This is a genomic window from Pantoea sp. 1.19 (assembly GCF_001922585.1).
GTDB lineage: Bacteria > Pseudomonadota > Gammaproteobacteria > Enterobacterales > Enterobacteriaceae > 1-19.
Window position 1 is genome coordinate 1 of the sequence record NZ_MRBS01000009.1, and the last position, 113194, is coordinate 113194.

General features: G+C 59.7%; 107 protein-coding genes, 1 rRNA gene and 1 riboswitch. Of the genes, 55 read left to right on the plus strand and 53 right to left on the minus strand.

What is annotated here, in order from left to right; translation table 11 throughout:
• The 3 genes from BS626_RS18695 to btuB form a co-directional block, all read right to left on the minus strand.
• Positions 1 to 165: ribosomal RNA gene (locus BS626_RS18695) — 16S ribosomal RNA — on the minus strand; the annotation flags it as partial.
• Between the two features lie 372 nt (positions 166 to 537).
• A complete protein-coding gene (gene murI / locus BS626_RS15230) occupies positions 538 to 1395 on the minus strand; it encodes a glutamate racemase (protein WP_075183243.1) in 858 nt (285 codons plus the stop codon).
• The gene (btuB, locus tag BS626_RS15235; RefSeq protein ID WP_075183244.1) at positions 1340 to 3211 is read right to left on the minus strand and encodes a TonB-dependent vitamin B12 receptor BtuB; all 1872 of its coding nucleotides are present in this window, start codon (positions 3209 to 3211) and stop codon (positions 1340 to 1342) included. Before btuB ends, murI begins: the two co-directional genes overlap by 56 nt.
• A gap of 65 nt (positions 3212 to 3276) precedes the next feature.
• Positions 3277 to 3475, minus strand: a riboswitch (cobalamin riboswitch).
• An 83-nt stretch (positions 3476 to 3558) separates the two neighbouring features.
• Here btuB and trmA point away from each other — a divergent pair.
• Positions 3559 to 4662: a tRNA (uridine(54)-C5)-methyltransferase TrmA gene (gene trmA / locus BS626_RS15240; protein WP_075183245.1), complete on the plus strand. Its 1104-nt coding sequence runs from the start codon at positions 3559 to 3561 to the stop codon at positions 4660 to 4662.
• A 26-nt stretch (positions 4663 to 4688) separates the two neighbouring features.
• Here the strand turns inward: trmA and BS626_RS15245 are convergent, their stop codons facing one another.
• Complete coding sequence (locus BS626_RS15245; protein ID WP_075183246.1) at positions 4689 to 5039, minus strand: YijD family membrane protein; 351 nt, start codon at positions 5037 to 5039, stop codon at positions 4689 to 4691.
• 10 nt (positions 5040 to 5049) lie between these two features.
• Positions 5050 to 5703 (minus strand): HTH-type transcriptional repressor FabR, encoded by a 654-nt coding sequence (fabR, locus tag BS626_RS15250; RefSeq protein ID WP_075183247.1) that lies wholly within the window; start codon positions 5701 to 5703, stop codon positions 5050 to 5052.
• 192 nt (positions 5704 to 5895) lie between these two features.
• On the opposite strand from fabR, the gene sthA reads away from it, so the two are divergent.
• Positions 5896 to 7296 (plus strand): Si-specific NAD(P)(+) transhydrogenase, encoded by a 1401-nt coding sequence (gene sthA, locus BS626_RS15255; RefSeq protein WP_075183248.1) that lies wholly within the window; start codon positions 5896 to 5898, stop codon positions 7294 to 7296.
• Here sthA and oxyR read toward each other — a convergent pair.
• Entirely contained in the window at positions 7279 to 8196 is a 918-nt protein-coding gene (gene oxyR, locus BS626_RS15260; protein WP_075183249.1) for a DNA-binding transcriptional regulator OxyR, read from the minus strand. The genes sthA and oxyR overlap by 18 nt on opposite strands.
• A gap of 141 nt (positions 8197 to 8337) precedes the next feature.
• Between oxyR and BS626_RS15265 the strand changes: the two genes are divergently transcribed.
• The gene (locus BS626_RS15265) at positions 8338 to 9072 is read left to right on the plus strand and encodes a glutathione peroxidase (RefSeq protein WP_075183250.1); all 735 of its coding nucleotides are present in this window, start codon (positions 8338 to 8340) and stop codon (positions 9070 to 9072) included.
• 118 nt (positions 9073 to 9190) lie between these two features.
• On the opposite strand, the gene argH is transcribed toward BS626_RS15265, so the two are convergent.
• The 4 genes from argH to argC form a co-directional block, all read right to left on the minus strand.
• Positions 9191 to 10564 (minus strand): argininosuccinate lyase, encoded by a 1374-nt coding sequence (gene argH, locus BS626_RS15270; protein WP_075183251.1) that lies wholly within the window; start codon positions 10562 to 10564, stop codon positions 9191 to 9193.
• An 83-nt stretch (positions 10565 to 10647) separates the two neighbouring features.
• Entirely contained in the window at positions 10648 to 11862 is a 1215-nt protein-coding gene (locus BS626_RS15275) for an argininosuccinate synthase (protein WP_075183252.1), read from the minus strand.
• Between the two features lie 38 nt (positions 11863 to 11900).
• Complete coding sequence (gene argB / locus BS626_RS15280; RefSeq protein WP_075183376.1) at positions 11901 to 12677, minus strand: acetylglutamate kinase; 777 nt, start codon at positions 12675 to 12677, stop codon at positions 11901 to 11903.
• 18 nt (positions 12678 to 12695) lie between these two features.
• Entirely contained in the window at positions 12696 to 13700 is a 1005-nt protein-coding gene (argC, locus tag BS626_RS15285) for an N-acetyl-gamma-glutamyl-phosphate reductase (RefSeq protein WP_075183253.1), read from the minus strand.
• A gap of 179 nt (positions 13701 to 13879) precedes the next feature.
• Between argC and argE the strand changes: the two genes are divergently transcribed.
• A complete protein-coding gene (gene argE, locus BS626_RS15290; protein WP_075183254.1) occupies positions 13880 to 15031 on the plus strand; it encodes an acetylornithine deacetylase in 1152 nt (383 codons plus the stop codon).
• A 248-nt stretch (positions 15032 to 15279) separates the two neighbouring features.
• Positions 15280 to 17931, plus strand: a complete 2652-nt coding sequence (gene ppc / locus BS626_RS15295) for a phosphoenolpyruvate carboxylase (protein WP_075183255.1) — start codon at positions 15280 to 15282, stop codon at positions 17929 to 17931.
• A 49-nt stretch (positions 17932 to 17980) separates the two neighbouring features.
• Here ppc and metF read toward each other — a convergent pair whose 3' ends face one another.
• The 3 genes from metF to metB all read right to left on the minus strand — a co-directional run bounded on the left by metF (position 17981) and on the right by metB (position 22733).
• A complete protein-coding gene (gene metF / locus BS626_RS15300) occupies positions 17981 to 18883 on the minus strand; it encodes a methylenetetrahydrofolate reductase (protein WP_075183256.1) in 903 nt (300 codons plus the stop codon).
• Between the two features lie 253 nt (positions 18884 to 19136).
• Positions 19137 to 21569, minus strand: a complete 2433-nt coding sequence (locus tag BS626_RS15305; RefSeq protein WP_075183257.1) for a bifunctional aspartate kinase/homoserine dehydrogenase II — start codon at positions 21567 to 21569, stop codon at positions 19137 to 19139.
• Positions 21570 to 21572: 3 nt separating this feature from the next.
• On the minus strand, positions 21573 to 22733 hold the full coding sequence (metB, locus tag BS626_RS15310) for a cystathionine gamma-synthase (protein WP_075183258.1): 1161 nt from the start codon (positions 22731 to 22733) through the stop codon (positions 21573 to 21575).
• A gap of 271 nt (positions 22734 to 23004) precedes the next feature.
• Between metB and metJ the strand changes: the two genes are divergently transcribed.
• Complete coding sequence (metJ, locus tag BS626_RS15315; protein WP_075183259.1) at positions 23005 to 23322, plus strand: met regulon transcriptional regulator MetJ; 318 nt, start codon at positions 23005 to 23007, stop codon at positions 23320 to 23322.
• A gap of 90 nt (positions 23323 to 23412) precedes the next feature.
• Here metJ and rpmE read toward each other — a convergent pair whose 3' ends face one another.
• Positions 23413 to 23625 (minus strand): 50S ribosomal protein L31, encoded by a 213-nt coding sequence (gene rpmE, locus BS626_RS15320; protein ID WP_075183260.1) that lies wholly within the window; start codon positions 23623 to 23625, stop codon positions 23413 to 23415.
• A 214-nt stretch (positions 23626 to 23839) separates the two neighbouring features.
• On the opposite strand from rpmE, the gene priA reads away from it, so the two are divergent.
• From priA to rraA, 6 genes are all read left to right on the plus strand, one after another.
• Positions 23840 to 26035: a primosomal protein N' gene (priA, locus tag BS626_RS15325; protein WP_075183261.1), complete on the plus strand. Its 2196-nt coding sequence runs from the start codon at positions 23840 to 23842 to the stop codon at positions 26033 to 26035.
• A gap of 151 nt (positions 26036 to 26186) precedes the next feature.
• Positions 26187 to 27230, plus strand: a complete 1044-nt coding sequence (cytR, locus tag BS626_RS15330; protein ID WP_075183262.1) for a DNA-binding transcriptional regulator CytR — start codon at positions 26187 to 26189, stop codon at positions 27228 to 27230.
• Positions 27231 to 27367: 137 nt separating this feature from the next.
• Positions 27368 to 28378 (plus strand): cell division protein FtsN, encoded by a 1011-nt coding sequence (gene ftsN, locus BS626_RS15335; RefSeq protein ID WP_075183263.1) that lies wholly within the window; start codon positions 27368 to 27370, stop codon positions 28376 to 28378.
• Between the two features lie 91 nt (positions 28379 to 28469).
• On the plus strand, positions 28470 to 29000 hold the full coding sequence (gene hslV / locus BS626_RS15340; protein ID WP_075183264.1) for an ATP-dependent protease subunit HslV: 531 nt from the start codon (positions 28470 to 28472) through the stop codon (positions 28998 to 29000).
• Between the two features lie 10 nt (positions 29001 to 29010).
• Positions 29011 to 30345 carry an HslU--HslV peptidase ATPase subunit gene (gene hslU, locus BS626_RS15345; RefSeq protein ID WP_075183265.1) on the plus strand — a complete coding sequence of 445 codons (1335 nt, stop codon included), beginning with the start codon at positions 29011 to 29013 and terminating at the stop codon, positions 30343 to 30345.
• Between the two features lie 140 nt (positions 30346 to 30485).
• Positions 30486 to 30971: a ribonuclease E activity regulator RraA gene (gene rraA / locus BS626_RS15350; RefSeq protein ID WP_075183266.1), complete on the plus strand. Its 486-nt coding sequence runs from the start codon at positions 30486 to 30488 to the stop codon at positions 30969 to 30971.
• Positions 30972 to 31013: 42 nt separating this feature from the next.
• Here the strand turns inward: rraA and zapB are convergent, their stop codons facing one another.
• A complete protein-coding gene (gene zapB, locus BS626_RS15355; protein WP_075183267.1) occupies positions 31014 to 31253 on the minus strand; it encodes a septal ring assembly protein ZapB in 240 nt (79 codons plus the stop codon).
• Positions 31254 to 31678: 425 nt separating this feature from the next.
• Between zapB and BS626_RS15360 the strand changes: the two genes are divergently transcribed.
• The 3 genes from BS626_RS15360 (at position 31679) to glpX (ending at position 35196) form a co-directional block, all read left to right on the plus strand.
• A complete protein-coding gene (locus BS626_RS15360; protein ID WP_075183268.1) occupies positions 31679 to 32539 on the plus strand; it encodes an MIP/aquaporin family protein in 861 nt (286 codons plus the stop codon).
• Positions 32540 to 32572: 33 nt separating this feature from the next.
• Complete coding sequence (gene glpK, locus BS626_RS15365; RefSeq protein ID WP_170870477.1) at positions 32573 to 34087, plus strand: glycerol kinase GlpK; 1515 nt, start codon at positions 32573 to 32575, stop codon at positions 34085 to 34087.
• A gap of 98 nt (positions 34088 to 34185) precedes the next feature.
• Positions 34186 to 35196, plus strand: a complete 1011-nt coding sequence (gene glpX / locus BS626_RS15370; protein ID WP_075183269.1) for a class II fructose-bisphosphatase — start codon at positions 34186 to 34188, stop codon at positions 35194 to 35196.
• Here glpX and emrD read toward each other — a convergent pair whose 3' ends face one another.
• A complete protein-coding gene (gene emrD / locus BS626_RS15375; protein WP_075183378.1) occupies positions 35197 to 36381 on the minus strand; it encodes a multidrug efflux MFS transporter EmrD in 1185 nt (394 codons plus the stop codon). It abuts the gene before it with no gap.
• A 300-nt stretch (positions 36382 to 36681) separates the two neighbouring features.
• Here emrD and fpr point away from each other — a divergent pair, with 300 nt between their 5' ends.
• Positions 36682 to 37428 (plus strand): ferredoxin--NADP(+) reductase, encoded by a 747-nt coding sequence (gene fpr, locus BS626_RS15380; RefSeq protein WP_075183270.1) that lies wholly within the window; start codon positions 36682 to 36684, stop codon positions 37426 to 37428.
• Here fpr and BS626_RS15385 read toward each other — a convergent pair.
• A complete protein-coding gene (locus BS626_RS15385; protein WP_075183271.1) occupies positions 37419 to 37859 on the minus strand; it encodes a DUF805 domain-containing protein in 441 nt (146 codons plus the stop codon). The genes fpr and BS626_RS15385 overlap by 10 nt on opposite strands.
• Before the next feature lie 99 nt (positions 37860 to 37958).
• Here BS626_RS15385 and BS626_RS15390 point away from each other — a divergent pair, with 99 nt between their 5' ends.
• Positions 37959 to 38534 carry a DUF1454 family protein gene (locus BS626_RS15390; protein ID WP_075183272.1) on the plus strand — a complete coding sequence of 192 codons (576 nt, stop codon included), beginning with the start codon at positions 37959 to 37961 and terminating at the stop codon, positions 38532 to 38534.
• 123 nt (positions 38535 to 38657) lie between these two features.
• Entirely contained in the window at positions 38658 to 39425 is a 768-nt protein-coding gene (gene tpiA / locus BS626_RS15395; protein ID WP_075183273.1) for a triose-phosphate isomerase, read from the plus strand.
• 28 nt (positions 39426 to 39453) lie between these two features.
• Here the strand turns inward: tpiA and BS626_RS15400 are convergent, their stop codons facing one another.
• From BS626_RS15400 to fieF, 4 genes are all read right to left on the minus strand, one after another.
• Complete coding sequence (locus BS626_RS15400; RefSeq protein WP_075183274.1) at positions 39454 to 40221, minus strand: CDP-diacylglycerol diphosphatase; 768 nt, start codon at positions 40219 to 40221, stop codon at positions 39454 to 39456.
• 152 nt (positions 40222 to 40373) lie between these two features.
• Positions 40374 to 41363: a sulfate ABC transporter substrate-binding protein gene (locus tag BS626_RS15405; RefSeq protein ID WP_075183379.1), complete on the minus strand. Its 990-nt coding sequence runs from the start codon at positions 41361 to 41363 to the stop codon at positions 40374 to 40376.
• 138 nt (positions 41364 to 41501) lie between these two features.
• Positions 41502 to 42464 carry a 6-phosphofructokinase gene (pfkA, locus tag BS626_RS15410; RefSeq protein ID WP_075183275.1) on the minus strand — a complete coding sequence of 321 codons (963 nt, stop codon included), beginning with the start codon at positions 42462 to 42464 and terminating at the stop codon, positions 41502 to 41504.
• A gap of 212 nt (positions 42465 to 42676) precedes the next feature.
• Positions 42677 to 43579: a CDF family cation-efflux transporter FieF gene (gene fieF, locus BS626_RS15415; RefSeq protein WP_075183276.1), complete on the minus strand. Its 903-nt coding sequence runs from the start codon at positions 43577 to 43579 to the stop codon at positions 42677 to 42679.
• A gap of 166 nt (positions 43580 to 43745) precedes the next feature.
• Here fieF and BS626_RS15420 point away from each other — a divergent pair, with 166 nt between their 5' ends.
• Positions 43746 to 44969, plus strand: coding sequence for a diguanylate phosphodiesterase (locus tag BS626_RS15420; protein WP_075183277.1), 1224 nt, complete (start codon positions 43746 to 43748; stop codon positions 44967 to 44969).
• A 44-nt stretch (positions 44970 to 45013) separates the two neighbouring features.
• Here the strand turns inward: BS626_RS15420 and BS626_RS15425 are convergent, their stop codons facing one another.
• Complete coding sequence (locus BS626_RS15425) at positions 45014 to 45313, minus strand: TM2 domain-containing protein (protein WP_075183278.1); 300 nt, start codon at positions 45311 to 45313, stop codon at positions 45014 to 45016.
• A gap of 258 nt (positions 45314 to 45571) precedes the next feature.
• Complete coding sequence (gene cpxP / locus BS626_RS15435; protein WP_075183280.1) at positions 45572 to 46096, minus strand: cell-envelope stress modulator CpxP; 525 nt, start codon at positions 46094 to 46096, stop codon at positions 45572 to 45574.
• Between the two features lie 143 nt (positions 46097 to 46239).
• On the opposite strand from cpxP, the gene cpxR reads away from it, so the two are divergent.
• Genes cpxR through trmL form a run of 3 tightly spaced genes read left to right on the plus strand, consistent with a single transcriptional unit; the run spans position 46240 to position 48822 of the window.
• Positions 46240 to 46938 (plus strand): envelope stress response regulator transcription factor CpxR, encoded by a 699-nt coding sequence (gene cpxR, locus BS626_RS15440; RefSeq protein ID WP_075183281.1) that lies wholly within the window; start codon positions 46240 to 46242, stop codon positions 46936 to 46938.
• Positions 46935 to 48311: an envelope stress sensor histidine kinase CpxA gene (gene cpxA, locus BS626_RS15445; RefSeq protein WP_075183282.1), complete on the plus strand. Its 1377-nt coding sequence runs from the start codon at positions 46935 to 46937 to the stop codon at positions 48309 to 48311. The genes cpxR and cpxA overlap by 4 nt, the downstream gene beginning before the upstream one ends.
• Before the next feature lie 40 nt (positions 48312 to 48351).
• Positions 48352 to 48822, plus strand: coding sequence for a tRNA (uridine(34)/cytosine(34)/5-carboxymethylaminomethyluridine(34)-2'-O)-methyltransferase TrmL (gene trmL, locus BS626_RS15450; RefSeq protein ID WP_075183283.1), 471 nt, complete (start codon positions 48352 to 48354; stop codon positions 48820 to 48822).
• A 16-nt stretch (positions 48823 to 48838) separates the two neighbouring features.
• Here trmL and cysE read toward each other — a convergent pair whose 3' ends face one another.
• The 5 genes from cysE to BS626_RS15475 all read right to left on the minus strand — a co-directional run bounded on the left by cysE (position 48839) and on the right by BS626_RS15475 (position 52028).
• Positions 48839 to 49660, minus strand: coding sequence for a serine O-acetyltransferase (gene cysE, locus BS626_RS15455; RefSeq protein WP_075183284.1), 822 nt, complete (start codon positions 49658 to 49660; stop codon positions 48839 to 48841).
• A 75-nt stretch (positions 49661 to 49735) separates the two neighbouring features.
• Positions 49736 to 50755 carry an NAD(P)H-dependent glycerol-3-phosphate dehydrogenase gene (gene gpsA, locus BS626_RS15460; protein WP_075183285.1) on the minus strand — a complete coding sequence of 340 codons (1020 nt, stop codon included), beginning with the start codon at positions 50753 to 50755 and terminating at the stop codon, positions 49736 to 49738.
• Positions 50756 to 51226: a protein-export chaperone SecB gene (gene secB, locus BS626_RS15465; protein ID WP_075183286.1), complete on the minus strand. Its 471-nt coding sequence runs from the start codon at positions 51224 to 51226 to the stop codon at positions 50756 to 50758.
• A 101-nt stretch (positions 51227 to 51327) separates the two neighbouring features.
• Complete coding sequence (grxC, locus tag BS626_RS15470; RefSeq protein WP_075183287.1) at positions 51328 to 51582, minus strand: glutaredoxin 3; 255 nt, start codon at positions 51580 to 51582, stop codon at positions 51328 to 51330.
• A 14-nt stretch (positions 51583 to 51596) separates the two neighbouring features.
• Positions 51597 to 52028: a rhodanese-like domain-containing protein gene (locus tag BS626_RS15475; protein ID WP_075183288.1), complete on the minus strand. Its 432-nt coding sequence runs from the start codon at positions 52026 to 52028 to the stop codon at positions 51597 to 51599.
• Between the two features lie 405 nt (positions 52029 to 52433).
• Between BS626_RS15475 and envC the strand changes: the two genes are divergently transcribed.
• Positions 52434 to 53717: a murein hydrolase activator EnvC gene (gene envC, locus BS626_RS15480; RefSeq protein WP_075183289.1), complete on the plus strand. Its 1284-nt coding sequence runs from the start codon at positions 52434 to 52436 to the stop codon at positions 53715 to 53717.
• A 2-nt stretch (positions 53718 to 53719) separates the two neighbouring features.
• Complete coding sequence (locus BS626_RS15485; protein WP_371328507.1) at positions 53720 to 54649, plus strand: divergent polysaccharide deacetylase family protein; 930 nt, start codon at positions 53720 to 53722, stop codon at positions 54647 to 54649.
• A gap of 3 nt (positions 54650 to 54652) precedes the next feature.
• On the opposite strand, the gene tdh is transcribed toward BS626_RS15485, so the two are convergent.
• Together tdh and BS626_RS15495 are read right to left on the minus strand one after the other, a co-directional pair.
• Positions 54653 to 55684 carry an L-threonine 3-dehydrogenase gene (tdh, locus tag BS626_RS15490; RefSeq protein ID WP_075183290.1) on the minus strand — a complete coding sequence of 344 codons (1032 nt, stop codon included), beginning with the start codon at positions 55682 to 55684 and terminating at the stop codon, positions 54653 to 54655.
• 10 nt (positions 55685 to 55694) lie between these two features.
• Positions 55695 to 56888 carry a glycine C-acetyltransferase gene (locus tag BS626_RS15495; RefSeq protein WP_075183291.1) on the minus strand — a complete coding sequence of 398 codons (1194 nt, stop codon included), beginning with the start codon at positions 56886 to 56888 and terminating at the stop codon, positions 55695 to 55697.
• A gap of 232 nt (positions 56889 to 57120) precedes the next feature.
• On the opposite strand from BS626_RS15495, the gene rfaD reads away from it, so the two are divergent.
• The 4 genes from rfaD to BS626_RS15515 are packed head-to-tail and all read left to right on the plus strand — an operon-like array spanning position 57121 to position 61026.
• Positions 57121 to 58053, plus strand: coding sequence for an ADP-glyceromanno-heptose 6-epimerase (gene rfaD / locus BS626_RS15500; protein WP_075183292.1), 933 nt, complete (start codon positions 57121 to 57123; stop codon positions 58051 to 58053).
• Positions 58054 to 58069: 16 nt separating this feature from the next.
• Complete coding sequence (gene rfaF, locus BS626_RS15505) at positions 58070 to 59125, plus strand: ADP-heptose--LPS heptosyltransferase RfaF (RefSeq protein WP_075183293.1); 1056 nt, start codon at positions 58070 to 58072, stop codon at positions 59123 to 59125.
• Positions 59122 to 60090 (plus strand): lipopolysaccharide heptosyltransferase RfaC, encoded by a 969-nt coding sequence (gene rfaC / locus BS626_RS15510; protein ID WP_075183294.1) that lies wholly within the window; start codon positions 59122 to 59124, stop codon positions 60088 to 60090. Before rfaF ends, rfaC begins: the two co-directional genes overlap by 4 nt.
• 15 nt (positions 60091 to 60105) lie before the next feature.
• Positions 60106 to 61026: a glycosyltransferase family 2 protein gene (locus BS626_RS15515; RefSeq protein WP_075183295.1), complete on the plus strand. Its 921-nt coding sequence runs from the start codon at positions 60106 to 60108 to the stop codon at positions 61024 to 61026.
• 8 nt (positions 61027 to 61034) lie between these two features.
• Here the strand turns inward: BS626_RS15515 and BS626_RS15520 are convergent, their stop codons facing one another.
• From BS626_RS15520 to BS626_RS15530, 3 genes are read right to left on the minus strand one after another with little or no spacing between them, the layout of a single operon-like run.
• Positions 61035 to 62288 (minus strand): O-antigen ligase, encoded by a 1254-nt coding sequence (locus BS626_RS15520; protein WP_075183296.1) that lies wholly within the window; start codon positions 62286 to 62288, stop codon positions 61035 to 61037.
• A gap of 25 nt (positions 62289 to 62313) precedes the next feature.
• On the minus strand, positions 62314 to 63420 hold the full coding sequence (locus tag BS626_RS15525) for a glycosyltransferase family 9 protein (protein ID WP_075183297.1): 1107 nt from the start codon (positions 63418 to 63420) through the stop codon (positions 62314 to 62316).
• Entirely contained in the window at positions 63420 to 64379 is a 960-nt protein-coding gene (locus BS626_RS15530; RefSeq protein ID WP_075183381.1) for a polysaccharide deacetylase family protein, read from the minus strand. The genes BS626_RS15525 and BS626_RS15530 overlap by 1 nt, the downstream gene beginning before the upstream one ends.
• Positions 64380 to 64538: 159 nt before the next feature.
• Here BS626_RS15530 and rfaQ point away from each other — a divergent pair, with 159 nt between their 5' ends.
• The 7 genes from rfaQ to coaD all read left to right on the plus strand — a co-directional run bounded on the left by rfaQ (position 64539) and on the right by coaD (position 71530).
• A complete protein-coding gene (rfaQ, locus tag BS626_RS15535; RefSeq protein WP_075183298.1) occupies positions 64539 to 65621 on the plus strand; it encodes a putative lipopolysaccharide heptosyltransferase III in 1083 nt (360 codons plus the stop codon).
• Positions 65618 to 66751, plus strand: a complete 1134-nt coding sequence (locus BS626_RS15540; protein ID WP_075183299.1) for a glycosyltransferase family 4 protein — start codon at positions 65618 to 65620, stop codon at positions 66749 to 66751. Before rfaQ ends, BS626_RS15540 begins: the two co-directional genes overlap by 4 nt.
• On the plus strand, positions 66744 to 67844 hold the full coding sequence (locus BS626_RS15545; protein WP_075183300.1) for a glycosyltransferase: 1101 nt from the start codon (positions 66744 to 66746) through the stop codon (positions 67842 to 67844). Before BS626_RS15540 ends, BS626_RS15545 begins: the two co-directional genes overlap by 8 nt.
• A gap of 22 nt (positions 67845 to 67866) precedes the next feature.
• Positions 67867 to 68886, plus strand: a complete 1020-nt coding sequence (galE, locus tag BS626_RS15550) for a UDP-glucose 4-epimerase GalE (RefSeq protein WP_075183301.1) — start codon at positions 67867 to 67869, stop codon at positions 68884 to 68886.
• 111 nt (positions 68887 to 68997) lie between these two features.
• On the plus strand, positions 68998 to 70272 hold the full coding sequence (waaA, locus tag BS626_RS15555) for a lipid IV(A) 3-deoxy-D-manno-octulosonic acid transferase (protein WP_075183382.1): 1275 nt from the start codon (positions 68998 to 69000) through the stop codon (positions 70270 to 70272).
• Positions 70272 to 71045: a glycosyltransferase family 2 protein gene (locus BS626_RS15560; RefSeq protein WP_075183302.1), complete on the plus strand. Its 774-nt coding sequence runs from the start codon at positions 70272 to 70274 to the stop codon at positions 71043 to 71045. The genes waaA and BS626_RS15560 overlap by 1 nt, the downstream gene beginning before the upstream one ends.
• Entirely contained in the window at positions 71045 to 71530 is a 486-nt protein-coding gene (gene coaD / locus BS626_RS15565; protein ID WP_075183303.1) for a pantetheine-phosphate adenylyltransferase, read from the plus strand. The genes BS626_RS15560 and coaD overlap by 1 nt, the downstream gene beginning before the upstream one ends.
• Here coaD and mutM read toward each other — a convergent pair.
• From mutM to radC, 4 genes are all read right to left on the minus strand, one after another.
• Entirely contained in the window at positions 71527 to 72336 is an 810-nt protein-coding gene (gene mutM / locus BS626_RS15570; RefSeq protein WP_075183304.1) for a bifunctional DNA-formamidopyrimidine glycosylase/DNA-(apurinic or apyrimidinic site) lyase, read from the minus strand. The two genes, coaD and mutM, sit on opposite strands and share 4 nt — an antisense overlap.
• 71 nt (positions 72337 to 72407) lie before the next feature.
• On the minus strand, positions 72408 to 72575 hold the full coding sequence (gene rpmG, locus BS626_RS15575; protein WP_075183305.1) for a 50S ribosomal protein L33: 168 nt from the start codon (positions 72573 to 72575) through the stop codon (positions 72408 to 72410).
• A gap of 10 nt (positions 72576 to 72585) precedes the next feature.
• Positions 72586 to 72822, minus strand: coding sequence for a 50S ribosomal protein L28 (rpmB, locus tag BS626_RS15580; RefSeq protein ID WP_075183306.1), 237 nt, complete (start codon positions 72820 to 72822; stop codon positions 72586 to 72588).
• Between the two features lie 271 nt (positions 72823 to 73093).
• On the minus strand, positions 73094 to 73750 hold the full coding sequence (gene radC / locus BS626_RS15585) for a DNA repair protein RadC (protein WP_075183307.1): 657 nt from the start codon (positions 73748 to 73750) through the stop codon (positions 73094 to 73096).
• Positions 73751 to 73930: 180 nt separating this feature from the next.
• On the opposite strand from radC, the gene coaBC reads away from it, so the two are divergent.
• The 3 genes from coaBC (at position 73931) to slmA (ending at position 76291) form a co-directional block, all read left to right on the plus strand.
• Positions 73931 to 75145: a bifunctional phosphopantothenoylcysteine decarboxylase/phosphopantothenate--cysteine ligase CoaBC gene (gene coaBC, locus BS626_RS15590; RefSeq protein WP_075183308.1), complete on the plus strand. Its 1215-nt coding sequence runs from the start codon at positions 73931 to 73933 to the stop codon at positions 75143 to 75145.
• Positions 75123 to 75581 (plus strand): dUTP diphosphatase, encoded by a 459-nt coding sequence (gene dut, locus BS626_RS15595; protein WP_075183309.1) that lies wholly within the window; start codon positions 75123 to 75125, stop codon positions 75579 to 75581. Before coaBC ends, dut begins: the two co-directional genes overlap by 23 nt.
• A 113-nt stretch (positions 75582 to 75694) precedes the next feature.
• Positions 75695 to 76291 (plus strand): nucleoid occlusion factor SlmA, encoded by a 597-nt coding sequence (gene slmA, locus BS626_RS15600; protein WP_075183310.1) that lies wholly within the window; start codon positions 75695 to 75697, stop codon positions 76289 to 76291.
• 37 nt (positions 76292 to 76328) lie between these two features.
• On the opposite strand, the gene pyrE is transcribed toward slmA, so the two are convergent.
• Both pyrE and rph read right to left on the minus strand, forming a co-directional pair.
• Positions 76329 to 76970 (minus strand): orotate phosphoribosyltransferase, encoded by a 642-nt coding sequence (pyrE, locus tag BS626_RS15605; RefSeq protein WP_075183383.1) that lies wholly within the window; start codon positions 76968 to 76970, stop codon positions 76329 to 76331.
• Positions 76971 to 77035: 65 nt separating this feature from the next.
• On the minus strand, positions 77036 to 77752 hold the full coding sequence (gene rph, locus BS626_RS15610) for a ribonuclease PH (RefSeq protein ID WP_075183311.1): 717 nt from the start codon (positions 77750 to 77752) through the stop codon (positions 77036 to 77038).
• Between the two features lie 161 nt (positions 77753 to 77913).
• On the opposite strand from rph, the gene BS626_RS15615 reads away from it, so the two are divergent.
• Positions 77914 to 79098, plus strand: a complete 1185-nt coding sequence (locus tag BS626_RS15615) for a NupC/NupG family nucleoside CNT transporter (protein WP_075183312.1) — start codon at positions 77914 to 77916, stop codon at positions 79096 to 79098.
• Between the two features lie 31 nt (positions 79099 to 79129).
• Here BS626_RS15615 and BS626_RS15620 read toward each other — a convergent pair whose 3' ends face one another.
• Positions 79130 to 79564 carry a DUF3574 domain-containing protein gene (locus tag BS626_RS15620; protein WP_075183313.1) on the minus strand — a complete coding sequence of 145 codons (435 nt, stop codon included), beginning with the start codon at positions 79562 to 79564 and terminating at the stop codon, positions 79130 to 79132.
• A 187-nt stretch (positions 79565 to 79751) separates the two neighbouring features.
• Between BS626_RS15620 and BS626_RS15625 the strand changes: the two genes are divergently transcribed.
• Positions 79752 to 80615: a YicC/YloC family endoribonuclease gene (locus BS626_RS15625; RefSeq protein WP_075183314.1), complete on the plus strand. Its 864-nt coding sequence runs from the start codon at positions 79752 to 79754 to the stop codon at positions 80613 to 80615.
• Between the two features lie 694 nt (positions 80616 to 81309).
• Here BS626_RS15625 and BS626_RS15630 read toward each other — a convergent pair.
• Complete coding sequence (locus tag BS626_RS15630) at positions 81310 to 82032, minus strand: hypothetical protein (RefSeq protein ID WP_075183315.1); 723 nt, start codon at positions 82030 to 82032, stop codon at positions 81310 to 81312.
• Between the two features lie 157 nt (positions 82033 to 82189).
• Here BS626_RS15630 and BS626_RS15635 point away from each other — a divergent pair, with 157 nt between their 5' ends.
• A complete protein-coding gene (locus BS626_RS15635; RefSeq protein ID WP_075183316.1) occupies positions 82190 to 82807 on the plus strand; it encodes a trimeric intracellular cation channel family protein in 618 nt (205 codons plus the stop codon).
• Here the strand turns inward: BS626_RS15635 and ligB are convergent.
• Positions 82782 to 84482 (minus strand): NAD-dependent DNA ligase LigB, encoded by a 1701-nt coding sequence (gene ligB, locus BS626_RS15640; RefSeq protein ID WP_075183317.1) that lies wholly within the window; start codon positions 84480 to 84482, stop codon positions 82782 to 82784. The two genes, BS626_RS15635 and ligB, sit on opposite strands and share 26 nt — an antisense overlap.
• Positions 84483 to 84731: 249 nt before the next feature.
• On the opposite strand from ligB, the gene gmk reads away from it, so the two are divergent.
• The 5 genes from gmk to recG are packed head-to-tail and all read left to right on the plus strand — an operon-like array spanning position 84732 to position 90599.
• Entirely contained in the window at positions 84732 to 85355 is a 624-nt protein-coding gene (gene gmk / locus BS626_RS15645) for a guanylate kinase (protein WP_075183318.1), read from the plus strand.
• A gap of 53 nt (positions 85356 to 85408) precedes the next feature.
• Positions 85409 to 85684: a DNA-directed RNA polymerase subunit omega gene (gene rpoZ / locus BS626_RS15650; protein WP_016191359.1), complete on the plus strand. Its 276-nt coding sequence runs from the start codon at positions 85409 to 85411 to the stop codon at positions 85682 to 85684.
• Between the two features lie 23 nt (positions 85685 to 85707).
• Positions 85708 to 87822: a bifunctional GTP diphosphokinase/guanosine-3',5'-bis pyrophosphate 3'-pyrophosphohydrolase gene (gene spoT, locus BS626_RS15655; RefSeq protein WP_075183319.1), complete on the plus strand. Its 2115-nt coding sequence runs from the start codon at positions 85708 to 85710 to the stop codon at positions 87820 to 87822.
• A 3-nt stretch (positions 87823 to 87825) separates the two neighbouring features.
• Positions 87826 to 88521: a tRNA (guanosine(18)-2'-O)-methyltransferase TrmH gene (trmH, locus tag BS626_RS15660; RefSeq protein WP_075183320.1), complete on the plus strand. Its 696-nt coding sequence runs from the start codon at positions 87826 to 87828 to the stop codon at positions 88519 to 88521.
• Complete coding sequence (gene recG / locus BS626_RS15665) at positions 88518 to 90599, plus strand: ATP-dependent DNA helicase RecG (RefSeq protein WP_075183321.1); 2082 nt, start codon at positions 88518 to 88520, stop codon at positions 90597 to 90599. Before trmH ends, recG begins: the two co-directional genes overlap by 4 nt.
• Here the strand turns inward: recG and yidA are convergent, their stop codons facing one another.
• The 4 genes from yidA to BS626_RS15685 all read right to left on the minus strand — a co-directional run bounded on the left by yidA (position 90600) and on the right by BS626_RS15685 (position 93372).
• Complete coding sequence (gene yidA, locus BS626_RS15670; RefSeq protein ID WP_075183322.1) at positions 90600 to 91415, minus strand: sugar-phosphatase; 816 nt, start codon at positions 91413 to 91415, stop codon at positions 90600 to 90602.
• A 132-nt stretch (positions 91416 to 91547) separates the two neighbouring features.
• Entirely contained in the window at positions 91548 to 91919 is a 372-nt protein-coding gene (locus tag BS626_RS15675) for a pentapeptide MXKDX repeat protein (protein ID WP_075183323.1), read from the minus strand.
• A 54-nt stretch (positions 91920 to 91973) separates the two neighbouring features.
• Positions 91974 to 92750, minus strand: coding sequence for a molybdopterin-dependent oxidoreductase (locus BS626_RS15680; protein WP_075183324.1), 777 nt, complete (start codon positions 92748 to 92750; stop codon positions 91974 to 91976).
• Positions 92751 to 92760: 10 nt separating this feature from the next.
• Positions 92761 to 93372: a cytochrome b/b6 domain-containing protein gene (locus tag BS626_RS15685; protein WP_075183384.1), complete on the minus strand. Its 612-nt coding sequence runs from the start codon at positions 93370 to 93372 to the stop codon at positions 92761 to 92763.
• A gap of 147 nt (positions 93373 to 93519) precedes the next feature.
• Here BS626_RS15685 and BS626_RS15690 point away from each other — a divergent pair, with 147 nt between their 5' ends.
• Positions 93520 to 94239: a response regulator transcription factor gene (locus tag BS626_RS15690; protein WP_075183325.1), complete on the plus strand. Its 720-nt coding sequence runs from the start codon at positions 93520 to 93522 to the stop codon at positions 94237 to 94239.
• Entirely contained in the window at positions 94236 to 95699 is a 1464-nt protein-coding gene (locus tag BS626_RS15695; RefSeq protein ID WP_075183326.1) for an ATP-binding protein, read from the plus strand. The genes BS626_RS15690 and BS626_RS15695 overlap by 4 nt, the downstream gene beginning before the upstream one ends.
• A 68-nt stretch (positions 95700 to 95767) precedes the next feature.
• On the opposite strand, the gene gyrB is transcribed toward BS626_RS15695, so the two are convergent.
• The 4 genes from gyrB to dnaA form a co-directional block, all read right to left on the minus strand.
• Positions 95768 to 98179 (minus strand): DNA topoisomerase (ATP-hydrolyzing) subunit B, encoded by a 2412-nt coding sequence (gyrB, locus tag BS626_RS15700; protein WP_075183327.1) that lies wholly within the window; start codon positions 98177 to 98179, stop codon positions 95768 to 95770.
• Entirely contained in the window at positions 98179 to 99282 is a 1104-nt protein-coding gene (gene recF / locus BS626_RS15705; protein WP_075183328.1) for a DNA replication/repair protein RecF, read from the minus strand. Before recF ends, gyrB begins: the two co-directional genes overlap by 1 nt.
• Positions 99283 to 99425: 143 nt before the next feature.
• On the minus strand, positions 99426 to 100526 hold the full coding sequence (dnaN, locus tag BS626_RS15710; RefSeq protein ID WP_075183329.1) for a DNA polymerase III subunit beta: 1101 nt from the start codon (positions 100524 to 100526) through the stop codon (positions 99426 to 99428).
• A gap of 4 nt (positions 100527 to 100530) precedes the next feature.
• Entirely contained in the window at positions 100531 to 101934 is a 1404-nt protein-coding gene (gene dnaA, locus BS626_RS15715) for a chromosomal replication initiator protein DnaA (protein WP_075183330.1), read from the minus strand.
• 581 nt (positions 101935 to 102515) lie between these two features.
• On the opposite strand from dnaA, the gene rpmH reads away from it, so the two are divergent.
• From rpmH to BS626_RS15745, 6 genes are all read left to right on the plus strand, one after another.
• A complete protein-coding gene (rpmH, locus tag BS626_RS15720) occupies positions 102516 to 102656 on the plus strand; it encodes a 50S ribosomal protein L34 (protein WP_000831330.1) in 141 nt (46 codons plus the stop codon).
• A gap of 15 nt (positions 102657 to 102671) precedes the next feature.
• Positions 102672 to 103031 (plus strand): ribonuclease P protein component, encoded by a 360-nt coding sequence (gene rnpA / locus BS626_RS15725; protein ID WP_075183331.1) that lies wholly within the window; start codon positions 102672 to 102674, stop codon positions 103029 to 103031.
• On the plus strand, positions 102995 to 103252 hold the full coding sequence (yidD, locus tag BS626_RS15730) for a membrane protein insertion efficiency factor YidD (protein WP_075183332.1): 258 nt from the start codon (positions 102995 to 102997) through the stop codon (positions 103250 to 103252). Before rnpA ends, yidD begins: the two co-directional genes overlap by 37 nt.
• Before the next feature lie 2 nt (positions 103253 to 103254).
• Entirely contained in the window at positions 103255 to 104901 is a 1647-nt protein-coding gene (gene yidC, locus BS626_RS15735) for a membrane protein insertase YidC (RefSeq protein WP_075183333.1), read from the plus strand.
• Between the two features lie 100 nt (positions 104902 to 105001).
• Positions 105002 to 106366, plus strand: a complete 1365-nt coding sequence (gene mnmE / locus BS626_RS15740) for a tRNA uridine-5-carboxymethylaminomethyl(34) synthesis GTPase MnmE (RefSeq protein WP_075183334.1) — start codon at positions 105002 to 105004, stop codon at positions 106364 to 106366.
• A 213-nt stretch (positions 106367 to 106579) separates the two neighbouring features.
• On the plus strand, positions 106580 to 107491 hold the full coding sequence (locus BS626_RS15745) for a GIY-YIG nuclease family protein (protein WP_075183335.1): 912 nt from the start codon (positions 106580 to 106582) through the stop codon (positions 107489 to 107491).
• Positions 107492 to 108485: 994 nt separating this feature from the next.
• On the opposite strand, the gene BS626_RS15755 is transcribed toward BS626_RS15745, so the two are convergent.
• From BS626_RS15755 to budA, 3 genes are read right to left on the minus strand one after another with little or no spacing between them, the layout of a single operon-like run.
• Complete coding sequence (locus BS626_RS15755; RefSeq protein WP_075183336.1) at positions 108486 to 109259, minus strand: (S)-acetoin forming diacetyl reductase; 774 nt, start codon at positions 109257 to 109259, stop codon at positions 108486 to 108488.
• Positions 109260 to 109283: 24 nt separating this feature from the next.
• Positions 109284 to 110963 (minus strand): acetolactate synthase AlsS, encoded by a 1680-nt coding sequence (alsS, locus tag BS626_RS15760; RefSeq protein WP_075183337.1) that lies wholly within the window; start codon positions 110961 to 110963, stop codon positions 109284 to 109286.
• A 14-nt stretch (positions 110964 to 110977) separates the two neighbouring features.
• Positions 110978 to 111760, minus strand: coding sequence for an acetolactate decarboxylase (gene budA / locus BS626_RS15765; RefSeq protein WP_075183338.1), 783 nt, complete (start codon positions 111758 to 111760; stop codon positions 110978 to 110980).
• 104 nt (positions 111761 to 111864) lie between these two features.
• Here budA and BS626_RS15770 point away from each other — a divergent pair, with 104 nt between their 5' ends.
• A complete protein-coding gene (locus BS626_RS15770; protein WP_075183339.1) occupies positions 111865 to 112746 on the plus strand; it encodes a LysR family transcriptional regulator in 882 nt (293 codons plus the stop codon).
• Positions 112747 to 113194 lie beyond the last annotated feature (448 nt).

The following is a 113194-nucleotide window of genomic DNA, read 5'->3' on the forward strand; positions in this document are numbered from 1 at the left end:
AGTAGTTATCAGTAGTTATCCCCCTCCATCGGGCAGTTTCCCAGACATTACTCACCCGTCCGCCACTCGTCACCCGAGAGCAAGCTCTCTGTGCTACCGTTCGACTTGCATGTGTTAGGCCTGCCGCCAGCGTTCAATCTGAGCCATGATCAAACTCTTCAATTAAAAAGCTTGATGCTCAAAGAATTAAACTTCGTAATGAATTACGTGTTCACTCTTGAGACTTGATATTTTTGAGCCCGAAGGCTTTTGATATCTGTCCTGTGAGTGCCCACACAGATTGTCTGATAAATTGTTAAAGAGCAGTGCCACACATTCTTCTGTGGCGCGGGATGCGTATATTACGCTTTCCGCTTTGTGAGTCAAGCATTTAATTTGCTCTTCTCACTGGTCGGATGCCTGAGCATCCTGCTAACCCGGTGGGCGATAAGCCGTTGTTCCGTGTCAGTGGAGGCGCATTATAGGGAGTTTCTGCCGGCTGACAAGGGCTATTTTTAAAAAAGTTTTCGACTGCTCTTTTTTCCGCCATAACGCGCTTTAAAGCGGCAATACCTCTACTTTTGGGAAGCCATAGCGCAGTAATACGGGCATTAACTGCGCCACTTCCGGCGTCAGCGCCATGCAAAAAGCGAGATTCTCTTCCACTGAGCGTGCATCCGGCGATTCATGCTCCAGTAGCCAGGCGGTGCGACGCGCAATTGCCGCACCGGAATCAATCAGTCGCGTCCCTTCCGGCAGCACGGATTGCAGCTCTTCGCCAATCAGCGGGAAGTGGGTACAGCCTAATACCACCGTATCGGGCGGTTCCTGCATTCGCAGCCAGGGCCGAAGAATACGCTGCAGGGCCACCTTATCAACCGGCACGCCGTGCAGCTTTGCTTCTGCTATCTCAACCAATTCGGCCGATCCCAGCATCTCGGTTTGGCACTCCCCGGCAAAGCGGGCGATCAGCTCATGAGTATAAGGACGCTTGACCGTGGCGCGCGTGGCCAGCAGACCAACGACCCCGTTACGGGTAAGACGCGCTGCCGGCTTAATCGCCGGTACCACTCCCACCACCGGAAAGTCGAAGCGAGTGCGCAGCGCCGGGAGTGATACGGTACTGGCCGTATTGCAAGCGATCACCACCAGCGCCAGCGGATAGCGCTGCGTCGCTGCGGAAATGATCTCTACGACACGTTCCACAATAAACGCTTCCGTCTTTTCTCCGTAGGGAAAGGCGACATTATCGAAAGCATACAGATAATGCAGATCCGGCAGCAATTGCCGGATCTCATCGTAGACAGACAATCCGCCGACGCCGGAGTCGAACACCAGCACGGTAGGCCGGAGAGGGAGATCAGAAGGAGTAGGTGCCGCTGAGGAAGAATTCTCGTCCCGGTGTCTGGTAGCCATAAACTGTCTCGTAATCTTTATCGAACAGGTTAGCAATTCTACCATGAACCGTCAGGTGAGCGGTGACCGGATACGCAGCCGCGATATCCCACAGACTGACGCCACCCATTTTTATCCTGCGCACGGGATAGCTGTTAAAGTCCTTATCATAGCGCTGTCCCAGATACTGCCAGGTCAGCGACCAGTCGACCGCATAGAGCGTCCAGTCCAGCTGATACTTCACCTGCTGTTTAGCACGCCGCAGCAGCACCTCATGCGTAGATGCATCCCGCGGATCCAGGTAATCCAGGACGAGCTGATGGCTGAGTGGACCGGTATCAAACGAGGCCGTTGCCTCCACCCCTTTGAGGGTTGCCTTGGCAATATTGTAATAGCGGAATGTGATGGGATCGCTATCCACCAGATGATCAATATCGTTTCGGTAACCGCTAATCCGCCAGCTAACGGGACCGGTTAATCCCTCCACGCCGGCCTCCCACTGCTTACTGTCTTCCGGCCGCAGAGCGGCATTGCCATAAAAATTGCTGTAGAGCTGTGCCAAATTGGGCGCCTTAAAGGCCGTACCGTAGGACGCGATCAGACGGTAGCCCCCCGCGAACTCCCAGCCGGCGCTGCTTTGCCAGGTGCTGTGCCACCCAAACTGGGAATTATCATCGCCGCGCACTGCCCCCTCTAGCGTAAAGTCGCCCAGCTGCTGTTGCGCCGTGGCGTAGAGTCCGGTATTGCGGATCGCCGTGCCGGTTTCCAGAGAGCTGGTTCCCGGCTCGCTGGTCTGTTTTTGCCAGTCGACGCCGCCGCTCAGCGTACCCTGCCCTACCTGAACGGCATTACCCCACTGCAGATTGTACTGCTTACTCTCATCGAGAGACGTGGCCGCCGCGTAGCGTCCGAGCCGCGGATCGTAGTTATAATCTTTGACGTGGCTGTAGCTGGCAATCAGCTGCGAAGAATAAATCCCCTCATGATAGCGCAGGCCGCTGTCCCAGGTTTGGCTGTAGAGTTGACGCGTATCCACCAGAGCGCCCGGAACGCTGTAGCTTTCACTGTTATCATAGGCGGTACGATTGTCGAAACCGAAGCCGCGCACAAAACCACTCCACTGCGCGCTGAAATCATGACTTACCGCGCCATACAGCGTCTTACTCATAAAACCATCGCGATCCGGTTGCGCCGGGCCGTAGTCGTTAGGATAGCCGGCCTTAACATCGAACCCGCGCGTATAGGTATAATCGCCCGCCAGCGTCACCAGCGTGTCTTCCCCTAACGCTTGCTGCGTGGCGCCAGTGTAGTTTTGATAACCATGAGAACCGATCCCAGCGCCCAGCGTGGTGCCCTCGCCTTCGCGGGTCGTGATAATATTTACCACCCCGCCGATGGCATCGGAACCGTATACGGCCGAACGCGCGCCGCGCACGTACTCAATGCGCTGCACCAGCGCCAGTGGAATCTGGCTGATATCCGCAGAGCCGCTGATCCCCGACTGATTAAGGCGGATACCGTCGATCAGCACCAGCACGTGATTCGAATTACTGCCGCGGATAAACAGCGAGGTTTTTTGCCCCATGCCGCCACTTTGTACGGCATCGACTCCGGGCAGTCGTCGCATCACGTCGTTGAGGCTTTTCGCCTGCCAACGATCAATCTCCTCACGGGTAACCACGGTGGTCGGGGCCAGGACGGACGAGACCGGCTGCTGAAACCGGTTGGCGGTCACTACCTGAACAGTGTCGGCGGCAGGCTGCGCGCTGCCGGGCTGCGCCCAAAGCGAAAACGCCGTGACGCCAGCGGCGTACAGCGGGAGTGTTTTGTTATTCATGATAAAGCATCCACACTATCATCAGGATGCCGCAGAGATACGATCGATAGCACGCGATGATCGTAGACATTGCGACGGACTCCGGCAGGTCTTCGGGCTCACGTCATAATAGAGGTAACAACTTCCCATCCCGCAGGACAGTGTTTGTCCAGACCGTTACCTCCGACACGTTTACCGCTGCGCGTCAGCTCCAGAATTTCACTGGATTCCCTTCGCCGGCTGGCGCAGTCTACGGTGAAGAAGGCCAGGAATCCAGACTCCCAGCCATCTTCATTTCGGCAAGGCTGGACATCGTCAGGTGAATCCCTACAATCGCCCGTCATCTATGCTAATTACCGAGAATCGTCATGACACCCGAACACCTTCCGATTGAACAGTATGATGCCCAGCTGGCGGAAAAAGTCAGCCGCCTGCAGGGGATGATGACGCCGTTTGCCGCACCCACGGCGGAAGTGTTCAGGTCGCCGGTCGAACACTACCGCATGCGCGCGGAGTTCCGCATCTGGCACGACGGTGACGATCTGTATCACATCATTTTCGATCAGCACACCCGTCAGCATATCCGCGTCGACAGCTTTCCCGCTGCCAGCGAGGCCATCAATCGCCTGATGCCAAGGCTGATTGCCGCGCTGCGTGAGCAGCATCTGCTGCGCTTCAAGCTGTTCCAGATTGATTATCTGGCCACATCGCACGGCGAGATGGTGTTTTCTTTGCTGTACCACCGCCGGCTGGACGCCGACTGGCAGCAGGCTGCCGAGGCGCTGCGCGATACGCTGCGCGAAGAGGGATTCGCTGTACAGCTGATTGGTCGCGCCACCAAAACCAAAATCTGTCTTGATCGTGACTACGTCGACGAACGCCTGACGATTGCCGGGCGCGAGATGATTTACCGTCAGGTTGAAAACAGCTTCACGCAGCCTAACGCCGCCATCAACGTCCATATGCTGGAATGGGCGCTGGACGTCACGCGCGATGCCCGCGGCGATCTGCTGGAACTCTACTGCGGCAACGGCAATTTTTCACTGGCGCTGGCGCGCAATTTCCGCCGCGTACTGGCCACCGAGATCGCCAAGCCATCGGTAGCAGCCGCGCAGTTTAATATCAAAGCTAATCAGATTGATAACGTGCAAATCATCCGCATGGCGGCAGAAGAGTTTACCCAGGCAATGAACGGCGAACGGCGTTTTAATCGTCTCGAAGGCATCGACCTGAGCACCTATGAATGCGAAACGATTTTTGTCGATCCGCCACGCAGCGGTCTGGATGCCGAAACGGTGAAGATGGTGCAGGGCTACCCGCGCATTCTCTACATCTCCTGCAATCCGGAGACGCTGTGTGACAATCTGCAGACGCTGTCGGCGACGCATCAGATTAGCCGACTGGCGCTGTTCGATCAGTTCCCCTACACCCACCACATGGAGTGCGGGGTACTGCTGACCCGTCGCGATTAAAAGAAAGGGGCGTCTCGCCCCTTTACTCAGGATCGCTTGCGCTGCATTTTCAATACAATCCAGAATACCAGCGCGACCATCAACAGGGTGGGAATAAAGTTTGACCCAATGTCCGGATATTCAACGCGCACCAGCGCGCTGTAGACCAAAACCCCCAGCAGGAAAAAGGCCGCGGCCAGCGAGGGCATCCCTTCCGGCATTGCGCGGTTGAGATAGCGCTGATGCAGGCACCACGCCGCCAGCGCCAGCGTTAACAGTGGAAAAATCGAAAAAGGCACATAGCTGCTAAACAGCGCCGTAAACGCACCATTAAGCGAAAGTCCGGTAATACACGCCAGTAACAGCGTTCCCTTGTCGCGATGTGACGCTACGTTCATAGCGGCCTCCTCAGTCTGCACAGGTGTCAGGGGATTTCAGGGATACCGCCAGTTTTTCCTGCTCCCGGCGATACCAGTAGTAGCTGCCTTTCGAGATCATGCGCAGTTGCAACACCAGCCGCTCTTCCAGCTGTCGTCGCTGATCCATATCGATATCCAGCGCTTCGGCACCGGCGTTAAACACGATGATCACCATCGCTTCAGCCTGCGCTTCGGTAAAGCTGCGCGGCATGCGATTCTCCAGCTCAAGGTAATCGGCCAGCTCGGCAATAAAATGCTGGATCTCGCGGGCGACGGCGGCGCGGAATGCCGCAGACGTACCGGAACGTTCGCGCAGCAGCAGGCGGAAGGCGTTGGGATTATTGCCGATAAATTCCATAAAGGTAGAGACAGACGTGCGAATGACGCTGCCTCCTTTCGCGATGCGCTGACGCGCCTGACGCATCAACTGGCGCAGCATCAGGCCGCTCTCATCGACCATCGTCAGGCCCAGCTCGTCAACATCGCGAAAATGGCGGTAGAATGAGGTGGGTGCAATGCCGGCCTCACGGGCGACCTCCCGCAAGCTTAGGCTGGCAAAGCTGCGCTCAGCACTCAACTGGCTAAATGCTGCTTCAATCAGTGAACGTCGCGTACGTTCTTTTTGCTGTGCTCTGACGCCCATGTTAGTGCCTGTTATCTCAGCCAGAAAGGCACTATAGCAAACTTTTCAGCGTACAGACCTCACAACTTTGTGAACGACTATTAATTGCCGACTTTGACAATTTGAGCCGGATATTTCGCACTGTAATTGGGATATTCAGGGTGAGATGTTAGAATCTCGTTGTAAAATTGTATAAAAAACAGGACGCATGTTATGTCTCAGTCTTACGATTATGATGCGATTATCATCGGCTCCGGCCCGGGGGGGGAAGGCGCCGCCATGGGACTGGTTAAACAGGGCGCACGTGTCGCGGTCATTGAGCGTTATCACAGTATTGGCGGCGGCTGCACGCACTGGGGAACAATCCCGTCCAAAGCGCTGCGTCACGCGGTCAGCCGCATCATCGAATTTAACCAGAATCCGCTCTACAGCGATCACTCCCGCCTGCTGCGCTCATCGTTTGCTGATATTCTGAATCACACTGAAAACGTCGTTAATCAGCAGACGCGGATGCGCCAGGGATTTTACGAACGTAACCACTGCGAGCTGTATCAGGGCGATGCCCAGTTTGTGGATGCCAACACCGTCGAAGTACGCTTTCCGGATGGCTCAGTCGAACGGCTGACCGCCGAAAAATTTGTCATCGCCTGCGGCTCACGTCCTTACCAACCGGCCGATGTCGATTTTAGCCATCCGCGCATCTATGATTCCGATTCAATCCTCAATCTGCACCACGAGCCGGGCCACGTCATCATCTACGGCGCCGGGGTAATTGGCTGCGAATATGCTTCCATATTTCGCGGACTCAACGTAAAAGTGGATTTAATCAACACCCGTGACCGCCTGCTGGCATTCCTGGATCAGGAGATGTCCGATTCGCTCTCCTACCATTTCTGGAACAGCGGCGTGGTGATTCGCCACAATGAAGAGTTTGAGAAGATTGAAGGGGTGGAGGATGGCGTGATTGTCCATCTGAAGTCCGGCAAAAAAGTGAAAGCGGACTGTCTGCTGTACGCTAATGGCCGCACCGGCAACACCGACTCGCTGGCGCTGGACAGCATTGGCCTGCAGGCCGACAGCCGCGGGCTGCTAAAGGTAAACAGCATGTACCAGACGGCACAGCCGCACATCTACGCGGTGGGCGACGTGGTCGGCTATCCAAGCCTTGCTTCTGCGGCTTACGATCAGGGACGCATTGCGGCACAGGCGATGATCAAAGGTGAAGCTACCGCCCACCTGATCGAAGATATTCCCACCGGCATCTACACCATTCCGGAAATCAGCTCGGTGGGCAAAACCGAACAGCAGCTGACCGCCATGAAAATCCCGTATGAGGTGGGTCGCGCGCAGTTCAAGCACCTGGCCCGGGCGCAAATCGTGGGTATGAACGTTGGCAGCCTGAAGATCCTGTTTCATCGCGAGACCAAAGAGATCCTCGGGATCCACTGCTTCGGCGAGCGCGCGGCAGAGATCATTCACATCGGCCAGGCCATTATGGAACAGAAGAACGGGGGGAATACGATCGAATACTTCGTCAATACCACCTTCAACTATCCCACCATGGCCGAAGCCTACCGCGTAGCGGCGCTGAATGGGTTAAACCGCCTCTTTTGACCGCGCCGCCATACAACCGGCCATGTGACTCTTAATGGCTTCTGCCAGCTGCTCATAGCGGCTGCGCAGCGGCGAGCCAGGCCGGTACACCAGCGCGATGGTGCGCTTCGGTTCCGGTTTGATGCAGGAGAGATAGCACACCCCGTCCCGCACCCGCTCCTGCGGTACCGCCAGCGATGGCAGCAAGGTGATGCCGCTGCCGGCGGCCACCATATTGCGCAGCGTTTCCAGACTGGTGGCGCGAAAATGCGTGTCTTCGTCTGCCCCGGCCTCAAAGCAAAAACCCATCGCCTGATCGCGCAGGCAGTGACCATCTTCCAGCATCAATAGCTTCTCGCCGGCGAGATCGGACATCGGGACCCGGTCGCGATCGTGCCAGGGATGATCCTGGTACACCGCCAGCTTCATGGGTTCGTCAAACAGCGGTACTTCAATAAACGCCTCGGTCTCTTTCACTAACGCCAGGATGGCGCAATCAAGCTTACCGCTGTCCAGCTGGCTCAGCAGCTGCTGCGTCTGGGCTTCGTGTAAATACATTTCCAATTTGGGAAACGTGCGGTGCAGCATCGGGATGATCTGCGGCAGCAGATACGGACCCACGGTAGGGATCAGGCCAATATGCAGCGGGCCGGACATCGCTTCGCCCTGCTGGCTGGCCATCTCCTTCAGGACCTTCACCTCGCGCAGCACGGTGCGCGCCTGGTCCACCAGTAGCAAACCGGCCTGTGTGAACAAAACCTTGCGGCTGGTTCGCTCCAACAGCATCACGCCCAGCTCATCTTCCAGTTTACGAATCTGCCCGCTCAGCGTTGGCTGGCTAACGTGGCAGGCATCCGCCGCGCGTCGAAAATGCCGGTGTTCAGCCAGCGCGACCAGGTACTCTAAATCCCGAATATTCACTGCACCCCCACTTACGATAGTTGGTAACGATAGAAAGCATAGCAACGAACGATTATCCCTATCAAGACAGGTTAAGCATAATCCCTGGCAACGCAACAATAAACGCATTTTTCGCCATAACACATTGAAACAGGAGATGTGATGTTTACCACTCAGGAAGGTAAAACCGTACCGCAGGTGACATTCCATACCCGTCAGGGCGACCGCTGGGTTGATATCACCACCGACGAACTGTTCAATAACAAGACCGTTATTGTGTTTTCACTGCCGGGGGCATTCACGCCGACCTGCTCCTCCAGCCACCTGCCGCGCTATAACGAGCTGGCCGGGGTATTTAAGCAGCACGGCGTCGACAGCATCCTGTGCGTGTCGGTCAACGACACCTTCGTTATGAATGCCTGGAAAGCCGATCAGCATGCTGAGCACATCCAGTTTATTCCCGATGGCAACGGGGATTTCACCCGCGGGATGAATATGCTGGTTGAAAAAGCCGATCTGGGATTCGGGCCGCGCTCCTGGCGTTACGCGATGCTGGTGCGCAACGGCGTGGTGGAAAAAATGTTTGTCGAACCCAATCAGCCTGGCGACCCGTTTGAGGTGTCCGACGCGGATACCATGCTGCGCTGGCTGGCGCCGCAATATAAGCTGCAGGAATCGGTTTCGCTGTTCACCAAGCCCGGCTGTCCGTTCTGTACCAAAGCCAAGCAGATGCTGATTGACAGAGGGATGCAGTATGAAGAGATCGTACTGGGCCAGGACGCCACTACCGTCAGTCTGCGGGCGGTGAGCGGCCGGGCGACCGTTCCCCAGGTGTTTATCGGTGGCCGCCACATCGGCGGCAGCGATGACCTGGAACAGTATCTGTTAACCGCCTGACAGCTTATTCACTGCGCCAACACCAGGGCGTTGCGCAGGCGTTAGCCAGATCCATGACAATAACTAAACGATTGACGAGTTTTCGCGGGCCACGCATGAGCCCGCTTTTTTTTCACCTTTATTTCAGCCGGGCATGCGCTTCGGCAATCGCCGCGGCGACCTGCTGCGGCGCCACGCCGCCTTTGGCATTACGCTTATCCAGACACGACTGCAGCGCCAGGATGGGATAAACATCGTCACCTATAACGTCGCTGAACTGACGCAGATCTGTGAGCGACAGCGCCTCCAGCGCCACTCCCTGGCGTAACGCCTCCACGACCGCCTCACCCACGATGTGGTGTGCTTCGCGAAACGGTACGCCTTTCGCGACCAAATAATCCGCCAGCTCGGTGGCATTGGCGTAGCCCTGTTCAGCCGCTTCCTGGCAGCGCGGGCGTTTTACCTGAATGCCATCCAGCACCAGCGTGGCCATATGCAGGCAGTCAGACCAGGTATCCAGCGCGTCAAACAGTCCCTCTTTGTCCTCCTGCATATCTTTGTTGTAGGCCAGCGGCAGGCCTTTCAGCGTCATCATCATGCCGGTCAGCGCGCCCTGCACGCGCCCGCACTTGCCGCGAATCAGCTCCAGCGCATCGGGATTCTTTTTCTGCGGCATCAGTGACGAACCGGAGGTCACACGGTCAGAGAGTTCAACAAAGCCCGCCTCACCGGTATTGAAAAAGATCAGATCTTCGGCAAAGCGCGATAAATGGATCATGCCAATCGAGGCCGTGGAAAGCAGCTCCAGCACGTGGTCGCGGTCGGACACGGTATCCAGGCTGTTGCGGGTGGCGGAGGCGAAACCCAGCCAGCCGGCCAGCTGTTCACGGTCAATCTCGTAGGCGGTACCGGCCAGCGCGCCGCAGCCCAGCGGGCTGACATCGAGGCGCTTCAGCGCATCCTGCAGCCGGCTTTCGTCGCGGGCCAGCATCTCAACATAGGCGAGGCACCAGTGGGCAAAAGTTACCGGCTGGGCGCGCTGCAGATGGGTGTAGCCCGGCATAACCGCATCCTGATTGGCGTCTGCCGTGGCCACCAGCGCCTGCTGTAGCTGGCGAACCGTCAACTGCAGTTCATGAACTTGCCCTTTACACCACAATTTCAGATCGGTCGCGACCTGATCATTGCGGCTGCGGCCGGTATGCAGTTTCTTGCCCAGCGCGCCAACTTTATCGATCAGTTTACCTTCTACCCAGCTGTGAATATCTTCGGCATCGCTCGTCAGAATCTGCTCGGGATTCGCCCGTACCTCTTCCAGCAGCACGTGCAGCGCCGCCTCCAACTGCTGTTGCTCTTCGGCGGTCAGCACGTTCACGGTTACCAACGCTTTGGACCAGGCGACAGAGCCAACAATGTCCTGCTCGGCCAGTCGATAATCAAAACGCAGTGAATCATTAAACTGTTTAAACCGCCGATCGGCTGCCTGTGTAAACCGTCCGCCCCAAAGTGCCATCGTCTTCTTCCTTCTGTAAAAGCAGGGCCAGACAAGTCCGGCCCTGAGCAAACTCAAACATCCTGCCGTTCAGTCGGCGATAATTACTTCTGCTCGTTCAGTGCCCGAATGCGGGAAGAGAGCGAGAACAGGCGGATAAAGCCGCCGGCGTGGCGGTGGTCGTACACCTCATCTTCCCCAAAGGTCGCGAACGCTTCGGAGTAGAGGCTGTTGCCCGAGGTTTTCTGTAGCGCAGTGACCTGACCTTTGTACAGTTCCAGAACTACCTCGCCGTTAACGTCTTCGGCCAGCGCCTCCGCGGAAGCCTGCAGAGAGCGACGCAGCGGTGCAAACCAGCGGCCATCATACACCACGTAGGACATCTCGAGGCCGAGCTGCTGACGCCATTTGAAGCTATCGCGGTCAAGTACCAGCTGCTCAACGGCGCGCAGGGCGGACATCATGATGGTGCCCCCCGGCGTTTCATAGCAGCCACGCGACTTCATGCCGACCAGACGGTTCTCGACAATATCGATCCGTCCCACGCCGTGCTTCGCCCCCAGTACATTCAACGCTTCCAGACACTGGAACGGACTCATTGCCTGGCCGTTGACCGCGACCACTTCGCCTTTAGCAACCGTCACAGTGACCTGCTCGGCCCGATCCGGCGCCGCTTTGGGATCCACCGTCCATACCCAGCAATCCTGATTGCTGGCGTTGGCCGGACTTTCCAGCACGCCACCCTCGGTGGAGATGTGCCAGGCGTTTTCATCCCGGCTGTAAATTTTTTCCAGCGAGGCGGTAGTCGGAATATCCCGCGCTTTCAGGTAGTCGAGCAGGGCTTCACGCGAGCGCAGATCCCATTCACGCCACGGCGCAACCACTTTCAGCTGTGGTGCCAGCGCGGTGTAGGTGGATTCAAAACGGACCTGATCGTTACCCTTCCCGGTCGCACCGTGGCACAGAGCATCCGCGCCCACTTTCAGCGCCAGCTCCACCTGCGCTTTGGCGATAATCGGCCGCGCCATGGAGGTCCCCAGCAGATAGGTGCCCTCGTACAGCGCACCGGTTTTCAACACCGGGTAGACGTAATCGCGAATAAACTCTTCGCGCAGGTCAACCACGTGGCACTCCGATGCGCCGGACTGCAGGGCTTTCTTCTCAACGCCCACCAGGTCTTCACGATCCTGACCAATATCGGCCACGAAGGCGACCACTTCACAGCCGCCGTAATGCTCTTTCAGCCACGGAATGATGGCCGACGTATCGAGGCCGCCGGAATACGCGAGTACGATTTTTTTGATGCCTGGGTTTTGCATGGTCTTAGTCCTTGAATACGAAGTCGAGACAGAAAAAATTAGGCCAGAATACGGGTACCAATCGCGGTGCCATTGAACAGCGTCGGCAGCTGCTCCGCATGACGCCAGCTGGCAATATCAACCGGGCGGCCCAGAGTACGGGCGGCATCCAGCGCGGCATGCACTTTGACAATCATGCCGTCGGTGATAACCCCCTGGGCGATCAGCTGTTCCGCTTTGGCCGCGGTCATTTCAGGAATGCGCTGACCTTTGCCATCGAGAATGCCACTGACGTCAGAAAGCAGCACCAGATCAGCGCCCAGCGTAGCGGCCAGCGCGGTAGCGGCCTGATCGGCGTTCACGTTCATCAGGGCGCCGTCTGCCGTAATGCCGATCGAGCTGACCACCGGCAGATAGCCGGCCGCCAGCAAGGTATTGATCAGCGCCGGCGATCCTGGCTGCGCCAGCCCAACGTGACCGAGCGCCGCATCAAGCTGGGTTACGCTGACGCTATCGCCATCCGCCAGCGACAGCCCGACCGCATGGATGCCGTACTTCTTCGCCCACGCCAGCAGCGTCTTATTCGCCGTGCCCGCCAGCGCGCCGGTAATAATGTCAATCTGGTCGGCAGGCGTCACCCGCAGACCGTTCTTTTTCTCCACCGGCAGAGAGAGCTGCTTCATCAGCTCATCCACCAGGCAGCCACCGCCGTGAACGATCACCAGCGGACGCTGATACTGCTCGCGGTAAGCCAGCAGCGCAGCAAACAACCGGGCCAGCGCCTCTTCACTGTCGAGCAGCACGCCACCGAGTTTAATAATTAATGGAGTTGTCATCATTACGGCTCTCGCAACTTAAATAAGTGACTGGGTTTCAGCAAACCCGAAACGGATATTCAAACACTGTATCGCCTGCGTGGCGGCGCCCTTCAGCAGATTATCCACGGCCGAGACGATAATCAGGTGCTCACCCTGCACGGCAAAGCCGATATCGCAATACGGCAGGCCGACTACACCGTTAATTGACGGTACGCCCCGGTCATAGAGCCGCACCAGCGGTTTGTGGCGATAGGCCTGCTGATAGCTCTCCGCAACCGCTGCGGCGGTAACGTCCGGCTGCAGGCGGCAGGTAATGGTTTCCAGAATACCGCGCGGAAACGCCCCCAGATGCGGGGTAAAAATCACCGGGGTGTCCAGGTGACGGGCGATTTCAGGCTGATGGCGGTGATGGAAAATACCGTAGGGCTGCAGGCTTACTTCGCAAAAGCTGGTCTTCATCGAGGCCTTACGCCCCGCGCCGCTCACGCCGCTGGTGGCATTGATCACCGGCCACTGGTCGCCATGCAGCAGCCCGTCCTGAAGCAGCGGCTTCAGCGCCAGCTGCGCCGCCGTCGGATAGCAGCCCGGCACCGCCACCAGCTCCGCCTCTCTGATGGCCGGCGCGTTCCATTCGGCGAGGCCGTAAACGGCCTTGTTCAGCCAGTCTGGGTGCTGATGGGTAAAGCCGTAAAAATCGCGATAAAACGCCTCATCGGTAACGCGAAACGCCCCGGACAAATCGAACACCACGCAGCCAGCGTTGAGGAACTGCGGGGCCAGATCGTGGCTCACCTCATGCGCGGTGGCCAGAAACACGACATCGACCTGTTCAGCCAACGCCGCCGGATCCTGCAGCGGCTGCAGCGGCAGATCGATCACGCCTTTCAGCTGCGGATGCAGTTCGGAGAGCAATTTCCCCGCATCCGGGCTTTGCGCTGAGACCGCCAAAGCGGTTATGTTCATATGCGGATGGCGATTCAAACGGGTTGCAAGCTCAACGCCAGCATAGCCACTGGCACCCACGATCAGCGTATTCAACATCGGGCTGGACACCTTCTTACAGTCTCATCATTCCGGGGCCGCGCCTGCCGGCAGGACTCCTGTGATACCAGGCGATTGGCAGCGGCATTTATCCGTTTGCTTTCACCCTCACCTGGATGTATTTTTATTCACTATTAATGCATGAATATTGATACATCCTAACGCAAGGACCGTCAACAGTGAAGACAAAATTACCGCCTTTTCTTGAACTCTACCGCCAGCTGATTGCCACGCCGTCGATCAGCGCTACCGACAGCGCGCTGGATCAGAGTAATGAAGCTTTAATCAATTTACTGGCCGGCTGGTTTCGCGATTTAGGGTTCCGCGTGGACGTGCAGCCGGTACCGGGTACGCGCCACAAATTTAACATGCTGGCGCGCAGCGGCAGCGGCGCCGGCGGGCTGCTGCTGGCAGGCCACTCGGACACGGTGCCGTTTGACGACGGACGCTGGACGCGCGATCCCTTTACCCTGCATGAGCACGACAATAAGCTCTACGGACTGGGTACCGCCGACATGAAGGGCTTCTTTGCCTTCATCCTCGATACGCTGCGCGACGTCGATCTGACCACGCTAAGCAAGCCGCTGTATATTCTCGCCACCGCCGATGAAGAAACCACCATGGCCGGAGCCAGTTACTTTGCTCGCACCACCACCCTGCGTCCGGACTGTGCGATCATCGGTGAACCCACGTCGCTCAAACCGGTGCGGGCACACAAAGGCCATCTCTCCAAGGCGATCCGTATTCAGGGTCAGTCTGGCCACTCCAGCGATCCGGATCGCGGCGTCAACGCCATTGAACTGATGCACGAATCCATCTCCCAGCTGATGACGCTGCGCAACACGCTAAAAGCGCGCTATCACCACGACGGCTTTGCCATTCCTTATCCGACGATGAACTTTGGCCACATCCACGGTGGCGATGCGCCTAACCGCATCTGCGCCTGCTGCGAGCTCCACATGGATATTCGTCCACTGCCGGGGCTGACGCTGAGCGATTTAGATGGCCTGCTGCAGGAAGCGCTGGCGCCGGTCAGCGCCCGCTGGCCGGGACGCTTGACGGTTGGCGAGCTGCACCCGCCGATTCCCGGCTATGAGTGCCCGCGCGAGCATGCGCTGGTGCAAGTGGTGGAGAAGCTGCTCGGCACGCCAACGGAAGTGGTCAACTACTGCACCGAAGCGCCTTTTATTCAGGAACGCTGTCCAACGCTGGTGTTGGGGCCCGGTTCGATTAATCAGGCGCATCAGCCGGATGAATATCTGGATACGGCTTTTATCAAGCCCACGCGCGAGCTGATTGCGCAAGTGGTACAACATTTTTGTCAGCAATGAGGCACCGCAGGGGAAAATCCCGGTTTTTTTCCCCTTTCCCCTGCCATCGTCCAGCTTTCGGGATAAGCTTAACTTATCCCACTCCCGTGTAATTAAGTTTCATAAATTCTCGTCAGTTAGCGACACATTTTCCCGTTTTTTACGGCAATTGACGAACGGTTAGTTACATGGCTAGATAAAAGACAAGCTTATCCCCGCTGGGGCTGAAAGAAAGTTACATCATTTACAGGAAGGGTGTCAGGGGTCCTATGAACGAACAATATTCCGCAATGCGAAGTAACGTCAGTATGCTCGGCAAACTGCTCGGGGATACGATCAAGGAAGCACTGGGTGAGCATATTCTCGACCGGGTGGAAACCATCCGTAAACTCTCCAAGTCGTCCCGCGCGGGAAATGACGCCGATCGCCAGGCGCTGCTGAATACGCTGCAGACGCTGTCGAATGATGAACTGCTGCCGGTGGCCCGCGCCTTTAGCCAGTTTCTCAATCTGACCAACGTCGCTGAGCAGTTTCACACCATCTCCGCCAACGGCGAGGGCGCTCATCATCAAGCCTTGCTCACCCACACCTTCGCGCGCCTGAAGCAGCAGCCCGATCTGACCGAGGCCCACATCCGCGAGGCGATCGAGTCACTGTCGCTGGAACTGGTCCTGACCGCGCATCCGACCGAAATCACCCGCCGCACGCTGATCCATAAGCTGATCGAAGTGAACACCTGCCTGAAGCAGCTCGACCATAACGATCTCTCCGATTACGATCGCAACCAGATTATGCGCCGCCTGCGCCAGCTGGTGGCCCAGGCCTGGCACACCGATGAGATCCGTAAATATCGTCCAACGCCGGTCGATGAGGCCAAATGGGGCTTTGCGGTAGTGGAGAACAGCCTGTGGGAAGGCGTACCGCGCTTCCTGCGCGAGCTGAACGAGCAGGTGGAAGCAGCCTTTGGCTACAGGCTGCCGGTAGACTTTGTGCCAGTCAAATTCACCTCGTGGATGGGCGGTGACCGCGACGGCAACCCCAACGTCACCGCACCGATCACCCGCCATGTGCTGCAGCTGAGCCGCTGGAAGGCCACCGATCTGTTCCTGAAAGATATCGCAGTACTGATTTCAGAACTGTCGATGTCCGAGTGCAATGACGAAGTCCGCGCGCTGTGCGGCGATCCGGACGCGCTGGAGCCCTATCGCGAGATCATGAAGCGCCTGCGCAGCCAGCTAATGAGCACCCAGTCCTATCTGGAGCGCCGGCTCAAAGGGGAACTTCTGCCGCGGCCGTCTGACCTGCTCATCACCAATGACCAGCTGTGGGATCCGCTGTGGGCCTGTTACCAGTCACTACAGGCCTGCGGCATGGGCATCATTGCCAACGGTCAACTGCTCGACACCCTGCGTCGGGTCAAATGCTTTGGCGTGCCGCTGGTGCGTATCGATCTGCGCCAGGAAAGTACCCGCCATACCGAAGCGATTGCCGAAATCACCCGCTACCTGGGCCTTGGCGACTATGAAAGCTGGTCGGAAGCCGACAAACAGGCGTTTCTGATCCGCGAGCTGAACTCCAAGCGGCCCCTGCTGCCGCGCCAGTGGGAGCCGAGTGACGATACCCGTGAAGTGCTCGACACCTGTCGCGTAGCGGCAGAAGTCCCGCAGGGTTCGATTGCGGCCTACGTCATTTCCATGGCCAAAACCCCCTCCGACGTGCTGGCGGTCCACTTGCTGCTGAAAGAGGCGGGTATCACCTACGCGATGCCGGTTGCGCCGCTGTTTGAAACCCTTGACGATCTGAATAACGCCAATGCGGTGATGACCCAGCTGCTGAATATCGACTGGTATCGCGGCTTTATTAACGGCAAGCAGATGGTGATGATTGGCTACTCCGATTCGGCGAAAGATGCCGGCGTGATGGCCGCCAGCTGGGCGCAATATCAGGCTCAGGACGCGCTGATCAAAACCTGCGAAAAAGCCGGCATTGCGCTGACGCTGTTCCACGGTCGCGGCGGCAGTATTGGACGCGGCGGTGCCCCGGCCCACGCGGCGCTGCTCTCACAGCCGCCGGGCAGCCTGAAGGGCGGACTGCGGGTAACGGAACAGGGCGAGATGATCCGCTTTAAATACGGTTTGCCGGAAATTACCCTCACCAGCCTGTCGCTGTATACCGGCGCCATACTGGAGGCCAACCTGCTGCCGCCGCCGGAGCCAAAACAGGAGTGGCACGCGATTATGGACGATCTGTCGCGGGTCTCCTGCGATATGTACCGCGGCTACGTGCGGGAAAATAAGGACTTCGTACCCTACTTCCGCTCGGCTACGCCAGAGCTGGAGCTGGGCAAGCTGCCGCTGGGCTCCCGTCCGGCTAAACGCCGACCGACCGGTGGCGTCGAATCGCTGCGCGCCATCCCGTGGATTTTTGCCTGGACGCAGAACCGCCTGATGCTGCCGGCCTGGCTGGGCGCCGGCGCCGCGCTGCAGAAAGCGATGGAACAGGGGCATCAGGCACAGCTGGAAGCCATGTGCCGCGACTGGCCGTTCTTCTCAACCCGCCTGGGGATGCTGGAAATGGTCTACTCCAAAGCCGATTTGTGGCTGGCAGAGTATTACGATCAGCGTCTGGTGGACAAGTCGCTCTGGTCGTTGGGCAAAGAGCTCCGCGAACAGCTGGAGGCCGATATCACCACGGTGCTGACCATCGCCAATGATGCCCACCTGATGGCGGATCAGCCGTGGATTGCCGAATCCATAGCCCTGCGCAACGTCTATACCGACCCGCTCAACGTACTGCAGGCCGAGCTGCTTCACCGCTCCCGGCAGCAGGAAGTGCGCGGTGAGGCGCCGGATCCCTGTGTTGAACAGGCGCTCATGGTCACCATCGCCGGCGTCGCCGCCGGGATGCGCAACACCGGCTAGGTCATAAAAAAAGGGAGCCGTCAGGCTCCCTGTCTGGATAGCGTACCGATCAGGCCAGTACGCTCGCCGCCGGACGCACGCCCAGCGTGTGGCAAATTGCATAGCTCATTTCCGCGCGGTTCAGCGTATAAAAATGGAAGTCCTTCACGCCCTCGCGACTGAGGATTTTCACCATATCCATCGCCACGCTGGCACCGACCAGCTTCCGCGTTTCCGCATCGTCATCCAGACCGGCAAACATTTGCGTCATCCAGTGCGGTACGCGAACGTTAGTCAGGGTGGCGAAGCGCTGTAGCTGCTTAAAATTGGACACCGGCAGGATCCCCGGCACGATTTCAACATCAATACCTGCGGTTACGCAGCGGTCACGAAAGCGCAGATAGCTCTCAACGTCGAAAAAAAACTGGGTAATGGCGCGACTGGCCCCGGCATCGATTTTACGCTTCAGGTTAATCAAATCCGCCTGCGCGCTGCGCGCTTCCGGATGGACTTCCGGATAGGCCGCCACGGAAATATCAAAGTCGCCAACCTCTTTCAACAAAGCGACCAAATCCGCTGCATACATCTCCGGCCTGCCGCTCCCGGGCGGCAAATCACCGCGCAGTGCGACAATATGCCGGATACCGTTATGCCAGTAGTCCTGCGCAATGGCGCGCAGTTCATCGCGGGTCGCATCGACGCAGGTCAGGTGCGGTGCCGCCTCCAGTCCCGTACGATCTTTAATCCCTTTGATTATCGAGTGGGTGCGGTCGCGCTCTCCCGAATTCGCACCGTAGGTCACCGAAACAAACGTGGGTTTCAGGCTGCTTAGCCGATCGATGGAGTGCCACAGGGTTTCTTCCATTTCACTGGTTCGGGGCGGAAAAAATTCAAAGGAAACATTAATTTGCCCGTTCAGCTCTGCCAGACTCTGGTTCAGCGCATCGCGCTGGTTGGCGTGAAAAAAACTCATGGCGCGTTACCTCATCCGTCGTTCAGTCAGTATCGTGAAAATGAACTTCTATACGTTTAGACGTCCAGATGCTCAAAATGACCTGATTTCGCCGCAGCGTCAACAAAAAAAAGGGATCGCCAACATGACATCTGTTCATGCCAGATGAAAAAAATTCAGCATCGAAAACACCGTGGGAGGATCGGTGCAGACGGCACCCGGAGAGTGTGCGGCGCGGCCAGGTGACTCCCCCGGGCCGCGCCGCGGCGTGCCGTTACAGCAGCTGCGCCAGCCGGTTAATATCGGACTGAATGGCCCCGGCGGTGACATCGCGCCCCGCCCCCGGACCGCGAATCACCAGCGGATTATCGCGATACCAGCGGCTTTCAATAGCAAACACGTTGTCACACGGCAGCAGCGCCGCCAGCGGATGGTCCGGACGTACCGCCTCCACGCCAACGCGCGCTTTGCCGTTAGCATCAAAGCGCGCCACGTAGCGCAGCACCATCCCTAACTCCTGCGCCGCCTCAAAACGCGACAGCATCTGCTCATTCAGCGCTTCGCCGTGCTCAAAGAAGTGGTCCACCGACTCCGCTTCGCTGCCGGCCGGCACCAGCGACTCGACGCGCACCTGCTCCGGCTCAATCGGATAGCCCGCTTCGCGGGCGAGGATCACCAGCTTGCGCATCACGTCCAGGCCGGAGAGATCCACCCGCGGATCCGGTTCGGTCAGTCCCTGCTGCCAGGCTTGATCAACCAGCTCGGTAAATGGCACCGTGCCATCAAATTGCAAAAACAGCCACGACAGCGTGCCGGAGAAGATACCGCTAATGGCCAGAATGGCATCACCGCTGTCGCGTAGGTCCCGCACGGTGTGATTGATCGGCAACCCGGCGCCGACGGTCGCGTTATACAGCCAGTGACGACCGGTTTTAGCAAACGCATCACGGATTTGCCGCCAGCGATCGCCGCTGGCAGCGCCGGCCACTTTATTTGCGCTAATCACGTGAAAACCGTGACTGGCGAAATCCAGATACTGATCGGCCAGCGATTCGCTGGCGGTAACATCCAGCACCACCAGGTCATCAAAGGGGTGCGCGCGCATCCATAAAAACAGCGACTCTTCATCACGCACTTCAGCTTCATCCTGGAAAAACGCCAGCGCCCGGCTGGCGTTCAGGCCATCATAGCTCAGCAGACTGCGGTGGCTGTCCGCCACTCCGGCCAGCACGAACTCAAAGCCGGTGCGGGCCGACAGGTTCTCCTGCTCACGAGCAAACAGCTCCAGCCAGCGCGATCCGATATTGCCTTTGCCAAACAGCATCAGGCCAATGCGCTTCTCCGCGCGAAATAGCGACTGGTGCAGCCCCTGAATCAGGTGCTCCGTTGGCCCGACGCGCAGTACCGCCACCAGACTAATGCCGTTCTCCGACTGCCAGATAAACTCGACCGGCTGATCGTTAAGCTGCTGCCAGAAGCGGTGGCTGTGCAGCGGATTACGGGTGACGCCGGCGCCCACCATTGCCACCAGCGCCAGACCGTCGCGCAGCTGAATATGGCCCGGCAATCCGGCGTCCTGGAGCAGGCTCAGCGCGCTGCTGACCACTTCCGCGGTGTAACACAGCTGGAGCAGATTGCGATCGGGATGCACGCCGGTTGCCAGCGGACGCAGCTGCGCGCGCGTCAGCAGGTGATCGATGTCTTTCTGCAGCACAGCAAAGTCATGCTGAGGCGGCACCTGAAATTCAATCAGGCAGACGTCGTCGTGGCTGGTCACAATGCGGGCACCGGTGCCGGATGCCAGCACGCGCTCGATGCGCGTGGAGCCCTGCTCCGGCTGATAGCTGCAGCGCAGCTGCAAATCGATATCGCTGCCGGAAACCGGCTGTAGGGTACGGGTATGCAGTACCGGTGCCGCCAAACGCGCCAGTTCGCTGGCTTCATCCAGCCGCAGCAGCGGCAGCAGGCAAGCATCGCTGACCTTGCGCGGATCGGCACTGTACACCCCGGCTACGTCGCTCCAGATGGTCACGCGCGACGCCCCCGCCAGGGCGCCAATTTGCGTCGCAGAATAATCGGAACCGTTGCGTCCCAGCAGCACGGTTTCTCCAGCGTCATTACGGCAAATAAAACCGGTCACCACCAGCCGCTTATGCGGATGCTGTGCGATTATCTGCTGTAGTAAATTAAATGACTTACCTTCATCCACCTGCGGCTGTGCGGCACGTTCGGCGCGTAAAAAATCACGGGCGTCCAGCCAGTCAGCGGTGATGTCACGCTGATTGAGCACCGCGGCCATCAGTCTTGCCGACCAGATTTCCCCGTGCCCCACCACTTCAGCGTATGTCGCATCGCTCATCGGACCGTCCAGCAGCCCCGCCAGCCGCTCCAGATCGCGGATAAACGCCGTGGTCAGGAGCGCCGCCGGCTCCTCCGGCAGCAGTCCGGCAATCAGCTCGCTATGGTAACGCCGCAGCGCCTGCTGCACCTGATGCGCCGACAGCCGATCGCTCTGCGCCAGATTCAACCATTTAATCAATTGGTTAGTGGTACTGCCGGCGGCGGACACCACCATCAAATCGCCGGGGTGGCTGTACTCTGCCATGATGCCGGCCACGCGCTGGTAGCAGCGGGCATCGGCCAGGCTGCTACCGCCAAATTTGTGCAACTGTCGCCCTTCTGTCCCGGCGACGGAGGATATAGCCATGGTTTACCCCTCGGCGGCGACCTGGAAGGCCTGTTCCAGGTCAGCGATTAAATCGTCGTGGTCTTCAATGCCCACCGACACGCGCAGCAGCGTATCGGAAATGCCGGCCGCCGCGCGTGCTTCTGCTGACATCCCCGCGTGGGTCATGGTCGCCGTATGGGAGATCAGGCTCTCCACCCCCCCCAGCGACTCTGCCAGCGTGAACAGCTGCAGCGCCTTCAGGAAGCGGCGCAGTCGCGTCTCGTCACCGTCCAGTTCAAAACTTAGCATGGCGCCAAACCCTTTTTGCTGACGCACCGCAAATTCGTGGCCGGCGTTCTCCGGCAGGGAGGGATGATACAACTTTTTCACCAGCGGTTGCTGACGAAGATAATCTACAATCGCCAGCGCATTACGCTGGGCTGCCGCCATACGCGGTGCCAGGGTGCGCATGCCGCGCAGCAGCAGATAGCTATCAAACGCGCTGCCGGTGACGCCAATATTATTCGCCCACCACGCCAGTTCAATGGCGCGCTCGGGATCTTTCGCAATCACCGCGCCCGCGACGACGTCGGAGTGTCCGTTCAGATACTTGGTGCACGAGTGGATCACCAGATCCGCACCCAGCGCCAGCGGATTTTGCAACGCCGGGCTTAAAAAGGTGTTATCGACCACGCTGATCGCCCCGGCCTCGCGCGCCGCCTGGCAAATGCCGTCCACGTCCACCACGCGCAGCAGCGGATTACTCGGGCTCTCCACCAGCACCAGCGCCGGTTTTTCCGCCAGCGCCGACGCCAGCGCCGCGCTATCACCCTGATCGATAAACTTCACCCGATACGCCCCGCGTTTCGCCAGGCTGTCAAACAGTCGGTAACTGCCACCGTAGCAGTCATGGGGGGCGATCAGTAGATCGCCCGGTTTAAGATAGACGGTGGTCACCAGATGGATCGCCGACATGCCGGTATTGGTCATCACCGCGCCGGCCCCCCCCTCCAGCTCCGCCAGCGCGCGCTGCACCACATCGCGCGTTGGATTACCGCGGCGCGAATAGTCGTGCGCACGCGGCGTGTTGAAATCGGTAAAATTGTAGGTGCTGGAGAGGTGAATGGGCGGCACAACACAGCCATACTGTTCGTCATCGTTCAGGCCGCTACGGACGGCGATGGTCGCCTGTTTACGCGTCATGGGGATCCCTGTTTCAGCTGATTAGTCGCAGAGCGCTAGCCTAAACCCTCCCCTAGTGGACGTCAATACATCTGGACATCTAAATGTCTTTGCGTATAGATTGAGCATTAACCAAAATGCCGCTACTATAAGCAGAAATAGCCTGACCATTCGCGGGTCTTCTCGGGAAGATTAAGCAGACTATGCTGGCTCCTGTTAGTCAGCAGTGTCAAAATCGGGCATAATCAGCCGATTTCCGGCATTTCTACTATCAATAATGACAAGGTAACCCATGGCTGAATGGAACGGCGAATATATCAGCCCGTACGCTGAGCACGGCAAAAAGAGCGAACAGGTCAAGAAGATCACGGTATCTATTCCGCTGAAAGTATTGAAAATTTTGACAGATGAGCGCACGCGTCGTCAGGTAAATAACCTGCGTCACGCCACCAACAGTGAGCTGCTGTGCGAAGCGTTTTTGCATGCCTTTACCGGCCAGCCGCTGCCGGATGATGTCGATTTACGCAAGGAGCGCAGCGATGAGATCCCGGAAGAGGCGAAGAAAATCATGCGCCAACTGGGAGTGGATCCCGATACCTGGGAATACTGAGCCTGCGCCTCTGGCGGACAGCAGACACAAAAAAACCCAGCCGCGGCTGGGTTTTTCTTTCTCTGCGGCAGAATAACCGCACAGCAGTACTTACTTGCTGCCTGGGATGCTGAAGCGCTTGTTGAAGCGGTCAACACGGCCACCGGTGGCAACATCACGCTGCTTACCAGTGTAGAACGGGTGGCATTTAGCACACACGTCCAGGTTCAGGTCGCGACCCACGGTAGAGCGGGTTTTGATTTCGTTACCGCAAGAACATTTTGCAGTAATTTCAGCATACTTAGGATGGATATCTTTTTTCATGGCACACCTCGGTAAAGGCCGTGTCGCTCTCCCGTGCCAGAGATAACCCTGCACCGGTACCACACGAAGTTAATATTTCAGGGAACTTTGACGGTAAAAATACGCATCAAAGGCGGCGAATCATACAGAAAATCACCGCGTGCCGCAATCCGAACCGCACATTTACCTTGCCACCGTGTACACTGTGTGGCCTGTCCCACTGATGGATATATCCATGACCGTAGTACGGATTGCCCTCGCTGTCCCTCTGATGCGCTGCTTTGATTACCTGCTGCCGGCGCCGCTGCGCGCGGTGGTGGGCGGCCGCGTCACCGTTCCCTTTGGTAAACGGCAGGCAACCGGCATCGTCGTCGCGGATAACGTCACCAGCGAGGTCGATCCGGCGCAGTTAAAAGCGGTTAGCGCCGTCATCGATAGTGACTCACTCTACCCGCCCTCACTGTGGCGGATCCTGCTGTGGGCGGCGGACTATTATCATCATCCGCTGGGCGAGGTGCTGTTTCACGCCCTGCCGGTGCTGCTGCGTCAGGGCAAACCGGCGGAAGAAGCACCGCTTTGGCAGTGGGTCGCCAGCGAAACCGGCCTCGCGGCCCCGCCGGACACCCTCAAGCGCGCCCCCAAACAGCAGCAGGCATTGGCCATGCTGCAGCAGCAACCGCTGTATCGTCATCAGATCGGCGGAGAATCCTTTACCGAGGCGGCGCTGCAGGCGCTGCGGGCCAAAGGGCTGTGCGATCTGCAGGCGCGCCCGCGCGCACCTGTTGACTGGCGCACCGGCTTTGCCATTCAGGGCGAACGCCTGCGCCTGAATACCGAACAGGCCACCGCCGTGGGGGCGATCCGCAGCGAAGACGATCGCTTTGCCGCCTGGCTACTGGCGGGGATCACCGGTTCCGGTAAAACGGAGGTCTATCTCAGCGTACTGGAAAACGTGCTGGCCGCCGGTCGGCAGGCGCTGGTGATGGTGCCAGAAATTGGCCTGACGCCGCAAACTATCGCCCGCTTTCGCGAGCGCTTTGCCGCCCCGGTTGACGTACTGCATTCGGCGCTGAATGACAGTGAGCGCCTGGCCGTCTGGCTGCGCGCCCGCCGCGGGGAGACGGCCATCGTCATCGGCACCCGCTCAGCGCTGTTTACGCCATTCGCCCGCCTGGGCGTGGTAATCATTGATGAAGAACATGACAGCTCCTATAAGCAGCAGGAAGGCTGGCGCTATCACGCCCGCGACCTGGCCATTTTTCGCGCCCGGGAAGAGGCGATCCCTATTGTCATGGGATCGGCCACGCCCGCGCTGGAGACGCTGCACAATGTACAAAGCGGTAAATACCGGCAGCTGATCCTGAGCAAACGGGCGGGAAACGCCCGCCAGGCAACCCAGCGACTGATCGATTTAAAGGGCGCGGTGCTGCAGGGCGGACTCTCTCCGGCGCTGGTTGCCGCGATGCGCCAACACCTGGCGGCCGATAATCAGGTGCTGCTATTTCTGAACCGTCGCGGATATTCACCCACGCTGCTGTGTCACGAATGCGGCTGGATAGCCGAATGTCAGCGCTGCGATCGCTACTACACCCTGCATCAACAATCGCGGCAGCTGCGCTGTCACCACTGCGACAGCCAGCGACCGATTCCGCATCAGTGTCCCCAGTGTGGCTCGACCCATCTGGTGCCGGTTGGCGTCGGTACCGAGCAGTTGGAAGAGCGGCTGGGTGAGCTGTTTCCCGGCGTACCGCTGTCGCGCATCGATCGCGATACCACCAGTCGGAAAGGCGCGCTGGAAGCGCAGCTGGCGGAAGTGCACCGCGGTGGCGCACGCATTCTGGTCGGGACGCAAATGCTGGCGAAGGGGCACCACTTTCCCGACGTTACGCTGGTCTCACTACTTGACGTTGACGGCGCGCTGTTCTCGGCCGACTTCCGCTCTGCCGAACGTTTCGCTCAGCTCTATACCCAGGTGGCCGGCCGCGCCGGCCGCGCCGGCAAGCAGGGTGAGGTGTTGCTGCAAACTCACCATCCGGAGCATCCGCTTCTGCTCACGCTGCTGCAGAAAGGCTACAATGCCTTTGCCGCTGACGCGCTGAACGAACGGCGCCAGGTACTACTCCCGCCGTTTACCAGTCATATCTTGTTCCGGGCGGAAGATCACGATAACCAGCAGGCGGCACAGTTCCTGCATCAGCTGCGCACGCTCCTCTCGGCCAGCCCGCTCGCCGACGAACAACTGTGGCTGATGGGCCCGGTGCCGGCGCTACAGGCCAAGCGCAGCGGACGCTTCCGCTGGCAGCTGCTGCTGCAGCATCCTTCACGAGCGCGGCTGCAGCGGCTGATGAAAGCCAGCTATCCGCTGATCCAGACCCTGCCGCAGGCGCGTAAGGTAAAATGGACCCTGGACGTCGACCCGACGGAAAACTGAGCACATCTGCGAGCAGGATCGAAAAAAGTCGCTTAAGTCACAGTTTTTATGCAAATTAAGTAACCGCTTGCGCGGGCTTCTGATATGAATGTCACCATCAAAATCGTCATCACGCTGTCAGGTCAGCGAGGACCGACATGGAGAAGAAGTGTTGGAGCAGAATCACGAGTCAACCGCCGCGACCATGAAAGATGTGGCTGAGCGCGCTGGCGTCTCTACCGCCACCGTTTCCCGCGCGCTGACGCATCCTGAAAAAGTATCGCCCTCGACCCGGCTGAAGGTCGAGCAAGCGGTGATTGACACCGGCTATACCGCTCACGGTGCCACCCGCACCGCGCGGCGCAGTGATTCGAGGCTGCTGCTGGTGATCGTGCCGGACATCTGTGACCCCTTCTTCAGCGAAATCATTCGCGGCATCGAAGTCACCGCCGCCGCGGAGGGCTATCTGGTGCTGCTTGGCGACTGCGCGCATCAGAATCAGCAAGAGAAATCATTTTTAAATCTGATGATTACCCGGCAAATCGACGGTATGGTGCTGTTGGGTTCCGACTTACCGTTTGACACCCAGCAGGATGAACCGCGCACGCTGCCGCCAATGGTCATGGCCAATGAGTTTGCCCCGGAGCTGGGACTGCCTACCGTCCATATAGATAACCTGACCGCCGCGTTTGAGGCGGTCGCGCACCTGCAGCAGCTGGGGCATCGGCGGATTGCCTGTATCGCCGGCCCCGATCATATGCCGCTGTGTCATTATCGTCTGCAGGGCTACATTCAGGCCCTGCGGCGCAGCGGCATCGCCGTCGATCCAACCCTGATCGTCCGCGGCGATTTTAGCGTGGAATCCGGCGCCCGGGCGCTGGAGCAGCTGATGTCACTGCCGCAACCGCCGCAGGCGATCTTTTGCCACAGCGATCTGCTGGCGCTGGGCGCGATGAAGCAGGCGAAGCAGCGCGGACTGCGGATACCGCAGGATCTCTCGCTGATTGGCTTCGATGATATTGAGCTCTCACACTACAGCGATCCGCCGCTGACCACCATTGCACAGCCGCGTTTCGCGATTGGCCGCGAAGCTATGCTACTGTTGCTGGAGCAGCTCCAGGGAAAAAACGTCAATAACGGCTCGCGGCTGCTCGATTTCGAGATAAAATTACGCGGCAGTACCGCAGCGCCGGCGAGCGGCAGTCGACCGCGCTGAGCATCCGGCCGTATTTCAGTCTAATCTTACGGGCCTGCCTGCTGGTCAACGCGTAGCCCCTTCAGTAACATAACGGGCAATCAGCGCGCAGCAAGGACAGTCCTACTTCTTCTCTTTGATTATTTAGCGGAACGAGAGTGGCACAAAAAGATTATGTAAGCCGCGGGCGTTCGACAGGGACGCGTCGCAAAAAAAGCAGCGGCGGCCGCGGAAAGCAGCGCAGCAGCGGTGGGGGCGTATCGAAAGTGATGGTAGGGCTGGCGGTGGCCGTCCTGGTGACGTTTATCGGTGGACTGTGGTTCATCGCACACCATAAAAAAGAGGAAGCCCCCATTCTGCCGAATCACAAAGTGACCGGCAATGGCCTTCCGCCAAAGCCGGAAGAGCGCTGGCGCTACATCAAGGAGCTGGAAAACCGTCAGCCCGGCGTGTTCACGCCAACGGAACCCTCCGCCGGGGGCGAAATCAGCGGCAAAACGCAGCTCACCGATGAACAGCGCCAGTTGCTGGAGCAGATGCAGGCCGACATGCGCCAAAGTCCGACGCAGCTGAATGAAGTGCCGTGGAATGAGCAGACACCGGCCCAGCGCCAGCAAACGCTACAGCGTCAATCGCAGCTTGAGCAGCAGGCGCGGATGCAGCAGCCGGATCCTCAGCGCGTGCAACAGCAGGAGCAACAGCGTCGTCAGCAGCTGCAGGCCGCCGAACAGCGTCGCCAGCAGCAGGAACAGCAGCTGGCCGCCGAACAGCGGCGCCGCCAGCAGCAGGAACAACAGCTGGCCGCCGAACAGCGCCGCCAGCAGCAGGAACAGCAGCAGGCCGCTGCGCAGCGCCGTCAGCAGCAGCAAACAACGGCCGCCGCGCCGGTCAGCCGCGTGCCCGAGCAGGAGAGCACCAGCCCACCGAAGGCCGACAAAAACGGACAGCGCTGGATAGTACAGTGCGGATCGTTTAAAGGCACGGACCAGGCCGAATCGGTGCGTGCCGCGCTGGCCTTCGAAGGATTTGAAAGCCGCATCACCAACGGCGGCGGTTGGAATCGGGTAGTCATTGGCCCGTTAAACGGCCGCAGCGCTGCTGACAGCACGCTTTCCCGTCTGCGCGGCGCCGGCCACGGCGGCTGCATTCTTGTCGCCGCCGGGGGTTGAAACCCGCTAAATCTGCCCCATATCAGTTTGCATTCACCCCCGCGTGAGTAACGCGGGGCGGTTAATCGAACTGCAATAAAGGGGTCTGCCCGTGACAACAATAGTGAGTGTACGACGCAACGGCCAGGTAGTGATTGGCGGCGATGGCCAGGCTACCCTCGGCAACACCGTCATGAAAGGCAACGTGAAGAAAGTGCGCCGTCTCTACCATGACAAAGTCATTGCCGGATTCGCGGGCGGCACCGCCGATGCCTTCACACTGTTTGAGCTGTTTGAGCGCAAGCTGGAGATGCACCAGGGTCATTTGACCAAAGCCGCCGTTGAGCTGGCGAAAGACTGGCGCACCGACCGCATGCTGCGCAAGCTGGAAGCCCTGCTGGCGGTAGCCGACGAGACCGCATCGCTGATCATCACCGGTAACGGCGACGTCGTACAACCGGAAAACGACCTGATCGCTATCGGCTCCGGCGGCCCGTACGCCCAGGCCGCTGCCCGCGCCATGCTGGAAAATACCGAATTAGGCGCACGGGAGATCGTGGAAAAATCACTGAATATCGCTGGCGATATCTGTATTTATACCAACCACAATCTCACCATCGAAGCCCTGGACACCAAAGCGTAAGGAATTCCCTATGTCTGAAATGACTCCACGCGAAATCGTCAGCGAACTGAACCGCTTTATCATCGGTCAGGACAGCGCGAAAAAAGCCGTCGCCATCGCCCTGCGTAACCGCTGGCGCCGCATGCAGCTTGATGAAGAGCTGCGCCACGAAGTGACGCCCAAAAACATCCTGATGATTGGCCCTACCGGCGTCGGTAAAACCGAAATCGCCCGCCGTCTGGCCAAGCTGGCCAATGCGCCGTTCATCAAAGTCGAAGCCACCAAATTCACCGAAGTCGGCTACGTTGGCAAAGAAGTGGATTCCATCATTCGCGACCTGACCGATTCGGCGATTAAAATGGTGCGCATGCAGGCGATCGACAAAAATCGTTACCGCGCGGAAGAGATGGCCGAAGAGCGCATTCTCGACGTGTTGATCCCGCCAGCTAAAAACAACTGGGGTCAGGCAGAAGCGGCGGCTGAGCCCTCCGCCGCGCGCCAGTCCTTCCGCAAAAAGCTGCGTGAAGGCCAGCTGGATGACAAAGAGATCGAAATCAACCTCGCCGCCGCGCCTAACGGCGTGGAGATTATGGCGCCTCCCGGCATGGAAGAGATGACCAGCCAGCTGCAGTCCATGTTCCAGAATCTGGGTGGCCAGAAGCAAAAACCGCGCAAGCTGAAGATCAAAGACGCCATGAAGCTGCTGATCGAAGAGGAAGCCGCCAAGCTGGTCAATCCGGAAGAGCTGAAGCAGGAAGCCATCGACGCGGTAGAACAGCACGGAATCGTGTTTGTCGATGAAATCGATAAAATCTGTAAGCGCGGCGGTCAGAGCTCCGGCCCGGACGTCTCGCGTGAAGGGGTTCAGCGTGACCTGCTGCCGCTGGTTGAAGGCTGTACCGTCTCAACCAAACACGGCATGGTGAAGACCGACCACATTCTGTTTATTGCCTCCGGCGCGTTCCAGGTTGCCAGTCCGTCCGATCTGATCCCAGAGCTGCAGGGCCGTCTGCCGATCCGCGTCGAACTGCAGGCGCTGACTACCCATGACTTTGAGCGCATTCTGACCGAGCCAAATGCCTCCGTTACCGTGCAGTACAAAGCGCTGATGGCCACCGAAGGAGTGAATATCGACTTCACTGATGACGGGATCCGCCGCATTGCCGAGGCCGCCTGGCAGGTTAATGAGAGCACCGAAAATATCGGGGCGCGGCGCCTGCATACGGTGCTGGAGCGTCTGATGGAAGACATCTCTTTCGACGCCAGCGACCGCAACGGCGAAAGCATCACCATCGACGGCGACTACGTCAGCAAGCATCTTGATGCGCTGGTTGCCGATGAAGATCTCAGCCGCTTTATCCTGTAATTTCCTCTTCAGGCGGGGATTCCCCCGCCTTCCCGGTTCAACGTCCTGATCCCGCGTGCTTATTCGCCACTGATGCTTTTGCCAACAGTCGTCGGAAAGCGATATACTGCAGGCTCCCGTGGCCAACAGACGACACGCTTATGAAATACGATACATCTGAACTGTGCGACATTTACCTCGAAGAGGTAAACGTGGTGGAACCGCTCTTTTCCAACTTCGGTGGCCGCAGCTCCTTCGGCGGGCAGATCATCACGGTGAAATGTTTCGAAGACAATGGCCTGTTGTACGACCTGCTGGAAGAGAACGGCCGCGGCCGGGTGCTGCTGGTTGACGGCGGTGGCTCGGTGCGTCGGGCGCTGGTAGACGCATCACTGGCGCGCCTTGCGGTGCAAAACGAATGGGAAGGGCTGGTAATCTACGGCTCGGTTCGTCAGGTAGACGAGTTGGAAGAGCTGGACATCGGCATCCAGGCGATCGCCGCGATCCCGGCCGGCGCGACCGGCGAGGGCATTGGCGAGAGCGATATCCGCGTCAACTTTGGCGGCGTCACCTTCTTCTCCGGCGATCACCTTTACGCGGACAATACCGGCATTATCTTGTCAGAAGACGCGCTGGATATTGAATAAAAAAAGGGTGCCGCTGGCACCCTTTCGATTGACGCGAAGGGATCACACCTCTTCCATGCGCCCCAGCAGCGCGCGCAGGCGCTCCTGCCATACGTGCTGCTCTTCTTTCAGCTGTTGATTTTCACGAATCAGCGATTCGTGGTTGCCTTGGGCATTCTGCACTTCCTGAGACAGCGCGTTATTCTGCTCTTTCAGCTCTTCGATTTCCATTTGCAGCAGGGTGATAGTATCAATCGCCTGCTGTACTTTACCTTCCAGTTTTTCAAAAACTTCAAATGACATGTAACTCTTCTCCTAATTCGCCAGGCGCTGATGATGCCGGCCAGCGTAACGCAGAGCGCACCGGACATCCAATGTTTCCGATTGTATGTAGCGTCGTGACGGCTGTCCAGCGAGCCGGGCCGTTCCGGCGCAGTCTGTAACACTTTTCAGTCGGACTCCTGGTCGGCGCCATCCATCGCCGCACCGCGACGGTGTCGGCAGCCGGCCTCCCCAGACTCAGCGTAATCGCGCAAAAAATGTCGCTCGGCCGGCGAAGTAGACGCGAAAACGCGCAATTTTATGACTCAGGCCACAAGTTTTGATTTCGCTATTTCTCGTTTATGTTCGTTAACGATAAATTCACATCTGCCCCACAAAAATTAAATGGGCAGGCTCAGGGATGAAGCGCAAAGAACACTCTTTTACTCTCGCCGTAGGAACATCATATGAGTCAGACAGCAATCAGCACACTTAAAGGTCAGTGCATTGCCGAATTTCTCGGCACCGGACTGATCATTTTCTTTGGCGCCGGCTGCGTAGCCGCATTGAAGCTGGCCGGTGCCAGCTTTGGCCAGTGGGAAATCAGCATTATCTGGGGACTCGGCGTCTCCATGGCCATCTACATGAGCGCGGCTATCTCCGGCGCGCATCTCAATCCGGCGGTCACCATCGCCCTGTGGATCTTTGCCTGCTTCGACAAGCGAAAAGTCCTGCCCTACATCGTGGCGCAGGTGCTGGGCGCATTCAGCGCGGCAGCGCTGGTCTACGGGCTGTACTACAACCTGTTTTTTGATTACGAGCAGTCTCACCAGATGGTACGCGGCAGTGTCGCCAGCCTCGATCTGGCCGGCATCTTCTCCACCTACCCCAATCCGCATATTAGCGTCATGCAGGCGTTGCTGGTTGAGACGGTGATCACCGCCGTGCTAATGGCATTAATCATGGCATTAACCGATGATGGTAATGGGATTCCCCGTGGCCCGCTGGCCCCGCTGCTGATTGGCCTGCTGATTGCCGTGATCGGCGCCTCCATGGGCCCGCTGACCGGCTTTGCGCTGAACCCGGCGCGTGACTTCGGACCGAAGGTCTTTGCCTGGCTGGCCGGCTGGGGCACCGTCGCCTTTACCGGCGCCCGCGACATCCCTTACTTTCTTGTACCGATTTTTGGCCCACTGATCGGCGCCAGCCTCGGTGCCTGGGGCTATCGCAGCTTGATTGGCCGCCATCTGCCATGCGATGTTTGCGTCACTGACGCCCCCAAAGCCGGGGAAAAAGCGATCACGACGCCTACCGACCGTGCCGCGTAAGGCCGCTGTCCTTCTCTCTTTCAGGAATTGATTATGAGCACTGAAAAAAAATACATTGTCGCACTCGATCAGGGCACAACCAGTTCCCGTGCGGTGATCCTCGACCACGATGCGAACATCGTCGCGGTCTCCCAGCGCGAATTTACCCAAATTTATCCCAAAGCAGGCTGGGTCGAGCACGATCCGATGGATATCTGGGCTTCACAAAGCTCCACGCTGGTCGAAGTCCTGGCGCACGCCGACATCCGCTCTGATGAAATTGCCGCTATTGGCATCACTAACCAACGTGAAACCACTATCGTCTGGGACAAAGAGACCGGCAAACCGATTTACAACGCGATTGTCTGGCAGGATCCCCGCACCGCAGATTACTGTGCAAAACTGAAAAAAGAGGGGCTGGAGGAGTACATTCAGCACACTACCGGGCTGGTGATTAACCCTTACTTCTCCGGTACCAAAGTGAAGTGGATCCTTGACCACGTCGAAGGTTCCCGCGAGCGGGCGAAGCGCGGCGAACTGCTGTTCGGCACCGTCGACTCCTGGTTGGTATGGAAAATGACCCAGGGGCGGGTACACATCACCGATTATACTAACGCCTCGCGAACCATGCTGTTTAACATCCACTCACTGGAGTGGGATCAGCGCATGCTGGAGATCCTCGATATTCCGCGCGAAATGCTGCCGGCGGTAAAATCCTCTTCAGAAGTCTATGGCCAGACCAATATTGGGGGTAAAGGCGGCACGCGTATTCCGATCGCCGGTATTGCCGGCGATCAGCAGGCCGCGCTTTACGGTCAGCTCTGCGTCCAGCCGGGCATGGCCAAAAATACCTACGGTACCGGCTGCTTTATGCTGATGAACACCGGCAAAGAAGCGGTCAGCTCGACGCACGGCCTGCTCACCACCATCGCCTGCGGTCCGCGCGGCGAGGTCAACTATGCGCTGGAAGGGGCGGTATTTATCGGCGGCGCTTCGATTCAGTGGTTGCGCGACGAAATGAAGTTGATCAGCGATGCGGCCGATTCCGAATACTTCGCGACGAAAGTCAAAGACACCAACGGGGTATATATGGTACCGGCCTTCACCGGGCTGGGCGCGCCCTACTGGGATCCCTATGCGCGCGGCGCGATCTTTGGCCTGACCCGCGGCGCCAACGCGAATCACATCATTCGCGCGACCCTCGAGTCGGTTGCCTACCAAACCCGGGATGTGCTGGAAGCGATGCAGAACGATGCCAACACCCGCCTGCAATCGCTGCGCGTTGATGGCGGTGCGGTTGCCAATAACTTCCTGATGCAGTTCCAGTCCGACATTCTCGGCGTACGCGTCGAACGTCCGGAAGTGCGTGAAGTCACCGCGCTGGGTGCCGCCTATCTGGCCGGTCTGGCCGTCGGTTTCTGGCAGGACCTCGATGAGGTTCGTGCCAAATCGATCATTGAACGCGAGTTTCGTCCGGGAATTGAGACCACCGAATGCAACGTCCGCTACGCCGGCTGGCAAAAAGCCGTCGCGCGCGCCCAGCGCTGGGAAGCGCAGGACGACGAGTAACTCCTCCGGCCCGCAACCCCGTTGCGGGCCGCTTATCCCCCCACGGCAATCCTGCTACACTCCCCTCTTCTTTTGTCTGCCCCCTGACGGAGTGTTCCATGAAACGAGAGCTGGCCATCGAATTTTCCCGCGTCACCGAGGCCGCCGCGCTGGCGGGATATCAGTGGCTGGGACGCGGCGATAAAAACCAGGCCGACGGTGCGGCCGTCAACGCCATGCGTATTATGCTCAACAAGATCGCTATCGACGGGCGCATCGTGATCGGCGAAGGAGAGATCGACGAAGCGCCGATGCTCTGGATAGGCGAGCGCGTCGGTAGCGGCGAGGGCGATCCGGTAGACATTGCCGTCGACCCGATCGAAGGCACGCGAATGACGGCGATGGGCCAGGCTAACGCGCTGGCGGTAATGGCGGTGGGGGATCGCGGTGCCTTTCTGCACGCCCCGGACATGTACATGGAAAAACTGATCGTCGGCCCCGGCGCCCGGGGGGCCATCGACATAAGCCTGCCGCTGGACACCAACCTGCGCAACATCGCCGAGGCACTCAACAAGCCGCTCAGCGCCCTGACGGTCACCCTACTGGCCAAACCGCGCCACGATGCGACCATTGCCGCGATGCAGCAGCTTGGCGTAAGGGTGTTTGCCATTCCCGACGGTGATGTGGCCGCCTCAATCCTTACCTGTATGCCGGACAGCGAAGTCGACGTCCTCTATGGCATCGGCGGCGCACCGGAAGGGGTCATCTCCGCCGCGGCAATCCGCGCGCTGGAGGGCGATATGCAGGGCCGTCTGCTGGCGCGCCACCAGGTGAAAGGCGACACGCCCGATAACCGTCGCCACGGCGAGGAGGAGCTGCGCCGCTGCGCTGACATGGGCATCGCGGCAAACCACGCGCTGAGGCTGCAGGACATGGCGCGCAGCGACAACGTGGTATTCGCCGCCACCGGCATTACCAGCGGCGACCTGCTGAAAGGCATCACCCGTCAGGGCAATCTCGCCACCAGCGAAACGCTGCTGATCCGCGGAACCTCACGCACCGTACGACGCATTCAATCGATTCACACTCTCGATCGCAAAGATCCGGATCTGCATCCCTGGATTCGGTGATCAGACGCCGTGCAGATTCTCCTGCGGTGGCCGCGATAGCGGCCACCAGCAACAGAAAATCAGCAGCGCCATCGCTGACATCAGCAGGCCGAGACTAAACTGGCCGTGCTGCGGCATCAGCGCCGACAGCCACGCCACCGCGCCGGATCCCAGATTCTGCAATCCCCCGACCAGCGCACCGGCGGTACCGGCCATCCACGGCCACGGCTCCATCGCCCCGCTGGTGGCCAGCGGAAACAGCATACCGGCACCGAAGAAAAATAGCGCGGCCGGCACAATCAGCGTCCACAGCGTCATCACGCCGAACCAGGCAGGAAGCCACATTAACAGCCCGGCCAGCAGGCAGCTGTTGACCGCCAGCCACATCTGCTGGGTAAAAGATTTACCTTCCCGGCCGGCCACCCAGGCGCCGAGAAACGCCGCCGGGATGGGCAGTATAAACAGCAGGCTGACGGTCAGGCTGTCAAGCCCCAGCACGCCGCCCATTAGCACGCCGCAGCAGGCCTCAAATACCGCAATACCGCCCAGCGCGCCCACCAGCATCACCAGATAGCGCATAAAATGGCCATCGGCCAGTAGCGGTCGATAGCGATTCAGCAGCGACACCGCAACCGCCGGCTGCGGACGGGTTTCCGGCAGCCAGCGCGCCATCGCCGCGGTGACCAGTACGCACAGCAGCAATAAAAAGACAAAGCAGGCCTGCCAGCCAAACTGCCGGGTAAGCAGCGCACCGATCACCGGCGCCAGCAGCGGGCTGACCAGGATGCCCATATTTAGCAGGCTGTTCGCCTGGCGCAACGCGCCGCCGGCATACAGATCGCGCGGTAGCGTGCGCGCCATCACCCCCGCCACTCCGGTCCCCAGCCCCTGCACCGCGGTAGCCAGCACCAGAACCGGTAGCGATGGCGCCCACAGCGCCATCACCGCGCCCAGAATAAAAATCCCCATCCCGGCCAGAATCAGCGGACGGCGGCCATAGGCGTCGGAAAGTGGCCCATACAGCAGCTGCGATCCGCCGTAGGTCATCAGGTACGCCGCCATCACCCGCTGCATCGCACCGTCCTGCACCTGAAACGCCTCGGCCATTTCCGCCATCGCCGGCACATAGACCGTTTGAGCCATCTGTCCCACCGCCACCAGCGCCATCAGCATCATTAACAGCGGAGTATTCTCAATCCGTTTCATCATTCACCACAGCATAATTCCCCGTAAACACATCATTAAGTAGCGCAATACGGAACAGGTTAAGGAGTTGCGGAGAAAAATATCAGGAATGGCTAACAAGGCGAGTCACTGACCGCTTTTACTTTGCCGCGATCTGTCAGGCTTTACCGCCAGCGCTGTAAAACTGACGTTACAAAGTTAACCCGCCATGCGCCGGATTTAACGGTGAGAGCGTTCACGCGCCCCAGCGCTGGCAAAAGCGGCCAACAGTGGCGACACTTTGCTTTAGCAGATACGCAGTCACACTATAAGGAGGCGCTCATGGCCCGGTGGATTAATGCAACGGTGAAATCGGTGGAAAACTGGACGGACGGCCTGTTCAGCCTGACGGTCAATGCCCCCGTCGCCCCTTTCAGCGCCGGGCAGTTTGCCAAGCTAGGACTGGAAATCGACGGCGAACGCGTGCAGCGCGCCTACTCATACGTCAACGCGCCCGACGACGGCGATCTGGCGTTCTATCTGGTAGAAGTGCCGGAGGGCAAACTCAGCCCGCGGCTGCGCGCGCTGCGCCCGGGCGACAGCGTGATGATCACCGAGGAGGCTTCCGGCTTTTTTGTGCTGGACGAAGTGCCGGACTGCCAGACGCTGTGGATGCTGGCCACCGGTACGGCCATCGGCCCCTATTTGTCGATCCTGCAGGCGGGGCGCGACCTGGAACGCTTTCAGCATATCGTGCTGGTACATGCGGTGCGCTACGCCCGCGATCTCAGCTATCTGCCGCTGATGCAGGCGCTGGTGGCACGCTACGGGGGCAAGCTGCGCGTGCAGACCGTCGTCAGCCGCGAAGACGATGCCGCCGCGCTCCACGGGCGTATCCCGGCGCTGATCGCCAGCGGTGAGCTGGAGGCGGCAGTGGGGTTACCGCTGGACGCCACCAGCAGTCACGTCATGCTGTGCGGCAATCCTGAGATGGTCCGCGAGACGCAGCAACAGTTAAAAGAGAGTCGGGAAATGCGTAAGCACCTGCGGCGCAAGCCGGGCCACATCAGCAGCGAACACTACTGGTGAGACGTCACGCGCCAAAAGCGGAGCGGGCGAGCCTCCGGGCCGAAGCGATTCTCTCCGGGTGTGCCGGCAAACACGCCCAAATCCAGCACCAGCATCACCATTATCAGGATCGGCATAAAACGGCCAATCGCCCAGCCCCACAGCGGCGGTAGCACGCCGTGCCAGTTGCCAGAGGCGAGGATAAACGCCAGCACCAGCAGCAGGGCCCAGCCGCCTTTTTTATTGCGGTCATGCAGACGCTTGACCATCACCGCGGCGGTGGGCCACAGCAGCGCCACTACGCAGAACGCGGTGAACCGGGTCTCCAGCCACCCCTGCCCGGCAAGGGTAAACAGTATCAGCATCAGCAGCCACCAGACGGCAAGCCACAGCCAGAAGTCGCGGCGCGTCAGGCGGCCGCGCCAGGAAAAACACCATTGTTGTATTGTCATCACCATTTCCTGAAGGTCGCGGCCGCACTGCGGCTTTTGACTTTGACGGGTAAAAACCGTTCTAATCAGAAGCTGAGTTTACGGGTAAGGGCGGATAAAATGAAGACAGCGCTGTGCACGGGAATCGCGCTGCTGATACTGATCAGCGGCCTGGCGGCGGCCGATCGCGCCGTTTCGCTACCGCCTGCGCCCTATTTACTGGCCACCGCGCCGAGCTTTGATCTGACCATCAGCCAGTTTCGCGAAAAATATAATGCGGCGCATCCGACCCTGCCGATCGCGGAGTATCGCGCGATCAGCGGCACGCGCCCCGGCGAAAATCTGACCCGGGCGGCCAGCAAAATTAACGACAATCTGTATTCCTCAACCGCGCTGGAACACGGCAGCGGCAAAATTCGTTCGCTGCAAGTGACCTGGCTACCCGTTCCGGGAGACGGGGCTAAACCGGCACGGGAGACCGCCCTCGCCTACATGGCTGCGCTGCTGGAAACCTTTGCGCCGATGCTGACGGCGGAGCAGGCGCAGCAGCGCATCGCCACGCTGTTGGCGCGGGGTAAGGGCCAGCGCTACTACAGTCAAACCGAGGGAGCGCTGCGCTACGTAGTCGCGGATAACGGCGACAAGGGCATCACATTTGCGCTGGAGCCGATTAAGCTGGCGCTCGGCCCGGAGTGATTGCCAGGCCCGATCCGCGGCGGCGCTGCAGGTGCAACTTGCATACTGACAGGGTTATACTGTTCCGCAGACATCGCTGCCACGGCAGCGCACTTTAACATCCCGTTTTACGTGGAGGATATGATGCGTCATCCCTTAGTTATGGGTAACTGGAAACTCAACGGTAACAAGCAGATGGTCAGCGATTTGATTAGCGGCCTGAACGGCGCGCTGCAGGGCGTTGACGGCTGTGGTGTCGCCATCGCCCCGCCGGTAATGTACCTCGAACAGGCCCGTGAGGCGCTGGCCAACAGCCCAATTGCGCTGGGTGCGCAAAACGTGGACGTTAACCTGTCCGGTGCCTTCACCGGGGAAGTCTCTGCGGAGATGCTGAAAGACGTGGGCGCGCAATACATCATCATCGGCCACTCTGAACGCCGCACTTATCACCACGAGAGCGATGCGCTGATTGCGCAGAAGTTTGCCGTACTGAAGCAGGCGGGCTTGGTACCGGTCCTGTGCATCGGTGAGACCGAAGCAGAAAACGAAGCGGGCGAAACCGAAGCCGTCTGCGCCCGTCAAATCGACGCGGTCCTCAACACCCAGGGCGCCGCGGCGTTCAACGGCGTGGTGATCGCCTACGAGCCCGTCTGGGCAATTGGAACCGGCAAATCCGCCACGCCGGCCCAGGCTCAGGCCGTACACAAGTTCATCCGCGATCACATTGCGAAGCAGGATGCGCAGGTCGCCGCGCAGGTGATCATCCAGTACGGCGGTTCGGTCAATGATAAAAACGCCGCTGAGCTGTTTGCCCAGCCGGATATCGACGGCGCGCTGGTTGGCGGGGCCTCCCTGAAGGCCGACGCCTTTGCCGTGATTGTTAAGGCGGCAGCCGCAGCCAAACAGGGCTAAGTCCGTGAGGCGGAATGCACGTTCCGCCTCAGGCCTGCAGGATCGCACAGGTGTGATCCTGCAGCTCTTCTGCCGAGGCGAGATTCAGCCTCAGAAAATCCCGCTCCAGCGCCAGCAGCAGCAGCTCACCCGAAGGCAATGCCACCAACGCCATACCGAAGCGCGCCATGTGCGCCCGCGCGGGCGGCCATTCATAATGCAGCCGGCGAAAAGGCGACAGGCCGGCCAGTTCGGTTGGGGTCAGCGTGCGCGCGATCCAGCGGTGCCCCCTGAGCATCAGCGGCTGCCAGCGCTCCCCCAGCGTCGGGGCCAGCCGATCGATAGTCTGACGAACATCCGGCCGCAGGCAGGAAAGATGCAGATGCAGCTGATGCTGGCTGCGCCCCCAGCGCGAGTTGACCGCCAGCGATATCGCATCTTCTGGCACCGGCGCACCGCGCCGTTGCGCCAGCAGATCGCGATGCTGCCAGGCAAGCTGAAAATAGTTTGGCGTACCGGCCGCCAGCAGCTGCGGGCTTTCGATCCCGCTCACTTTTGCCGTCGGCATCAGCAGGTACTGCAGCGGCCCAGTTCGATCCTTCAGCACCACGTAGCCCCGGGCCAGATCGACCTGCTGGCAGGGCGCCGGATTGCCCAAGCGCTGATGCGGCAAACACTGCTGGCTGATGATCCGCCACAGGGCATCAGACCCGGCATGCAGCCGGCTCAGCGCCCCCACCGCGATCGCGGCAGCCAGCGCGATCAGCACCGCGCCCGACAGGATAAGCTTACGACCCAATCGTGACCTCGCCACCATACTTTACAGGGAGTGGCTGTCAGCGTAGCGCGCCCCGCGCTTACTGTCATGCGCCGAACACGCCCCCTCGTGCGGAACCGTTCATGTGGCCGCGCGCAGCGCATCAGCGCTGGCGGGATAGCCGCGTGGCACGGCGCGCCCCGCGGGTGGAATTACTGCTTCATGATTTGATCATAGGAACCGCCTTCGGCAAAGTGCGCTTTCTGCGCCTTGCTCCAGCCGCCAAATTTCTCGTCGATAGTAAACAGTTTCACCGGGGCGAAGGTGTTGGCAAACTTTTTCGCCACTTGCGCATCGCGCGGGCGATAGTAGTTCTCGGCGGCAATCGTCTGCCCTTGCGGTGAATAGAGATACTTCAGGTAGGCATCCGCCACCTTGCGCGTATCCCGCTCATCCACCACTTTATCCACCACGGAGACGGTCGGCTCCGCCAGAATGGATTCGCTCGGCGTGACAATGTCGAACTTGTCCTTACCCAGCTTATTGACCGCCAGATAGGCCTCATTCTCCCAGGCGATCAGCACGTCACCGATGCCGCGCTCGACAAAGGTATTAGTCGCGCCGCGGGCGCCGGAATCCTGCACCTCAACGTTCTTGAACAGCGCCTTCATATACGCTTGCGCCTTCGCCCGATCGCCGCTGTTATGATCCAGCGCCCAGCCCCAGGCCGCCAGATAGTTCCAGCGCGCGCCGCCGGAGGTTTTCGGATTCGGCGTAATCACCGAGACGCCGGGCTTAATCAAATCCGGCCAGTCCTTAATCTGCTTCGGGTTGTCTTTACGCACCAGGAACACGATGGTGGAGGTGTACGGCGCGGCGTTATCCGGCAGCCGCTTCATCCAGTTTTTGTCGATGCGGCCGCGTTCGGCAATCGCATCCACATCGGAAGCCAGCGCCAGCGTCACCACGTCCGCGCGAATACCGTTGATCACCGAGGTGGCCTGCTTGCCCGAACCTCCATGAGACTGGCGCACCACCACGTTGTCGCCGGTTTCCTGCTTGTAATGCGCCGCAAAAGCTTTGTTGTACTGCTCATACAGCTCGCGCGTCGGGTCGTAGGAGACGTTCAGTAGCTGCACGTCTTTTGCCAGCACGCTGCCGGAGGCCAGTAACAGGGTCAATCCCACATGCCACTTCTTCATCACGCTCTCCCAAAACAGGTTAATCAGCGCAGCGTGACACAAAGTGGATCGGGGATTAAAGAATTAAAAATAATCGGTCATAACTTAAAGGAATATGAAGGCGGAAAAGAGGGGCGCAGCGATCTGCGCCCGCAGCACTCAGTAAAGTTTTTTGGCGGTCTCCAGCCAGTCTTTCTTAAACGGACGCTTCATATTCTCGATCGCATCGATAATATCGTGGTGCACCATTTTCTCGTTCTGGATGCCAACGCACCGGCCACCGTAGCCCTGCAGCAGCAGCTCAATGGAATAGGCGCCCATACGCGATGCCAGGATGCGGTCATAAGCGACCGGCGCGCCACCGCGCTGGATGTGGCCGAGCACCGTAGAGCGGGTCTCACGTTGGGTTTCCGATTCAATATAGCGCGCCAGCTCGTCGATATCGCAGATGTGCTCCGTAATGGCGACGATAGCGTGCTTCTTGCCTTTAGCGATGCCGGCTTTGATTTCGGCCACCAGCTCTTCGCGGGTGTAGGGCGTCTCAGGCAGCACGATAAACTCACAGCCGCCGGCAATTGCCGCGGCCAGGGTCAGATCCCCGCAGTAGCGTCCCATCACTTCCACAATCGAAATGCGCTGGTGCGAAGAAGAGGTATCGCGCAGGCGGTCAATCGCCTCGACCACGGTCTCCAGTGCGGTAAAGTAACCGATGGTGTAGTCGGTGCCTGCCACATCGTTATCAATGGTGCCCGGTAAGCCGATGCAGGGAAAGCCCATCTCAGTCAGGCGCTTCGCGCCCATGTAAGAGCCGTCGCCGCCGATCACCACCAGCGCATCAATGCCGCGCTTCTTCATGTTTTCAATCGCTATGGCGCGCACCGCTTCATCGCGGAACTCGGGGAAGCGCGCCGAGCCGAGGAAAGTACCGCCGCGGTTAATCATGTCAGAGACACTGTAGCGGTCGAGGTTGATCATGCGATCTTCGTACAGGCCAAGGTAGCCGTCATAAATACCGAACACTTCCAGCCCTTCGCTGAGCGCTGCGCGCACCACGCCACGAATGGCCGCGTTCATTCCGGGCGCGTCACCGCCGCTGGTCAGTACACCGATTTTTTTGATCATGACTACCTCTGAACTTGTTAAGCAAAGTATAAAATCTGAGCGCCAAAGAGGCATGCCGCACGCCTGACAGGCACCGAAAGTTCTCTGATGGCAAAGAGTATATCAAAGACTTAAGGCTGAATTGATTCAGGTCAGCCGGGTTTTAAGTATTTTTTTTGCGCTTATACGCGATTCCGCAACTCATCAAAATATAAACACCCCAAAACAGCGCGTTATCGCTCAAACTGCCCGCGACGCGCGTCCGGCACCACCGAGCAGGGATCCTGGTGAATAGTGACATCGGCACCGGGAAAACGCTGACGCAGCGCGCACTCCACCTCGTCGGCAATGCGGTGCGACTGCACCAGCGGCAGGTCGTCATCCATTTCCAGATGAAGCTGAATAAAACGGGTAGGACCGGACTGGCGCGTACGCAGCTGATGGGCACCGTGTACGCCGGGCCACTGCTCCAGGATGGCCACAATGGCCGCCCGCTCCTCTTCCGGTAAAGCGCGATCCAGCAGTGCCTGCACCGCCTCCCAGGCCATCTTCAGGGCGTTGGTGAGGATCCAGACGCCGATGCCGAGGGCAAACAGCGCATCCGCGCGATGCAAACCGTACCAGCTGAGGGCCAGCGCCATCAGGATCGCGCCGTTCATCAGCACATCGGACTGATAGTGCAGCATGTCAGCACGGATGGCCTGGCTGTGCGTGCGCCTGACCACCCAGCGCTGAAACGCGACCAGCGCCAGCGTGGCAAGCAGCGCTACCACAGTGACCGTCATCCCCACCAGCGGCGCATTGAGCGGCGCAGGCGTGGCCAGATGCTGAATACCGGTAAGAAACAGAAACAGCGCCGAACCCGCGATAAACATGCTTTGTGCCAGTGCCGCCAGCGACTCCGCCTTGCCGTGACCAAACGTGTGTTCCGCGTCGGCCGGTTGCAGTGAATAGCGCACCACCAGCAGATTGGTCAGCGAGGCGGCAATATCCACCAGCGAGTCTACCAGCGCCGCCAGCATGCTGACCGACCCGGTATACCACCAGGCAAAAATTTTGATCAGCAGCAGCGTACTGGCCAGCACGGTGGCGGAAAGCGCCGCGCGGCTGACTAAACGACCATATTCATTATTCATCTTCATTCCCTACATCAGGACGTTCTGGAAGTATACCCCAGGATCCCAACGCCTCGTCGCGCGGCCCCGCCTGCAGAAAAAAACCATCGCAGGCGTTGCGCGTCCGGCACGGCCGCCGGTTATTTGATAAAATAGAGCCTACACAGACCACTTATCGGGAAGCTTGATGCTATCCACTCTCATTTATCGCAGTCATATTTGCGAAAATGTGCCATTTGCCACCCTGGACGACCTCGCCAGCAGTGCGAATGCGCGTAACGAAGTTTATGACGTAACCGGGATCCTGCTGTTTAACGGCACCCATTTTTTTCAGCTGCTGGAAGGGCCCGAAGAGAGCGTCAATGCGATCTACAGCCGCATATGTGACGATCCGCGTCATCACAATCTGGTAGAGCTGCTGCGCGACTACGCCCCGGCGCGTCGCTTCGGCAACGTCGGCATGGAGCTGTTTAACCTCACTGAACACGACGGTGACGAGGTGTTGCAGGCGGTACTGGATAAGGGCACGTCCAAATATCAGCTGACGTATAACGATCGCGCACTGCAGTTCCTGCGCACCTTTGTGGAAGCCACTGAGCGCGAGCACTACTTTGAGCTGCCCCCGGCGGAGAGCTGGCGCTTCGTGGAAGATGACTCGCCGCAGCGCAATGGCGACGCCAGCCTGCTGCAGGGGGTTCCCTGTCAGTTTGCCTTTCAGCCCATTCTCGACCCGCTGTCGCAATCTATCGTTGCGCTGGAGGCGCTGATCCGCAGCCCCGACGGCAACACGCCGGATCGCTTTTTCGCCGGCCTGTCGCAAGAGGAGATCCCGGTGGCCGATCTGCACGCGAAAAAGCTGGCGTTCGCCCAAGCGAAACGGTTAGGCATTGGGGAGCGTACGTTGGCTATCAATCTGTCGCCGCTGTCGCTGGTCGCGGTTCCCGGCGCGGTCGATTTTTTGCTGCATGAAATTCATGCTCAGGGGCTGGTGCCGGAGCAAATCGTAGTGGAAGTCAGCGAACGCGAAGTGATCGCCCGTCAGGGGGCGTTTGCCGCGGCGATCAAGCAGCTAAAAGCCGCCGGTATGCGGCTGGCGATCGATGATTTTGGCGCCGGCTCCGCCGGTCTGCTGCTGCTGACACAGGTACAGCCCGACCGCATTAAAATCAATCGCCATATCATCAGCGACGTGCATAAAAGCGGCCCGAAGCAGGCCATCGTGCGCGCTATTCTGCAGTGTTGCGCCTCGTTGGAAATTCAGGTCATCGCTAACGGCGTGGAGAAAGTCGAAGAGTGGATGTGGTTAGAATCGGCCGGCATTGCCCAGTTTCAGGGCTTCCTGTTTGCCCGTCCGGCGATCAACGCCATCCCCGCCGTCAACTGGCCGGAGCTCGCCGATACGCCGGTCTGACGCTCCCACAGAAAAAGCCCGCAAGCGGGCTTTTTCTGGCGGCATCAACCGTATTTTTCTGCAAACTTCTCGTCGGAGGTGCAGAGATAAATAATAAACTCCACAAAGGCAATCACGCCCGGGATCAGGGTCCAGCAGAACAGCAGGTACATCACCCCCTGGAAAATGCGTCCCAGGTAAAATTTATGCGCGCCCAGGCTGCCAAGAAACAGCGCCAGCAAGGCGGCCACCAGGCGATTTTTTTCGCCATAGCTCGTGGACTGCACCGCACCGCAGTGCGGGCAGCTTTTAGCGCTGCTGTGTATCTCTTTGCCGCATCCGCGGCAGAACACCTTATCTGACATACTCGCTCCCTTAACAGTGGTGATCCCGTCATGTCCTGCGCCCCCGCGCCGCGCAGCGATCTTCATGGGTTACGGCGGAAATTTCATAACTATCTTAGGATAACTCTTAACCAGATTCCATTAACAGAACCTGACTGAAGAGCAAACAGATGCACGCCTCAGCCAGCGTCAGGGTCTTGCAATGGGGGAAAAAAAACCCCCACATCATGTGGGGGAAGACAGGGATGGTGTCTATGGCAAGGAAAACAGGGATACATGTTACTGGGTACTGCCATTACGGGTACTACCGGTACTGCTTACTGCCTGCAGCGATGAAGCCTGCTGCCTGTCCGCGAGCTTGCGCAATGCCTGCATACGCTGCTCATGTCGGGTGTGTAAAACGGCCTGCTGCGCCGGTGTAAGCAGGTGATACATCTGATTGCGCACTTTGGCCATTTCAACCTGCCAGTCAAGCTGCGCCTCGGTCACCCGTTCCATCTGCGCCTTTACGGCCGCTTCATCAAAATGCTCTGCCGTCACCAGACGGTGCAGTTTTTCCAACTCTTCGGGGGGAACGTCATGCCGTTCCGCCCGCGCCTGCCGCATCAAATCACGCATTTGCTGGCGCTGCTGTTCGCTCAGTTTAATCCCGTCAAACATGTGACTTTCGGGATTTTGCGTCATACTGCCCTGCGCAATGCTGGGTGTATGATGCATGTCGTCAATCGTCGCAACGTCGGCAGCCAGCGCACTACAATTTGAGGCAAGTGCAGCAGCCATGACGACGGCGGTCACTGTGCGCATCGCTTACTCCCGTTCGTTTCTCGATTCAACGCTAACGAGTCTACGGCGGCAGCTGCAAACATGCGTCAGGAGGTGTAAAACAACGTAAAGTCATGGATTGGCGGCTTTCGATGTCGTAATTTTGCCTGCGGAGGGCCAAAACAATGAATAAAATTCTGTTGGTTGATGACGACCGCGAACTCACTTCGCTGTTGAAAGAGTTACTGGAAATGGAAGGTTTTCTCGTACTGGTCGCCGGTGACGGTGAACAGGCGCTGAGTATGCTCGACAGCTCAATTGATCTGTTGCTGCTGGACGTCATGATGCCAAAGAAAAACGGCATTGATACTCTGAAAGAGCTGCGTCAGCAGCACCAAACCCCGGTCATCATGCTGACCGCGCGCGGCAGCGAGCTGGATCGCGTGCTGGGGCTGGAGCTGGGCGCGGATGATTATTTGCCAAAGCCCTTTAACGATCGCGAGCTGGTGGCCCGCATCCGCGCTATCCTGCGCCGCTCCAACTGGAGCGAGCAGCAGCAGCAGAACGACAGCGCCTCACCGACGCTTGAGGTGGATCTGCTGCGGCTGAATCCCGGACGCCAGGAGGCCAGCTTCGAGAACCAGACCCTCGACCTGACCGGCACCGAGTTCACCCTGCTCTATTTGCTCGCCCAGCACCTGGGGCAGGTGGTCTCGCGTGAACAGCTGAGCCAGGACGTTTTGGGTAAGCGGCTCACGCCGTTTGACCGCGCCATCGATATGCATATCTCCAACCTGCGCCGCAAACTGCCGGAGCGACGCGACGGCCATCCGTGGTTTAAAACCCTGCGCGGGCGCGGTTATCTGATGGTATCGGCAACATGATTGGCAGCCTGACCACCCGCATCTTCGCCATCTTCTGGCTCACGCTGGCGCTGGTGTTGATGCTGGTATTGATGCTGCCCAAGCTGGACTCGCGCCAGATGACGCCGCTTATCGAAAGCGAACAGCGGCAGGGCATCATGATTGAGCAGCACGTCGAAGCCGAACTGATCCAAGATCCCGCCAACGATTTGATGTGGTGGCGCCGGCTGTTTCGCGCCATCGATAAGTGGGCGCCGCCGGGTCAGCGGCTGCTGCTGGTAACCAGCGAAGGACGGGTTATCGGCGCACAGCACAATGAAATGCAGATTATCCGTAATTTTATCGGCCAGTCGGATAATGCCGATCATCCGCAGAAGAAAAAATATGGCCGCGTGGAGCTGGTCGGTCCTTTCTCGGTGCGCGACGGTGCCGATAACTATCAGCTCTACCTGATTCGTCCCGCCGGCAGCTCACAGCTCGACTTTATCAACCTGCTGTTTGACCGGCCGCTGCTGTTGCTGATTGTCACCATGCTGATCAGTTCACCGCTGCTGCTGTGGCTGGCCTGGAGCCTGGCCAAACCGGCGCGGAAGCTCAAGCACGCGGCGGATGAAGTGGCGCAGGGCAACCTGCGCCAGCATCCGGAGCTGGAGTCAGGCCCGCAGGAGTTTCTCGCCGCTGGCGCCAGCTTTAATCAGATGGTCAGCGCGCTGGAACGCACCATGACCGCCCAGCACCGTCTGCTGTCGGACATCTCTCATGAACTGCGCACGCCCCTGACCCGCCTGCAGCTGGCTACGGCGCTGATGCGGCGCCGCCACGGCGAAGGCAAAGAGCTGGAGCGGATCGAAACCGAAGCGCAGCGGCTGGACGGGATGATAAACGACCTGCTGGCGCTGTCGCGCAATCAGCATAAAAATGCGCTGGTGAGCGAGTCGCTGAAAGCCAACCAGTTGTGGCAGGAAGTGCTGGATGACGCGAAATTTGAAGCCGAACAGATGGGTAAAACGCTGGAGGTCCCCTATCCACCGGGTCCGTGGCCCCTCTACGGTAACCCAAACGCGCTGGAAAGCGCGGTCGAAAATATCATCCGTAATGCGCTCCGCTACTCCTGGTCGCGAATTCAGGTGAGTTTTTCCGTGGATAATCAGGGGATGACCCTGCACGTGGATGATGACGGTCCCGGCGTCAGCCCGGAAGATCGCGAGCAGATTTTCCGCCCTTTCTACCGAACCGATGAGGCGCGCGATCGTGAATCCGGCGGCACCGGACTCGGGCTGGCGATTGTAGAAACCGTGATCCAGCAGCACCGCGGCTGGGTAAAAGCCGACGACAGCCCGCTGGGCGGCCTGCGCCTCACCCTGTGGCTACCGCTCTACTCGGCCAGAGCGTAATTTGCTATCCTGCGGCCCTGTTTTTTTCGGGGCCGCAACCATGCTCAATATCGTCCTGTTTGAACCGGAAATTCCGCCGAATACCGGTAATATTATCCGCCTGTGCGCTAATACCGGCTTTCACCTGCACCTGATCGAGCCGCTCGGCTTTGCCTGGGACGACAAACGCCTGCGGCGCGCCGGGCTTGACTATCATGAGTTTGCGGCCGTCCGGCGCCACGCAGACCTGGCGGCCTTTATGCGCGACGCGCAGCCGCAGCGCCTGTTTGCCCTCACGACCAAAGGCACCCCGGCGCACAGCGCTGTCAGCTATCAGCCGGGGGATTATCTGCTGTTTGGCCCGGAGTCTCGCGGTCTGCCCGCCAGCCTGCTGGACACGCTGCCCGCCGAACAGAAAATCCGCATTCCGATGCGGGCGGACAGTCGCAGCATGAACCTGTCAAATGCGGTCTCCGTCGTGGTATTCGAGGCCTGGCGCCAGCTGGATTATTCCGGGGCGCTACTGCGCTGAGCGGAACCACGACGCCTCAGATGCCGTCGCCGTACTCAAAGCCGGGAATGGTGCCGTTGAAGTGCTGATCCATCTCCATGGAGGGCTTTTCACTGGACGGTTTACCGACGATCCGGGCCGGTACGCCGGCCGCTGTGGTGTGCGGCGGCACCGGTTGCAGCACCACCGACCCGGCGCCGATTTTAGCGCCGCGGCCAACTTCAATGTTGCCAAGAATTTTGGCGCCGGCGCCAATCATCACCCCTTCGCGGATCTTTGGATGACGATCGCCAGTGGTTTTACCGGTTCCACCGAGGGTGACCGACTGCAGGATCGAGACGTCATTTTCCACCACCGCCGTTTCACCAATCACGATGCCGGTAGCGTGGTCGAGCATAATCCCGCAGCCGATCGTGGCCGCCGGATGGATATCCACCCCGAACGAGACCGAGATTTGATTTTGCAAAAACACCGCCAGCGCCCGACGGCCCTCATTCCATAGCCAGTGGCCAATACGATACGACTGCAGGGCGTGAAAGCCTTTCAGATAGAGCAGCGGCGTGGAGTATTTATCAATCGCCGGATCGCGCTGGCGCACCGCCAGAACATCCAGCGCCGCCGAAGCGATCATCCGCGGATCCTGCCGGTACGCTTCTTCCACGATTTCGCGAATCGCCATGGCCGGCATGATCGGCGTCGCCAGCTTATTGGCCAGCATATAGCTCAGGGCGCTGCCCAGATTTTCATGCTTCAGCAGCGTCGCATGGTAGAAACTGGCAAGCATCGGTTCGCAATCGGCCAGCGCGCGCGCTTCGGCTTTAATATGGCTCCAGACCAGCTCTAACTCTTCCGACGACATGCTTTTCTCCCCATCAACCCTAATTCACGCCGCATCCGGGCTGCACCGGCGCGCGACGGGTATGCCGCCGCGCGCTCAGCGCGTCCCGTTTTCATCTTTCCGATCGCGACTCAGCAGCGACAATGCGGCCTCGCGCGCCGGTTTTCCGCAATACAGAACCTGATAGATCTGTTCGGTAATGGGCATCTCCACGCCCAACCGGGCGGCCAGCGCTTTCACCTCTTTGGTGTTGCGATAGCCCTCGACCACCTGACCAATGACCGCCTGCGCCGCATCCACCTCCTGCCCCTGCCCCAGCATCATGCCAAAGCGGCGGTTTCGGGACTGATTATCAGTACAGGTCAGCACCAGGTCGCCGAGTCCGGCCATCCCCATAAAGGTGGTGGCATCGGCTCCCAGCGCGGCCCCAAGCCGGCTCATTTCCGCGAGTCCGCGGGTAATCAGCGCGGTGCGGGCGTTGGCGCCAAAGCCAATACCGTCCGACATCCCGGCACCAATTGCGATCACGTTTTTAACCGCTCCGCCCAGCTGCACGCCGATGACGTCCGGATTGCTGTAGACGCGAAAGCTTTTACCACAGTGCATCCGCTGCTGCAGATCGTCCGCAAAACCGGCGTCCGTCGCCGCCAGCGCGATCGCCGTCGGCATGCCGGCGGCCAGCTCTTTGGCAAACGTCGGCCCCGAGACCACCGCCAGCGGAATGGCGTCGCCCATGATTTCGCGCGCCACGTCCTGCAGTAATCGTCCGGTCTCGCGCTCCAGCCCTTTTGTCGCCCAGACCAGGCGCGACGCTGCGGTCAGATGCGGCTTCAGCTGCGCCAGCACCTCGCCAAAGACGTGACTCGGCACCACCACCAGAATATCGCGACTGGCGGCCACCGCTTTTTCCAGCTGACTCTCCAGCCGCAGCGTGGCGGGAAAAGGCACATCCGGCAGAAACGCCGCATTACAGCGCTCGGCCTCAAGGCGGGCAAGATGGGTGGGATTATGGCCCCACAGCACCACCGGATGGCCGTTGCGGGCCAGGGTGATGGCGAGAGCGGTGCCGTAAGATCCGGCACCGATAACGGTCATAGACGCGGCGTGATTGGCCATTCAGGCATCCTGCTGTGCGGCGGTTTCCCCGGTCGCTTGCTGCTGCTGCAGGTAGTTCATAAACAGCGCATCAAAGTTCACCGGTGCCAGGTTCAGCTGCGGGAAAGTACCGCGGGAGACCAGGCTGGTAATGCACTCGCGCGCATACGGAAACAGAATGTTCGGGCAGTATGCGCCCAGGCAATGTGCCATCTGGTTGCCATCGATACCGGCAATGGAGAAGATTCCCGCCTGCTGAACTTCACACAGGAACGCGGTCTCTTCACCCAGTGAAGCGGTCACGGTCACGCGCAGCACCACTTCGTACACATCGTCAGCCAGCTGGGAAGAGGCGGTGTCCAGATCCAGCTTCACTTCCGGTTCCCACTCTTTCTGGAAAACCTGCGGAGCGTTTGGCGCTTCAAAGGAGATATCTTTAGTGTAGATGCGTTGGATCTGGAATGACATCTCGCTGCTGTTTTGTTCAGACATAGTTCTTTTCCTGTGCGTTAATCATCATCCTTGCCCGGCAAGGAGAAGCAGTATTACGTCAGATGACGCGTGACGCTACGGCGAAGAGGCTTCACGCCTCCTCAGGCCAGCAGCGGATCCAGTTCGCCACGCGCGTCCAGCGCATGGAGATCGTCGCAACCGCCAATGTGGCGATCGGCAATGAAAATCTGCGGCACCGTTGTCCGGCCATGGGCGCGGGCGATCATCTTCTCACGCCCCTCGGCATCGCCATCAATGGCGATCTCGTTATAAGTGACGCCTTTCTGCGCCAGCAGAGCCTTGGCCCGATGGCAAAATGGACAGGTTGCTTTGGTATAAATATCAATCTGGACCATCTGTCGTCTCCCGATTACTTACCGCGCACCAGCGGCAGGTTGTCACTGTTCCAGCCGGCAATCCCTTCTTTCAATACCGACACGTTGTTAAAGCCGGCCTGGCTCAGTTTAGCCGCGGCTTCACCGGCGCTGTGGCCGGAGGCGCAGACCACAATCAGCGGCTGAGCCTTGTGCTTCTCCAGCTCGCCAAAGCTGCCCTTTTTAATGTCCGCCGCCTGCACATTCAGCGCATTGGAAATATGGCCTTTGCGATACTCATCGCGCCCCCGCACGTCCACGACCACCGCGTCTTCTTTATTGATCAAGTGCGTGGCCTGGCCACGGGAAATGGTTTTTACTTTGGAGAACATGCCTTTAAAGGTGGTCACGATCACCAAAATCAGCAAAACGACCCATGCCAGACTGAGAATGGGGTGGTTGCTAACGAATGGCATAATTTCTTGCATGGGGGGTAACGGCTCCCGTCAGGGTTAATAAGCGAAAATAAGGGTTCTGAGTATACCTGCGCCACCTTTCATGTACAGTCACCTGACCGGCTCAGGCGCAATTTCTGCCGTAAAAAACAGAAAAAAGTGATCTCATCCGGCGAGGCCTCGTTCCCGGCTGGCGCCCCGGCCCTCTGCCCGGCGGCGAAGCGACAACGCGTAGTGTAAACAAAGATTTCACCGCTCAGGATGGCAAGTTGGCGCGAAACCGCCCATTATTGTGCGTATCGCAGCGTCGTGAGCCGCAGGACGCTCCACCGACGCGCAAGCGCTCAGCAAACCGCACCAGGAGATGTCACTTATGGAAATGAAAACCCGCATAGGCTGGCTGGTAAGCGGCTGTTCATCGTGGAATAATTGCGCGCTATGAGGGATAAACCGACACTTTTTCTGCGCCGCGCCGTCCGGCTTGCCGCTCCCCGCACCGCCCAGGCGCGGCGACTCTGCGCCAGCGTGCTGTGTGCCGGATACTTGCTGCTGCCCGCGCTGTCGGCGGCCAACGACAGCCAGTCCCAGCTGAAATCGATCCAGCAAGATATCGCCGAAACGGAACAGCGGGTTAAAGCGCAGAAAGTGGCGCGCAGTAACCTGCTGGATCAGCTGCGCAGTCAGGAAAAAATCATCGCGCAGGCCGCCCGGCAGCTGCGCGATGCCCAGCAGGCCCTGGCGACGCTCAATAAAGAGATCAGCGCGCTAAATGCCTCAATCACCCGGCTGGAAAGTCAGCAAACGCACCAGGAACAGCTGCTCTCTCAGCAGCTGGATGCCGCGTTTCGGCAGGGCCAGCATGGCAGTATGCAGCTGATATTGGGCGGAGAAGAGAGCCAGCGCAGCGAGCGCATTCTCGCCTACTTCGGCTATCTGAACGCGGCGCGACAGCAGACAATCGGCGACCTGCAACAGACTCGCCGGCAGCTGTCGGCGCAGAAAGCGGAACAGATTGAAAAACAGGCCCGCCAGCGCCAGCTGCTGGACGGACAGAAACGCCAGCAGCAGAAGCTGGAATCGGCCCGCATCGCGCGGCAGAAAACCCTCACCACGCTCGAATCCGCTCTCGAAAAAGACCAGGCCGATTTGGTGGAAATGCGCCAAAACGAAACGCGCCTGCGCGATAAAATTGCCCGCGCGGAGCAGGCCGCCCGCGCCCGCGCCGAGCGCGAAGCCGAGCAGGTTCGCCAGCGCCAGGCGCAGGAGAAAAGCAAAGGTTCAAGCTGGAAGCCCAGCGCCAGTGAGCGGTCGCTGATGGCGCGTACCGGTGGCCTGGGTCGCCCAGCCGGCCAGGATATCTGGCCGGTGCGCGGCAGCCTCGCCCACCGCTTTGGCGAAACCCTGCAGGGGGAGCTGCGCTGGAAGGGATTGGTTATCAATGCCCCGGAGGGCGCCGAGGTAAAAGCCATCGCCGATGGTCGCGTACTGATGGCCGACTGGCTACAGGGCTATGGTTTGGTCGTGGTGGTAGAGCACGGTAAAGGCGACATGAGCCTGTACGGCTACAACCAGAGCGCGCTGGTCAGCGTGGGCGCGCAGGTGCGCGCCGGCGAGCCCATTGCGCTGGTCGGTACCAGTGGCGGACGCGGCACGCCGTCGCTCTATTTTGAAATTCGCCGCCAGGGGCAGGCGGTCAATCCACTTCCATGGTTAGGACGGTAAGGGTGCAGAAAACAACGTGCGTCCGCGCACTGCTAGCGGGGCTACTGTTTAGCGGTTCGGTATGGGCCGGAAAGTTAGCGATTGTGATCGATGATTTTGGCTACCGGCCAAAAGAAGAAAACGCGGTACTGCAAATGCCGCCGGCGATTTCGGTCGCGGTACTTCCCAATGCTCCCCACGCGCGGGCGATGGCGGAAAAAGCCCATCAAAGCGGGCATGAAGTGCTGATTCACCTGCCGATGGCCCCGCTCTCCAAACAGCCGCTGGAGAAAGATACGCTGCGTCCGAACATGAGCAGTGCCGAAATCGATCGGATTGTGCGAGAGGCAGTGAACAAGGTGCCGCACGCGGTCGGACTGAACAATCACATGGGCAGCGCCATGACCTCCAGCCTGTTCGGCATGCAAAAAGTGATGCAGTCGCTGGCCGGCTATCAGCTCTATTTTCTCGACAGCATGACCATTGGCAGCAGCCAGTCGGTCACTGCCGCCCAGGGTACCGGAGTCACCGTGCTGAAACGCCGGGTCTTTCTCGACGACAGCCAGAATGAAGCGGAGATCCGCAAACAATTTACCCGGGCGGTGAATCTGGCGCAGCGCGACGGCTCGGCGATTGCCATCGGCCACCCGCATCCGGCGACGGTGCGCGTGCTGCAGCAGATGCTGCCGACGCTGCCCGCGGGCGTGGTGCTGGTGCGACCGAGTCAGCTGCTTAATGAGCCGGTACGGCCCGATCGCCGGCCGCCGGCGGCCACTCAATCGGCCAATCCGCCACCACGCCCGGCAGTGAAGCCCGCCGGCGCGGGGCGCCAGTGCCGATCGTCACGGCCGCTGATGCCGGTAGCGGACCGCCGCGCACTGGAAGTGCTCACTGACAGCATGCGCGACAGCCACTTTGCGCAATCGCTGCGTCAGCGTATATTTCCGCGCTGATGCTTAACGCGCAGGCCAGTTGAGGATCACTTTTCCCGACTGGCCGCTGCGCATGGCATCAAATCCCTGCTGAAAATCATCGATGTCGAAGCGATGGGTAATCACCGGCGTCAAATCCAGACCGGACTGAATCAGCGCGGCCATTTTGTACCAGGTATCAAACATCTCCCGCCCGTAGATGCCCTTAATGAATAATCCCTTAAAGATGACCTGATTCCAGTCGATGGCCATCTCCTGCGACGGAATGCCCAGCAGCGCAATTCGCCCACCGTGATTCATGGCCGCCAGCAGCGAACGGAACGCCGGCGGTGCACCGGACATCTCCAACCCAACGTCAAAGCCCTCGGTCATGCCCAGCGCCTGCATCACGTCTTCCAGCCGCTGCTCCGCCACGTTGACCGCCCGGGTCACGCCCATCTTCCGTGCCAGATCCAGTCGGTATTCGTTCACGTCGGTGATCACCACGTGCCGTGCACCAACGTGTCGACACACCGCCGCCGCCATGATGCCGATCGGCCCGGCGCCGGTAATCAGCACATCCTCCCCCACCAGGTCGAAAGAGAGTGCGGTATGCACAGCATTTCCGAAGGGATCAAAAATCGCGGCGATGTCGTCCGGGATAGCATCCGGAATCTTGAACGCATTAAACGCCGGGATCACCAGATATTCTGCAAAACAGCCCTGACGGTTCACGCCCACGCCCTGCGAATTGCGGCACAGGTGCGTGCGGCCGGCGCGGCAGTTACGACAGTGGCCGCAAGTAATATGGCCTTCACCCGAAACGCGATCGCCAAGGCGGAAGCCGCTTACTTCCTGACCGATGCCGACCACTTCGCCCACGTATTCGTGGCCGGTTATCATCGGGACCGGCACGGTCTTTTGCGACCAGCTGTCCCAGTTATAGATGTGCACATCGGTACCGCAAATGGCGGTTTTACGCACCTTAATCAGCAAATCGTTGTGACCCGGCTCGGGAATCCCCGCTTCCGTCATCCAGATACCTTCTTCTGCGTGCAGCTTGGCTAATGCTTTCATCCTCGGTTCCTCAGGCGATAACGCCCAGTTGTTTTCCTATATGGGTAAAGGCGGCAACCGCCTGCTCAAGCTGTTGATGGCTGTGGCCAGCGGACATCTGCGTGCGAATGCGCGCCTGCCCTTCCGGCACCACCGGATAAAAAAAGCCGGTAACAAAAACCCCCTCTTGCTGCAGCGCGTGGGCAAAAGCCTGGGTCAGCGCGGCGTCGCCCAGCATCACCGGGATGATGGCGTGGTCGGCACCGGCCAGGGTGAAGCCGGACTGGGTCATTGCGGCGCGAAACCACGCCGCGTTTTGCCACAGCCGCTGACGCAGGTTATCGCTCTCGTTGAGCAGATCGAGCACCCGCAGCGACGCCGCCACGATGGCGGGGGGCAGCGCATTGGAGAACAGATAAGGGCGGCTCCGCTGCCGCAGCCACGCCACCACCTCCTTTTTACCGGCGGTATAGCCACCGGATGCCCCGCCCAGCGCCTTACCCAGCGTGCCGGTAATCAGATCCACGCGCCCCATCACGCCGCAGTGTTCATGGGTGCCCCGGCCGCCGCGCCCAACCACCCCAACCGCGTGTGAATCGTCCACCATCACCCGCGCATCATACTGCTCAGCGAGATCGCAGATGCCCTGCAGGTTGGCAATCACGCCATCCATCGAGAACACGCCGTCGGTCGCAATCATCACGTGGCGCGCTCCGGCGGCGCGCGCCTGCTGCAAACACGCCTCCAGTTCGGTCATGTTGTTATTAGCGTAGCGGTAACGCTGCGCTTTGCTCAGTCGAATACCGTCAATGATGGAGGCGTGATTCAGGGCATCTGAAACGATCGCATCCTCTGCGCCGAGCAGGGTCTCAAACAGTCCGCCGTTGGCATCAAAGCAGGAGGAGTAGAGGATGGCATCCTCCATGCCGAGCCAGGCCGCCAGCCGCTGCTCCAGCTGCTGGTGAATGTCCTGAGTGCCGCAGATAAAGCGCGCCGAGGCCATACCAAAGCCGTAGCGGTCCATTGCGGCTTTCGCCGCCTCAATCAGCGCCGGATGGTTTGCCAGCCCGAGGTAGTTATTGGCACAAAAATTCAACACCTCTTTTCCTGCCACCGCAATGCGCGCCTGCTGCGCCGTGGCGATCGGCCGCTCTTCCTTAAAAAGCCCGGTCTGCCGCGTCGCGGCCAGCTGCGCTTGCATCTGCTGATAGAAGGTGGCTGACATGAATATTCTCCGTAACCGGCAATGGTTACGCACAGACTACGGAAAAGCCGGCAAAACGACGACAATTCACGGCGAAGAATGTGAGATTTGCAGCATAAATCCCGCCTTGAGGACAGGCTGACGGGTCGTTACGGAGTCATCTGGCTGCCGACAGCGCGATCCAATGGTATGATGTCAGGCATTCGTGCGTGAAACGTGCGGTTTCACCCCAGCCATTTTGAGGTAGAGGATTATGATTATTGTCACGGGCGGCGCCGGCTTTATCGGTAGCAACATCATTAAAGCGTTAAACCAACAAGGCTACCGCGATATTCTGGTGGTCGATAACCTGAAGGACGGCACCAAATTCGCTAACCTGACGGACCTTGATATTGCCGACTATATGGACAAGGAGGATTTTCTTGTCAATATCCTCGCCGACGAAGACTTTGGTGACGTAGAAGCAGTTTTCCACGAGGGTGCCTGCTCAGCCACCACCGAGTGGGATGGCAAGTACATGATGGACAATAACTTTCAATACTCAAAAGAGCTGCTGCACTACTGCCTCGAGCACCAGATTCCGTTCCTCTACGCCTCCTCCGCCGCCACCTACGGCGGCCGCGACGCTAACTTTATCGAATCACGCGAATATGAAGCGCCGCTGAACGTCTACGGCTACTCCAAAATGTTGTTCGACCACTACGTGCGTAACATCCTGCCCGACGCGCAGTCGCCGGTGTGCGGTTTCCGCTACTTTAACGTCTACGGACCGCGCGAAGGCCATAAAGGCAGTATGGCCAGCGTGGCTTTCCACCTCAACACTCAGCTGAATAACGGTGAAAATCCCAAGCTGTTCGAGGGCAGTGACCAGTTCAAGCGCGACTTCGTCTACGTTGAAGACGTTGCCGCAGTCAACCTGTGGTTCTGGCAAAACCGCGTCTCCGGCATTTTCAACTGCGGCAGCGGCCGCGCCGAATCCTTCCAGGCCGTGGCCGACGCGGCGCTGCACTACCATCAGAAGGGCCAGGTGGAGTACATTCCTTTTCCGGCCAAGCTGAAAGGGCGCTATCAAACCTTCACTCAGGCCGATCTGACTAACCTGCGCGCGGCCGGCTATGACAAGCCGTTTAAAACCGTGGCCGAGGGCGTGGCGGACTATATGGCCTGGCTGAACCGCACCGCGTAAGGATGCCCGCAACGCGATGAAAATACTGGTGATCGGCCCATCATGGGTGGGCGACATGATGATGTCGCAGAGCCTTTATCGTACGCTGAAGCAGCGTTTTCCCGACGCGACCATTGACGTAATGGCGCCCGCGTGGTGCCGCCCGCTGCTGGCGCGAATGCCGGAGGTCAACGCCGCGCTCGCGATGCCGCTGGGTCACGGTGCGCTGGGGCTGGGCGAACGCCGGCGGCTGGGAAAAGCCCTGCGCCCGACCGGCTACGATCGCGCTTATGTGCTGCCCGGATCGTTTAAATCCGCGCTGGTGCCCTTCTTCGCCGCCGTTCCGCAGCGGATCGGCTGGCGCGGCGAAATGCGCTACGGCCTGCTCAACGATCTGCGCGTGCTGGATAAAGCCGCCTTTCCCCTGATGGTAGAGCGCTATGTCGCGCTGGCCTGGGATGCTGCCGATATCCACAGCGCCCGCGATCTGCCGCAGCCGCTGCCGTGGCCGCGCCTGCAGGTGAGCGACGACGAGATCCGCGACGTGGCGGCGGCCTTCGCCCTGGCCGGCGATCGCCCGGCGATCGGGTTTTGCCCCGGCGCGGAGTTTGGCCCGGCTAAGCGCTGGCCACACTATCACTACGCGGCGCTGGCGCAGCGGCTAATTGCCGCCGGTCATCAGGTTTTATTGTTCGGCTCGGCAAACGATGCCGCGACCGGCGACGAGATCGTTGCCGCGCTGCCGGCGACCCTGCGCGCGCACTGCCGCAATCTGGCCGGTAAAACGCAGCTGGAGCAGGCGGTAGTCCTGCTGGCTTTCTGCGAGGCGGTTGTGAGTAACGATTCCGGCTTAATGCATATCGCCGCGGCGCTGGATAAACCGCTGGTGGCGCTTTACGGCCCGAGCAGCCCGGACTTTACTCCGCCGCTTAGCGCGCGCGCGCGGGTGATCCGGCTTATCAGCGGTTACCACAAAATTCGCCGGGGCGAGGCGACGGAAGGCTATCATCAAAGCCTGATCGACATTCAGCCCGAGCGCGTGATGGCGGAACTGAGCGACCTGCTGACGCCGCCGCGCCAGGAGCACGTATGAAGGTATTGATCGTAAAAACCTCCTCAATGGGCGACGTGTTACACACGCTGCCCGCACTCACTGATGCCCTGCGCGCGCTGCCTGATATTCGCTTTGACTGGGTGGTTGAAGAGGGGTTTGCCCAGATCCCCAGTTGGCATCCGGCCGTCGAAGAGACGTTACCGGTGGCACTGCGCCGCTGGCGTAAAAACTGGTTTGGCAGCCAGACACGCGAAGAGCGCTTTCTTTTTAAGAAACAGCTGCAGGCGCGTCAATACGACCGCATCATTGATGCCCAGGGGCTGGTGAAAAGCGCCGCGCTGGTGACCCGGCTGGCCAGAGGGAACAAGCACGGCCAGGACAGCCGCAGCGCCCGCGAACCGTTCGCCAGCTGGTGGTATGACCAACGCCACGCGATCCCAAAGCAGCTGCACGCCGTTGAGCGCACGCGCTTACTGTTTGCCAAAAGTCTCGGTTATCCCCGACCGGAAACGCGCGGCGATTACGCCATTGCCGGCCACTTCCTTGCCGCACTGCCGGAGGATGCCGGGCGCTATCTGGTGTTTCTACACGCCACCACCCGGGATAACAAACACTGGCCAGAAAGCCACTGGCGCGAGCTGATTGGCCTGCTCAGCCACAGCGGCTACCGCATCAAACTGCCGTGGGGTGCCGAGCATGAGCACCAGCGCGCGCGGCGCCTTGCCGAGGGCTTCAGCCACGTGGAGGTGCTGCCGAAACTCAGCCTGGAGCAGGTTGCGCGGGAGCTTGCCGGCGCCCGGCTCGTGGTGTCGGTGGATACCGGCCTGAGCCATTTGACCGCCGCGCTGGATCGCCCCAACATCACGCTCTACGGGCCCACCGATCCGGGCCTGATTGGCGGCTATGGCGATAATCAGGTGGCGCTGCGCCCGCCTCAGGGCAATGCCATGAGTGATATCACCGCCTCAACCGTATTCAGCACGCTGTCCGTTCAGCTGTCGTAACGCCCCGGAGTCATTATGGATGCCTGTCCGTTATTAAGCGTGGTTATCACCGCCCACAACAGCGAGCGCTGGCTGCAAGCCACGCTGGATTCGATCATCAATGCCCTCACCCCGGCAGACCTGGAACAGTGCGAATTCATCATTACCGATGACGCCTCGGCGGACGGTACGCCGGCGATCATCGCCGCCTTCACCGCACGCTACCGGCACGCTTTCGCCTGGCAAACCCAGTTTAAGAACATCGGCAAAGTGCGTAATTTTGCCGTCGCCCGGTGCCGGGGGCAGTATATTTTGATGATTGACGGCGATGATCGTCTGATTGCCGCCGGCCTGAGCCAAAAACTGGCGCACCTGCGCACCCATGCGCCGGATATTTACATCAACCGCCTGATTGAGATCCCGGAAGATGCCCCGGAACCGGTCGTCACCTTGCAGCCGGTGGTGACGCTGGACCGCGATGAAGCGATCACACGCTTTCTGCTGCATCGGGACTATCAGGGGCACGTCATTGGCCAGTTCTTTCGTCGCGACATGTTACGGCGGGTCGCTTTTCCGGACTACGTCTGCTACGAAGATGCCTGGGTTTTTCCTCAGGTGCTGATGCACAGCGAAAAGATTATCTTCTCTTCGCAGGGATTTTACCTTTACCTGAAGCGCACTGGCAGCCTCTCCGTCAGCCTGTCGGCCGACAAAATCCACTGTCTCTATGCCACGCTGGAAAACCTCGATGCCTGCCTGCCCGACAAATTCAAAAATTTAATCCACTGCCACTGGATTGATTTTGCGCATCGCCACTACGGCGAGCTGGCTGAGCCGCTGAAAGATCTCACCCGCCGCCGCCTGGGCGAAATCGACGCCTGGCGCTTTTACCGCGATAGCAACGTTCGCCTGAGTCAGAAACGAAAATTTTATCAGGTGAAAAAAAAGGCGCGCTAAGCGCCTTTTTAGTGCCGCGACGGAGCGGGCGTGCGCGAAGGCGGCTGATGCCACGCCACCAGCGCGATGATCAGCAGCGTCAGCATAATGGTCTGCTCCCGACTGGCAAAGATCACATCCGTCAGGCCGCAGATCATCAGCCCAAGTACGGCGGCAAACAGCGGCGGATTGTGCTGCACTCGGGCGTAGAACAGTAAACTGAAATAGAAAAAGAGCAGGACCATTGCCCCCGGCACCCCCATCAGGCTACCGACCTCAATCAGCTCGTTATGCAGATGCACATTGACATAGTCGAGCGCACTCTGGTCTGCGTGGCGGGTTTTGACGTAGTTTTCTGCGTACTGCCAGCGCTGTTCCAGACTGTTGCCCAGCGGATGATCCGCGATTAAATTTACGCCAATCCGCCACATGGCCAGCCGGCTGGTCAGCGAGCCCTGCTGGTTGCCGTTGGTGTTTTCAAAGCGCTGAAACTCGCTGATGGTCTCATCCATCTTAGGCTTGATCACCGTCTGCCAGCTGAGCGCCGCCACCACAGCGATACTTACCAGCACCATTAACAGTGGCTTCCAGCCCACGTGGCGCAGTTTGATCGCCCCGACAAACAATATGATCAGCGGATAGGTGGCCATGACGTTGCGCGTGCCGGTCTGAAAAATGATGTAGTAAGAAAAGACAAAAATCAGCAGCGACGCCACCAGCGTGAGCCGGTTTACCGCTTCGTACAGCAGCAGAAAAATCAGCGCCGCGCAGAGAATGGAGTAGTCATAAGCGGCATTGGTGGCGCGGCCCAGGAAGAAGTCAATGCGATCCACACCGTGCGCGTCCTGCCAAAAGCCCACCGCGGTCGCCAGCAGAAAGGCCGCAACCAACGCATACCTGACCGCTTGGCGCGTCGGCGCGGCGTAGCGGTGCATCACGCTGAACAGGTAGTAGCCAATCACGGCCGTAAGCAGCAGCCGCTTGCCGGTTGCCAGATAGGCATTAAACTCGTCCCACGCCGGATTGCCGATATAGTGCCAGCCAAACCAGATAAGATCGCTGGCGCCCAGCAGCAGCAGGGGCGCAAGCACCCACCAGTAGTGGCGCTGCAGACGCTGAAAGTCATAGCCGATCCCCAGCACCGACAGGTAAAAAGCCCAGTAAAAGGAGACCTTGGCCGCCTTCACGCTGAGGAACATCGACACAATCGAATAGAGCATCAATCCCAGCACGAGAAAATAGATAGTCCTGCGGTAATCTTTTAAAGCCATCAGTACAGACATAGCGTTTCCAGTCGTGGGGAGAGAATTAACGGCCCAAATTGCCGGCGTCGCACACGGCGGCGATCGCCTCGGGCGTGGCAATCGTGCGCATCGCGCGTTCGGCGCGGGCGCCCTCGTTCAGCGCCGTGCGCACCCCGTACAGTACGCGGTGACGTTCGACCTGTTGGTAAGGCCCGCTGGAGGAGGGCTCCTCGGTGACGAACAGGCACACCGTCGGCACTTTCAGGGCGATTGCAATGTGCATCGGTCCGGTATCGCCGGTCAGCAGTACGTCAAAGCGGTTAATGGTCTCGACCAGCGCCGGCAGCGTGGTGTTGCCTATCTGATTATCGATACGCGACTGCAGCTCGGGGCGCACCAGCGCCATAAAGGGATCGACCAGGTGCTTCTCTCCCGGGCCGCCAATCAGCACCACGCGCAGCTGCGCATCGCGCGCCAGCAGGGTATTGGCCACGGTGGCAAAATGGTCGGCCGGCCAGCAGCGCTCCGGCGAGGACGCCCCCATCTGAAAGCCCAAAATACGCGTCGTCTCTCTGGAGGCAACCGGTGCCGGCCACTGCGGCAGCTTCATGGCCACATCGCGAATATCGCAACCCAGCGGGGCAATCAGCTCCAGCTTGCGCTGGATCAGATGGCCGCGAAAGCCGATGGTGTAGTTAGTCAGCCACTTATTCATCGGCGCCACATCATCGTGATAATTATCCCGAAACACAAAGCGCGCGCCCGACAGCACCGCGCTAAGGTAATCGTACGGTGGATGGGAATGCAGAATCACCGCCAGGTCCGGCGCACCGCGGTCGCGCAGCGTCCTGACCAGCGCACCTACGGTTTTGACTTTACTGTTCCAGTAGACCACCCGGTCCCAGTCGCGACCGCCGTCAAAAAACGCCTTAAACTTTGGATGCGCTACCAGCGTAATGCGCGCGGCGGGAAAACGCTGGCGCAGCGCATAAATCGCCGGGGAGTTCATCATAAAATCCCCCAGCGCCGTCGTGGAGTAAATCACGATGTTGTTTAGCGTGTCGGTGACGCCCGGCTGCCGGAACGCCTCGCGCGACGCCAGCAGGTCGCGCTGCCCGCTGCGGGCCCGTAAGAAGAGATCGATTGCGGTATATTTCCATGCCTTACGCATCAGGCTTCCTTCACTCTCTGATAATACTCTGCCAGCGTCATGCCCACCGTGCGTGAGGCCAGCCAGCGGAACACCTGTTCAAGATCGTCATATAAACGCTCAATGTCGGCGGCGGTCTGAAAGCCGGGGCTGCCGCCGGGCATGAACTCGGACGAGTGCAGCATAAACTCCACATAATCGGCACCGCCCGCCAGCGACTGTTCTGCCACCCGGATCATCTCGCGCGTGTTACCGCCGGTCGGGCGCAGCCAGCTCACTTTAGGCGAGCGGCGCTTGCCGCGCAGTGCATCGCTGATGGCGCGCAGGCGATTAACGAACGGCGAATACTTATACTGGATACTCATCGGCACTTCCAGCAGCGGCGACGCGCCGGGGCGGGCGATGTTTTGCGGATCAATAAACCACGGGCGGTCCGGGAAATGGCGGTAGTCGCTGCCCCCCGCACCGTGCGGAGAGCCGGGATTGCTGCGCCAGTCTACGCGCGGCGTGACGGAGCAGTCTACCTGATAACCCAGTTCGATCAGGATCGCGGCATAGGCCTCGTTAAAGGCCCAGCGTCCGGCCCGATGGCTGCGCATGGGAGTCTGGAAGGTCTCTTCCAGCAATCGGGTCATGTAAATCACTTTGTCGCGCAGGACGTCCGGCGGATACTCAATCAGATAGGGTTTATGCCGCCAGTCATCGCCGGTCAGATCGTGCTCGGGCGGGCTGTGCCAGGCGTGCAGGTGCATACCCACCTCCCCCTGGCCGCGGGCAATCACATCCCGCGCAAAATCGACGTACACCGGATCGATGGCCATCTCATAGTTGGTCAGCCACGTCGGTTTAAAGCCGTATTTTTCACACAGCGACTGAAATCGCGGCAAAAAACGGGCGTTTTCTGTAGCAATCGTCCGGTGGTTTTGCCAGAGATTGTCGCCTTCGGTGTCGATAGTGATGAGAAATGCAGGTTGCGTCATGATCCCCATAACCTCATTAAATAGTCGGAGTATGTTACGCAGGGCAACCAGACAGCGCAAAGCAATTTAGCCGCAGGCGGTCGGGAATCCTCTGCAACTGTAGCCACGTGCCAGGCAGTTGATTAGAATCACCCACTGGCCCACTGACAGTGATACGGAATGAATAGCTTCACGGACGCCCTTTCACGTAAATCCTCTCTTCGTATTTTGGTGATCAAGTTTCGCCATCATGGCGATATGCTGCTCACCACGCCGTTGATCAATACCCTGCAGGCGACGTGGCCACAGGCGAAAATCGACGTGCTGTTAAATGAAGAGACGCGTCCGATGCTGCAGGCGCACCCGCATGTTCATCAGGTGTACGGCCTCGACCGCAACTGGAAAAAACAGGGTAAGCGCTATCGCCAGCGACGCGAATGGCACGTCATGACCACCCTGCGCCGGCAGCGCTACGATGTGGTGCTCAACCTGGCCGACCAGTGGAAAAGCGCGCTGATCGCCCGTTTTACCGGTGCGGCAATCCGCATCGGTTTCGATTTTGACAAGCGCCGCAACTGGCTGTGGCGGCGCTGCTATACTCATCTGGCCCCGGTCACTGATCATCAGCAGCAGCACACGGTAGAGCAGAATCTGTCGATACTGGCGCCGCTGGGCGTCATGACCCGCTGCGATCGCGCCACCATGGCCTGCTCCCCAGAGGATCGTCACACGGTAAGCGCCCTGCTGGCGCAACACCGGGTAAGCCAGGACTACATCGTCATCCAGCCCACCTCACGCTGGTTTTATAAGTGCTGGTCCGATGAAAAAATGGCGGCGACCATCGCCGCACTGCGGCGTGAAGATCGTCCGGTCATCCTGACGGCGGGCCCGGACCCGCGAGAGCAGGCCATGGTAGAACACATTCTCGCCCTGCTGCCCGACCGACGCTTCGTTCTCTCGCTGGCGGGTCAGCTGACCCTGACGCAGCTGGCGGCATTAATTGGCGGTGCACGGCTGTTTATTGGCGTCGACTCCGTCCCGATGCACATGGCAGCGGCGCTGCAAACCCCCTGTATCGCGCTGTTTGGCCCCTCGAAGCTTACCTTCTGGCGCCCCTGGCAGGTTAAGGGGACGGTACTGTGGGCCGGTGATTACGGCCCGCTGCCCGATCCTGACCACATTGATACCCACACCACCACGCGCTACCTTGAGGCCATTCCGGTCAGCGCCGTGCTGGAGCAGGCAAACCGATGGCTAACATGACCGGTATCCGACTGGCGCTGGTGCGCCAAAAGTATCGCCCCGACGGCGGCGCTGAGCGCTTCGTCGCCCGCGCGCTGCAGGCGCTGCAGGCGCAGCAGCTCGATCTGAACGTGATTACGCGCGAATGGCAGGGGGAGCGCAATCCCGACTGGCATCTGCATCTGTGTAATCCGCCCAAGTGGGGACGCATCAGCCGCGAACGCGGCTTCGCCGCCGCGGCGCGCGCGCTGTGGCAGCGCGAACGGTTTGACCTGGTGCAGAGCCATGAACGCATTGCCGGCTGCGATATCTATCGCGCCGGGGATGGCGTCCATCGCCGCTGGCTGCAGCAGCGGGCGCGCATTTTACCGGCCTGGCGCGGCAGCATGCTGATGGCCAGCCGCTACCATCGCTACGTGATGGCCGCTGAACGTGCTATGTATGAGGATCCGGCGCTGCGGGCAGTTATCTGCAACGCGGAGATGATAAAACAGGAAATTATTGCCGATTTTGGCCTGCCGGAAGAGAACATCCACGTCATTTATAACGCCATCGACAGCGACCGGTTTATGCCCGGCGATGCCGCTGAGCGCGCGGCGCAGCGCGCGCGGGTCGGGATCCCGGCCGCTGCGCATACGCTGATCTTTGTGGGGTCCGGCTTTGAACGCAAAGGGCTGGCGGCGGCGCTGCAGGCCCTGTCGCGCACTGACAGCTATCTGCTGGTGATTGGTCAGGATAAAGCCCGTTCGCGCTACGAAGCGTTGGCCAACAGCCTCGGCTGCGGCGCGCGCGTACGCTTTCTCGGCGTGCAAAAAGAGACCCTGCCATGGTATCAGGCGGCGGATGGCCTGCTGTTGCCTACACTGTATGATCCCTTTCCCAATGTGATTCTGGAAGCGCTGGCCTGCGGACTACCGGTCATCACCAGTACCACCTGCGGCGGAGCGGAATTTATTCGCCGCGGCCACAACGGTTACGTCTGCGACGCGCTGGACATTCCGGCGCTCACCGCAGCCATCGCCGCGCTGGCCGCCAGCCCGCAGGCGCAGCGGCTAAGCGACAACGCGCGGGACACCATTTTGCCGCACTCCCCCGCCCGGCTCTCAGCGCAGCTGGTCGGGCTGTATCAGGGACTTCTCGGCCATGTCTGATCATATTCTGTTCATTATCGACGGCCTGCCCGGCGGCGGGGCGGAAAACGTCACCCTGACGCTGGCGGCCGGTATCGCCGCGCGGGGCCATCGCGTCACCCTGCTGTCGCTGGGAACGCGGCTGGATTATGCCATCCCACCGGGCGTGGATTATCAGGTCTGTGCTGACCGGCCACGCGGCCCGCTGCGCAAGCTGCGCGAGCTGCCGCGCCGCGCCCGCGCGCTGGACGCCCACCTCGCCACGCTGTTCGCCGATAAGGGCTTCCCGACGCTGGTGATCTCCAGCCTGCATAAAACCGATCGCATCGTGGTTCGCTCCCGCCGCCTGGCCGGACTGAACGTTTGGCACTGTATTCACGGTATGCTCTCCCGCTCGTATCTCGGCAATAAAACCGGGCTGGCGCGCTGGCTGAAAAAACGCAAAATGCAACAGGTCTATCACCAGCGGCAGGTGATTACCGTCTCCGACGCGGTGGGGGAGGATTTGCGCCGGGAGATGGGCTGCCGTCCGGCCCGGCTGCAAACTTTGTATAACCCGTTTGATGCCCACGCTATTCGCCAGCGGGCCAGTGCCCCCCATCCGTGGCAGGGAGAGGACTACTGGGTACACGTGGGCCGTTTTCACCCGGTAAAGCGCCACGACCGGCTGATCGCCGCCTTTGCCCACAGCGGCCTGCGCTGCAAGCTGCTGATTCTGGGCCAGGGCGACGCGGCGATCCGCGATGCGATGGTGACGCAAATAGCGGCGCTTGGCCTGACCGATCGGGTGGTGCTGGCCGGCTTTCAGGCCAATCCGCTGCCGATTATCCGCGACGCGCGCGGGCTGGTGCTCAGCTCCGATTCCGAGGGGCTGCCCGGCGTCGCCATTGAGGCCCTGATTTGCCAAACCCCGGTGGTCAGCACCCGCTGTCCGGGCGGCGTAGCCGAGATCCTGAGCGGTCACCTCGCCGCATGGCTTACCGAGCTGAACGCCGAAGACTTAGGGAAGACAATGGCCGAAGCAGACGCCCATCCGCCGCAGATTAACGACGACGCCTGGGCGGCGTTCGAACAACAGCATATCATCGACGGCTGGCTGGCACTGGCCCGCTAAACTCAAAAAAGGAAGGCGTACTATGGCGATTTTGGTCACCGGCGGCGGCGGGTATATCGGTTCACATACCGTGCTTCGCTTGTTGGAACAGCAGGAAGAGGTGGTGGTACTCGACAATTTCGTCAATGCCTCACCGCAGGCGCTGACGCGCGTCGCCGGGCTGGCGGGCCGTGCCCCGCACGTGATTGAGGGCGACGTATGCGACGCCGCGCTGCTGACACGTCTGTTTGCGACGCACCGCATTGATGCCGTGATTCACTTCGCCGGACTGAAAGCGGTCGGCGAGTCGGTTCGCGAGCCGCTGGCCTACTATCAGGTAAACCTCAGCGGTACCCTGACGCTGCTGGCGGCGATGCGCGCTGCCGGCGTTCATCATCTGATCTTCAGCTCCTCAGCGACGGTATACGGTCAACCCGAGCAGGTACCGCTTACCGAAGCGAGCCGCACCGGCGGCACCACCAATCCCTACGGTACTTCGAAATGGATGGTCGAGCAGGTACTGCGCGATCTTGCGCTGGCCGCACCGGAGATGGCCCTGGTCGCGCTGCGCTACTTTAATCCGGTCGGCGCCCACCCCTCGGGACGTATCGGAGAGGATCCGCGCGGAACGCCAAACAACCTGCTGCCCTATATTGCCCAGGTCGCGGTCGGCAAGCTGCCATCAGTGACGGTGTTTGGCAACGATTATCCGACGCCCGACGGCACCGGCGTGCGCGATTATATTCACGTGATGGACCTGGCGGACGGTCATCTGCAGGCCCTGCGTCACAGCCGCGATCGCACCGGTTTCTCGGTCTGGAATCTCGGTACCGGCCGGGGGCATTCGGTGCTGGAGATGATCGACGCCTTTCGCCGCCTTTCCGGTCGGGACATTCCTTACACCCTCGCCCCTCGCCGCCCCGGCGACATTGCCGAATGCTGGTCCGATCCGTCACGCGCCGCGGTGGACCTGAAGTGGAGCGCCACCCGTGACCTTGATGACATGATCCGCGATACCTGGCGCTGGCAATCGCAAAACCCGCAAGGTTACTCAAGCGAGTAATTAGCCGGCGTTCTCCCTTCCGGGCGGCCAGCGCCGCCCGGAAAAGTGATAGCTTTAGCCGGGTGAAATACTTAGAATCGCCACTTTCTGGTTAGAAAAACGGATAACATGTTGCAATCGCTGTATACCGCCCTGCTCTATCTGATTCAGCCACTGATCTGGCTCCGGCTCTGGCTGCGCGGCCGTAAAGCCCCAGCCTATCGTCGGCGCTGGGCGGAGCGCTACGGCTTTTGCGCCGGTAAAGTGGCCCCGGACGGTATTCTGCTGCATTCGGTCTCGGTTGGCGAAACGCTGGCCGCGGTGCCGCTGGTACGCGCGCTGCGCCACCGCTATCCCACGCTGCCGATCACCGTCACCACCATGACGCCCACCGGCTCTGAGCGCGCACAGTCGGCATTTGGCAAAGATGTGCACCATGTTTATCTGCCCTACGATTTGCCCGGCTCGCTGCGGCGCTTTCTGGATACGGTCAATCCACGGCTGGTGATCATCATGGAAACCGAGCTGTGGCCGAATCTGATCGCCACCCTGCATGAACGCAAAATTCCGCTGGTGATTGCCAACGCGCGCCTGTCGGCGCGCTCGGCAAAAGGCTATGCCAAACTGGGCGGGGTTATGCGCCGCCTGCTGCAGCGCATCACGCTGATTGCGGCGCAGCATCAGGACGATGGCGACCGATTTGTACAGCTTGGCCTGAAGCGCTCGCAGCTGGCGATCACCGGCAGCCTGAAATTTGATATTTCAGTGACGCCAGAACTGGCGGCGCGCGCCATTACCCTACGGCGCCAGTGGGCACCGCGGCGTCCGGTCTGGATCGCCACCAGCACTCATGAAGGTGAGGAAGCTATCATTTTACAGGCCCATCGCCAGCTGCTGGCCAGTTTCCCGACCCTGCTGCTGATTCTGGTGCCCCGCCATCCGGAGCGTTTTACTACCGCGCGCGAACTGACGCAAAAAATGGACTTCAGCTACACCCTGCGCAGCAGCGGCGAAATTCCCTCCAGCAGCACGCAGGTGGTGATTGGCGACAGCATGGGCGAGCTGATGCTGCTGTACGGTATTGCCGATCTGGCCTTCGTCGGCGGCAGCCTGGTGGAGCGCGGCGGGCACAATCCGCTCGAGCCGGCCGCCCACGCGATACCGGTGCTGATGGGGCCGCATACCTGGAACTTTAAAGATATCTGCGGCAAGCTGCAGCAGGCGGACGGCCTGATTACCGTGACCGATGCCAACGCGATCGAAAAAGAGGTGAAAACGCTGCTCACCGACGAGGATTACCGGTTGTGGTATGGCCGCCACGCGGTCGAGGTGCTGCACCAGAACCAGGGCGCGCTACAGCGCGTGCTGCAGCTACTGGAACCTTACTTACCCCAGCGGAATCACTGATGATGCCTCGCCAACGCCTTTCCGTCGTAATGATTGCGAAAAACGCCGCACCGCTGCTGGATGAGTGTCTCGCTTCGGTGGCCTGGGCCGATGAAATCATTGTGCTGGATGCCGGCAGCCGCGACGACACGCCGGCGCGGGCGCGAGCCCTCGGAGCGCGCGTCTGGCAATCCGATGACTGGCCAGGGTATGGCCCGCAGCGCCAGCGGGCACAACAATACGCCAGCGGCGAGATGATTTTGATGATCGATTGCGATGAGCGGGTGACGCCGGCGCTGAGGCAGGCGATTGAGCAGGTGCTGGACGCGCCGCCGACCGACCGGGTCTACAGCATCGCCCGGCGGAATCTGTTTCTCGGCCGCTTTATGCGCCACAGCGGCTGGTACCCGGATCGCGTCACGCGCCTCTATCCCCGCCGCTACCGCTACAGCGATCATCTGGTACACGAATCGCTGGAAACGGGCGATGCCGAGGTGGTGCCGCTGCGCGGCGATTTACTGCATCTGACCTGTCGCGACTTTGCCGACTTTCAGCGCAAGCAGCTGGCTTACGCCGAAGCCTGGGCGCAGGAGCGCCATCAGCGCGGCAAGCGTACCGGCCTGCTGGCCATTTTTGGCCATGCGCTGGGCGCGTTTGTTAAAACGCTGGTGCTGCGCGGAGGCGTACTCGACGGCGCGCAGGGCTGGTTGCTGGCGGTGGTCAACGCGCAATACACCTTTAATAAATACGCCGCGCTGTGGGCGCTGCATCAGGCTGCAAAGGGAGACAAGTGATGAGCACCAAGGCCATTTATCCCGGCACCTTCGATCCGATGACCAACGGCCATCTGGATATTCTCTCGCGCGCGGCGCTGATGTTTGACCGCGTGGTGCTGGCGATCGCCGCCAGCCCGGGCAAAAAGCCGCTGTTCAGCCTTGAGGAGCGCGTTGCGCTGGCACGCGAAGTGACGCAGCACCTGGATAACGTGGAAGTGACCGGCTTTAGTGACCTGATGGCTAATTTCGCTCAGGCCCAGCAGGCCAGCGTGCTGGTCCGCGGTCTGCGCGCGGTGTCGGACTTCGAATATGAGCTGCAGCTGGCGCACATGAATCGTCACCTGCTGCCCACGCTGGAAAGCGTCTTTCTCATGCCCTCTGAGCAGTATGCCTTTATCTCCTCATCGCTGGTCAAGGAGGTGGCCCGCCACCAGGGGGATGTGCAGGCGTTCTTGCCGTCCTGCGTCCACGCGGCCCTGTTGGCGAAGCTGAACGGTGCCTAACGCTGACAGCGTGGGCACCAGAAGGTACTGCGCTGCGCGTGCTTGCCGCTGAGAATCGGCGCCCCGCACGCCCGACAGGGTTCGCCGGCCCGGCCATAGACCTGCAGCTCCTGAGCAAAGTAGCCGGGTTTACCGTCCGTTTGTAAAAAATCACGCAGCGTGGTCCCGCCCTGTTCAATCGATCGCAGCAGCACCGCCTTGATCGTCGCGACCAGCACGCCCGCTTCCGCAGCCGACAGCGACTGTGCCGGACGATCCGGCAGGATCCCGGCGGTAAACAGCGATTCGCTGGCGTAGATATTGCCGACGCCAACCACCAGCTTATTGTCCATCAGCCAGGGTTTTACCGGCGTGCGCTTACCGCGAGCCTTCTGATAGAGGTATTCCGCGCTAAAGGCTTCGCTGAGAGGCTCCGGTCCCAGATGGGCGAGGACGTGGCTGGCCGCCAGATCGCTGCACCACAGCCAGGCACCAAAGCGACGCGGATCGGTATAGCGCAACACCTTGCCATTGCTGAGCACCAGGTCCACGTGGTCATGCTTTGCCGGCGGCGTGGCTTCCGGCAGCACCCGCAGGCTGCCCGACATCCCGAGATGAATGATAATCCAGCCGGCAGGCAGCTCCAGCAGCAGATATTTGGCCCGGCGCTGTACGCTCAGGATCGGCTGATCGCTGAGCGCGTGAATCTCCTGCGACACCGGCCAGCGCAGCCGGGAATTACGCACCTCCACGTGCAGCAGGGTCTCTCCCCGCAGATGCGGCTCGATGCCGCGTCGGCTGGTCTCCACTTCCGGTAACTCTGGCATGGCTGCTCCTCCTGGCCGGGCCTGAAATAAAAAAACCCCGCCGGGGCGAGGTTTTTTCAAGAACGCTAAACTTACTTGATTTTAGCTTCTTTGTAGATCACGTGCTGGCGAACCACCGGATCGAACTTTTTCAGTTCCATTTTTTCCGGCTTGGTGCGCTTGTTTTTCGTGGTGGTATAGAAGTGACCTGTACCAGCAGAGGAAACCAGCTTGATCTTCTCACGAATACCTTTAGCCATGATTTATTCCTTAGTACTTCTCACCACGGGCACGCATTTCCGACAGAACGGTGTCGATGCCCTTTTTATCGATTACACGCATACCTTTAGCAGATACGCGCAGCGTTACGAAGCGCTTTTCGCTCTCAACCCAGAAACGGTGAGAGTGCAGGTTCGGCAGGAAACGGCGTTTCGTCGCGTTCATTGCGTGGGAACGGTTGTTACCGGTCACCGGACGCTTGCCAGTTACTTGGCAGACTCGTGACATGTCTATTCTCCAAAAATCAAATCAGCTCGAGCTTTAAAACTAAGGTATTGGCCGCCTCGTCAGGCTCATAGCCCACCAAAGCGAGTTCTATGTGAACCCGCTGAGCAGGCCCATATGCCAAACCCGAGATTCTCAAAGGTGGCGTAGTATACGCCGCTAAGCGCATGTGCTCAAGTCCCGAACAGATAAAGATCCCGATGGATCGCGCAAAATTCTCGCACTCTGCCCGATAACCGGGGGGAAAACGCACCGGACGCCTAAAAAACCCGCGCTATAGCCAGCCGCGTTCGCAAAACGAGACGTAGCATCCTCGCCCGACAATCACGTGGTCTAACACCCGCACGCCGATCAGCGCGCAGGCCTCCACGGTGCGCTGGGTGATGTCGCGATCGGCCCTGCTGGGCTCCGCCACGCCGCTGGGGTGATTGTGCGCCAGGATCAGCGCCGCGGCGTTGTGGCGCAGGCAGGCGCGGACGATTTCACGCGGATGGACCTCTACGCTGCGCAGGCTGCCGCGAAACAGCGGTTCACAGGCAATCATCCGGTGCTGATTATCCAGATAGACCACCACAAACACTTCACGCGGCTCGCCGTGGAGCAGCTGCTGCAGGTAGCGATAGGTGGACTGCGGAGACTGCAGCGCGCCGTGCCGGCTCAGGCGCGTCTCCAGGATTCGCCGGCTCAGCTCGGTAACGGCCTGCAGCTGCGCCCGTTTGGCTGGCCCAATGCCGCTCAGACGCAGGCCCTGCAGCTCCTCCTCCTGCATCAGCTGATGCAGCGAACCGTAGCGATCCAGCAGCGCCGCAGCCAGCTGCAGCACCGGCCGCCGTCGGGTGCCGGTGCGCAAAAAGATCGCCAGCAGTTCCGCGTCGGTGAGCGCCGCAGCGCCAAACAGCGCCAGTTTTTCTCGCGGCAGTGGCCCGTTCATCCCCCCTCCCTGTCGTCAACGTCCGGCGGTCATCATAGCGCCTCGCAGCGTGACGGTTTGCGAGGCTGAACGTAAAAACGCCGCGCGGCCACCGACCGTGCCACCCGCGCTTTGTGGTAATATTGACGTTTCTGAATGCGCGGCCGGGCTGCGCTGGCCACCGAGTAAGGCGGAAGACCGATGACAGGATTAGCCGGAAAAAAAATTGTGCTGGGTATCAGCGGCGGCATCGCGGCCTATAAGGCGCCGGAGCTGGTGCGGCGGCTGAAGGATCGCGGCGCCGAGGTGCGCGTGGTGATGACGCCGGCGGCCAAAGCCTTTATCACGCCGATGACGCTGCAGGCCGTCTCCGGCTTTCCGGTATTCGACGATTTGCTCGATCCAGCGGCCGAGGCGGCGATGGGACATATCGAGCTGGGTAAGTGGGCGGACCTGGTGATTCTGGCGCCCGCCAGCGCCGATCTGATCGCTCGCGTCGCGGCCGGGATGGCTAATGACCTGGTCACCACCACCTGCCTGGCCACCGCCGCGCCGGTGGCGGTAGTACCGGCAATGAATCAGCAGATGTACCGTGCGGCGGCCACCCAACACAATCTGCAGACCCTCGCCGCGCGTGGCCTGCTGATTTGGGGACCCGACAGCGGCAGCCAGGCCTGCGGCGACGTCGGACCGGGACGCATGCTGGACCCGCTGGCGATTGTCGACGCGGCGCTACGCTGGGCCGCGCCGGTGCGGGACTGGCAGCATCTGAAGATGATGATCACCGCCGGCCCCACGCGGGAAGCACTGGATCCGGTACGCTTCATCAGTAATCACAGCTCAGGCAAAATGGGCTTTGCTATCGCCGCCGCCGCCGCCGCCCGCGGCGCAGCGGTGACGCTGATCACCGGTCCCGTCACTTTGCCCACGCCGCCCGGCGTGACGCGTATCGACGTGGCGTCCGCGCTGGAAATGCACGCTGCCGTCATGGCGCGCGTGCAGCAGCAGAGCATCTTTATCGGCTGCGCCGCGGTTGCCGATTATCGTGCTGAAACCATTGCCAGTGATAAGATCAAAAAACAGGGCGATGAGATGACCCTGACGCTGGTCAAAAATCCGGACATCGTTGCCGGCGTCGGTGCGCTCACCGCCGGGCGGCCTTTTGTGGTAGGGTTTGCGGCCGAAACCCGGAATGTGGAAGAATACGCGCAGCAAAAGCGCCTGAATAAGCAGCTTGACCTGATCTGCGCCAACGACGTTTCCCTTTCTGGTCAGGGCTTTAATAGCGATAACAACGCACTTCACCTTTATTGGCAGGAGGGAGAGAAAGCCTTACCGCTCTGCGATAAGACGCTCCTTGGCCAACTGTTAACCGACGAGATAGTCCGCCGTTATGAAGAAAAAAATAGACGTTAAGATTCTGGATCCCCGCATCGGCGACGCCTTCCCGCTGCCAACCTATGCCACCCCGGGTTCGGCGGGTCTCGACTTACGCGCCTGCCTGGATGAGGCGATTGAGCTCGCGCCGGGCGATACCACCCTGCTGCCGACCGGTCTTGCGATCCACATTGCCGATCCCAGCCTCGCCGCTGTTATCCTGCCGCGTTCAGGCCTTGGCCACAAACACGGCGTGGTACTGGGTAATCTGGTGGGCCTGATTGACTCCGACTACCAGGGACAGCTGATGGTCTCCGTCTGGAACCGCGGCCAGCAGCGCTTTACCATCCAGCCCGGCGAGCGCATCGCGCAAATGGTCTTCGTGCCGGTAGTACAGGCCGAATTCAATCTGGTCGAAGATTTTGACGCCAGCCAGCGCGGTGAGGGCGGCTTTGGCCACTCCGGTCGCCAGTAAGCCGGCGCCTTTTCTTCCGCCCAACGCTGTATTTGCACCTGGCAACGGCGCATTTCACCGCCGTTGCCTGATTGTTTGCCCGTGTTCGGTGATTTTCAGGGGTCGTTAACATCATGGCAGAAAAAAAGAGTACGAAACGGAATCGTCGCGAGGAGATTTTGCAGGCGCTGGCCCACATGCTGGAGTCCAGTGATGGCAGTCAGCGCATCACGACTGCCAAGCTCGCGGCTAACGTGGGGGTGTCTGAAGCGGCGCTGTATCGTCATTTTCCCAGCAAAACCCGCATGTTCGACAGCCTGATCGAGTTTATCGAAGACGCGCTGATTACCCGCATCAATCTGATTTTAAAAGATGAAAAAGAGACGCTGACGCGCCTCAAACTGATTGTGCAGCTGATTCTCGGCTTTGGCGAGCGTAACCCCGGGCTGACGCGCATCATCACCGGCCACGCGCTGATGTTTGAGCAGGACCGCCTGCAGGGGCGCATTAATCAGCTGTTTGAGCGTATTGAAGTGCAGATCCGTCAGGTAATGCGCGAGCGGAAAATGCGCGAGGGTGAAGGCTTTCGCAGCGATGAAGCCCTGCTGGCCAGCCAGCTGCTGGCGTTTTGCGAAGGCATGCTCTCGCGCTTTGTGCGCTCCGAGTTTCGCTTTCGCCCGACGGCGGATTTTGAGGCGCGCTGGCCGCTGCTGGCGGCGGCGCTGGTCTGAGTGAACGGGCGGGCGCTGGCGCCCGCCCGGCGGCCGGTTAAATACCGTACTGCTGCTGGTAAGCGCGCACCGCGGCCAGGTGCGTCGCCATCGCCGGCTGCTCCTCCAGATAGCTAATCAAATCCCGCAGGGTAATGATCGACGTCACCTGACAGTGAAAATCGCGCTCCACCTCCTGAATCGCCGACAGCGCCCCTTGCCCCCGCTCCTGACGATCCAGCGAAATCAGCACCCCGGCCAGGCTGGCGCCGTTGGCCGCAATGATCGCCATCGACTCACGAATCGCCGTTCCGGCGGTGATCACATCGTCCACCAGCATGACCTTGCCTTTCAGCGGACTGCCTACCAGCGTCCCGCCCTCGCCGTGTGCTTTCGCCTCTTTGCGGTTAAAGCAGTAGGGTACGTCGCGCCGGTGGTGATCGGCCAGCGCTACCGCGGTGGTGGTCGCAATCGGAATGCCTTTGTAGGCCGGGCCAAACAGCAGATCAAACGGGACACCGCCGTCCACCAGTGCCTGGGCATAGAAACGCCCCAGCAGTGCTAAATCCCCACCGGTGTTAAACAGTCCGGCATTGAAAAAGTAAGGACTCGTGCGCCCGGATTTCAGCGTAAACTCACCGAATTTCAGTACCTGTCTGCTCAGGGCAAACTCAATAAACTGGCGCTGCCAGGCTTTCATCATCCTCTCCTCATTCTCTGGACATAAAAAAGGCGACTCTGACGAGTCGCCTCTGAACACACTCTTTACGCGGCCAGCGCGGCCTTCTGCGCCGCAATCAGGCTGGCAATACCCTCACGGGCCAGCGCCAGCAGCGTCAACAGCTCATCGTGGCTAAAGGGCTCGCCCTCGGCGGTACCCTGCACCTCAATCATGCGCCCCTCTTCGGTCATCACCACGTTCATGTCGGTTTCGGCCGCGGAATCCTCGATATACTCCAGATCGCACAGCGCCTCGCCGTTAACGATGCCGACGGACACCGCAGCGACCATGCCTTTCATCGGATTGCTCTTCAGCTTACCCTTCGCCACCAGGTGGTTCAGCGCATCAGCCAGCGCCACGCAGGCGCCGGTGATCGCGGCGGTGCGGGTGCCGCCATCGGCCTGCAGCACGTCACAATCGAGGGTAATGGTAAATTCACCCAGCGCTTTCAAATCAAGCGCAGCGCGCAGCGAGCGGGCGATCAGGCGCTGGATCTCCAGCGTGCGTCCCCCCTGCTTGCCTTTCGCCGCTTCGCGGGCGTTGCGGCTGTGGGTGGCGCGCGGCAGCATGCCGTACTCGGCGGTCACCCAGCCCTGCCCCTGCCCTTTCAGAAAGCGCGGCACGCCCTCTTCAACGGTGGCGGTGCATAGCACTTTGGTCTCACCGAACTCAACCAGCACCGATCCCTCGGCGTGTTTGGTGTAGTGGCGGGTCAGGGTAACGGGGCGCACGTCTTGAGCGCGACGACCTGCTGGGCGCATAGGTTTTCTCCGGCTGGGAATGTCAGTTGGCTGCGCATTATACGGATTTCGTCCGCCGCTGCCTATCGCCGCGGCAACGCGCGGGAAAGTGGTGAAATCCGGCGCAAAATATGGCTAAAATGCGCGCCACCTTATTCTAAAAAAAGCGGATTGTGCTTTTTATGTCCCCACTACTGCATTTTGTTCTCACACTTGGCGTCGTGTGCCTGCTGGCGCTGCTCGTCAGTCACGATCGTCAGCGCATTCGTTACCGCTACCTGCTCCAGCTGGTGGTGATTGAGGCGGTGCTGGGCTGGTTCCTGCTGAATGCCGAGAGCGGGCAGCGCGGCGTCGCGCTGTTTGCCGGTTTTTTTGACACCCTGCTGCGTTTTGCCGCCGAGGGCGCCAACTTCGTGTTTGGCAATATGAGTCAGCAGGGGCTGGCGTTTATCTTCCTCGGCGTGCTGTGCCCAATTATCTTTATCTCGGCGTTGATCGGCATTCTGCAACACTTTCGCATTCTGCCGATCGTGATCCGTATCGTGGGCACGCTGCTGTCGAAAGTGAACGGCATGGGCAAGCTGGAGTCATTCAACGCCGTCAGTACGCTGATCCTCGGCCAGTCGGAAAACTTCATCGCCTATAAAGGGGTGCTGAGCGACATCTCGCCGCGCCGCCTGTACACCATGGCCGCCACCGCCATGTCGACCGTCTCTCTGTCGATCGTTGGCGCCTACATGACGATGATTGACGCGCGCTACGTGGTGGCGGCGTTGATCCTCAATATGTTCAGTACCTTTATCGTGCTCAGCATCATCAATCCGACCCATCCCGGCGATGAGCCGGACATTAAGCTGGATAAGCTGCACGAGGATCAAAGCTTCTTCGAAATGCTGGGCGAATACATTCTGGCAGGCTTCAAGGTCGCGATGATCATCGCCGCGATGCTGATTGGCTTTATCGCGCTGATCGCCGCGGTGAACGCCCTGTTCAGCACCCTGTTTGGTCACAGCTTCCAGCAGCTGCTGGGCTGGGTATTCTGGCCGTTTGCGTGGCTGATCGGCATTCCGGCGCAGGATATCCTGCACGCCGCCGGCATCATGGCCACCAAGCTGGTGGCCAACGAGTTTGTGGCCATGATCGAGCTGAAAAAGGTAGCGGCGGAAATGACTCCGCGTGGCCTCGGCATTCTCTCGGTGTTTCTGGTCTCCTTCGCCAACTTCGCCTCGATTGGCATCGTTGCCGGCGCGATCAAGGGCCTGAATGCCGACCAGGGCAACGTCGTTTCCCGCTTCGGCTGGAAACTGGTATACGGCTCCACGCTGGTCAGTCTGCTGTCGGCAGGCTTTGCCGGCCTGTTCCTCTGACGGCCGCCGGGGGCGGCTCCGCCCCCGGTGATCAAAACGCCACGCATACCGGCGCGTCGACGCGCATCACCGATTCCTGCTGGAACCGCTGCTGATACGCCGTGCGCAGCGCATCAATCTTAGCGGATGCCGCCGCGTCAGCGTCGTGAATCAGCATCAGCGCGCGGCTCGGCTCGCGCACCACCTGACCGTTATGTCCCAGCCACTGCCCCTGCGCGGCAAACACCGTTAGCCCGTCGCGAAAGCGCGGGGTCACTTCGCTGTCCACAAAGCGCTGCCACTGCGCTTCATCGATCGCCGGGCCGGCCGGGCGGCTGAGACCAAAGTAGAGCGTGGTTTGCTGCATCGCCTCGCCGCTGGCGCAGCGGATCGGTGCCGGGCTTCCGCCCGGGGCCTGGCAGCCGGTCAGCAACAGCGCCATCGCCAGCGCCGCCGCAGTAAAGGGAGGAGTCACACGCAGAGCCATAAGGGTATCCGTTAATCAATCTGCCGACGCCGGGATGGCGCCGCGCCGCAGCGTCCATCATAAGCGTATCTACCCGGCAGCGTCACCTGGCGCCGCACACCGGCAGGGAAATCCGGCGCCGCGCTGTCGTCCGCGGCCCTGCGCCGCTATAATCCCCCCACCACTCTTTTTTAACAGGTACGCCACGATGATCCGCAGTATGACCGCCTACGCCCGACGTGAAATCAAAGGTGACTGGGGCAGCGCCGCCTGGGAGCTGCGCTCGGTTAACCAACGCTATCTGGAAACCTGGATGCGCCTGCCGGAGCAGTTCCGCAGCCTGGAGCCAATGGCGCGCGAGCGCATCCGCGCCCGGCTGACCCGCGGCAAGATTGAATGTAGCCTGCGCTTCGAGGCCGATCCGAGCGCGCAGAGCGCGCTGCACCTGAATGAGAAGCTGGCGCTGCAGCTGGTCGAAGCCGCCAACTGGGTGAAGCTAAAAAGCGATGAAGGGGAGATTAATCCGCTGGATATTCTGCGCTGGCCCGGCGTGATGTCCGCGCAGGATCAGGATCTCGACGCCATCGCCGGGGAGCTGATGGCCGCGCTGGACGACACGCTGGATGACTTTATCACCGCCCGCGAAACCGAAGGTGCCGCACTGAAGGGGCTGATTGCGCAGCGCCTTGAGGGCGTCAGCACTGAAATCACCAGGGTGCGCGCGCAGATGCCGGAGGTGCTGAAATGGCAGCGTGAGCGCCTGACCAGCAAACTGGAAGAGGCGCAGGTACAGCTGGATGGCAACCGCATTGAGCAGGAGCTGATCATGCTGGCGCAGCGCGTGGACGTCGCCGAAGAGCTGGACCGGCTGGAGACGCACGTCAAAGAGACCTGGAACATCCTGAAAAAGAAAGAGGCCGTTGGCCGCCGCCTCGACTTTATGATGCAGGAGTTTAACCGCGAATCGAATACTCTGGCCTCGAAATCGATCAATGCCGATATCACCGCGTCCGCCATTGAGCTGAAGGTGCTGATTGAACAGATGCGCGAGCAGATTCAGAATATTGAGTAAGCGTTTTTTCCTCTGACCTGAACATCCAAACCCAACGGCCCTTCCGCACTGGCGAAAGGGCTTAAAGGCCCTGTTAATGTCACCGTTGTGCCCGAGGCGCCTGGCTGATGAGTGGTGCCAGGCGCGATTATGCAGGCTAAACAGCAGCCTTTAAGAGAAGATTCTGGCACAGAGGCAGCCGCCGTCGGCAGCAGGCGCATCATCACCCGCGAAAGAGACTCCCGCTGGGCGTGCCCAGCACCAACATCGGCAGGCCATCGACGCCGCCGAACGGCACCGCTCCACCGCAACCAGGGCTATCCATGCGAGCATTCGGTGAGCAGGCCGATCGGGTCGCATAACCCAGCCACTGCGACGGCGTTGCGTAACGGACAGTCCACCTCAGCGTGCTGAACGCCGCCCCCCAGACTGGTCTCACCACCGGCCTATCCATCTGCGCGAAGAATTGTGCGGTTAGCTTTGCCATCTGCGTGGAGCCAGCCTGGGAAAGGTCGTCCACCTCGCCATTACGGTATGCCTCTGGCGAAATAACGCGGAGATCCTGTGAATCTTTTCACTTGGGTTGATGAGAAAAGTCCCGGAGTTCCAGCATATAGCCTCCGGCGTGGGCGGTATTTTGCGGATGACCGGGAGTGCCCGTTAGCGATGAGACTTGTTCGCGCGGAATTCAACGCTGTTCCCCTGCCAACGGCGGTTAATGCAGCGTGCTACTCTCCGGCATATCGGGCGCTGGCAGTTCCTGAACATTGGCGCGTCGCAGGGCGTCCAGCGCGCGCAGTCCCTGTTCGATACGCTGATCCAGCCTGTCGGCCTCGACAATATCGCTGCCGAAGCGCAGCAGCCCGTCCTTTAAAAAGCGCGCCTCAGACCAGATCACTGCTTTTTCGCGCTTAGAGCGACGCGGGGTTTCATTAAGTACCTCTTCCATAAACAGCACAAAATCCTGCGGCAGCGCGTGGCCGTCAGGCGGGTCGTAGCTGTCGATCAGGTAACAGTTTTCATTGATATGGCCGTTGACGCTGAGGTCGACATTCTGGAAACACTCCAGATAGAAGTCCTGCTGGCGAAAGCCGATACAGAGGTCGGTGGCGCGCGCCTCCTCCACGATGCCAACGTTGATTGCCATCGCCACCAGATGACTCTCCCAGTTGCTGAGCAGCTCGCCCAACAGGGTGTCCAGCGGCACCGGATTCGTGAACGGGAGAAGCAGGCTGAACCGGCTGTTGGCCTCCATCGCGATAACCAGGAAATCGCGCTCAGACAATTGATACAGTTCGCATTGCCAGCAGACCTGCTGCCTATCCGACGTCAGTTTTACCCGTCCCTTGAGCTCTCCCTCGGGCACCGGCATGGCGGGCAGGGCGCACCCCAGCCATTTCAGCAAAGAACGACTCATCGAAAAAATGACGCGCTGCATAGGCCCTCCTTGTGGATCAACCTCCTGACTCTAACGCAAAATCCGCGGGCCGGCGGCAAAATTATTGCCATGGACGCCGCCGCTGGCGGGCGCGTAACAAAATGTGCTCGTCTAAGCTTGTGTTACCCGTTAGGCTTGCCGTCGGAGGAAGCCCACTATGCTACTTACGGTGTTATATATTATCGGCATCACTGCGGAAGCGATGACCGGCGCGCTGGCGGCCGGACGCCGAAAGATGGATATGTTTGGCGTGATCATTATCGCCTCGGTCACGGCAATCGGCGGCGGCTCGGTGCGCGATATGCTGCTCGGACACTATCCGCTGGGGTGGGTGAAACATCCGGAATATATCATGATCGTTGCCGCAGCGGCGGTGCTGACCACGTGGCTGGCGCCGCTGATGACCCATCTGCGAAAAGTGTTTCTGGTGCTCGATGCGCTCGGACTGGTGGTGTTCTCGATTATCGGAGCGCAGGTCGCGCTGGATATGGGCCACGGCGGCATCATCGCCGCTATCTCTGCAGTGATAACCGGGGTATTTGGCGGAGTGCTGCGCGATATGTTCTGCAATCGCATTCCACTGGTTTTTCAAAAGGAGCTGTACGCCGGCATCGCGTTTGCCGCCGGCTGGCTGTACATCCTGCTGCTGAAGACGCCGCTGAGCGGGGAGCTGGTTATCCTGATTACCCTGCTGTTTGGCTTTCTGGCGCGCCTGCTGGCGCTGCGTTTTAAGCTCGGACTGCCGATCTTTAACTACCCGCATCCGGAGCATTAACCGGCGCGCGCAGCGCCGGGATCTGCGCCAGCAGTTCGCGCACCGACGGATGGTGGAAAAATGCCACCAGCTTTGCCGCCAGCGCCTGGCCAATACCGGGCAGCCGCAGCCACTCACTGACCGGCCACGCTGGCATTGCCCGCAGTGCCTCTTCATCCATGGCGTTCAACGCCTGCGCCGGAAGCGGTGGGCCCAGCGCTTTGATCCAGCGGCGCAGCGGCTGGGCCCGGCTGCGCATCAGCGTATCGAGGATCCGAGCCTGCCGCTGACGACTCAAGCCCGGCACAGTGGGAAAGGTGGCCGGTCCCCACTCCAGCCACGAGAACAGGTGCATCTCCGGTTGTGACGCCATTAGCCGCTGCCAGCTACCGGCGTGGATCCCCGATAAGTTAAGTACCGCTTTACTGCTCAGCCAGCTCAGGCGGGCCAGAAACTGCTGCCGACAGCCTGGTGTGAGCCGAAAGCAGCTGAGCGCATGATATTGTGCGGCGTCCGGTGGCGTTGGGTAGTGGCGCTGCGCCACCCGCCAGGCCACCTCGTCCAGCCGCGGGATCCCCTGGCCGGCCAGGCTTACCGTGACCTGGTCACCGGCCACGACGTCCAGCGCGCGCCAGCGCGCCAGCGATCCGAGACTGACCCGCCGCACCTGTTTATCGTCCAGCCGCAGCGGCCGTAGCGCCAGGACCACCGACACCTTGCCGCTGCGCCCGACGTTAAACAACACGTCGCGCACTTCGGCCAGCGCCTCCGGTGGCGGATACTTCCACGCCACGGCATCACCGCCATCGCCTGGTCGCCAGTGGCGTCCGGCGGTGCGCGGCAGGCGATGGATTACCACGCCGTCAGTGGCAAACGGCAGCGCCTCGCGAAACCAGCGCGCTCGCCACGCGGCAACGTCATCGGGGGTAGCAACCGGCTGCGTCCAGCGACCCACCTCATCCAGCCCCATCGCCTGTAGCGCCGACAGCTGCTCTTTGAGCGTGTGTGGGCCATCCGGCCACGCCCAGATAAACAGTCCCAGCTGCGCCAGCAGCGGCGAAGCAGCCTGCTGGCGCATCGCGCCGGCCACTTTTGTACGGGCATTCTCGCCGCCGCGGATGGCCTGCCGGTGCGCCGGTGTGCGCAAAAACAGCTCCCCCTGCAGCACCGTCTGCCCGGCGGTAAAAGGAATATGCGCGGGTATCGCGGGAATCTGCCGGGCTTTAGCGGTCCAGTCTTCGCCCTGCAGCCCGTCTCCCCGGCTGATAAGCCCCGTCAGCTCTCCGGCGTGATACACCAGCGTCACGGCCAATCCGTCCACCTTTGGCTGCACCCACAGACCGCGCTGGCCCTGCATCCAGCGCGCAACGGCGGTGCGATCCGCCAGTTTTTTGACGCCGGTGTGGGCCACCGGATGCGGGCGGCGGCCGTCGGTGGGCCACTGCGGTTCCCGCGCGCTTCGGGCTGGATCAAAGCAGCGCTGCCAGTCATTGAGGCGCGCCTGCAGCGCGTCATAGCGCGCATCGCCGATCGCGGCCTGCCCCTGGCGATAGTAGGCGTCATCCCAGCGGGCGAGCTGCTGCGCCAGCGCGCGCATCTCCTCCTGCGCCCGGTGCGGCGTCCACGCCGGGCACTGCGCCCATACGCTACCGGCGCTGATGCACAGTGTCGCAACGAAGATAATAAACCTGTCCATGCCCACCTCCCTGATCGTGACCGCATCAGTCTGGCAATCTGGCCACCGGATGGGCCAGCGTCGGTGCGCGTTTTCTGAAGCAGACACAAAATAAAAGACACCGGACAACATGTTATGTCTTACGAATTGCGACAGTGCGCGACAATGCGGCGAAAAGTCGCTCTCGCCCCCGACAAACGCTGCATCTGTGGGTGGAGCCGTGTATACTGTGCAGGAAATAAACTCCGCAAAGCGATACGCATAAGACTCATGGCTCAAGGCACGTTATTTATTGTTTCCGCCCCCAGCGGCGCAGGGAAATCCAGCCTGATTCAGGCGCTGTTAAAGACACAACCGCTGTATGACACCCAGGTGTCCATCTCCCATACCACCCGCGATAAGCGCCCGGGCGAGGAACACGGCGAGCACTACTATTTTGTTTCCCATGACGACTTTCGTCAGATGATTGCGGAAGACGCATTTCTTGAGCACGCCGAGGTGTTTGGTAACTATTACGGCACGTCGCGTAACGCTATCGAGCAGGTACTGGCCACCGGCGTCGACGTGTTTCTGGATATTGACTGGCAGGGCGCGCAGCAGATCCGCCAGCGGATGCCGCAGGCGCGCAGCATTTTCGTGCTACCGCCGTCAAAAGATGAGCTGGATCGCCGCCTGCGCGGCCGCGGTCAGGACAGCGAAGAGGTGATCGCTAAGCGCATGGCGCAGGCGGTGGCGGAAATGAGCCACTTTGCCGAATACGATTACCTGATTGTGAACGATGATTTCGATCTGGCGCTGTCCGATCTGAAGCACATCATTCGCGCCGAACGTCTGCGCATGGGGCGCCAGCGCCAGCGCCATGACGCATTAATCAGCAAACTGTTGGCAGACTGAGGACAACTCAGTATGATGCCGAGTCATTTCGTCACCCGTGGAGTAGCATAGTTATGGCACGCGTAACCGTACAGGACGCCGTAGAGAAAATTGGTAACCGTTTTGACCTGGTGCTGGTCGCTGCGCGTCGCGCACGTCAGATGCAGGTGGGCGGTAAGGATCCGCTGGTACCGGAAGAGAACGACAAGTCTACCGTTATCGCCCTGCGCGAAATCGAAGAAGGCCTGATCACTAACCAGATTCTGGATGTGCGCGATCGTCAGGAACAGCAGGAGCAGGAAGCCGCTGAACTGCAGGCCGTTACCGCTATCGCTGAAGGTCGTCGTTAATTTGTCGCCGGAAGGCCCACAACTTGTATCTGTTCGAGAGCCTCAATCAGCTGATTGAAACCTACTTGCCTGAGGAGCAGATTAAGCGCCTCAAGCAAGCCTATCTTGTCGCACGTGATGCCCACGAGGGACAGACACGCTCCAGTGGTGAGCCCTATATCACTCACCCGGTTGCCGTCGCCTGTATTCTTGCGGAGATGAAGCTCGACCATGAAACCCTCATGGCCGCGCTGCTGCATGACGTGATCGAAGATACCCCCGCCACGTACCAGGATATGGAACAGCTGTTTGGTAAAAGCGTTGCCGAGCTGGTGGAAGGGGTGTCCAAGCTGGACAAACTGAAATTCCGCGACAAGAAAGAGGCGCAGGCCGAAAACTTCCGCAAGATGATCATGGCGATGGTGCAGGATATCCGCGTCATTCTGATCAAGCTGGCCGACCGCACGCACAACATGCGCACCCTCGGATCGCTGCGGCCCGATAAGCGCCGCCGTATCGCCCGCGAAACGCTGGAGATATATAGCCCGCTGGCTCATCGCCTGGGCATCCATCATCTGAAAACCGAGCTGGAAGAGCTGGGCTTTGAAGCCCTCTATCCTAACCGCTATCGGGTGATTAAAGAGGTGGTAAAGGCAGCGCGCGGCAACCGCAAAGAGATGATTCAAAAAATCCTCTCGGAGATCGAAGGGCGGCTGCAGGAAGCGGGTATTCCCTGTCGCGTCTTTGGCCGCGAAAAACACCTGTACTCGATCTATCTGAAAATGCACCTGAAAGAGCAGCGTTTTCATTCCATTATGGATATTTACGCCTTTCGGGTGATCGTGCGCGATGTCGATACCTGCTATCGCGTGCTGGGCCAGATGCACAGTCTGTATAAGCCGCGCCCGGGCAGGATGAAAGATTACATCGCCATCCCGAAGGCGAACGGCTATCAGTCGCTGCATACCTCCATGATTGGTCCGCACGGCGTGCCGGTCGAGGTGCAGATCCGCACGGAAGATATGGATCAAATGGCGGAGATGGGAGTCGCGGCGCACTGGGCCTATAAAGAGCAGGGTGAAAGCAGCACCACCGCGCAGATTCGCGCCCAGCGCTGGATGCAGAGCCTGCTGGAGCTGCAGCAGAGCGCCGGCAGCTCGTTTGAATTTATTGAGAGCGTAAAATCCGATCTGTTCCCGGATGAGATTTACGTTTTTACTCCGGAAGGGCGCATCGTAGAGCTGCCCACCGGGTCCACTCCGGTCGACTTTGCCTATGCGGTGCATACGGACATCGGCCATGCCTGCGTGGGTGCCCGCGTTGACCGGCAGCCCTATCCGCTGTCGCAGCCGCTGACCAGCGGACAAACCGTGGAGATTATCACCGCCCCGGGCGCGCGGCCTAACGCTGCCTGGCTGAACTTTGTCGTCAGCTCGAAAGCGCGGGCCAAAATTCGTCAGCTGCTGAAGAACCTGAAGCGCGATGAGTCCGTCAGCCTTGGCCGGCGCCTGCTCAGCCACGCGCTGGGCGGCAGCCGCAAGCTGGCGGAGATCCCGGAGCAAAATATCCAGCACGAGCTGGAGCGGATGAAGCTCGCCAGCCTCGACGACCTGCTGGCAGAAATTGGCCTCGGCAATGCGATGAGCGTGGTGGTCGCTAAAAATCTGCAGCAGAGCGAAGCTCAGGCGGAGCAGGTCAGCGTGAAAACCCGCGGCAAGCTGCCGATCAAAGGCGCCGACGGCGTGCTAATCACCTTCGCCAAGTGCTGCCGCCCGATCCCCGGCGATCCCATCGTGGCGCACGTCAGTCCGGGCAAAGGGCTGGTGGTGCATCACGAGTCCTGCCGGAATATCCGCGGCTATCAGAAAGAGCCGGAGAAGTTTATGGCGGTGGCGTGGGATGATACCCTGAGCGATCAGGAGTTTGTCGCCGAAATTAAGGTGGACATGTTTAACCATCAGGGCGCGCTGGCCAACCTGACCGCGGCGATTAACACCGCCGGATCCAACATTCAAAGCCTGAACACCGAAGAGAAAGATGGCCGCGTGTACTGCGCTTATATTCGCCTGACCGCGCGCGACCGCGTCCATCTGGCCAACATCATGCGAAAAATCCGCGTGATGCCGGACGTGATCAAAGTTCATCGTAACCGTAACTGAGCCATGAATCCTCAACGCTTTGCCCGAATCCGTCAGATGCTGGCCGCCCGCCAGCACGATCTGACGGTGTGCATGGAGCAGGTGCACAAGCCGCACAACGTTTCTGCCGTGATCCGCACCGCCGATGCCGTGGGGGTACACCAGGTTCACGCCGTCTGGCCGGGCAGCCGGATGCGCACCCAGGTCTCCACCGCCGCCGGCAGCAACAGCTGGGTAACGGTCAAAACCCACCCGACGATTGCCGACGCGGTCGCCGAACTGAAGGGTGCCGGGATGCAGGTTCTGGCCACCCATCTCTCGGCCAGCGCCGTCGATTTCCGCCAGATAGATTACACCCGCCCGACCTGTATTCTGATGGGCCAGGAGAAGACCGGCATCACCGACGAAGCGCTGGCGCTGGCCGACCAGGATATCATCATTCCGATGGTCGGCATGGTGCAGTCACTGAACGTCTCCGTTGCCTCAGCGCTGATCCTGTATGAAGCGCAGCGCCAGCGGCAGAACGCCGGCATGTATCAGCGCGACGTCAGCCTGCTGGAGGAAGCCGAGCAGCAGCGCCTGCTGTTTGAGGGCGGCTATCCGGTACTGGCGCGCGTAGCGAAGCAGAAGCGTCTCCCCTATCCGCGCATCAATGCACAGGGCGAAATTGAAGCCGATCCGCAGTGGTGGGCGACCATGCAGGCGGCGAAAGTCCGATGACCGCTCGCCTGCTGGACGCCATTCCGTTAAGTACGCTTTCCGGCGTCGGCGCCAGCCAGGCGGGCAAGCTGGCGAAGCTGGGCCTGCATACGCTGCAGGATCTGCTGCTGCACCTGCCAATGCGCTACGAAGACCGCACTACGCTTTGGGCGATTAACGATCTGCTGCCCGGTATCTGGGCCACGGTCGAAGGTGACGTGCTGAACAGCGAGATAACCTTTGGCCGCCGCCGCATGCTGGTATGTCAGATAAGCGACGGCACCGGAGTGATCACGCTGCGCTTTTTCAATTTTAATGCCGGCATGAAAAACAGCCTCGCCCCGGGTCGGCGGGTGACGGCTTATGGCGAAATACGCCGCGGTCAGCGCGGCGGCGAGATCATTCATCCGGAATACCGCCTGCAGGGCGACGGCAGCAGCCACGGGCTTGAGGAGACGCTGACCCCGGTCTATCACACTACTGAAGGCATCCGCCAGGCGACGCTACGCAAGCTGACCGACCAGGCGCTGGCGCTGCTGGACACCTGCGCTATTGCCGAGCTGCTGCCGGCAACGCTCAGCAAGGGCCTCATGAGCCTGCCGGACGCGCTGCGCACGCTGCACCGTCCGCCGCCGGATATGCAGCTCAGCGAACTGGACAGCGGCCAGCACCCGGCCCAGCGCCGACTGATCATGGAGGAGCTGCTGGCACACAATCTCAGCATGCTGGCCGTCCGCGCCGGCGCCCAGCGGCACCACGCCCTGCCCCTGGCGCCGCTGCACAGCCTCAGCGATCGGCTACTGGCGACGCTGCCGTTCCGCCCGACCGCCGCCCAGCGGCGGGTGGTCGCCGACATAGAGCAGGATCTGGCGCACGACTATCCGATGCTGCGCCTGGTTCAGGGCGACGTGGGATCGGGTAAAACGCTGGTGGCCGCTCTCGCGGCGCTGAACGTGATTGCGCACGGTAAGCAGGTAGCACTGATGGCGCCCACTGAACTGCTGGCGGAACAGCACGCGGCCAATTTTCGCCAGTGGCTCGCGCCGCTGGGCCTGGAAGTGGGCTGGCTGGCCGGTAAGCAAAAAGGCAAAGCGCGCCAGGCGCAGCAGGAGGCGATCGCGCGCGGCGAGGTGGCGATGGTGGTGGGCACCCACGCCCTGTTTCAGGAGCAGGTGCAGTTTAACGGGCTGGCGCTGGTGATCATCGACGAGCAGCACCGCTTTGGCGTCCACCAGCGACTGGCGCTGTGGGAGAAAGGCGAGCAGCAGGGGTTTCATCCGCATCAGCTGATCATGACCGCAACCCCCATCCCGCGCACGCTGGCAATGACCGCTTATGCCGATCTCGATACCTCAACCATCGATGAACTGCCACCGGGACGCACGCCGGTTACCACCGTGGCGATTCCCGACAGCCGCCGCGAAGAGATCATCGCCCGCGTGAAGCGCGCCTGCGGCGAGGAGGGGCGTCAGGCCTACTGGGTGTGTACGCTGATTGAGGAGTCCGATCTGCTGGAGGCCCAGGCCGCGGAGGCCAGCTGGGAAGCGTTGAAGCTGGCGCTGCCGGCGCTAACGGTTGGCCTGGTGCACGGGCGTATGAAGCCCGCCGAGAAGCAGGCGGTCATGCAAGCCTTTAAGCAGGGAGAGATTCACCTGCTGGTCGCCACCACGGTGATTGAGGTTGGCGTCGACGTGCCGAACGCCAGCCTGATGATCATTGAAAATCCGGAGCGCCTGGGGCTGGCGCAGTTGCACCAGCTGCGCGGCCGGGTGGGACGCGGCGCGGTGGCCTCGCACTGCGTACTGCTGTACAAATCGCCGCTGAGCCAGACCGCACAAAAACGGCTGCAGGTGCTACGCGACAGCAACGATGGCTTTGTCATCGCCCAGCGTGACCTTGAGATACGGGGCCCTGGCGAGCTGCTTGGCACTCGCCAGACCGGTAACGCCGAGTTTCGCGTGGCCGATTTACTGCGCGACCAGGCGCTGATCCCGGAGGTTCAGCGCGTGGCGCGCTATCTGCATCAGCACTATCCCGAGCAGGCGCAGGCGCTGGTCGAGCGCTGGCTGCCGGAAACCGAACGTTACTCTCACGCCTGATCAGACGTCGAGCACATACTTCTCAATCGCCAGCGCCGCGCCGTCTTCGCGGTTGCTGGCGGTATGGTACGGCGTTATTGCCTTCACGCTGTCAACCGCATTGCCCATCGCCACGCCAATACCGGCAAACGCGATCATCGCCAGATCGTTTTCCTGATCGCCCAGCGTCATCACCCGATCGCGCGCCAGTCCCAGCCGCTCGGCCAGCAGACTGACCGCCGTACCTTTATTGACCCGCTTATCGAGAATTTCCAGATAGTACGGTGCACTTTTCATGATGGTGTATTCTCGCTTGAGCTCTGCCGGAATACGCGCTATCGCCGCATCCAGTTTTGCCGGCTCATCGATCATCATGACTTTAGGAAAGCGCATCGCCGGGTCCATCTCCGCCAGCGTACGGTAGCGGAGCGGGATGCCGGTGAGCGAGGACTCGTGAACGGTGTATTCGCTGATGTCTTTATTTGGGGTGTAAAGATGATCTTTATCCATGGCGTGAAAGTGCACGCCCAACGACTCTGCCAGCCGGTAGAAACGCACATACTCGTCCAGGCTGAGGGTCACTTCCGCCACGCACTCGCCGGTGTCGGCACGCTGAACCAGCGCACCATTATTGGTCACGCAGTACTGTCCCGGCTCGTTAAGGCCCAGTTCCGCAAGGTAATTTTTTACCCCGACGAAGGGCCGACCGGTGGCCAGCACCACGGTCACGCCGCGCGCGCGCGCCGCCTGTATCGCCTGTTTTACCCGCGGAGTGATCTCATGCTGCGGGTTCAGCAGCGTGCCGTCCATATCGATTGCGATCAGTTGAATTGCCATAACGCCCTCATTGAGTCCTGTTTTCATCATGCTAGCGTGATTTCGCGCACATTTTCCAGCCTGATTGTACAGCATGCGTGCGCTTTCGCAGTATACCGCAGGAGGCGAGGGCTTCCTCCCGCGGTCGATAACTCAGTGGCTCATGGCGTCTTTGCCCATCGCGTCTTTTTTCATCTCATCCTTGCCCATGGCGTCTTTTTTCATGCCGTCATGAGACTGGGCATCTTGGCTCATTGCATCTTTTTTCATGGCATCTTTGCTCATCGCGTCTTTCTTCATAGCATCTTTGTTCATGCCGTCATGGGACATCTGGCCCATTTCGTCCTTTTTCATGGCGTCTTTGCTCATGGCGTCTTTCTTCATAGCATCTTTGTTCATGCCGTCATGGGACATCTGGCCCATTTCGTCCTTTTTCATGGCGTCTTTGCTCATGGCGTCAGCCGCCCAGGCACTGGACATCATCAATACAGAGGCAGTCATCACAGCAGAGATTAATTTTTTCATTGTCATTTCCTTATTGCATTGAGCGCACGCGCGGTGCGCGGGGGATTAACGACATTAACTCCCGCCAAACCAGTTATAGCCCTGGTCTTCCCAGTAGCCACCGGGAAAGCGGTTAGTTACTTCGATAATCTGAATGTGTTTCGGGTTCTTATAGCCGAGCTTGGTGGGTATCCGCAGTTTCATCGGATAGCCGTATTTCGGTGGCAGTGGCCCCCCGTTCCAGCTCAGGGTCAACTGCGTCTGCGGATGCAGCGCCGTCGCCATATCGATGCTGGTGAAGTAATCGTCCGCGCAGGTAAACTTAATGTATTTCGCGGATAAATCAGCGCCGACGTGCTGCAGAAACAGGGAAAACGGCACACCGCCCCATTTGCCAATCGCGCTCCACCCTTCAACGCAAATGTGCCGGGTGATCTGCTCGACCTGCGGTAAACGCTGCAGCTCTGTCAGCCGCCAGGGTTTTTTATCGCGCACCTGTCCGCCGACCTGTAGCCGATAGTCGTGGCCGTCAACGTGCGGAATATCCTCTTCGCCATAAAAGGCGTTAAACGGGAAATTCGGATCCACCTGCGCCTGGCTATAAACCGGGGCTAAATCCTGTGGGTCAAACAGCCACTGCTGCACGCGATCGTTAAGACGCGAGAGGCGCCCCAGGGTTGCTTCCACATCGGGATGACTGCTGATATCACAACCGGTTAATAGCACCACGCCACCGAGCGTCAGCCCCTGACGTAAAAAACGGCGGCGCGACTCCCCCTGCAGTTTCCTGGCCAGCAGCTGCGTGGCCTCCTTCACCAGTGCCTTACCGTCAACATGGATTGGCTTCGTCATTTTTCTCTCCTTAGCGCCCGCGCAGCATGGCCAGCAGGGTTTTCGGTACCAGCAACACCATCACCAGATGGATGAGCACAAAGGTGACCAGCGCGGCCATGCTGAAAAAGTGGACGTAACGTGCGGCCTCATAGCCGCCCATCAGGGTGCGCAGCAGTGGAAACTGTACTGATTTCCATAACACCAGCCCGGACACGACCAGTAACACGCTATCCACCATGACAAACAGGTAGGCCGCCTTTTGCACCGCGTTATACTGGCGAAGATCGCCGTGTGACAGGCGTCCGCGGATCGCGGCAGCCAGGTCCCGCCAGATTGCCAGCGGACTGAGGGGGAAAAACCGATGGCGCAAGCGGCCAGTAACCAGGTTTAGCAGCAGGTAACACAGACCATTGATGCCGACGATCCACATTGCCGCAAAGTGCCACTGTAAGGCTCCCCCCAGCCAGCCGCCCAGCGTCAAACCGTGGGTAAAGTGGAAATCAAACAGCGGTGAGGCGTTGTAAATTCGCCAGCCGCTGGTGACCATTACCAGCACCGCCAGCGCGTTGATCCAGTGGCAAAGGCGCAGCCACAGGGGGTGTATAGCGATTTTCGTCGAGGAAACTGTCTTTGCTGTCATGTTGCCGCCCCGGTCATCCATCCTGTCGATACGAGCAGTCTGCACCGCTGGGGCTCATCAAATCCTCACGCAAAGTTAACTTAAATGTGATCACTTCCGGCGGCGACTTTCGCTACTATCAAACTAATCTTGGTAGGGGATATGCCGATGGAAAACGCCCGTAATCTTCTGGTCGTGGAAGACGATTGCCACATAGCAGAACTGCTGCAGCTGCATTTACAGGACGAGGGGTTCAGGGTCACCCACGCCGCCGACGGGGAGCGGGGGATGGCGCTGCTGGAGCAGGGAGGCTGGGATGCGCTGATCCTCGACTTGATGCTGCCCGGTATTGATGGCCTGGAAATCTGTCGCCGCGCGCGCAACATGACCCGCTATACGCCGATCATCATGATTAGCGCACGCAGTAGCGAGGTGCACCGCGTACTCGGCCTCGAGCTGGGGGCCGATGATTATCTGGCCAAGCCGTTTTCGATGCTGGAGCTGGTGGCGCGGGTCAAGGCGCTGTTCCGTCGCCAGGAGGCGATGGGTAAAAATTTACGTCTCGACGCCGGATTGCTCACCCTCGGAGAGCTGCAGATTGATCCCATCGCGCGTGAAGTACGCCTGAGTCAACAGAGCGTGGATCTGACGCCGCGCGAATTTGATTTGCTGTTTCACTTCGCCCGTCATCCGGGCAAAGTGTTTTCCCGCCTGCAGCTGTTGGATCTGGTCTGGGGCTATCAGCACGATGGCTATGAACACACGGTGAATACCCACATTAATCGCCTGCGGGTAAAAATTGAACGCGACCCGGCCGCGCCGGAGCGCATCCTGACCGTGTGGGGCAAAGGCTATAAATTCGTATTACCTGGAGAACATTCCGCATGAGATCGCTGTCGCTGTCGCACAAGCTGGCGCTGAGTTTTACGCTGCTCATGGTGATCGGCTGTGCGGTTTCAGTCTGGCTACAAATGCACACCAGCAAAAATTACAGTCGCGCCACCATTCAGCAGCTGTCCGTCGGGCTGGCCAGCCACATCGCCGGGGCGATTCCACTGATGCGCTCACAGGGCCTTGATCAGCAGGCGTTAAAGGCGCTGTTTGATCAGACGATGACGGTCAACCCCAGCGTTGAAGTCTACCTGCTGGATAACCAGGGTAGGATCGTGGCCGATGCCGCCCCCCCGGGCCGTATCAAGCGTCATCAGGTCTCTCTGGCCCCGCTGCTGGCGATGCAGCAGGGTGCTGAGCTGCCAATCCTCGGCGACGACCCGCGCAGTATGGAGGGAAAAAAAGTGTTTAGCGCGGCGCCACTGGTGCGAAACAACCGGCAGCAGGGCTGGTTATACGTGATCCTGCTGGGCGAGGACTATCAATTTTTAGCCGACAACGCCCAGCGCAGCGCGCTGCTGTTTTACTCCCTGTCTTCAATGGGAGTGTTATTACTGCTGACCCTGACCATCGGCATCGTGATTTTTCGCTGGGTAACGCGCCCGATGCGCCAGCTTATCCATCAGGTCAGCCAGCTGGATAAAGGTGGGATGGTGGCGATCAAGGCGCTGGCGGAGCAGGACGTACCGGTAGCCACGCCAAATGAAGTAAGCCAGCTGCAGCACGCGTTTATCGGCCTCAGCCGCCGTATCACCCGGCAGTGGGAACAGCTGGCCGGCCAGGATCAGCAGCGCCGCGAATTTATCGCCAACATCTCCCACGATCTGCGTACGCCGCTGACTTCGCTGCACGGCTATCTGGAGACCCTGTCATTTAAGGCTGACAGCCTGACCGCCGTCGAACGTCAGCGCTATCTGGCCATCGCGCTGGCGCAGAGTCAGAAAGTGGGCGTAATGGCGCAGCAGCTGTTTGAGCTGGCGCGGCTGGAGCACGGCGGTGTCCGCCTGCGCAAAGAGCGTTTCTCTCTCAGCGAGCTGGCGCAGGACGTCTGGCAAAAGTGCGAACTCAGCGCCGAACGCCGGCAGATTCAGCTGCAGCCGGAGATCGAACCGCGGCTGCCGCTGGTCTATGCCGATCTGTCGATGATTGAACGGGTGCTGACCAACCTGCTGGATAACGCCATCCGCCACTCACCGCCGGGCGGGAGCGTACGGCTGAGCATTCAGCAGCAAAGCCAGGGGCTGCGGGTGGAGCTGGCGGATGAGGGGCCCGGCGTGGCCGATGAACTGAAAGCAACGCTGTTTCATCGCCCATCGGTGCTGAATCACAATCAGCGCCAGCACGGCGGGCTGGGATTGATGATCGTACACCGCATGCTGCAGCTGCATCATAGTGAGATCCAGCTGGTGGAGACACCCACCGGCGCCTGCTTCCGCTTTGTACTGCCGCTGGAGTAACGCTGGCGCCGGGCGCGCACAAAAAAGGGCCCCAACGGGGCCCCTGTCATTGGGTGGCGCACAGATGTTTAGATATCGATGTTTGCCGCTTTCAGGGCATTCTCTTCGATAAAGGCGCGGCGCGGCTCCACCGCATCGCCCATCAGCGTGGTAAACAGCTGATCGGCGGCGATGGCGTCTTTGACCGTCACCCGCAGCATGCGGCGGCTTTCCGGATCCATGGTGGTTTCCCACAGCTGATCCGGATTCATCTCGCCCAGCCCTTTATAGCGCTGAACCGACAGACCGCGACGCGACTCTTTCACCAGCCACTCCAGCGCCTGCTCAAAGCTGGCCACCGGCTGGCGACGTTCGCCGCGCTCAATATAAGCGTCTTCCTCAATCAGACCGCGCAACTTGCCGCCCAGATCGCTGATTTTGCGGTATTCTCCGCCGAGGACGAACTCATTATCCAGCACGTAGTCCGTATCGACGCCGTGGGTGCGGATGCGCACGACCGGCTCAAACAGGTTCAGCTCGCGGTTTTCACGCACCACGGCGCTGTAGCTGCTGCCGTGAGTTTCGCGCGCGTTCAGTTCACCGACCAGCGCCTCCGTCCAGCTCTGCACCACATCGCGATCGCCCAACTGGGCCAGCGTCGGGTGATAGATCAGCGTATTCAGCAGCGCCGTCGGGTAACGACGCTCCATGCGTTTGATCATCTTGCGGGTGCTGTTATAGGCCGAGACCAGATTCTCCAGCTGCTCGCCGCCGAGCGCCGGTGCGCTGGCGTTAGTGTGCAGAGTGGCACCGTCAAGCGCGATAGCTATCTGATACTGATCCATCGCCTCGTCGTCTTTGATGTACTGCTCCTGCTTGCCTTTTTTCACCTTATACAGCGGCGGCTGGGCGATATAGACGTGACCGCGCTCAATGATCTCCGGCATCTGCCGGTAGAAGAAGGTTAACAGCAGCGTACGGATATGTGAGCCATCTACGTCGGCATCGGTCATGATGATGATGCTGTGATAGCGCAGCTTATCCGGGTTATACTCGTCGCGACCAATACCGCAGCCCAGCGCGGTGATCAGCGTGGCCACTTCCTGCGAAGAGAGCATCTTATCGAAGCGCGCCTTCTCCACGTTGAGGATTTTACCCTTCAGCGGCAGGATGGCCTGGTTTTTACGGTTACGTCCCTGCTTGGCCGAGCCGCCCGCCGAGTCACCCTCCACCAGGTAGAGTTCAGACAACGCCGGATCGCGCTCCTGGCAGTCCGCCAGCTTGCCCGGCAGACCGGCCAGATCCAGCGCGCCTTTACGCCGGGTCATTTCGCGGGCGCGCCGCGCCGCTTCACGGGCGCGGGCGGCATCGATGATTTTGCCCACCACGATTTTGGCATCGCCCGGATTTTCCAGCAGGTATTCGCCAAGCAGCTCGTTCATCTGCTGCTCTACCGCCGATTTCACTTCGGAAGAGACCAGCTTATCTTTGGTCTGCGAGGAGAACTTTGGATCCGGCACCTTCACCGAGACCACGGCAATCAGCCCTTCGCGCGCGTCGTCGCCGGTGGCGCTGACCTTGGCCTTTTTGCTGTAGCCCTCTTTATCCATGTAGGCATTGAGGGTACGGGTCATCGCCGCGCGGAAGCCTGCCAGGTGCGTACCGCCGTCACGCTGCGGAATATTGTTGGTGAAGCAGTAGATGTTTTCCTGGAAACCGTCGTTCCACTGCAGCGCCACTTCCACGCCGATGCCATCCTTCTCGGTAGAGAAGTAAAACACGTTCGGGTGGATCGGGGTTTTGTTCTTATTCAGGTATTCAACAAACGCCTTGATGCCGCCTTCGTAATGGAAATGGTCGCTTTTGCCCTCTTCGCGTTTGTCTTCCAGACGAATGGAAACGCCGGAGTTCAGGAACGAGAGCTCGCGCAGGCGCTTGGCGAGGATGTCATATTCAAAATCAGTAACGTTAGTGAAGGTCTCATGGCTGGCCCAGAAGCGCACGCGCGTACCGGTGGAATCCGTCTCGCCGGTGACCGACAGCGGCGCCTGCGGGACGCCGTGGTGATAAATTTGCTGATGGACCTTGCCATCGCGGCGAATGGTCAGCTCCAGTTTTTCTGACAGCGCGTTAACGACCGAGACGCCCACGCCGTGCAGACCGCCGGAGACTTTGTACGAGTTGTCGTCAAACTTACCGCCGGCGTGCAGGACGGTCATGATCACTTCCGCCGCCGAGACGCCCTCTTCCGGATGAATACCGGTGGGGATCCCGCGGCCATCATCCTGGACCGAAACGGAATTATCGGCGTGGATGGTAACCACAATGTCGGAACAGTGACCGGCCAGCGCTTCGTCAATGGCGTTATCCACAACTTCGAATACCATGTGATGCAGACCGGTACCGTCATCCGTGTCGCCAATGTACATACCCGGGCGTTTTCTTACCGCATCCAGTCCCTTCAGGACTTTGATACTCGAGGAGTCATAGGAATTCGACATCAACGTTTCTCGCTCATTTCATCTTCAGGTTGAGGGGTTATTTTACCCTTTTCTACGCGGAACATCTTGCCCTTTTCGTCACTCATGTCGAACACATGCTCAGCCCCGATCGCGCTGACAAACACCTGCGCCTGGGTCGCTTTCAGCCGGTCGGCCAGCAGCTGTCGACGCCCGTCGTCCAGCTCAGAGGCGAAATCATCAATCAGGTAGAGACAGCGGCGTCCGCTGTGGCGGGTCAGGAACTCCCCCTGCGCCAGCCGCAGGGCGCACATCAGCAGTTTCAGCTGACCGCGTGACAAAATATCCTCCACTGGCGTACCGTCGGCGCGAATGCGAAAATCGGCCTTATGCGGGCCGCTGGCGGTATACGTCAGCGCGCGATCGCGCTCGAACTGGCGTGCCAGCAGGCTGGCGTAATCGCTCTCCTTGTCCCAGCCGCGCTGGAAGGCAAAGGTGAGAGAAAATTCCGGTAAAAACTGCTGACAGGTGGCCTGAATATCCTCGGCAATCGCCCGACAATAGTCGGCGCGCCACTGGCTGATCTGCTCGGCCAGCGGCGCCAGTTCGCGATCCCACGCCTGCACCTGCTGATAGCGCGATACCTGACGCAGCGCGGCATTGCGCTGCTTCAGCAGCCGGCGCAGATTGCTCCACGCCAGAAAAAAACCGGGCTCGTTGTGAAAACAGCCCCAGTCGACCCACGCCCGGCGGTATTTGGGGCCACCGTTGAGCAGGGTGAATCCCTCCGGCGTGATCAGCTGCATCGGCAGCAGCTGAGCCAGCTCGGCGACTTTATGGCCATCACTGCCGTCAATACGCACCTTGCTGTCACCGGCGCGGTTTTTACTCAGTCCGAGCGACGTCTCCCGCTCCGAGCCCTGCAGGCGGCCGTGCAGCACAAACGCATCCTGCTCGTGGCGGATCACCCGCCCGGTCTGCAGCGAGCGAAACGCCCGCCCGTGCCCGAGGGTATAGATAGCCTCCAGCACGCTGGTTTTTCCGCTGCCGTTGGCACCGATCAGGAAATTAAATCCCGGCGCCAGCGCCAGATCGGCCTGTGCAATATTACGGAAGTCTTTGATAAGCAGGCGGGTTAAAGCCATAGCGGATGGGATCCCCAAACAGCGGTGGTGAAAGCGCACGGTATTATCCGGCAGCCGCGCCGCGCGAGCGTCGCGGCCCTCACGGCGGTGAGGCGCTGACGCCCGCGCCCCGCACGGCGCGTCGGGCAGAGAGGCCTGACGCCTTATAACCGCATTGGCATGACGACGTAGTTAGCCGACTGGCTGGCCGCGTCCTCGATCTGCACGCTGGAAACGGAGTCGGTCAGCAGCAGCCGCACCTTTTCACACTTCAGCGCGTTGAGCACGTCCAGCACGTAGCTGACGTTAAAGCCAATTTCCAGGTCGCTACCGGCGTAGGTGACGTCGAGGATCTCTTCTGCCTCTTCCTGCTCGGGGTTATTGGCGGTGATGCGCAGCTGATTTTCACTGATGTAGAGACGCACGCCGCGGAATTTCTCGTTAGAGAGGATCGCCGCGCGGGCAAAGGCCTGCTTCAGCAGATCGCAACCGGCCTCCAGCGTCTTATCGGGATTTTTGGGCAGCACGCGGCGGTAATCCGGAAAACGTCCGTCCACCAGCTTGGAGGTAAAGATAAAGTCACCGACGTGGGCGCGAATGTTGTTGCTGCCGATCTGCACCTGCAGCGGCGTGTCGCCGCCATCCAGCAGGCGCAGCAGCTCAATCACCCCTTTACGCGGTACGATCACCGAATGGTTTGGCAGCGTCTGACCAATCGGCAGCGCACACACCGCCAGCCGGTGGCCGTCGGTCGAAACGGTGCGCAGCTCTTCGCCCTCGGTTTCAAACAGCATACCGTTGAGGTAGTAGCGCACGTCCTGGTGGGCCATCGAAAACTGGGTGGCCTCGATCAGGCGCTTTAACGTCGCCTGCGGCAGGGTGAACTCCACTTCGCTTTGCCAGTCGTCCAGATTCGGGAAGTCGCTGGCCGGCAGGGTCGAAAGCGAAAAGCGGCTGCGCCCGGAGCGCACCAGCATCCGCTCGCCCTCCAGCACCACGCTGATCTCCGCCCCTTCCGGCAGGCCGCGGCAGATATCGAGAAACTTACGCGCCGGCACGGTGGTCGCGCCCGGCTCGTGCTCCTGGGACAGCGCCACCCGGGCCACCATCTCCATTTCCAGATCGGTACCGGTCAGCAGCAGCGTGCCTTCGTTGACCTGCAGCAGCAGGTTACCGAGGATCGGCAGCGTGGGACGTCCTCCAAGCGGGCCGCTGACCTGCTGAAGGGGCTTCAGTAAATGCTCACGTTCGACAATAAATTTCATAGCGTCAGGAAGATAATGTTCTGATTAAGTTTGAGAAATCTTCTTTGATGTCGTGACTCTCTTCACGCAGCTGCTCAATCTTACGGCAGGCATGCAGCACCGTAGTGTGATCGCGTCCACCAAACGCATCGCCGATTTCCGGCAGGCTGTGGTTAGTCAGCTCTTTCGCCATCGCCATCGCCATCTGGCGCGGACGCGCCACCGAGCGCGAACGCCGCTTGGAGAGCAGATCGGCCACTTTGATTTTGTAGTACTCGGCTACCGTCTTCTGAATATTGTCGATGGTAACCAGTTTTTCCTGCAGCGCCAGCAGATCGCGCAGCGCTTCACGCACGAAATCGATGGTGATTGCCCGACCGGTAAAGTTGGCATTAGCAATCACGCGATTCAGCGCTCCTTCCAGCTCGCGCACGTTGGAGCGCAGGCGCTTGGCGATAAAAAACGCCACTTCGCCCGGCAGGCGGATATCGTTTTCATCGGCCTTTTTCATCAGGATCGCGACCCGGGTTTCCAACTCCGGCGGCTCAATGGCCACCGTCAGCCCCCAGCCGAAGCGGGACTTCAGGCGATCTTCCACGCCGTTAATCTCTTTCGGATAGCGATCAGAGGTCAGGATAATTTGCTGGTTGCCTTCCAGCAGCGCGTTAAAGGTGTGGAAAAACTCCTCCTGCGAGCGCTCTTTATTCGCAAAGAACTGAATATCATCGATCAGCAGCGCATCCACCGATCGGTAGTAGCGCTTGAACTCTTCGATGGCGTTGTTCTGCAGCGCCTTAACCATGTCCTGCACAAAGCGCTCCGAATGCATGTAGACCACTTTGGCGTTGGGCTTGCGCGCCATGATGCCGTTGCCGACCGCGTGCAGCAGGTGGGTTTTACCCAGGCCGGTACCGCCGTACAAAAACAGCGGGTTATACGCACCGCCAGGGTTATCAGCCACCTGGCGCGCCGCCGCGCGCGCCAGCTGGTTCGATTTACCCTCGACGAAGTTATCAAAATTGTGCCGGGTATTGACGTTGGAGCGGTAAGAGAGTTCCGCCGGCGCCGGCAGCGTATCCCAACTGGGCCGCACTGGCGCCGGACGCCCACCGGCGGCCGCAGGCGGCGGAGCCGCGGCGGCCGTAGTCATCGCCGCTACCGGCGGAGCCACCGGCTGGGTCGCCGGCTTGCTGCCGACTTCAAAACGCAGCTGTGGGGCATCCGCGCCGCAGAACTCATTCAGCAACGCGGTCAGGTTGTTCAGGTATTTATCCCGTACCCAGTCGAGGACAAAACGGTTGGGCGCATACAGCGCCAGGGTGCTGTCGTTCTGTTCGGCCTGCAACGGACGGATCCACATGCTGAACTCTGTGGCAGGTAGTTCATCCTGCAAACGGGCAAGACACTGTTGCCAAAGCGAAAGTGACACGGCGGACTCCACTCGAACAAGATCAATATAAGAAAGTGTGCTGAAGACGTTTCATCGTTGTTGACGCATACCGACCCGGTAGGCGAACCGCTGTCCGCGGTTACTCCCGTCACGATCCACGAAGAGGATCGCCAGAGGAAGGGCGGATCATAGCGCAAAGCGCCGCAGAGATCTTCACTTTCTACACCGTTTTGATCCCTTTTATCCACAGGCGCGCCGCCGCACCGTTGGCGCCCATTTTCTGCCGCCGGTCTCGCGCGGATCCCGCGCAGGGTCAGGCGCACGACGCGTTACGACCGGATACGAACAGGCACGATCGTCAGAAGATCCCGTGCGATCCTTGCGCTTTGGCAGGAAGCCCGTATAATCCCGAGCCCACGTGTTGCGCGTCTTGCTCTGATACTGTCTTTGGACAGCGCTCAGGCTTGCAAAGGCGCGGTTATTACACGAAGTAAATTGACTCTGGACTGTACAATTATTACAATCCCGCCTCTTTATTAAGCCGCACTGAGGCGTCGGTCTTTTACGGACTGTAAACACGCGTCACCCAGTGAAATTTTCAAGTTTAGGTAGAAATCGCCATGAAACGCACTTTTCAACCGTCCGTACTGAAGCGCAACCGTTCACACGGCTTCCGTGCTCGTATGGCTACTAAAAATGGTCGTCAGGTTCTGGCACGTCGTCGTGCTAAAGGCCGCGCTCGTCTGACCGTTTCTAAGTAATAAAGCTAACCCTCTGTGGTTAAGCTCGCATTTCCCAGGGAGTTACGTTTGTTAACTCCCGCTCATTTCACCTTTGTCTTCCAGCAGCCGCATCGTGCAGGCACGCCGCAAATCACTATCCTCGGCCGCCCAAACTCGCTGGGGCATCCCCGCATCGGTCTGACCGTCGCGAAAAAAAATGTTAAGCGCGCTCACGAACGTAACCGCATCAAGCGATTGACGCGGGAGAGCTTTCGTTTGCGGCAGCATGATTTGCCCGCCATGGATTTTGTGGTGGTGGCGAAAAAAGGGGTGGCCGATCTTGATAATCGCGCGCTGACGGAAGCGTTGGAGAAACTATGGCGTCGTCACTGTCGCCTGGCTCGCGGCTCCTGATTGCGCTGATCCGCGTTTATCAACGCGTCATCAGTCCGCTTTTGGGCCCCCACTGTCGCTTCACACCGACGTGTTCACATTACGGTATTGAGGCATTGCGCAGGTTTGGCGTGATAAAAGGCAGTTGGTTGACGATAAAACGCGTATTAAAATGCCACCCTTTACATCCGGGTGGCGATGATCCGGTGCCGCCAAAACCCTTTGATACCAGAGAACATTAACGATGGATTCGCAACGCAATCTTTTTCTCATCGCTTTTCTGTTCGTCTCTTTCATGATCTGGCAAGCCTGGCAGACGGACCACGCTCCGCAGCCGCAGCAAACCCAGACCACGCAGAGTGCGACCAGCGCCGCCGATGATGCCGCTAACCAGGGCGTGCCCGCCAGCGGCCAGGGCAAAACGATCACCGTTAAGACCGATGTCCTGTCTTTGCAGATCAACACCCGCGGTGGCGACATTGACCAGGCACTGCTGCTGACCTACCCGGATAAACTGGGTTCCACCACGCCGTTTGAGCTGCTGGAAACCACCCCGGCGTTTACCTATCAGGCGCAGAGCGGCCTGACCGGTCGTAACGGCCCGGATAACCCGAACAACGGTCAACGCCCGCTGTACACCACCAGCCAGGAGAGCTACACGCTGGCGGACGGCCAGGATGAGTTGCGTATCCCGCTGACCTATACCGCAGACAATGGCGCGACCTACACCAAAACCTTCGTCCTGAAGCGCGGTTCCTTCGCCATTGATGTGGACTACGCCATCAATAACGCCAGCCAGCAGCCGCTGGAAGTGGCGATGTTTGGTCAGCTGAAACAGTCGGTCGATCTGCCGAAGCACCGCGATACCGGGAGCAGCAACTTTGCGCTGCACACCTTCCGCGGCGCGGCGTACTCGACCAATGAGACCAAGTACGAAAAATACAAGTTCGATACCATCACCGACAACGAAAACCTGAACGTCAAGACGCCGAACGGCTGGGTGGCGATGCTGCAGCAGTATTTTGCGACCGCATGGGTGCCGCGTACCGCCGGTGATAACAGCCTGTATACCAGCAACCTCGGTAACGGCATGGTCGCCATCGGCTACAAATCGGCTGCGCAGACCATCGCTCCGGGTGCGCAGCAGTCGCTGGCCGCCACCCTGTGGGTCGGACCGGAGATTCAGGATCAGATGGCGGCCATCGCCCCGCACCTGGACCTGACCGTAGACTACGGCTGGCTGTGGTTTATCTCTCAGCCGCTGTTTAAGCTGCTGAAATTCATCCACGGCTTTATCGGTAACTGGGGCTTCTCCATTATCGTCATCACCTTCATCGTGCGCGGCATCATGTACCCGCTGACCAAAGCGCAGTACACCTCGATGGCGAAAATGCGCATGCTGCAGCCGAAAATCACCGCAATGCGCGAGCGTCTGGGTGACGACAAGCAGAAGATGAGCCAGGAGATGATGGCGCTGTACAAATCGGAGAAAGTGAATCCGCTGGGCGGTTGTCTGCCGCTGCTGATTCAGATGCCGATCTTCCTGGCGCTGTACTATATGCTGATGGGCTCGGTCGAACTGCGTCACGCGCCGTTTATCCTGTGGATCCATGATCTGTCCGCGCAGGACCCGTACTACATTCTGCCGGTGCTGATGGGCGTGACCATGTTCTTCATCCAGAAGATGTCACCGACCACCGTCACCGATCCGATGCAGCAGAAGATCATGACCTACATGCCGGTTATCTTTACCGTGTTCTTCCTGTGGTTCCCGTCCGGCCTGGTGCTGTACTACATTGTCAGTAACCTGGTGACCATCCTCCAGCAGCAGCTGATTTATCGCGGGCTGGAGAAACGGGGCCTGCACAGCCGCGATAAGAAAAAAGCCTGATAACGCCGGGGCCGGCCGCGCCCGCCCCGGGTTGTTCAGGACATACCCTGCGGGGCGGCAGCGATGCCGCCCTCTTTTTTTGCATCTGAGAAGGTGAACCATGAGCCATCACGACACCATTGTCGCGCAGGCCACGCCCCCGGGACGCGGCGGCGTGGGCATTCTACGCGTTTCCGGCCAGCAGGCCGCCGAGGTCGCCCGCACGCTGCTGGGCAAACTGCCTAAGCCACGCTACGCCGATTATCTGCCGTTTCGCGACGGTGACGGTAGCACGCTGGATCAGGGTATTGCGCTGTGGTTTCCGGGCCCGCACTCCTTTACCGGCGAAGACGTGCTCGAGCTGCAGGGCCACGGCGGCCCCGTGATCCTCGACCTGCTGCTGAAGCGGATTGCGGCGCTGCCCGGCGTGCGTATTGCCCGTCCCGGCGAGTTCTCCGAGCGCGCATTTCTTAACGATAAGTTGGATCTGGCGCAGGCCGAAGCGATTGCCGATCTGATCGACGCCAGCTCCGAGCAGGCCGCGCGCTCCGCCCTGAATTCGCTGCAGGGGGCGTTTTCCACCCGCGTCAATCAGCTGGTCGAGGCCCTCACCCACCTGCGGATTTACGTCGAGGCAGCGATTGACTTTCCGGACGAGGAGATCGACTTCCTTTCCGACGGCAAAATTGAAGCCCAGCTGATGAGCGTGATTGCCGATCTCGACGGCGTGCGCGCCGAAGCGCGCCAGGGCAGCCTGCTGCGCGAGGGCATGAAGGTCGTGATCGCCGGGCGGCCGAACGCCGGTAAATCCAGCCTGCTGAATGCGCTGGCCGGCCGCGAAGCGGCGATTGTGACCGACATTGCCGGCACTACCCGCGACGTGCTGCGTGAACATATCCACCTCGATGGCATGCCGCTGCACATCATCGACACCGCCGGACTGCGCGACGCCAGCGATGAAGTGGAGCGCATCGGTATCGCACGCGCCTGGCAGGAGATTGAACAGGCGGATCGCGTGCTGTTTATGGTCGATGGCACCACCACCGACGCTACCGAAGCGCAGCAGATATGGCCGGATTTTGTTGCCCGCCTGCCGGCGGAGCTGCCGGTTACAATCGTCCGTAACAAGGCCGACGTCACCGGCGAAGCGCCCGGTATGACCGGGTATGCCGATCGCACGCTGGTACGCCTGTCGGCCCACACCGGCGAGGGCGTTGACGCGCTGCGCGAGCACCTCAAGCAGAGCATGGGCTTTGCCGGCAATGTGGAAGGGGGCTTCCTCGCACGCAGCCGCCATCTGCAGGCGCTGGCCGAGGCGGCAACCCATCTACAGCAGGGAAAAGATCAGCTGCTGGGCGCCCGCGCCGGCGAGCTACTGGCCGAAGAGCTGCGGCTGGCGCAGCAGGCGCTCAGCGAAATCACCGGCGAATTCACCTCCGACGATCTGCTGGGACGGATCTTCTCCAGCTTCTGCATCGGCAAGTGATGGGATGGTATCTGATGAGGTATATTCCGTGCCTTTTTTGAACCATGAGAACCTTCATTCGGTAAAGTGTGTGTTTCGCCCAAATCCTGTCAATCCAGGATAATGTCATCGCTATCACTGAACAGCTGCTCGCTAATAAAAAATGGATAAAAAAAGGGGTTAGCAGCTATTAACAAATAACCATTGGGTAACAGTGGATAAAAAGGAAAGCACATGAGTACGCCAAAACGGCCACGCACCATTCAACTCTTTCTGCCAACGGGCGATCCGGCCGGGATTCGCATTGCTGAGCAGACCACGTCAATCATTCGGGTGATAGAAGTGCCCCGCAGTGATATTGCAGAATTTCTCGCCATGCCTGAGGCCAGGCAGGTGGGGCTGTATTTTCTGGTCGCCGGTGACAACAAAGATGAAGTGTACATCGGCCAGTCTGGCGAGGTGGGTGGCAGGCTGATGCAGCACCATAAAGAAGGAACAAAAGACTGGGAGCGTGCTCTGGTGCTGGTGTCGCTCACCAATAACCTGACCCAAACTCACGTGCTGTATCTGGAGTCTCTGGCCATCGAAAAAGCCAGAAGCTGCCAGCGCTATAGCCTGCTTAATGGCAACAGCGGGCAGCGGACCCATACGCCTGTTCCCTTAAAAGCCGATTGTGACGAAATCCATGACATTGGCAGTTTGCTGTTGGCCACCCTGGGTTATCCTCTGTTTGAGTCGTTAACCGCAGCCACCACCAGCAGTGTGCAGGTCTTCATTTGCAATCGTGCAAAAGTTACTGCCAGGGGCATCTATACCAATGAAGGTATGGTGGTCCTGAAAGGATCGTCGGCCCCCATGACCACCACACGCAAAACCGAACAGCGCTACTTTGATAAGCGTGATCAGTTATTGGCCAAAGGCGTAATTGTGCAGCAGGGCGATCGTTTTGTGTTCCAGCGTGACCACCTGTTTCAAACCCCGAGCGGCGCCTCAATGTTTTTACTGCTGGGCACGTCAAATGGTTGGGTGGACTGGAAAACTGAACAAGGGATGACGCTGCACGACTACCAAGGCCGTACCCTGGACTCGCTCAGTGGCCGGCCGATCCACAGCGATTTACTGGTCCAAGGCTCGGCCCATCCCTGATTCCGGAGGCGATAAAAAACGGACCGCCTGGGCCTTTATGCCAGAGCGTACAACTACATGACGGCGTTTATTCCAGCGCAGGGAATGATCAACGTGGAGAAGCCTGACATGGATAACGATTTCATTCTCTACACCACCGAAAGGGTCAGTCCCAGTTGCTACTGTATGAGCGTGGGCTGATCTGCGACAAACCAACAAGCAGAATAGCAGTAATAGTATTAAAAATTTAGTCAGGCTGGAAGCGGACTAAAAAGATGATTGCCAACGTCTGATTAACCACAGCGGCGTTTAGCAAAACGTACGCAGCGTTATATCCTACAAATGATCATCTCGGTGAGCTATCGGATTCATTCGACGCGCGGCACGCCATTTAGCCAGTGGAAAATGATTGAAACCCCGTAACAGGATCAATGTGAGAAGCGGCCGCACGGTAAACGGGCGTGTTTTGAACAAACGAGATCCGCAGGCAAGGTTAACGTCCTGCCTGGATGACAGGTATAAAAACGCGCCAGATAATCCTTCGCCCAGTCCGGTTAATAAAAGGCAGGATCCAGCCCTGGTTGTGAGGTAGTTAAGCAAACGTCTGCCGCTTCGTACAATGATGATGCAGCCTCATGAGGCAACGGCTCTCCCCCGACCCGCATCATCCCTGCCCCCACCAGATGATAGCCCTTCACAAATGCATAGACGATGTCATCGATCCTGCATGAGCTTTATTATTACCTCGCCGGACCTAACCGCAGCATGCGGGTTCCTCCGGCTAATGAGGCAACGAAAACCTGGCTGAAGGGAAAAGATATCCGCGACACATCGTATGCCGCGTGGCAGAGGATTTCGGTCAGACAGGAAGGCCCCTCCAGATTTCCGGGGCTTGTTCAGTGTGTCACTGATAGTTAAAGACCCCATTTAACCAATGGAAAATCGCCAGAAGTAGAGGCAGCTGTGCGTTGATCACAGATAAGAAGCGGCGCGAGATCGCGCGCCGCGAACAGGCTTAGTTAAAGACCATGCCGCCATCAATCAGCAGCGATTGCCCGGTCATATAGTCGGAGTCCGGACCGGCAAGAAAGGCCACACAGGCGGCGACATCTTCCGGCTCAGACAGGCGACCAAGGGTGATGCGTTTAGCGAATGCCTGGGTACCATACCCAGCCGGCTGTCCGGCGGCGGCGGAAATCTGCCGATCAATAGCATCCCACATCGGGGTTTTCACGATGCCGGGACAGTAGGCATTGACGGTGATGCCGTCGGCAGCCAGATCGCGGGCGGCGGTTTGCGTCAGGCCGCGCACGGCAAACTTGCTGGAGCTGTAGACCGCCAGATCGGGGTTACCGGTGTGGCCGGCCTGTGAGCAGGCATTGATGATCTTACCGCCATGACCTTCAGCCTTAAACGCCTGAATGGCCGCCTGCATTCCCCAGATAACCCCTTTCACATTGATGTTATAAACCTTATCCACCACCTCTTCGGTGATCGTCTCGATCGGCGTAGAGGGCGCGACGCCGGCGTTATTGACGATGACATCAAAACCGCCCAGCGCATGCCGCGCTTCTTCCACCGCGCGAAAGACCCGATCGCGCTGTGAGACATCGACCTGCAACGCCACCGCTTTACCACCGGCGCGGATAATCTGCTCCGCTACCTGCTGCGCGGTTTCCGCATTATAGTCGGTGACCGCGACGGCAAAGCCATCCCGGGCCAGCCGCAGAGCAATGGCGGCACCGATCCCCTGACCGGCTCCCGTCACTAAAGCAACTTTCGTTTTCATAACGTTATCCTTACGTAAGTGAAATTACAGCAGCTGACTGAGATGTAGCTGCCCCATCAGCAGCGGGTTATCGCTGTAGTCAACCGGGATCGCCACGACCGCCGGTCCATCGACCTCCATCGCCTGCCGCAGCGTCGGTTCCAGCGCGGCAGCGCTGTCGACGGAGAAGCCCGCCGCGCCAAACGCCCTGGCGTAGGCCTTAAAATCCACCGGTCCGAAGTTGACGCCTGACACGCGCTGATATTTTTTCTCTTCCTGCATCGCCACCATGTTGTAAGCGTTATCCACCCAGATGATGTGCAGAATATTGGCCTTCAGCCTGACCGCGGTCTCCAGCTCCATACTCGACTGCAGAAAGCCGCCGTCGCCGGACACCGACACCACTTTGCGCGTGGGGTCGACCAACCAGGCGCCAATGGCCCACGGCAGGGCCACACCCATGGTCTGCTGGCCGTTAGAAATCATGATTTGCCGGGCGCGAAAGCTGTAGAGATAGCGGGCGATCCAGATATGGAAACTGCCCATGTCCACCGTCAGGCTGACATCGCTGTTAATGATGTCCTGCATCGCCCGCACGATACGCAGCGGATGCAGCGCAAACTGATTGAGGCTCGCTCCCTGCAGGGCCAGCAGCTGACGCTGCTGCTGACGATCCCGCAGGATTTCGGCAGCGCTGCTGCTGAGCTGCAGCGGCGCGTCGACCCGCTCGGCGATTTTACGAACCGTTTGCGCGATATCGCCGACCAGCTCCGCATCGGGCAGATAGTGGTTGTCCGTCTCGGCGGGCAGCACGTCGATATGTACCAGGATAGCGCTGCCGCGGTTCCACATCGCCGGCTCATACTCTACCGGGCTATAGCCGATAGTGATGATCAAATCGGCCTGCTGTAAGAGCCGATCGCCCGCCTGGTTGTTGAACAGACCAATCCGTCCGGCAAAGCGGGAGAAATGTTCCTGACTCACCGCACCGGCGGCCTGATAGGTGCTGGTGACCGGAATACGGCTTGTGTTGAGCAGAGCATGAATGGCGGCGCTGTTTTCCGGCTGGCTGGCCATCAGTCCCAGCAGGATCACCGGATTTTTCGCACGGGCAATTTCTCGGCTTACCGCCTCGATCAGCGCATCGGGCGCTGCACCCAGCGTGACGCGCCCTTTCTGCTGCAGCAGAGTGCCGGAGACCGGCCGATCAACGATATCCTGCGGCAGGCTGATAAACGCTCCACCGCCGCGGCCGCTCTCCGCATGGCGGAAAGCGTTGACAACACACTCGGCCAGCGCCGATCCGTCGGTAACCTCCACGGCAAATTTCGTCACCGGGCGAAACATCGCCACGGTATCCATGCTCTGATGTACCTGTTTGGCGCTGTCCGAACGCTTGACCGCGCCGCCGATCGCCACCACCGGATCGCCTTCGCTGGTGGCGGTGGCCATTCCGGTAACCAAATTTGAACAGCCGGGGCCGGAGGTCACCAGCGCCACGCCGGCCTTGCCGGTCAGACGGCCCACCGCTGCCGCCATAAACGCTGCGTTAGCCTCGTGACGTACCGGGATAAGCGTCATCGTTGAATCGACCAGTGAATCAAACACCTTATCGATTTTGGCGCCCGGGATGCCAAAAACGTGATTGACCCCCTGCGCTTCCAACTGCGCGACCACCAGATCGGCGCCGCTGTTCCAGCGGGTCCGGGTATCAAGCTCTTTCATCATTACCTCTGTGGTTAGCTTTCAACGGAGCGAATCGCTTCATCGAGGTTGTCAGGATTCAGATCGGCCTGCAGAAAATCGCGGTCCTGCGGCAAATCAATCACCAGCTTGCTGATCGCGCCGAAGGTCAGGGTACCCTGCTCCAGCACGTAGTCCAGAATATGCCCACCGCCCTGACGATCGGCGGTGATAAAGTGCTCGTGATAACCTGCCACGTTGATCCCCTGCATATACTGTGGCGTGCGAAAGCCGATCAGTTCGCCTTCGTCACCGCGAAAGGTAAAGGTCGGCTGATCGCCGAGGATCTCCGGCATCGGTCGGTAGGGCCGACACTGGCAGGGCACGGTGCGGGTTTGCACCGAAGCAAAGCGCCCGCTGATGCGTAGCGCACAGAAGTGGTTGTCTGACGTGACCACGCGATCGATGACCCGATGCACGTCCTCCCGCGATGCGGTCTGGCTAAAGCGGTGCTGATAGTCCGGGGTGAAAAAGGTCATCACCGCAAACGGCGATTGTTGTTCCGGACGCGCAGGACGGGCGCTACCGTCCGCACGCAGCTGGTAGACCTGACTATCAAAGGCCACCAGCTCGCCATCCAGTTGGTTAAAGGTGCCGAGACCAAAGTCCCCCTGTCTGAGCAGATCCGCCACGGTGGTCTTGCCGTCATAGACGCCGTGCAGTAGCGCGCTCATCAGTGAGGATTGATAAATCACCTTATCTGCTGATTTTTCGGCCAGTCGGGTGACGGTCTGCCGCAGTTCATCTGCACATGAACATTCAGATACGCAATGCCCCATTTGCTGCCTCATCGATAGATAGTTAAGCTGTTTTAATATCATGGTGGGCCAGATTGCCTGCGGTATCCAATAGCGAAAGCTGCAAACTTTGAGACGTTTTTGATATGGAACTTCGCCATCTGCGTTATTTTGTTGCCGTGGCCGAGACGCTACATTTTACCCGCGCCGCGGAAATGCTGGGCATTTCCCAGCCGCCGCTCAGCCAGCAAATCCAGCGTCTGGAGCACGAGATCGGCACGCCGCTGCTGAAGCGGCTCACCCGGGGGGTCGCGCTGACCGAGGCCGGCAGCGCCTTTCTGCCGGAGGCCTTAGCCATCGTACAGTTAGCCGATCATGCCCTGGAGAAGGCGCGCGGCGTGGCGCGCGGGATGAGCGGACAGATGTCACTGGGGTTTGCCAGCTCGGTGGCGTTTGGTGCGCCGGTGTTCGATTTGCTCCACCGCTTTAAAGCGCGCTATCCGGACATGGAGCTAATCACCCGCGAGGAAAATATGGCACTGCTGATGCAGGATCTGCGGGAGGGGCTGCTGGATGCAGCGTTTATCCGCCTGCCGTGTGAAAGCAGTAAAGCATTTAACCTGAAAGTGGTGGCCACCGAGCGGATGATGATTGCGCTGCCCGCCAAACACCCCCTCAGCCAGCAGCCCAGCCTGGCGCTGTCGCAGCTGGCCGATGCGTCGCTGATTATCTTTCCCAGCGAGGTGGCCCCCAGTCTGTATGAGCTGATCGTCAGCACCTGCCTGCGCGCGGGCTTCTCCGCCGCGCGCTTTCAGCAGGCACCGCAGATCGCCTCGTCGCTGGGTATGGTTAGCGCGGGCGGCGGAATTGCGCTGGTGCCGGCCTCCCTGTGCTGCGTCAACAATCCCCAGCTGCGGTTTTGCGAGATAGAGAACAACACGTTGTTTACCGATATCGCCTTCGCCTGGCGGCGCAATCATCCGGCCAAAACGGTCATGCACCTGCTGGCGCTCATGCAGGAAGCCTGAGCGAAGCGGCGAGAGTACCGCCCTGCCAGCGAACGTACTATCGACGCGGTGCGTCATATTGCGCAGGGCCGCCGGCAGCAGGCGGCCAGCTCTCCGCAGAGCCGCCTGACGGGGCATCCGCGACGGCAAGAATTGCGCGAGCGCCTCCGCCACGGCTATCACGAAGCGGCAGCGCGGTGTTTTGCCGTCCTGTCGGGGCCGGCTTCGGGCGTATCGGCCACGTTGATTTTTGCATCGCGGTTGATAAGCAAGGCGGCTGAACGGATGCCTTTTCGCCGCCCGGTGTTTTCGCTCGCCGGCCGCCGAATCAGAAGATCTGCGATCGATTCTATTAACGTTCTCATCGCGGGCTCCTGCGTGACAGTGTCTGTCAGAGAGAGTATCCCCTTCCCACAGACCCTGCCGATGAATATTCCGTCCAGCCGCCACCCCGGTCACGGTGCCTGCA

What these genes read in the sequence shown, in the direction of transcription:
- murI (WP_075183243.1), bottom strand. Translation starts at nt 1,395, where the DNA reads ATGGCTACCAGACACCGGGACGAGAATTCTTCCTCAGCGGCACCTACT.
- btuB (WP_075183244.1), bottom strand. Translation starts at nt 3,211, where the DNA reads ATGAATAACAAAACACTCCCGCTGTACGCCGCTGGCGTCACGGCGTTT.
- trmA (WP_075183245.1), top strand. Translation starts at nt 3,559, where the DNA reads ATGACACCCGAACACCTTCCGATTGAACAGTATGATGCCCAGCTGGCG.
- BS626_RS15245 (WP_075183246.1), bottom strand. Translation starts at nt 5,039, where the DNA reads ATGAACGTAGCGTCACATCGCGACAAGGGAACGCTGTTACTGGCGTGT.
- fabR (WP_075183247.1), bottom strand. Translation starts at nt 5,703, where the DNA reads ATGGGCGTCAGAGCACAGCAAAAAGAACGTACGCGACGTTCACTGATT.
- sthA (WP_075183248.1), top strand. Translation starts at nt 5,896, where the DNA reads ATGTCTCAGTCTTACGATTATGATGCGATTATCATCGGCTCCGGCCCG.
- BS626_RS15265 (WP_075183250.1), top strand. Translation starts at nt 8,338, where the DNA reads ATGTTTACCACTCAGGAAGGTAAAACCGTACCGCAGGTGACATTCCAT.
- argH (WP_075183251.1), bottom strand. Translation starts at nt 10,564, where the DNA reads ATGGCACTTTGGGGCGGACGGTTTACACAGGCAGCCGATCGGCGGTTT.
- BS626_RS15275 (WP_075183252.1), bottom strand. Translation starts at nt 11,862, where the DNA reads ATGCAAAACCCAGGCATCAAAAAAATCGTACTCGCGTATTCCGGCGGC.
- argB (WP_075183376.1), bottom strand. Translation starts at nt 12,677, where the DNA reads ATGACAACTCCATTAATTATTAAACTCGGTGGCGTGCTGCTCGACAGT.
- argC (WP_075183253.1), bottom strand. Translation starts at nt 13,700, where the DNA reads ATGTTGAATACGCTGATCGTGGGTGCCAGTGGCTATGCTGGCGTTGAG.
- ppc (WP_075183255.1), top strand. Translation starts at nt 15,280, where the DNA reads ATGAACGAACAATATTCCGCAATGCGAAGTAACGTCAGTATGCTCGGC.
- metF (WP_075183256.1), bottom strand. Translation starts at nt 18,883, where the DNA reads ATGAGTTTTTTTCACGCCAACCAGCGCGATGCGCTGAACCAGAGTCTG.
- BS626_RS15305 (WP_075183257.1), bottom strand. Translation starts at nt 21,569, where the DNA reads ATGGCTATATCCTCCGTCGCCGGGACAGAAGGGCGACAGTTGCACAAA.
- metB (WP_075183258.1), bottom strand. Translation starts at nt 22,733, where the DNA reads ATGACGCGTAAACAGGCGACCATCGCCGTCCGTAGCGGCCTGAACGAT.
- metJ (WP_075183259.1), top strand. Translation starts at nt 23,005, where the DNA reads ATGGCTGAATGGAACGGCGAATATATCAGCCCGTACGCTGAGCACGGC.
- rpmE (WP_075183260.1), bottom strand. Translation starts at nt 23,625, where the DNA reads ATGAAAAAAGATATCCATCCTAAGTATGCTGAAATTACTGCAAAATGT.
- priA (WP_075183261.1), top strand. Translation starts at nt 23,840, where the DNA reads ATGACCGTAGTACGGATTGCCCTCGCTGTCCCTCTGATGCGCTGCTTT.
- hslU (WP_075183265.1), top strand. Translation starts at nt 29,011, where the DNA reads ATGTCTGAAATGACTCCACGCGAAATCGTCAGCGAACTGAACCGCTTT.
- rraA (WP_075183266.1), top strand. Translation starts at nt 30,486, where the DNA reads ATGAAATACGATACATCTGAACTGTGCGACATTTACCTCGAAGAGGTA.
- zapB (WP_075183267.1), bottom strand. Translation starts at nt 31,253, where the DNA reads ATGTCATTTGAAGTTTTTGAAAAACTGGAAGGTAAAGTACAGCAGGCG.
- BS626_RS15360 (WP_075183268.1), top strand. Translation starts at nt 31,679, where the DNA reads ATGAGTCAGACAGCAATCAGCACACTTAAAGGTCAGTGCATTGCCGAA.
- glpK (WP_170870477.1), top strand. Translation starts at nt 32,573, where the DNA reads ATGAGCACTGAAAAAAAATACATTGTCGCACTCGATCAGGGCACAACC.
- glpX (WP_075183269.1), top strand. Translation starts at nt 34,186, where the DNA reads ATGAAACGAGAGCTGGCCATCGAATTTTCCCGCGTCACCGAGGCCGCC.
- emrD (WP_075183378.1), bottom strand. Translation starts at nt 36,381, where the DNA reads ATGAAACGGATTGAGAATACTCCGCTGTTAATGATGCTGATGGCGCTG.
- fpr (WP_075183270.1), top strand. Translation starts at nt 36,682, where the DNA reads ATGGCCCGGTGGATTAATGCAACGGTGAAATCGGTGGAAAACTGGACG.
- BS626_RS15385 (WP_075183271.1), bottom strand. Translation starts at nt 37,859, where the DNA reads ATGACAATACAACAATGGTGTTTTTCCTGGCGCGGCCGCCTGACGCGC.
- BS626_RS15390 (WP_075183272.1), top strand. Translation starts at nt 37,959, where the DNA reads ATGAAGACAGCGCTGTGCACGGGAATCGCGCTGCTGATACTGATCAGC.
- tpiA (WP_075183273.1), top strand. Translation starts at nt 38,658, where the DNA reads ATGCGTCATCCCTTAGTTATGGGTAACTGGAAACTCAACGGTAACAAG.
- BS626_RS15400 (WP_075183274.1), bottom strand. Translation starts at nt 40,221, where the DNA reads ATGGTGGCGAGGTCACGATTGGGTCGTAAGCTTATCCTGTCGGGCGCG.
- BS626_RS15405 (WP_075183379.1), bottom strand. Translation starts at nt 41,363, where the DNA reads ATGAAGAAGTGGCATGTGGGATTGACCCTGTTACTGGCCTCCGGCAGC.
- pfkA (WP_075183275.1), bottom strand. Translation starts at nt 42,464, where the DNA reads ATGATCAAAAAAATCGGTGTACTGACCAGCGGCGGTGACGCGCCCGGA.
- fieF (WP_075183276.1), bottom strand. Translation starts at nt 43,579, where the DNA reads ATGAATAATGAATATGGTCGTTTAGTCAGCCGCGCGGCGCTTTCCGCC.
- BS626_RS15420 (WP_075183277.1), top strand. Translation starts at nt 43,746, where the DNA reads ATGCTATCCACTCTCATTTATCGCAGTCATATTTGCGAAAATGTGCCA.
- BS626_RS15425 (WP_075183278.1), bottom strand. Translation starts at nt 45,313, where the DNA reads ATGTCAGATAAGGTGTTCTGCCGCGGATGCGGCAAAGAGATACACAGC.
- cpxP (WP_075183280.1), bottom strand. Translation starts at nt 46,096, where the DNA reads ATGCGCACAGTGACCGCCGTCGTCATGGCTGCTGCACTTGCCTCAAAT.
- cpxR (WP_075183281.1), top strand. Translation starts at nt 46,240, where the DNA reads ATGAATAAAATTCTGTTGGTTGATGACGACCGCGAACTCACTTCGCTG.
- cpxA (WP_075183282.1), top strand. Translation starts at nt 46,935, where the DNA reads ATGATTGGCAGCCTGACCACCCGCATCTTCGCCATCTTCTGGCTCACG.
- trmL (WP_075183283.1), top strand. Translation starts at nt 48,352, where the DNA reads ATGCTCAATATCGTCCTGTTTGAACCGGAAATTCCGCCGAATACCGGT.
- cysE (WP_075183284.1), bottom strand. Translation starts at nt 49,660, where the DNA reads ATGTCGTCGGAAGAGTTAGAGCTGGTCTGGAGCCATATTAAAGCCGAA.
- gpsA (WP_075183285.1), bottom strand. Translation starts at nt 50,755, where the DNA reads ATGGCCAATCACGCCGCGTCTATGACCGTTATCGGTGCCGGATCTTAC.
- secB (WP_075183286.1), bottom strand. Translation starts at nt 51,226, where the DNA reads ATGTCTGAACAAAACAGCAGCGAGATGTCATTCCAGATCCAACGCATC.
- grxC (WP_075183287.1), bottom strand. Translation starts at nt 51,582, where the DNA reads ATGGTCCAGATTGATATTTATACCAAAGCAACCTGTCCATTTTGCCAT.
- BS626_RS15475 (WP_075183288.1), bottom strand. Translation starts at nt 52,028, where the DNA reads ATGCAAGAAATTATGCCATTCGTTAGCAACCACCCCATTCTCAGTCTG.
- envC (WP_075183289.1), top strand. Translation starts at nt 52,434, where the DNA reads ATGAGGGATAAACCGACACTTTTTCTGCGCCGCGCCGTCCGGCTTGCC.
- tdh (WP_075183290.1), bottom strand. Translation starts at nt 55,684, where the DNA reads ATGAAAGCATTAGCCAAGCTGCACGCAGAAGAAGGTATCTGGATGACG.
- BS626_RS15495 (WP_075183291.1), bottom strand. Translation starts at nt 56,888, where the DNA reads ATGTCAGCCACCTTCTATCAGCAGATGCAAGCGCAGCTGGCCGCGACG.
- rfaD (WP_075183292.1), top strand. Translation starts at nt 57,121, where the DNA reads ATGATTATTGTCACGGGCGGCGCCGGCTTTATCGGTAGCAACATCATT.
- rfaF (WP_075183293.1), top strand. Translation starts at nt 58,070, where the DNA reads ATGAAAATACTGGTGATCGGCCCATCATGGGTGGGCGACATGATGATG.
- rfaC (WP_075183294.1), top strand. Translation starts at nt 59,122, where the DNA reads ATGAAGGTATTGATCGTAAAAACCTCCTCAATGGGCGACGTGTTACAC.
- BS626_RS15515 (WP_075183295.1), top strand. Translation starts at nt 60,106, where the DNA reads ATGGATGCCTGTCCGTTATTAAGCGTGGTTATCACCGCCCACAACAGC.
- BS626_RS15520 (WP_075183296.1), bottom strand. Translation starts at nt 62,288, where the DNA reads ATGTCTGTACTGATGGCTTTAAAAGATTACCGCAGGACTATCTATTTT.
- BS626_RS15525 (WP_075183297.1), bottom strand. Translation starts at nt 63,420, where the DNA reads ATGCGTAAGGCATGGAAATATACCGCAATCGATCTCTTCTTACGGGCC.
- BS626_RS15530 (WP_075183381.1), bottom strand. Translation starts at nt 64,379, where the DNA reads ATGACGCAACCTGCATTTCTCATCACTATCGACACCGAAGGCGACAAT.
- rfaQ (WP_075183298.1), top strand. Translation starts at nt 64,539, where the DNA reads ATGAATAGCTTCACGGACGCCCTTTCACGTAAATCCTCTCTTCGTATT.
- BS626_RS15540 (WP_075183299.1), top strand. Translation starts at nt 65,618, where the DNA reads ATGACCGGTATCCGACTGGCGCTGGTGCGCCAAAAGTATCGCCCCGAC.
- BS626_RS15545 (WP_075183300.1), top strand. Translation starts at nt 66,744, where the DNA reads ATGTCTGATCATATTCTGTTCATTATCGACGGCCTGCCCGGCGGCGGG.
- galE (WP_075183301.1), top strand. Translation starts at nt 67,867, where the DNA reads ATGGCGATTTTGGTCACCGGCGGCGGCGGGTATATCGGTTCACATACC.
- BS626_RS15560 (WP_075183302.1), top strand. Translation starts at nt 70,272, where the DNA reads ATGATGCCTCGCCAACGCCTTTCCGTCGTAATGATTGCGAAAAACGCC.
- coaD (WP_075183303.1), top strand. Translation starts at nt 71,045, where the DNA reads ATGAGCACCAAGGCCATTTATCCCGGCACCTTCGATCCGATGACCAAC.
- mutM (WP_075183304.1), bottom strand. Translation starts at nt 72,336, where the DNA reads ATGCCAGAGTTACCGGAAGTGGAGACCAGCCGACGCGGCATCGAGCCG.
- rpmG (WP_075183305.1), bottom strand. Translation starts at nt 72,575, where the DNA reads ATGGCTAAAGGTATTCGTGAGAAGATCAAGCTGGTTTCCTCTGCTGGT.
- rpmB (WP_075183306.1), bottom strand. Translation starts at nt 72,822, where the DNA reads ATGTCACGAGTCTGCCAAGTAACTGGCAAGCGTCCGGTGACCGGTAAC.
- radC (WP_075183307.1), bottom strand. Translation starts at nt 73,750, where the DNA reads ATGAACGGGCCACTGCCGCGAGAAAAACTGGCGCTGTTTGGCGCTGCG.
- coaBC (WP_075183308.1), top strand. Translation starts at nt 73,931, where the DNA reads ATGACAGGATTAGCCGGAAAAAAAATTGTGCTGGGTATCAGCGGCGGC.
- dut (WP_075183309.1), top strand. Translation starts at nt 75,123, where the DNA reads ATGAAGAAAAAAATAGACGTTAAGATTCTGGATCCCCGCATCGGCGAC.
- slmA (WP_075183310.1), top strand. Translation starts at nt 75,695, where the DNA reads ATGGCAGAAAAAAAGAGTACGAAACGGAATCGTCGCGAGGAGATTTTG.
- pyrE (WP_075183383.1), bottom strand. Translation starts at nt 76,970, where the DNA reads ATGAAAGCCTGGCAGCGCCAGTTTATTGAGTTTGCCCTGAGCAGACAG.
- rph (WP_075183311.1), bottom strand. Translation starts at nt 77,752, where the DNA reads ATGCGCCCAGCAGGTCGTCGCGCTCAAGACGTGCGCCCCGTTACCCTG.
- BS626_RS15615 (WP_075183312.1), top strand. Translation starts at nt 77,914, where the DNA reads ATGTCCCCACTACTGCATTTTGTTCTCACACTTGGCGTCGTGTGCCTG.
- BS626_RS15620 (WP_075183313.1), bottom strand. Translation starts at nt 79,564, where the DNA reads ATGGCTCTGCGTGTGACTCCTCCCTTTACTGCGGCGGCGCTGGCGATG.
- BS626_RS15625 (WP_075183314.1), top strand. Translation starts at nt 79,752, where the DNA reads ATGATCCGCAGTATGACCGCCTACGCCCGACGTGAAATCAAAGGTGAC.
- BS626_RS15630 (WP_075183315.1), bottom strand. Translation starts at nt 82,032, where the DNA reads ATGCAGCGCGTCATTTTTTCGATGAGTCGTTCTTTGCTGAAATGGCTG.
- BS626_RS15635 (WP_075183316.1), top strand. Translation starts at nt 82,190, where the DNA reads ATGCTACTTACGGTGTTATATATTATCGGCATCACTGCGGAAGCGATG.
- ligB (WP_075183317.1), bottom strand. Translation starts at nt 84,482, where the DNA reads ATGGACAGGTTTATTATCTTCGTTGCGACACTGTGCATCAGCGCCGGT.
- gmk (WP_075183318.1), top strand. Translation starts at nt 84,732, where the DNA reads ATGGCTCAAGGCACGTTATTTATTGTTTCCGCCCCCAGCGGCGCAGGG.
- rpoZ (WP_016191359.1), top strand. Translation starts at nt 85,409, where the DNA reads ATGGCACGCGTAACCGTACAGGACGCCGTAGAGAAAATTGGTAACCGT.
- trmH (WP_075183320.1), top strand. Translation starts at nt 87,826, where the DNA reads ATGAATCCTCAACGCTTTGCCCGAATCCGTCAGATGCTGGCCGCCCGC.
- recG (WP_075183321.1), top strand. Translation starts at nt 88,518, where the DNA reads ATGACCGCTCGCCTGCTGGACGCCATTCCGTTAAGTACGCTTTCCGGC.
- yidA (WP_075183322.1), bottom strand. Translation starts at nt 91,415, where the DNA reads ATGGCAATTCAACTGATCGCAATCGATATGGACGGCACGCTGCTGAAC.
- BS626_RS15675 (WP_075183323.1), bottom strand. Translation starts at nt 91,919, where the DNA reads ATGAAAAAATTAATCTCTGCTGTGATGACTGCCTCTGTATTGATGATG.
- BS626_RS15680 (WP_075183324.1), bottom strand. Translation starts at nt 92,750, where the DNA reads ATGACGAAGCCAATCCATGTTGACGGTAAGGCACTGGTGAAGGAGGCC.
- BS626_RS15685 (WP_075183384.1), bottom strand. Translation starts at nt 93,372, where the DNA reads ATGACAGCAAAGACAGTTTCCTCGACGAAAATCGCTATACACCCCCTG.
- BS626_RS15690 (WP_075183325.1), top strand. Translation starts at nt 93,520, where the DNA reads ATGGAAAACGCCCGTAATCTTCTGGTCGTGGAAGACGATTGCCACATA.
- BS626_RS15695 (WP_075183326.1), top strand. Translation starts at nt 94,236, where the DNA reads ATGAGATCGCTGTCGCTGTCGCACAAGCTGGCGCTGAGTTTTACGCTG.
- gyrB (WP_075183327.1), bottom strand. Translation starts at nt 98,179, where the DNA reads ATGTCGAATTCCTATGACTCCTCGAGTATCAAAGTCCTGAAGGGACTG.
- recF (WP_075183328.1), bottom strand. Translation starts at nt 99,282, where the DNA reads ATGGCTTTAACCCGCCTGCTTATCAAAGACTTCCGTAATATTGCACAG.
- dnaN (WP_075183329.1), bottom strand. Translation starts at nt 100,526, where the DNA reads ATGAAATTTATTGTCGAACGTGAGCATTTACTGAAGCCCCTTCAGCAG.
- rpmH (WP_000831330.1), top strand. Translation starts at nt 102,516, where the DNA reads ATGAAACGCACTTTTCAACCGTCCGTACTGAAGCGCAACCGTTCACAC.
- yidD (WP_075183332.1), top strand. Translation starts at nt 102,995, where the DNA reads ATGGCGTCGTCACTGTCGCCTGGCTCGCGGCTCCTGATTGCGCTGATC.
- yidC (WP_075183333.1), top strand. Translation starts at nt 103,255, where the DNA reads ATGGATTCGCAACGCAATCTTTTTCTCATCGCTTTTCTGTTCGTCTCT.
- mnmE (WP_075183334.1), top strand. Translation starts at nt 105,002, where the DNA reads ATGAGCCATCACGACACCATTGTCGCGCAGGCCACGCCCCCGGGACGC.
- BS626_RS15745 (WP_075183335.1), top strand. Translation starts at nt 106,580, where the DNA reads ATGAGTACGCCAAAACGGCCACGCACCATTCAACTCTTTCTGCCAACG.
- BS626_RS15755 (WP_075183336.1), bottom strand. Translation starts at nt 109,259, where the DNA reads ATGAAAACGAAAGTTGCTTTAGTGACGGGAGCCGGTCAGGGGATCGGT.
- alsS (WP_075183337.1), bottom strand. Translation starts at nt 110,963, where the DNA reads ATGAAAGAGCTTGATACCCGGACCCGCTGGAACAGCGGCGCCGATCTG.
- budA (WP_075183338.1), bottom strand. Translation starts at nt 111,760, where the DNA reads ATGGGGCATTGCGTATCTGAATGTTCATGTGCAGATGAACTGCGGCAG.
- BS626_RS15770 (WP_075183339.1), top strand. Translation starts at nt 111,865, where the DNA reads ATGGAACTTCGCCATCTGCGTTATTTTGTTGCCGTGGCCGAGACGCTA.